The sequence below is a fragment of the Chryseobacterium sp. 2P genome, from assembly GCF_059579425.1.
Map to the genome: position 1 here is coordinate 4,667,565 of NZ_CM184194.1, position 115,343 is coordinate 4,782,907.

112 protein-coding genes and 2 tRNA genes (2 of these 114 cut by a window edge) are annotated in these 115,343 nt (G+C 35.9%); 46 read left to right on the plus strand and 68 right to left on the minus strand.

What is annotated here, in order from left to right; genetic code table 11:
• Positions 1-638, plus strand: partial view of a carboxy terminal-processing peptidase gene (locus AC52CF_RS21400; RefSeq protein ID WP_290263879.1) — the end only. 1,492 nt of this gene lie to the left of the window's left edge; only the last 638 of its 2,130 coding nucleotides appear in the window; its start codon lies off the left edge, out of view; it ends in the stop codon at positions 636-638.
• Between the two features lie 69 nt (positions 639-707).
• On the opposite strand, the gene AC52CF_RS21405 is transcribed toward AC52CF_RS21400, so the two are convergent.
• The gene (locus AC52CF_RS21405) at positions 708-1,211 is read right to left on the minus strand and encodes a superoxide dismutase family protein (RefSeq protein ID WP_290263876.1); all 504 of its coding nucleotides are present in this window, start codon (positions 1,209-1,211) and stop codon (positions 708-710) included.
• A 145-nt stretch (positions 1,212-1,356) separates the two neighbouring features.
• On the opposite strand from AC52CF_RS21405, the gene AC52CF_RS21410 reads away from it, so the two are divergent.
• From AC52CF_RS21410 to AC52CF_RS21450, 9 genes are all read left to right on the plus strand, one after another.
• The gene (locus AC52CF_RS21410) at positions 1,357-2,259 is read left to right on the plus strand and encodes an AraC family transcriptional regulator (protein WP_496517657.1); all 903 of its coding nucleotides are present in this window, start codon (positions 1,357-1,359) and stop codon (positions 2,257-2,259) included.
• A 224-nt stretch (positions 2,260-2,483) separates the two neighbouring features.
• On the plus strand, positions 2,484-4,724 hold the full coding sequence (locus AC52CF_RS21415; protein ID WP_496517658.1) for a TonB-dependent receptor: 2,241 nt from the start codon (positions 2,484-2,486) through the stop codon (positions 4,722-4,724).
• 70 nt (positions 4,725-4,794) lie between these two features.
• Complete coding sequence (locus AC52CF_RS21420; protein WP_496517659.1) at positions 4,795-5,445, plus strand: hypothetical protein; 651 nt, start codon at positions 4,795-4,797, stop codon at positions 5,443-5,445.
• A 301-nt stretch (positions 5,446-5,746) separates the two neighbouring features.
• The gene (locus AC52CF_RS21425; protein ID WP_496517660.1) at positions 5,747-7,069 is read left to right on the plus strand and encodes a 2TM domain-containing protein; all 1,323 of its coding nucleotides are present in this window, start codon (positions 5,747-5,749) and stop codon (positions 7,067-7,069) included.
• A gap of 5 nt (positions 7,070-7,074) precedes the next feature.
• A complete protein-coding gene (locus AC52CF_RS21430) occupies positions 7,075-7,383 on the plus strand; it encodes a 2TM domain-containing protein (protein WP_290263862.1) in 309 nt (102 codons plus the stop codon).
• Positions 7,384-7,413: 30 nt separating this feature from the next.
• Positions 7,414-7,980: a methyltransferase family protein gene (locus AC52CF_RS21435; RefSeq protein ID WP_496517661.1), complete on the plus strand. Its 567-nt coding sequence runs from the start codon at positions 7,414-7,416 to the stop codon at positions 7,978-7,980.
• Positions 7,981-8,311: 331 nt separating this feature from the next.
• Positions 8,312-8,605, plus strand: a complete 294-nt coding sequence (locus AC52CF_RS21440) for a 2TM domain-containing protein (protein WP_235132174.1) — start codon at positions 8,312-8,314, stop codon at positions 8,603-8,605.
• A 35-nt stretch (positions 8,606-8,640) separates the two neighbouring features.
• Entirely contained in the window at positions 8,641-8,916 is a 276-nt protein-coding gene (locus AC52CF_RS21445; RefSeq protein ID WP_235132173.1) for a 2TM domain-containing protein, read from the plus strand.
• 57 nt (positions 8,917-8,973) lie between these two features.
• Positions 8,974-9,717 carry a LytR/AlgR family response regulator transcription factor gene (locus AC52CF_RS21450; protein WP_496517662.1) on the plus strand — a complete coding sequence of 248 codons (744 nt, stop codon included), beginning with the start codon at positions 8,974-8,976 and terminating at the stop codon, positions 9,715-9,717.
• 55 nt (positions 9,718-9,772) lie between these two features.
• Here AC52CF_RS21450 and AC52CF_RS21455 read toward each other — a convergent pair whose 3' ends face one another.
• A complete protein-coding gene (locus tag AC52CF_RS21455; protein ID WP_496517663.1) occupies positions 9,773-10,669 on the minus strand; it encodes a hypothetical protein in 897 nt (298 codons plus the stop codon).
• Positions 10,670-10,925: 256 nt separating this feature from the next.
• Here AC52CF_RS21455 and AC52CF_RS21460 point away from each other — a divergent pair, with 256 nt between their 5' ends.
• Positions 10,926-11,909 (plus strand): glycine-rich domain-containing protein, encoded by a 984-nt coding sequence (locus AC52CF_RS21460; protein WP_496518225.1) that lies wholly within the window; start codon positions 10,926-10,928, stop codon positions 11,907-11,909.
• 72 nt (positions 11,910-11,981) lie between these two features.
• Here the strand turns inward: AC52CF_RS21460 and mnmA are convergent, their stop codons facing one another.
• The gene (gene mnmA, locus AC52CF_RS21465; protein ID WP_496517664.1) at positions 11,982-13,169 is read right to left on the minus strand and encodes a tRNA 2-thiouridine(34) synthase MnmA; all 1,188 of its coding nucleotides are present in this window, start codon (positions 13,167-13,169) and stop codon (positions 11,982-11,984) included.
• 117 nt (positions 13,170-13,286) lie between these two features.
• On the opposite strand from mnmA, the gene AC52CF_RS21470 reads away from it, so the two are divergent.
• Entirely contained in the window at positions 13,287-13,814 is a 528-nt protein-coding gene (locus AC52CF_RS21470) for a hypothetical protein (RefSeq protein ID WP_496517665.1), read from the plus strand.
• On the opposite strand, the gene AC52CF_RS21475 is transcribed toward AC52CF_RS21470, so the two are convergent.
• Both AC52CF_RS21475 and AC52CF_RS21480 read right to left on the minus strand, forming a co-directional pair.
• Complete coding sequence (locus tag AC52CF_RS21475) at positions 13,811-14,761, minus strand: Gfo/Idh/MocA family protein (RefSeq protein ID WP_496517666.1); 951 nt, start codon at positions 14,759-14,761, stop codon at positions 13,811-13,813. The two genes, AC52CF_RS21470 and AC52CF_RS21475, sit on opposite strands and share 4 nt — an antisense overlap.
• Before the next feature lie 128 nt (positions 14,762-14,889).
• Positions 14,890-17,427 (minus strand): ATP-dependent Clp protease ATP-binding subunit, encoded by a 2,538-nt coding sequence (locus tag AC52CF_RS21480; protein ID WP_214587758.1) that lies wholly within the window; start codon positions 17,425-17,427, stop codon positions 14,890-14,892.
• 152 nt (positions 17,428-17,579) lie between these two features.
• On the opposite strand from AC52CF_RS21480, the gene AC52CF_RS21485 reads away from it, so the two are divergent.
• The 4 genes from AC52CF_RS21485 to AC52CF_RS21500 all read left to right on the plus strand — a co-directional run bounded on the left by AC52CF_RS21485 (position 17,580) and on the right by AC52CF_RS21500 (position 20,562).
• Positions 17,580-17,804, plus strand: a complete 225-nt coding sequence (locus AC52CF_RS21485; RefSeq protein WP_235132165.1) for a uroporphyrinogen decarboxylase — start codon at positions 17,580-17,582, stop codon at positions 17,802-17,804.
• On the plus strand, positions 17,804-18,898 hold the full coding sequence (locus AC52CF_RS21490; RefSeq protein WP_214587757.1) for a glycosyltransferase: 1,095 nt from the start codon (positions 17,804-17,806) through the stop codon (positions 18,896-18,898). Before AC52CF_RS21485 ends, AC52CF_RS21490 begins: the two co-directional genes overlap by 1 nt.
• A gap of 272 nt (positions 18,899-19,170) precedes the next feature.
• Positions 19,171-19,590 carry a SufE family protein gene (locus AC52CF_RS21495; RefSeq protein ID WP_087706747.1) on the plus strand — a complete coding sequence of 140 codons (420 nt, stop codon included), beginning with the start codon at positions 19,171-19,173 and terminating at the stop codon, positions 19,588-19,590.
• Between the two features lie 3 nt (positions 19,591-19,593).
• Positions 19,594-20,562: a glycosyltransferase family 9 protein gene (locus tag AC52CF_RS21500; RefSeq protein WP_250902067.1), complete on the plus strand. Its 969-nt coding sequence runs from the start codon at positions 19,594-19,596 to the stop codon at positions 20,560-20,562.
• Between the two features lie 95 nt (positions 20,563-20,657).
• Here the strand turns inward: AC52CF_RS21500 and AC52CF_RS21505 are convergent.
• The 3 genes from AC52CF_RS21505 to AC52CF_RS21515 form a co-directional block, all read right to left on the minus strand.
• A tRNA-Val gene (locus AC52CF_RS21505) sits at positions 20,658-20,732 on the minus strand.
• A gap of 33 nt (positions 20,733-20,765) precedes the next feature.
• Positions 20,766-20,840, minus strand: a tRNA-Val gene (locus AC52CF_RS21510).
• Positions 20,841-20,884: 44 nt separating this feature from the next.
• Positions 20,885-22,129, minus strand: a complete 1,245-nt coding sequence (locus AC52CF_RS21515) for a bifunctional folylpolyglutamate synthase/dihydrofolate synthase (protein WP_375191202.1) — start codon at positions 22,127-22,129, stop codon at positions 20,885-20,887.
• A 92-nt stretch (positions 22,130-22,221) separates the two neighbouring features.
• Here AC52CF_RS21515 and AC52CF_RS21520 point away from each other — a divergent pair, with 92 nt between their 5' ends.
• From AC52CF_RS21520 to AC52CF_RS21540, 5 genes are read left to right on the plus strand one after another with little or no spacing between them, the layout of a single operon-like run.
• Positions 22,222-23,562 carry a TolC family protein gene (locus AC52CF_RS21520; protein WP_375182195.1) on the plus strand — a complete coding sequence of 447 codons (1,341 nt, stop codon included), beginning with the start codon at positions 22,222-22,224 and terminating at the stop codon, positions 23,560-23,562.
• Position 23,563: 1 nt separating this feature from the next.
• On the plus strand, positions 23,564-24,154 hold the full coding sequence (locus AC52CF_RS21525; protein ID WP_214587741.1) for a SprT-like domain-containing protein: 591 nt from the start codon (positions 23,564-23,566) through the stop codon (positions 24,152-24,154).
• 2 nt (positions 24,155-24,156) lie between these two features.
• Positions 24,157-25,242 carry a mannose-1-phosphate guanylyltransferase gene (locus AC52CF_RS21530; protein WP_496517667.1) on the plus strand — a complete coding sequence of 362 codons (1,086 nt, stop codon included), beginning with the start codon at positions 24,157-24,159 and terminating at the stop codon, positions 25,240-25,242.
• 31 nt (positions 25,243-25,273) lie between these two features.
• Positions 25,274-25,951: a hypothetical protein gene (locus AC52CF_RS21535; RefSeq protein WP_496517668.1), complete on the plus strand. Its 678-nt coding sequence runs from the start codon at positions 25,274-25,276 to the stop codon at positions 25,949-25,951.
• Positions 25,908-26,453: a GNAT family N-acetyltransferase gene (locus tag AC52CF_RS21540; protein WP_496517669.1), complete on the plus strand. Its 546-nt coding sequence runs from the start codon at positions 25,908-25,910 to the stop codon at positions 26,451-26,453. The genes AC52CF_RS21535 and AC52CF_RS21540 overlap by 44 nt, the downstream gene beginning before the upstream one ends.
• Positions 26,454-26,659: 206 nt before the next feature.
• Here AC52CF_RS21540 and AC52CF_RS21545 read toward each other — a convergent pair whose 3' ends face one another.
• Both AC52CF_RS21545 and bcp read right to left on the minus strand, forming a co-directional pair.
• Positions 26,660-27,622, minus strand: coding sequence for an IS256 family transposase, variant Zn-binding type (locus AC52CF_RS21545; RefSeq protein WP_496517329.1), 963 nt, complete (start codon positions 27,620-27,622; stop codon positions 26,660-26,662).
• Between the two features lie 225 nt (positions 27,623-27,847).
• Complete coding sequence (gene bcp, locus AC52CF_RS21550; protein WP_214587738.1) at positions 27,848-28,294, minus strand: thioredoxin-dependent thiol peroxidase; 447 nt, start codon at positions 28,292-28,294, stop codon at positions 27,848-27,850.
• Positions 28,295-28,327: 33 nt separating this feature from the next.
• On the opposite strand from bcp, the gene AC52CF_RS21555 reads away from it, so the two are divergent.
• Positions 28,328-28,948, plus strand: coding sequence for an endonuclease III domain-containing protein (locus tag AC52CF_RS21555; protein WP_214587737.1), 621 nt, complete (start codon positions 28,328-28,330; stop codon positions 28,946-28,948).
• Positions 28,949-29,044: 96 nt separating this feature from the next.
• Here the strand turns inward: AC52CF_RS21555 and AC52CF_RS21560 are convergent, their stop codons facing one another.
• The 4 genes from AC52CF_RS21560 to AC52CF_RS21575 all read right to left on the minus strand — a co-directional run bounded on the left by AC52CF_RS21560 (position 29,045) and on the right by AC52CF_RS21575 (position 32,384).
• Positions 29,045-29,485, minus strand: coding sequence for a DinB family protein (locus AC52CF_RS21560; protein ID WP_375181481.1), 441 nt, complete (start codon positions 29,483-29,485; stop codon positions 29,045-29,047).
• 8 nt (positions 29,486-29,493) lie between these two features.
• Entirely contained in the window at positions 29,494-30,075 is a 582-nt protein-coding gene (locus AC52CF_RS21565; RefSeq protein WP_214587735.1) for a hypothetical protein, read from the minus strand.
• 64 nt (positions 30,076-30,139) lie between these two features.
• Positions 30,140-30,529, minus strand: a complete 390-nt coding sequence (locus tag AC52CF_RS21570; protein ID WP_214587734.1) for a DUF1398 domain-containing protein — start codon at positions 30,527-30,529, stop codon at positions 30,140-30,142.
• A gap of 58 nt (positions 30,530-30,587) precedes the next feature.
• Positions 30,588-32,384 (minus strand): DUF885 domain-containing protein, encoded by a 1,797-nt coding sequence (locus AC52CF_RS21575; RefSeq protein WP_214587733.1) that lies wholly within the window; start codon positions 32,382-32,384, stop codon positions 30,588-30,590.
• Positions 32,385-32,746: 362 nt separating this feature from the next.
• Here AC52CF_RS21575 and AC52CF_RS21580 point away from each other — a divergent pair, with 362 nt between their 5' ends.
• The 5 genes from AC52CF_RS21580 to AC52CF_RS21600 all read left to right on the plus strand — a co-directional run bounded on the left by AC52CF_RS21580 (position 32,747) and on the right by AC52CF_RS21600 (position 37,731).
• Entirely contained in the window at positions 32,747-34,813 is a 2,067-nt protein-coding gene (locus tag AC52CF_RS21580; protein WP_214587732.1) for a phage tail-like protein, read from the plus strand.
• A gap of 209 nt (positions 34,814-35,022) precedes the next feature.
• Positions 35,023-35,484, plus strand: a complete 462-nt coding sequence (locus AC52CF_RS21585; protein ID WP_214587731.1) for a hypothetical protein — start codon at positions 35,023-35,025, stop codon at positions 35,482-35,484.
• A 175-nt stretch (positions 35,485-35,659) separates the two neighbouring features.
• Positions 35,660-36,364, plus strand: coding sequence for a MotA/TolQ/ExbB proton channel family protein (locus tag AC52CF_RS21590; protein WP_214587730.1), 705 nt, complete (start codon positions 35,660-35,662; stop codon positions 36,362-36,364).
• 57 nt (positions 36,365-36,421) lie between these two features.
• Positions 36,422-36,820 carry an ExbD/TolR family protein gene (locus AC52CF_RS21595; protein WP_214587729.1) on the plus strand — a complete coding sequence of 133 codons (399 nt, stop codon included), beginning with the start codon at positions 36,422-36,424 and terminating at the stop codon, positions 36,818-36,820.
• 26 nt (positions 36,821-36,846) lie between these two features.
• Positions 36,847-37,731: an energy transducer TonB gene (locus AC52CF_RS21600; RefSeq protein WP_214587728.1), complete on the plus strand. Its 885-nt coding sequence runs from the start codon at positions 36,847-36,849 to the stop codon at positions 37,729-37,731.
• Between the two features lie 14 nt (positions 37,732-37,745).
• Here AC52CF_RS21600 and AC52CF_RS21605 read toward each other — a convergent pair whose 3' ends face one another.
• From AC52CF_RS21605 to AC52CF_RS21640, 8 genes are all read right to left on the minus strand, one after another.
• Entirely contained in the window at positions 37,746-38,138 is a 393-nt protein-coding gene (locus AC52CF_RS21605) for a hypothetical protein (protein WP_214587727.1), read from the minus strand.
• A complete protein-coding gene (locus AC52CF_RS21610) occupies positions 38,125-38,424 on the minus strand; it encodes a hypothetical protein (protein WP_214587726.1) in 300 nt (99 codons plus the stop codon). The genes AC52CF_RS21605 and AC52CF_RS21610 overlap by 14 nt, the downstream gene beginning before the upstream one ends.
• Positions 38,425-38,426: 2 nt before the next feature.
• Positions 38,427-39,830 carry a nucleoside recognition domain-containing protein gene (locus AC52CF_RS21615; RefSeq protein WP_214587725.1) on the minus strand — a complete coding sequence of 468 codons (1,404 nt, stop codon included), beginning with the start codon at positions 39,828-39,830 and terminating at the stop codon, positions 38,427-38,429.
• A gap of 188 nt (positions 39,831-40,018) precedes the next feature.
• A complete protein-coding gene (locus AC52CF_RS21620) occupies positions 40,019-42,181 on the minus strand; it encodes a peptidase domain-containing ABC transporter (protein WP_214587724.1) in 2,163 nt (720 codons plus the stop codon).
• Between the two features lie 73 nt (positions 42,182-42,254).
• Positions 42,255-43,490 carry a radical SAM protein gene (locus AC52CF_RS21625; protein WP_214587723.1) on the minus strand — a complete coding sequence of 412 codons (1,236 nt, stop codon included), beginning with the start codon at positions 43,488-43,490 and terminating at the stop codon, positions 42,255-42,257.
• A gap of 71 nt (positions 43,491-43,561) precedes the next feature.
• A complete protein-coding gene (locus tag AC52CF_RS21630) occupies positions 43,562-43,759 on the minus strand; it encodes a hypothetical protein (protein ID WP_116099260.1) in 198 nt (65 codons plus the stop codon).
• 141 nt (positions 43,760-43,900) lie between these two features.
• Positions 43,901-46,270, minus strand: a complete 2,370-nt coding sequence (locus tag AC52CF_RS21635) for an outer membrane beta-barrel family protein (protein ID WP_214587722.1) — start codon at positions 46,268-46,270, stop codon at positions 43,901-43,903.
• A 39-nt stretch (positions 46,271-46,309) separates the two neighbouring features.
• Positions 46,310-46,975: an N-acyl amino acid synthase FeeM domain-containing protein gene (locus AC52CF_RS21640; RefSeq protein WP_214587721.1), complete on the minus strand. Its 666-nt coding sequence runs from the start codon at positions 46,973-46,975 to the stop codon at positions 46,310-46,312.
• Positions 46,976-47,102: 127 nt separating this feature from the next.
• On the opposite strand from AC52CF_RS21640, the gene AC52CF_RS21645 reads away from it, so the two are divergent.
• Positions 47,103-47,861 (plus strand): response regulator transcription factor, encoded by a 759-nt coding sequence (locus AC52CF_RS21645; protein WP_214587720.1) that lies wholly within the window; start codon positions 47,103-47,105, stop codon positions 47,859-47,861.
• On the opposite strand, the gene AC52CF_RS21650 is transcribed toward AC52CF_RS21645, so the two are convergent.
• The 8 genes from AC52CF_RS21650 to AC52CF_RS21685 form a co-directional block, all read right to left on the minus strand.
• Positions 47,862-48,611, minus strand: coding sequence for a ThiF family adenylyltransferase (locus tag AC52CF_RS21650; RefSeq protein WP_214587719.1), 750 nt, complete (start codon positions 48,609-48,611; stop codon positions 47,862-47,864).
• A gap of 71 nt (positions 48,612-48,682) precedes the next feature.
• A complete protein-coding gene (locus AC52CF_RS21655; RefSeq protein ID WP_214587718.1) occupies positions 48,683-49,189 on the minus strand; it encodes a DUF6973 domain-containing protein in 507 nt (168 codons plus the stop codon).
• Between the two features lie 53 nt (positions 49,190-49,242).
• Positions 49,243-50,097, minus strand: coding sequence for an acetyl-CoA carboxylase, carboxyltransferase subunit beta (accD, locus tag AC52CF_RS21660; protein WP_116099254.1), 855 nt, complete (start codon positions 50,095-50,097; stop codon positions 49,243-49,245).
• Positions 50,098-50,191: 94 nt separating this feature from the next.
• Positions 50,192-51,262 (minus strand): class II fructose-bisphosphate aldolase, encoded by a 1,071-nt coding sequence (fbaA, locus tag AC52CF_RS21665; protein ID WP_214587717.1) that lies wholly within the window; start codon positions 51,260-51,262, stop codon positions 50,192-50,194.
• A 71-nt stretch (positions 51,263-51,333) separates the two neighbouring features.
• Complete coding sequence (locus AC52CF_RS21670) at positions 51,334-52,200, minus strand: NAD kinase (protein WP_087711954.1); 867 nt, start codon at positions 52,198-52,200, stop codon at positions 51,334-51,336.
• Between the two features lie 6 nt (positions 52,201-52,206).
• Entirely contained in the window at positions 52,207-52,782 is a 576-nt protein-coding gene (locus tag AC52CF_RS21675) for a CBS domain-containing protein (protein WP_228408181.1), read from the minus strand.
• Positions 52,783-53,042: 260 nt separating this feature from the next.
• Positions 53,043-53,573 (minus strand): RNA methyltransferase, encoded by a 531-nt coding sequence (locus AC52CF_RS21680; RefSeq protein WP_496517670.1) that lies wholly within the window; start codon positions 53,571-53,573, stop codon positions 53,043-53,045.
• Between the two features lie 62 nt (positions 53,574-53,635).
• Positions 53,636-54,517 carry a bestrophin family protein gene (locus tag AC52CF_RS21685; RefSeq protein ID WP_087711950.1) on the minus strand — a complete coding sequence of 294 codons (882 nt, stop codon included), beginning with the start codon at positions 54,515-54,517 and terminating at the stop codon, positions 53,636-53,638.
• A gap of 309 nt (positions 54,518-54,826) precedes the next feature.
• On the opposite strand from AC52CF_RS21685, the gene AC52CF_RS21690 reads away from it, so the two are divergent.
• Both AC52CF_RS21690 and mutS read left to right on the plus strand, forming a co-directional pair.
• The gene (locus AC52CF_RS21690; RefSeq protein WP_214587715.1) at positions 54,827-55,693 is read left to right on the plus strand and encodes a cupin-like domain-containing protein; all 867 of its coding nucleotides are present in this window, start codon (positions 54,827-54,829) and stop codon (positions 55,691-55,693) included.
• A gap of 97 nt (positions 55,694-55,790) precedes the next feature.
• A complete protein-coding gene (gene mutS / locus AC52CF_RS21695) occupies positions 55,791-58,382 on the plus strand; it encodes a DNA mismatch repair protein MutS (protein ID WP_214587714.1) in 2,592 nt (863 codons plus the stop codon).
• Between the two features lie 17 nt (positions 58,383-58,399).
• Here the strand turns inward: mutS and AC52CF_RS21700 are convergent, their stop codons facing one another.
• Entirely contained in the window at positions 58,400-58,864 is a 465-nt protein-coding gene (locus AC52CF_RS21700) for an energy transducer TonB family protein (RefSeq protein WP_214587713.1), read from the minus strand.
• Between the two features lie 8 nt (positions 58,865-58,872).
• Complete coding sequence (locus AC52CF_RS21705; RefSeq protein ID WP_214587712.1) at positions 58,873-59,304, minus strand: energy transducer TonB; 432 nt, start codon at positions 59,302-59,304, stop codon at positions 58,873-58,875.
• Between the two features lie 266 nt (positions 59,305-59,570).
• Here AC52CF_RS21705 and AC52CF_RS21710 point away from each other — a divergent pair, with 266 nt between their 5' ends.
• The gene (locus AC52CF_RS21710; protein ID WP_250902064.1) at positions 59,571-59,984 is read left to right on the plus strand and encodes a ribosomal maturation YjgA family protein; all 414 of its coding nucleotides are present in this window, start codon (positions 59,571-59,573) and stop codon (positions 59,982-59,984) included.
• Position 59,985: 1 nt separating this feature from the next.
• Here AC52CF_RS21710 and AC52CF_RS21715 read toward each other — a convergent pair whose 3' ends face one another.
• The 5 genes from AC52CF_RS21715 to AC52CF_RS21735 all read right to left on the minus strand — a co-directional run bounded on the left by AC52CF_RS21715 (position 59,986) and on the right by AC52CF_RS21735 (position 64,618).
• Entirely contained in the window at positions 59,986-60,903 is a 918-nt protein-coding gene (locus AC52CF_RS21715; protein WP_214587711.1) for a YARHG domain-containing protein, read from the minus strand.
• Positions 60,900-61,538: a DUF2306 domain-containing protein gene (locus AC52CF_RS21720; protein ID WP_214587710.1), complete on the minus strand. Its 639-nt coding sequence runs from the start codon at positions 61,536-61,538 to the stop codon at positions 60,900-60,902. Before AC52CF_RS21720 ends, AC52CF_RS21715 begins: the two co-directional genes overlap by 4 nt.
• A 129-nt stretch (positions 61,539-61,667) precedes the next feature.
• On the minus strand, positions 61,668-62,078 hold the full coding sequence (locus AC52CF_RS21725; protein WP_214587709.1) for an energy transducer TonB: 411 nt from the start codon (positions 62,076-62,078) through the stop codon (positions 61,668-61,670).
• Positions 62,079-62,093: 15 nt separating this feature from the next.
• The gene (locus tag AC52CF_RS21730; protein ID WP_496517671.1) at positions 62,094-63,395 is read right to left on the minus strand and encodes an alpha/beta fold hydrolase; all 1,302 of its coding nucleotides are present in this window, start codon (positions 63,393-63,395) and stop codon (positions 62,094-62,096) included.
• Positions 63,396-63,412: 17 nt separating this feature from the next.
• Positions 63,413-64,618, minus strand: coding sequence for a BaiN/RdsA family NAD(P)/FAD-dependent oxidoreductase (locus AC52CF_RS21735; protein WP_214587707.1), 1,206 nt, complete (start codon positions 64,616-64,618; stop codon positions 63,413-63,415).
• Between the two features lie 178 nt (positions 64,619-64,796).
• Here AC52CF_RS21735 and AC52CF_RS21740 point away from each other — a divergent pair, with 178 nt between their 5' ends.
• Positions 64,797-65,291 carry an acyl-CoA thioesterase gene (locus AC52CF_RS21740; protein WP_214587706.1) on the plus strand — a complete coding sequence of 165 codons (495 nt, stop codon included), beginning with the start codon at positions 64,797-64,799 and terminating at the stop codon, positions 65,289-65,291.
• Positions 65,292-65,361: 70 nt separating this feature from the next.
• A complete protein-coding gene (gene thiL, locus AC52CF_RS21745) occupies positions 65,362-66,423 on the plus strand; it encodes a thiamine-phosphate kinase (protein WP_496517672.1) in 1,062 nt (353 codons plus the stop codon).
• A gap of 58 nt (positions 66,424-66,481) precedes the next feature.
• On the opposite strand, the gene AC52CF_RS21750 is transcribed toward thiL, so the two are convergent.
• The gene (locus AC52CF_RS21750; RefSeq protein WP_214587704.1) at positions 66,482-66,769 is read right to left on the minus strand and encodes a hypothetical protein; all 288 of its coding nucleotides are present in this window, start codon (positions 66,767-66,769) and stop codon (positions 66,482-66,484) included.
• Positions 66,770-66,967: 198 nt separating this feature from the next.
• Here AC52CF_RS21750 and AC52CF_RS21755 point away from each other — a divergent pair, with 198 nt between their 5' ends.
• The gene (locus AC52CF_RS21755; protein WP_214587703.1) at positions 66,968-67,612 is read left to right on the plus strand and encodes a hypothetical protein; all 645 of its coding nucleotides are present in this window, start codon (positions 66,968-66,970) and stop codon (positions 67,610-67,612) included.
• Between the two features lie 113 nt (positions 67,613-67,725).
• Here the strand turns inward: AC52CF_RS21755 and pepT are convergent, their stop codons facing one another.
• Complete coding sequence (gene pepT / locus AC52CF_RS21760; protein WP_496517673.1) at positions 67,726-68,973, minus strand: peptidase T; 1,248 nt, start codon at positions 68,971-68,973, stop codon at positions 67,726-67,728.
• A gap of 190 nt (positions 68,974-69,163) precedes the next feature.
• Between pepT and AC52CF_RS21765 the strand changes: the two genes are divergently transcribed.
• From AC52CF_RS21765 to AC52CF_RS21775, 3 genes are read left to right on the plus strand one after another with little or no spacing between them, the layout of a single operon-like run.
• The gene (locus AC52CF_RS21765) at positions 69,164-70,012 is read left to right on the plus strand and encodes a hydroxymethylglutaryl-CoA lyase (RefSeq protein WP_214587701.1); all 849 of its coding nucleotides are present in this window, start codon (positions 69,164-69,166) and stop codon (positions 70,010-70,012) included.
• 3 nt (positions 70,013-70,015) lie between these two features.
• Positions 70,016-71,029 carry a tetratricopeptide repeat protein gene (locus tag AC52CF_RS21770; RefSeq protein ID WP_496517674.1) on the plus strand — a complete coding sequence of 338 codons (1,014 nt, stop codon included), beginning with the start codon at positions 70,016-70,018 and terminating at the stop codon, positions 71,027-71,029.
• Between the two features lie 9 nt (positions 71,030-71,038).
• Complete coding sequence (locus tag AC52CF_RS21775) at positions 71,039-71,875, plus strand: sulfurtransferase (RefSeq protein ID WP_496517675.1); 837 nt, start codon at positions 71,039-71,041, stop codon at positions 71,873-71,875.
• A gap of 69 nt (positions 71,876-71,944) precedes the next feature.
• On the opposite strand, the gene AC52CF_RS21780 is transcribed toward AC52CF_RS21775, so the two are convergent.
• From AC52CF_RS21780 to AC52CF_RS21810, 7 genes are all read right to left on the minus strand, one after another.
• Positions 71,945-73,249 carry a C2 family cysteine protease gene (locus tag AC52CF_RS21780; protein ID WP_214587698.1) on the minus strand — a complete coding sequence of 435 codons (1,305 nt, stop codon included), beginning with the start codon at positions 73,247-73,249 and terminating at the stop codon, positions 71,945-71,947.
• 12 nt (positions 73,250-73,261) lie between these two features.
• A complete protein-coding gene (locus tag AC52CF_RS21785; RefSeq protein WP_496517676.1) occupies positions 73,262-73,651 on the minus strand; it encodes a hypothetical protein in 390 nt (129 codons plus the stop codon).
• 160 nt (positions 73,652-73,811) lie between these two features.
• On the minus strand, positions 73,812-74,138 hold the full coding sequence (locus tag AC52CF_RS21790; RefSeq protein WP_087711919.1) for an SUF system Fe-S cluster assembly protein: 327 nt from the start codon (positions 74,136-74,138) through the stop codon (positions 73,812-73,814).
• Between the two features lie 3 nt (positions 74,139-74,141).
• Positions 74,142-74,846 carry a 3'-5' exonuclease gene (locus AC52CF_RS21795; RefSeq protein ID WP_496517677.1) on the minus strand — a complete coding sequence of 235 codons (705 nt, stop codon included), beginning with the start codon at positions 74,844-74,846 and terminating at the stop codon, positions 74,142-74,144.
• Between the two features lie 92 nt (positions 74,847-74,938).
• On the minus strand, positions 74,939-75,286 hold the full coding sequence (locus tag AC52CF_RS21800; protein WP_496517678.1) for a tRNA-binding protein: 348 nt from the start codon (positions 75,284-75,286) through the stop codon (positions 74,939-74,941).
• A complete protein-coding gene (locus AC52CF_RS21805; protein ID WP_496517679.1) occupies positions 75,283-75,792 on the minus strand; it encodes a hypothetical protein in 510 nt (169 codons plus the stop codon). The genes AC52CF_RS21800 and AC52CF_RS21805 overlap by 4 nt, the downstream gene beginning before the upstream one ends.
• Before the next feature lie 411 nt (positions 75,793-76,203).
• Positions 76,204-77,133 carry a DUF3078 domain-containing protein gene (locus AC52CF_RS21810; protein ID WP_496517680.1) on the minus strand — a complete coding sequence of 310 codons (930 nt, stop codon included), beginning with the start codon at positions 77,131-77,133 and terminating at the stop codon, positions 76,204-76,206.
• A 245-nt stretch (positions 77,134-77,378) separates the two neighbouring features.
• Between AC52CF_RS21810 and AC52CF_RS21815 the strand changes: the two genes are divergently transcribed.
• From AC52CF_RS21815 to AC52CF_RS21830, 4 genes are all read left to right on the plus strand, one after another.
• On the plus strand, positions 77,379-78,149 hold the full coding sequence (locus AC52CF_RS21815; RefSeq protein ID WP_496517681.1) for a rhomboid family intramembrane serine protease: 771 nt from the start codon (positions 77,379-77,381) through the stop codon (positions 78,147-78,149).
• Between the two features lie 36 nt (positions 78,150-78,185).
• Complete coding sequence (dprA, locus tag AC52CF_RS21820; RefSeq protein WP_496518226.1) at positions 78,186-79,295, plus strand: DNA-processing protein DprA; 1,110 nt, start codon at positions 78,186-78,188, stop codon at positions 79,293-79,295.
• A 190-nt stretch (positions 79,296-79,485) separates the two neighbouring features.
• The gene (gene gdhA, locus AC52CF_RS21825) at positions 79,486-80,844 is read left to right on the plus strand and encodes an NADP-specific glutamate dehydrogenase (protein ID WP_214587691.1); all 1,359 of its coding nucleotides are present in this window, start codon (positions 79,486-79,488) and stop codon (positions 80,842-80,844) included.
• Between the two features lie 359 nt (positions 80,845-81,203).
• Positions 81,204-81,569, plus strand: coding sequence for an iron chaperone (locus tag AC52CF_RS21830; RefSeq protein ID WP_214587689.1), 366 nt, complete (start codon positions 81,204-81,206; stop codon positions 81,567-81,569).
• Positions 81,570-81,784: 215 nt separating this feature from the next.
• On the opposite strand, the gene AC52CF_RS21835 is transcribed toward AC52CF_RS21830, so the two are convergent.
• The 4 genes from AC52CF_RS21835 to AC52CF_RS21850 form a co-directional block, all read right to left on the minus strand.
• Complete coding sequence (locus AC52CF_RS21835) at positions 81,785-82,123, minus strand: hypothetical protein (RefSeq protein ID WP_214587688.1); 339 nt, start codon at positions 82,121-82,123, stop codon at positions 81,785-81,787.
• Positions 82,124-82,239: 116 nt separating this feature from the next.
• Positions 82,240-82,728 carry a YkgJ family cysteine cluster protein gene (locus AC52CF_RS21840; RefSeq protein ID WP_214587687.1) on the minus strand — a complete coding sequence of 163 codons (489 nt, stop codon included), beginning with the start codon at positions 82,726-82,728 and terminating at the stop codon, positions 82,240-82,242.
• Positions 82,729-83,700 carry an ion channel gene (locus tag AC52CF_RS21845; protein ID WP_214587686.1) on the minus strand — a complete coding sequence of 324 codons (972 nt, stop codon included), beginning with the start codon at positions 83,698-83,700 and terminating at the stop codon, positions 82,729-82,731.
• A gap of 138 nt (positions 83,701-83,838) precedes the next feature.
• Entirely contained in the window at positions 83,839-83,982 is a 144-nt protein-coding gene (locus AC52CF_RS21850) for a hypothetical protein (RefSeq protein WP_214587685.1), read from the minus strand.
• Between the two features lie 248 nt (positions 83,983-84,230).
• Here AC52CF_RS21850 and AC52CF_RS21855 point away from each other — a divergent pair, with 248 nt between their 5' ends.
• From AC52CF_RS21855 to AC52CF_RS21875, 5 genes are all read left to right on the plus strand, one after another.
• Positions 84,231-87,950, plus strand: coding sequence for a caldesmon family protein (locus AC52CF_RS21855; protein WP_375191185.1), 3,720 nt, complete (start codon positions 84,231-84,233; stop codon positions 87,948-87,950).
• Positions 87,951-88,069: 119 nt separating this feature from the next.
• On the plus strand, positions 88,070-89,008 hold the full coding sequence (locus AC52CF_RS21860; RefSeq protein WP_214587683.1) for a hypothetical protein: 939 nt from the start codon (positions 88,070-88,072) through the stop codon (positions 89,006-89,008).
• Between the two features lie 24 nt (positions 89,009-89,032).
• A complete protein-coding gene (locus tag AC52CF_RS21865) occupies positions 89,033-89,602 on the plus strand; it encodes a hypothetical protein (protein WP_214587682.1) in 570 nt (189 codons plus the stop codon).
• Between the two features lie 390 nt (positions 89,603-89,992).
• Positions 89,993-90,205, plus strand: a complete 213-nt coding sequence (locus AC52CF_RS21870; protein ID WP_375191186.1) for a hypothetical protein — start codon at positions 89,993-89,995, stop codon at positions 90,203-90,205.
• 108 nt (positions 90,206-90,313) lie between these two features.
• Positions 90,314-90,694 carry a group III truncated hemoglobin gene (locus tag AC52CF_RS21875; protein WP_375182270.1) on the plus strand — a complete coding sequence of 127 codons (381 nt, stop codon included), beginning with the start codon at positions 90,314-90,316 and terminating at the stop codon, positions 90,692-90,694.
• A gap of 41 nt (positions 90,695-90,735) precedes the next feature.
• Here the strand turns inward: AC52CF_RS21875 and AC52CF_RS21880 are convergent, their stop codons facing one another.
• The 18 genes from AC52CF_RS21880 to AC52CF_RS21965 all read right to left on the minus strand — a co-directional run.
• Positions 90,736-91,806: a calcium:cation antiporter gene (locus AC52CF_RS21880; protein ID WP_375191187.1), complete on the minus strand. Its 1,071-nt coding sequence runs from the start codon at positions 91,804-91,806 to the stop codon at positions 90,736-90,738.
• Between the two features lie 65 nt (positions 91,807-91,871).
• Positions 91,872-92,210 carry a DUF6122 family protein gene (locus AC52CF_RS21885; protein WP_375181852.1) on the minus strand — a complete coding sequence of 113 codons (339 nt, stop codon included), beginning with the start codon at positions 92,208-92,210 and terminating at the stop codon, positions 91,872-91,874.
• Positions 92,211-92,225: 15 nt separating this feature from the next.
• On the minus strand, positions 92,226-93,455 hold the full coding sequence (locus tag AC52CF_RS21890; RefSeq protein WP_375181853.1) for a hypothetical protein: 1,230 nt from the start codon (positions 93,453-93,455) through the stop codon (positions 92,226-92,228).
• Positions 93,455-95,509 (minus strand): hypothetical protein, encoded by a 2,055-nt coding sequence (locus AC52CF_RS21895; RefSeq protein ID WP_214587677.1) that lies wholly within the window; start codon positions 95,507-95,509, stop codon positions 93,455-93,457. The genes AC52CF_RS21890 and AC52CF_RS21895 overlap by 1 nt, the downstream gene beginning before the upstream one ends.
• Before the next feature lie 15 nt (positions 95,510-95,524).
• On the minus strand, positions 95,525-96,193 hold the full coding sequence (locus AC52CF_RS21900; RefSeq protein ID WP_214587676.1) for a hypothetical protein: 669 nt from the start codon (positions 96,191-96,193) through the stop codon (positions 95,525-95,527).
• A 35-nt stretch (positions 96,194-96,228) separates the two neighbouring features.
• Positions 96,229-96,948, minus strand: coding sequence for a DNA alkylation repair protein (locus AC52CF_RS21905; protein ID WP_496517682.1), 720 nt, complete (start codon positions 96,946-96,948; stop codon positions 96,229-96,231).
• Positions 96,949-96,963: 15 nt separating this feature from the next.
• Positions 96,964-98,250, minus strand: coding sequence for a cation:proton antiporter (locus tag AC52CF_RS21910; RefSeq protein WP_496517683.1), 1,287 nt, complete (start codon positions 98,248-98,250; stop codon positions 96,964-96,966).
• A gap of 28 nt (positions 98,251-98,278) precedes the next feature.
• Complete coding sequence (locus AC52CF_RS21915) at positions 98,279-98,908, minus strand: DUF4919 domain-containing protein (RefSeq protein ID WP_496517684.1); 630 nt, start codon at positions 98,906-98,908, stop codon at positions 98,279-98,281.
• The gene (locus tag AC52CF_RS21920) at positions 98,905-99,291 is read right to left on the minus strand and encodes a hypothetical protein (protein WP_496517685.1); all 387 of its coding nucleotides are present in this window, start codon (positions 99,289-99,291) and stop codon (positions 98,905-98,907) included. Before AC52CF_RS21920 ends, AC52CF_RS21915 begins: the two co-directional genes overlap by 4 nt.
• 3 nt (positions 99,292-99,294) lie before the next feature.
• Complete coding sequence (gene hflX, locus AC52CF_RS21925; RefSeq protein ID WP_375181859.1) at positions 99,295-100,536, minus strand: GTPase HflX; 1,242 nt, start codon at positions 100,534-100,536, stop codon at positions 99,295-99,297.
• A 477-nt stretch (positions 100,537-101,013) separates the two neighbouring features.
• Positions 101,014-101,445, minus strand: a complete 432-nt coding sequence (locus AC52CF_RS21930) for a hypothetical protein (protein ID WP_214587670.1) — start codon at positions 101,443-101,445, stop codon at positions 101,014-101,016.
• Entirely contained in the window at positions 101,445-101,603 is a 159-nt protein-coding gene (locus tag AC52CF_RS21935) for a hypothetical protein (protein ID WP_214587669.1), read from the minus strand. Before AC52CF_RS21935 ends, AC52CF_RS21930 begins: the two co-directional genes overlap by 1 nt.
• A complete protein-coding gene (locus AC52CF_RS21940; protein ID WP_214587668.1) occupies positions 101,590-101,769 on the minus strand; it encodes a hypothetical protein in 180 nt (59 codons plus the stop codon). The genes AC52CF_RS21935 and AC52CF_RS21940 overlap by 14 nt, the downstream gene beginning before the upstream one ends.
• 256 nt (positions 101,770-102,025) lie before the next feature.
• Positions 102,026-102,514, minus strand: coding sequence for a hypothetical protein (locus tag AC52CF_RS21945; protein WP_214587667.1), 489 nt, complete (start codon positions 102,512-102,514; stop codon positions 102,026-102,028).
• A gap of 3 nt (positions 102,515-102,517) precedes the next feature.
• Positions 102,518-103,729: an RHS repeat domain-containing protein gene (locus AC52CF_RS21950; protein WP_496517686.1), complete on the minus strand. Its 1,212-nt coding sequence runs from the start codon at positions 103,727-103,729 to the stop codon at positions 102,518-102,520.
• Between the two features lie 116 nt (positions 103,730-103,845).
• Positions 103,846-104,196, minus strand: a complete 351-nt coding sequence (locus tag AC52CF_RS21955; protein WP_496517687.1) for a hypothetical protein — start codon at positions 104,194-104,196, stop codon at positions 103,846-103,848.
• 6 nt (positions 104,197-104,202) lie between these two features.
• Positions 104,203-114,579: an RHS repeat-associated core domain-containing protein gene (locus AC52CF_RS21960; protein WP_496517688.1), complete on the minus strand. Its 10,377-nt coding sequence runs from the start codon at positions 114,577-114,579 to the stop codon at positions 104,203-104,205.
• A 14-nt stretch (positions 114,580-114,593) separates the two neighbouring features.
• On the minus strand, positions 114,594-115,343 hold the 3' end of the coding sequence (locus AC52CF_RS21965) for a DUF8202 domain-containing protein (protein WP_214587665.1). 1,107 nt of this gene lie beyond the right edge of the window; only the last 750 of its 1,857 coding nucleotides appear in the window; its start codon lies off the right edge, out of view; it ends in the stop codon at positions 114,594-114,596.

Sequence of the window (115,343 nt, forward strand, 5' to 3'; positions counted from 1 at the left end):
CAATGATTATCGGTTCTCCGCAGTCTTTCGGAAAAGGAACCGTTCAGACTTTTGTGGATCTGAACAGATTCTTAAATACAGAAGACGATTTCGGATCCTTAAAACTTACCATCCAGAAATTCTACAGAATTACAGGAGAATCTACCCAGAGAAAAGGAATTGTTTCAGACATTCAGATGAAAGATTTCTTTACTTATGCGGAGATCGGAGAAAGATATGACGATTATGCTCTGGCTTGGGATAAAATTCCTTCCACAAGTTTCCAGAAGCTTAATTATTTCAACATTCAGGCATTGGAAAAAGCAAGCAACGACAGAATGGCTAAAAATGCAAAATATCAGTTGTTGTTAGAATCAGCTCAGTGGAGAGAAAAACTGGATAAAGAGGAAACCATTACTTTAAATATCAATAAATTCAATGATGTAATGAAGCAGAGAAAAGCGCAGATCGAAAAATTCAAATCATTAACGAAATTTGAAAATGGTCTTCAGTTTACGATGTATCAGAACGAAATTGAAAGAGAGAAAAAAGACGAAGCCTTCAAGAAAAAATCTGAAATCTGGATCAAAAATTTGAAAAAAGACCTTTACCTTCAGGAAGCAATGAATATTATTGCAGACATGAGTGTAAAATCTTAATATTCAGACAAAATATAAAAATACCGCTACTTTTTGTTAGCGGTATTTTTTATTGATAGAAGCGAAAAATTATTTAATCTCCACACAACCCACTCTTCCTCCTGCATTACCGGTTGGCTGCGTATGAAAATCGTCGGCCGCGGCGTGAATAATCATTCCCTTTCCGATAATGTTTTTAGAATCATCAGAACATCCGAGACACCATTTGTTGGTTTTAAAAGTCAGCGTTGCCACACCATCCTGATTGGCAACAAGATTTCCGATATCTCCCATGTGGAAACGCTCTGCACCCCATTTTCCGTGATCGTTTTTAGATGGATTCCAGTGTCCTCCCGTAGAAGTTCCGTCCGCTGCGGAGCAGTCTCCTTTTTCATGGATGTGTACTGCGTGAATTCCCGGCGTAAGATTCGTAACGTCCAGTTTCATAACAACTTCGTCTCCTTTTTGGGTGAATTTTGCCGTTCCGCCTGTTTGAGTGTTGCTCTTAGACAGAACCTGATACGTCTTTGTTGTTCCGCATGAAACCGCAAAAAATGCACATCCTGCCAATAATGCTAATGTTGTACCTTTCATTTTTAAATGATTTAAAGTGATTGTCGGATAAAGTTAGACAACATTTTTCAAAGCACATTACAATTCCTTTCTTTTTTCATCAATAGCAATAAAAGACAAATCATTTTCATCCGATGTCGGTACCTTTGCAGGAAATGCTTTTAACTTGGAAGAATACAGAAAAAGAATGGTGAAAGCTATTCAGTACATTGATAACAATCTCGATACCGAGCTTTCCTTAGAAAAAGTTGCGGAAGTTGCAGCGTATTCTCACTTTCATTTTCACAGGGTTTTCCGACTGATAACCCATGAAACCCTTCAAAGCTATATCATCCGCAAAAGAATTGAAAAAAGCGCCTTTTATTTAGCCGTAAAAAAGAACATAAGCGTAAAAGATATTTATTTTGAACTGGGATTCTCCAGTCATTCGGCTTTCAATAAATCCTTTAAAAAGCATTACGGCAAATCTCCCTCAGAATTCAGAAAATCGGCTCCTGAAAAGTTTCATAAAATTCAATTAAAACAAAACAAGAACGGACAAACGGATGCAGTTTTCCAACAATACATTTGCAATATAGAAAACCTGTTAAAATGGACCGCAATGAATTTAAAAATTAAAGTTACCGAACTTCCGGAAATGAATCTCGCAGCAGTGATGAGCCTTGGAATTGCCAATGTTGAACCTTCTTACAACACCTTAATAGATTGGGCAACAGAGAAAAAGCTATTTCCCGGAGAAAATATAAAAATGATTTCCGTTTATCACGACAGTTTTAAAGTGACTCCGACCGATAAAGTAAGAATTCACGCCTGTATGCTCCTGCAGGAAAAGCTACAACAGCAGGAAGACCAGATTTTCCCTGAAACCCTTGAAGCCGGAAAATTCATAGTCGGAAGCGGAGAAGTCACCTTAAATGACTTTGAACAATGCTGGGTTTCCCTTTTTCTTTGGATGAATGAAAACCATTATTCTGTAAGAAAAGCTTTTCCTTTCGAAATCTACCACACCAATTACAAAGAACATCCGGAAGGAAAAATGCTCGTCGATTTCTGCATTCCCATCAATTAAATTCAGTTTAGTTTAATAATACAATTAGTGGTAAAATTCCCCTCCTTTGGAGGGGTGGCGAAAATTCAAAGAATTTTTGACGGGGTGGTTAATATATTTTCCAAGTAAATTTTCAGCAACAAAAAATCAAAAATTACCACTCAGATTCCAAAAACGACCACTCAGCAAAAAAAATTTAAAAGCAGCGAAAATTCGTTATACTTTTGAGTCGAAATAAAACAGCTATGAAAACAAAATTATTATTTCTTATCACTTTTTTATCATTTGCAATAAGTTTCGCCCAAACCAGAATTTCGGGAAGAGTTACGTACAAAAATAGAGGAGTAGGAGAAGTAAATGTTACCCTGAAAAATACTTACGACGGAGCCACAACCGATTCCAACGGAAATTTCTCTTTTGAAACCTCAGAAAAAGGCAGCCGTATTTTAGTTTTTACCCATCCGAAATACATTGACGTTGAAAAACCGATTGTTATTGAAAATCAGGAAGTTTCTGTAAATGTGGAACTGAAAGAGCAAATTAATGAAATTGATGCAGTAGTGGTTTCAGCAGGTTCTATCGAAGCAAGTGACAAAAAAAGATCAACAACATTACTCACGCCGATTGATATTTACACAACAGCCGGAGCGGAAGGACAGATTACATCGGCATTAACGTATCTTCCCGGAGTTCAGAAAGTGGGCGAAACAGAAGGTCTTTTCATCCGTGGCGGAACAGGAACGGAATCCAAAATTTTTATGGATGGAAGCTTAATCAACAATTACTTTTCCAATTCAGTTCCGGGAATTGCAGGAAGAGACCGTTTTAATACCTCTCTTTTCAAAGGCAATGTATTCTCAAGCGGCGGATATTCTGCATTGTACGGTCAGGCTCTTTCGGGGGCACTGATGTTGGAAAGTGTAGATCTTCCGGATCAGAGTTCTTACGATTTTGGTGTTTCTCCCATTTTTTTAAACGCAGGATTCCAGAGATTGGGCAATAATAAAAACTATTCTTACGGAGCTAGTCTTGGCTATTCCAACTTAAAGCTGATGCAGGAAATCTTCAATTTCAACACCAATTTTTCCGAAGCTCCACAAAGCGTAAACAGCGATCTGAATTTTAGATTTAAAACAAAATCAGGCGGATTTTTCAAATATTATGGTAAATACGATTCCAACAGAATGGCAGTAGAAACACCGAGTCTGGAACCGGAAAATTATGACCAGTCTCTCGTAAAACTGAAAGGAAAAAATACCTATCATAATCTTTCTTTCAAGCAGAAATTCGGAAAATATTTACTGAATGCAGGAGCATCTTATTCTTATAATCAGTCAGACCTTGATTTTTCAACCCAAAAAGATGAAATCCAAACGGGAAGCACAAAACTTCTGAATGACGGAAATTATATCAATTTCAAAACCGTTTTAGAAAGAAAAATAAACAAAATCAGTGCGTTACGAGGTGGTTTTGAACTGAACAGTACCAGTGAAAAATTAAACTTTAACGATTTTGTAACCAAGAACTACAAAGACCTGATCTCTTCAGCTTTTGCAGAAACAGATTTAGGATTCAGTAATCAGTTGTCAGCAAAAATAGGAATGAGAGCAGAGCATTCTTCCTATCTTGGAAAAAGCAATATTGCGCCTAGACTGGCTTTAGCTTATCGTCTTGCCAAAGACTGGACAACCTCATTCGCTTACGGAATTTTTTATCAGAATCCTGAAAGCAGATACATCAACGGTCCGGCAAATTTAGACTTCCAGAAGTCGCAGCATTATATCTTTCAGGTGCAGAGAACAACGGAAGGAAGAAGTCTGAGATTTGAAGCTTTTTACAAAAAATATGATGATCTTCTGAAGGTAAAAAACCTACAGTATATTGACGGACAGAACCAGTTTGTACAGACAGCGGATAACAACAGCGGTTTTGGTTATGCAAAAGGACTGGAATTATTCTGGAGAGACAAAAAAACATTCGACAATATCGATTACTGGATCAGCTATTCATTCTTAGATTCAAAAAGAGATTTTATGAATTATCCGATGAGTTTAAAACCGAATTTTGCTTCCGAACACACTCTTTCTGCAGTAGCCAAAAGATTTGTTCCGGAATGGAAAACAGGCTTCAATATTTCCTACACCTACGCAAAAGGTCGCCCATATTACGACATCGCAACGCAGGATGTGAATGGTGAACAGAAATATTTCGTAAGACATGAAGGAAAATTGAAAGATTACAACGCCTTAAATTTCAGCTTGAATTATCTTCCGAATTTAGGAAAGAAAGATTCAAAAACATTTACGGTTCTGGTACTGAGTGTAACCAATATTTTAGGATCTAAAAATGTGTACGGCTACAATTTCTCAATGGACGGATCAAGAAGTTCTGCAGTAATTCCTCCGGTAAATACCTTTGTTTTTGTAGGAGCCTTCATCAGCTTCGGAGTCGACAAAACGCAGGATGCCATTAATAATAATCTGTAAAAGTTATTTCAATTCAATTAAAAATATATCTTTATTCAAAACAAAAATTAATTTAAAAAAATTAGAAAACATGAAAAAATACCTGTTAACCTTTGCTTTAAGTCTGATCAGTTTAACCGCTTTTGCTCAGACAGATTATGAAAAAGTAATGTCTGATAAAATTGCCAAAATTGAAAACTGTAAATCTCTTGACGAATTCCAGACTTTGGCGAATGACTTCGACAGAATCGGAAAAAAAGAAACCAAAGAGTGGCTTCCTGCTTATTACGCTGCATTTGCGTACATCCAGAAAGGAAGAATACTCATGAGAGACGGTAAAATGTCTGAGCTTTCTGCACAGGCAAATATTGCAGAAAAATATCTTGATCAGGCAGAAAGTATTGCCGGAAAAGACAATGCAGAAATTCACCTGTTGAGAAAAATGTCGTATTCTCTTAAAATGATGGAAAATCCTACGGAAAGATACATGACAGACGGAATGAAAGCCATGGAAGAATTGAGAAAAGCAGAAAGTCTGGATCCCGGAAACCCTAGAATTGCTTTAATAAAAGCCGAAGATACTTACTTCACTCCGGAACAGTTTGGCGGAAGCAAAACAAAAGGGATGGAACAGTTTAAAGATGCTTTAGCAAAATTTACGACATACAGTCCAAAATCTAAAATCGCTCCGAACTGGGGAAAAGCAGAAGCCGAATATTTTATAAACGGAGCTGCGAAATAATGTAAAGAGTCTGTTTAAACTATTTAATCACAAAACCACAAAAGATTTTGAAGCATTTTAAAAGTTAGTAAACCCAAGAATTAAAGAACACAACAGTTTTTAAAAATCTTTGATTTTTATTCTTTAACGCTTTAATTATTGTAGGAATTCATTTTAACATTGTCTTTTGTTTCTTAAAATTTAATAAACCTTCTTCGCGGAAGGTTTTTTTCTGCCCTTCAGTCACAAAAAATAACGGTTCGGCTAAAAATAATTTTTAATACTTTAATTAAAGCCTAATTTTGAACCAAGAAAGCTCACAATGAAATACAAAAGCATTATTATTTTACTCTGGATATCGCTGGCAACAACATTTTTTTTCTTTTTCGTTTTTAATGACGAAAAAACACTGGAAAATTTTGCCATTACCCTTTTGGTATCCACAATGTACTCATTCGTTCTGGGAATTGGAAACGGCATCATCAACGATTTTCTCAACAGGAAATTTCCATGGTCCGAAACCACAAGAACGAGAGCGATTATAAGCATAGTCTCTATTCTTATTGCCAATACGGTTTTGGTGTATTTCTGCAATTATATGAATTTTGTGGTGATCCAGAAGGCAACAACTACAGAAGAGTTCTTTTCCGGCAAATACAATGTTTCCAACTGGTTTACGATTAATATTGCCCTGCTCATTTCAGCTTTTCTTCATGCAAAAGGTTTTGTGGAAGAACTTAGAAAAACATCCAAAAAAGAAGTTGTCGAGCAGAAGTTAATTGCCAAATCTGCCAATGCCCAGTTTGAAAGCCTTAAAAACCAGTTAGATCCACATTTTTTATTCAATTCTCTGAATGTTTTAAGCTCGTTAATCGATGAAAATCCAAAACAGGCGCAGAAGTTTACTGCCTCAATGTCAAAGATTTACAGATATGTTTTAGAACAGAAAGACAAAGAACTTGTAACGGTGGAAGATGAGTTGGAATTTGCCAAAACCTATTGCGAATTGCTGAAAACACGATTTGAGGACAGCGTAGATTTTGTTTTCGAAGTTAAAAAAGAAGATTACAAAAGATTTGTTGTTCCGCTTTCTTTACAGCTGCTTCTGGAGAACTGCATCAAGCATAATTTTGCCACTTCTTCGAAACCTCTCATCATTAAAATATTCTCCGAAAATGATACCTTGTGTATTGAAAATAATTTACAGGTAAGAGAGCAGATCAAGGAAAGTTCAGGGATCGGTCTTGCCAATATTGTACAGCGCTATTCTTTACTCACGAAGAAAAATGTATTCATAGAAAAGTCTGAAGATTATTTTAAAGTAAAACTTCCGGTACTTTCTTCTAAGCCGGATGTTGTAAGCGAAATAAGCGAAACCAAAAATGAATCTTACGAACGCGCGCACAAACGGGTAAAAGAAATAAAAAGCTTCTATGGGAACCTTATCTCTTACTGCATCATCATTCCTTTTTTAATCATTTTAAATCTCATCACCAGTCCGGATCGTCTGTGGTTTTACTGGCCGATGTTAGGTTGGGGAATCGGACTTGCAGCACACGGAATGAGCGTTTTTGCCATTGGAAGAGGCTGGGAAGAAAGAAAGATCAGGGAAATTTTAGAAAAACAAAACAGAACATTTAAATAAGCATCATGGAAAATATAAGCAAAGACGATTTCAGATACAAAGAAGCCGAAAGACAGGTAAAAAGAATCAAAAGATTTTACTTCTCCGTTTTCATTTACATTGCCGTTAATATTTTCATTTTATATCTGAATTACACAGAATTAAAACCCAACGAATCAATTTTTCAATTGAAATTTTTCGCACTTCCTTTTTTCTGGGGCATCGGAGTTGCCATTTCGGCGCTGAGAACTTTTGTACCGGGATTTATGCTGGGTAACAACTGGGAAGAGAGAAAAATTAAAGAACTGATGGAAAAGGAAAAAAACGGCAGATAAATTGTTCATCACTTCCAAACACCTTTTGATATGAAAACTTTACAGATTCTCTTCGCTATTTCTATGGTAGCTTGGTTTTTAAGCGAATTTCTCTACAAGAATATCCTGAAATCCGGCGAAAAAAATAATAAAAAAGATAAATCGACTTTAAACTTATTATGGATTGCCATTCCGCTTTCAATCATAAGTGCCGTTGCGGTTTCTTATGTTACAAGATTTCCCATTTCTGATGAGGTCTGGATTTATTACTTGGGAGCTGTTTTCATTTGGATCGGAATTATTTTAAGATTCATTATCATTCGTTCTCTGGGAAAATATTTTACGGTGGATGTTACAATTAAACAAGATCATACAATCAAAAAAAAAGGATTTTACAGATATTTAAGACATCCGTCTTATGCATTTTCGTTACTCACTTCATTGGGTTTGGGACTGTATCTGAATAACTGGCTTTCTTTGGCTCTGGCTTTTTTAATTCCGTTCATTGCATTCAGCTACAGAATGAATGTCGAAGAAAAGGCTTTAATCGAACAGTTCGGAGAAGAATATCTGGATTACCGCAGAAAAACCAAAAAGCTGATTCCTTTTGTTTATTAAATAACTAATTCACTTATTTTTAATCAACAAATCAGCATTAAAAATCCTCGCACTGTCATTTCGATGAAGGAGAGATCTATTCAGTTTAATAATCATTTGATATAGAAATTGATTACAAATTTCATTTAAAAGCGAATCATACTTTCGCAGTTTTCCTAGCCAAACAACTAAAAACATAAAATCAAAAAATCCCGATTCTCCGTTGAGTCGGGATTTTTACAATTCAGGATGCATAATCTACGGTTCGGTCAGTTAAAATTGATTTGAGGCTGTTTTCTGTCCTACATTTGTCTCAACAAAAACAAACAATTAATCTTTAAAAATAAAAAATATGGAAACTTACACCAACAAAGAAGAATTAGCGTACGAAAAAGCATCAAGAAGAGTAAAAGAACTGAAAGGGTTTTACGGAAATCTTACTTCGTATTGTCTTGTGATTTCATTTTTAGCCGTACTGAATATTTTAACATCACCGCAATATCTTTGGTTCTTCTGGCCGATGTTAGGATGGGGATTAGGTCTTGCGGCGCACGCAGCAAGTACTTTCGGAATCGGAAGAGACTGGGAAGAAAGAAAGATCAAACAACTGATGGACGAAGAAAGAAAAAATACGAAATCTTTATAATCAGCATTCAATTTTAACTTTAAAAATAGATTATCATGAACTACAATCAGGCACAGGAAAGAGTAAACGATCTTAAAAAATTCTACAAAAGCCTTTTATGGTTTGGGATCGTAGCAGTAATTATTTTCGGAGACGACATTTTAGAAAAAGGAATATTTAATTTTTCATTATGGGACGGATCAATCATTCTTACCATCTGGGGAATTATTTTAACCGTAAAAGCCGTAAAACTATTCCTTCTGGATTCTGAATGGGAAAGAGAAGTGATGGAAAAAGAAATGAAAAAATCAAAAGAACCGCTGAAGTTTTAATATTGGCAATTTTTGATTACTTTTATTTCGAAATTATAAAACTAAAACAGGAACTCAATGATCAAGACTGTTATTATCGAAGATGAAAAACCCGCTTCAAGGAAACTGGAAAGAATGCTTAACGAATTTCCTGAAATAGAGATCGTTGCGAAAATAGAATCGGTAGAAGAAGGAGTACAGTGGTTTTCGGAAAATGAACATCCGCAGCTCATCTTTTCAGATATTGTTCTGGGAGACGGTCTGTCTTTCGATATTTTTGAAAAAGTTCCGACAAAGGGATTTATCATTTACACGACAGCTTTTGATCAGTACACTCTGAAAGCATTCAAACTGAACAGCATTGATTATCTTCTGAAGCCGATTTTAGATGAAGATCTTGCCGGAGCAATTGAGAAATTCAAATCATTTATTCCTTCGGATAATTCCGTCAGTTCACAGGAAATTAAAGAATTAATTAAAAAAGAGAAAAGTACGCTTTCCAGAATTCTGGTGAAGATAGGCTATAATCTAAAAATTGTACAGACACATGAAGTAAGCTGCTTTTTCAGCGAAAATAAAATTGTTTACTTGCAGACTCAGGAAAGAACATATCCTTCGGATTTCACACTGGACGAACTGGAAGAAGTGCTGGATGAAAAGAAATTTTTCCGTGTAAATCGGCAGTTTATTATTAGTTCAGATTTTATTAAAAACATCCACACTTCACCCAATTACAAAGTTGAACTTGAATTTCAGCCACAGGAAGAAATTACCGTAAGCCGCGACCGCGTAAAAGATTTTAAAGACTGGTTGGTAAGTTAAGAACTCAAAACAATAAACTTTAAACCCAAAACCCAAATCTATCAACCAAAATCAACTACCTGTAATCGATACGGTTAGACTCTGTATCTTCAAGCTGTTTGATAATCGATTTCGGGATCTCATCGCTGTCGATCGGGAAACTGATGGAGTCTGAAATAAAAGTTTTGCGGTCTGCTTTTTGGAAAATTTCGAAAAGAGCAATCGGTTCCTGATTAAAACTGATACACGTACTTATAAAATGCAACTCATGGAGCTTATACTCTGGATTTTTCAGCTTTTCCTTGATATCTTTTATTCTTGAAATAAAATGACGCTGGCGGATGAACGTATTGCTGTTCATGATGATAAAGACATAATCGGAATAGGCTGTTATTTTTCCAAAATATTTATGACGGTCGCCGCCGCTTCTTTCGACGAAATATTCTCCGGAAGTTTCAGATTTGTAGATTTCCGTTGCAGATCGCCAGATTCGGTCTTCTTTTGCCTGTAAAGGATTTTCCGGAAGATTTCTGTTGTAGGAATACCAACAGCCGACAAGACGGTCCAGCAATGCGGTGTTTGGCTTTACATTATTCATATCAATCCTCAGATCATTAAAATTGAATGATTCTGTATTGGAATTGATAAAATCGATATAACTGGAATATCCCAAAACTTTTACGATTGTGCTTAATTTAGCAAGATTAGGCTTACTTAATACTGCATTTTCATTCTGGTAATATTTCTTTAATTTATTGATAATCAAATGTTCATAAAGGTAATTTGAACCTAAAAGATCCGGGCTTTTTTTACTGTTGTTCTCTGAATTTTCCTGGATAATCAGATCATTAAGTTCTGCAACGATGTAAGACCATTCGGTTTTGGAGACATCTTCCCAATGATGTTTCTTAAGGAAATGCAACGCCAGAAAATTCATCAGTTTTTCTATGTGTAATAGATCTTCTTTTTTCATCTTTCAATTTATAAGACTAATATAAGATAATTTTAAAACCAAATGAGACTATTGCAAGACTTTTATATCTCAACATACAACGATATTTGAGTAGAAATTAAAAGTTAAAACAATGGAAACAAAAATCGTATTACAAAATGATCCTCTCTGGAACAGGCTTCAGGAATTCTCATTGGATGAATCTGCTTCCGATTTTCCTTTCTCAAAGAAACTGGCAAAAGAAGAAAACTGAACAGAAATATTTACCCGAAAAGCAATTGATGAATACAAAAAATTCGTCTACCTCTGCTGTAAACTTCCAAATGGTGCTTCGCCAAGCGAAATTATAGACAAAGTATGGCATATGCATCTCATTTACACGCAAAACTATTGGGAAGAATTCTGTCCGGAAATTTTGCAGCAGAAACTGCATCACCAACCTTCAAAAGGAGGAGAAAGCGAAAATGAAAAACACAAAAGCTGGTTCACGGAAACCTTAGAAAATTATGAGAAAATATTTGAGCAGGAACCACCGAAAGACATCTGGAATCCGGTTCAAATTCCTTCAAAAAAGAGAAAAATATTGCCTTTTGTTAAAATTTTTCTTCTTTTAAGCAGTGCTTTTGTAATTTATTCCTGTACGGAAAAAAGCAGTGATGGTTTTAATATCTTCTTGAGCTTAATTTTCTTCTTTATCATTATTGTGGTGATTATAAAGCATTCAGCAAAAGTAACGGGTCGAATAAAGACAATAAAGATAACGGAAGCGACGGAGGATTTTTTTACACCTGCGGAAGCGACAGTTCTCACGGTGACGGAGGTTCCGGTTGCGGCAGTTCCTGCGGAAGCAGTTGTGGCAGCGGATGCGGTGGCTGCGGAGGTGGAGGAGATTAACCAAAATACAAAATACATGAAAAAAATCCTTATCCATATAGTTCCGGTGCTTATAAGTCTGATCTGGCTTATTGCAATCAACCATACTTTAGATCCGATTTCTTTGAAAGGACACTATTTTCTCAAATTCTATTTCATTCTCGTCCTTGGATTTTATGCCTCTGTTTTTGCGCTGAAATTTTTTGAAGAAACCATTTCGAGAACAACTTTTTACTTCCTGATTTCTATATTTTTATTGGGAGTCGTAAAATTAGTTAAAGGAATTTTCTTAGGAAAACCGATAGGTTATTTAATGATGATTTTAATATTGGAAATTATTGTATCTGTGTTCGTTAATTTGTTTTATCTAAACCATAAAATGAAATAGAAATTGATGTTTTTTCAAACAAAAAACCCGAAACAAAAATGCTTCGGGATTATTATTTAGATAAGATTTATTTTAGGAAATAACTCCGCTTCCGATCAGCTCTTCGCCGATGTACCACGATGCAAACTGCCCTTCTGCAATGGCAGACTGCGGTTCTTCGAATTCCACATAGAATGCTTCTTCAAACTGATATAAAGTTGCTTTCTGCAATGGCTGTCTGTATCTGAATCTTGCCATTACTTCCATCGATTCTCCGTTTTTCAGTCTTAGATCTTCACGAACCCAGTGCAGTTCAGAATTGTCAATTTTTAAGGCTTTTTTTAGCAGTCCCGGAAACTGGTGTCCTTCTCCCACGAAAAGAATATTGTTTTCCATGTCTCTGGAAATGATAAAACAGCTTTCTTTGTGTCCGCCGATTCCTAACCCTTTGCTTTGTCCGATTGTGAAAAACTGAGCTCCCTGATGTTTTCCTATGACTTTACCGTCTGTCTTTTTGTAATTGATTTTTCGGCTGAGGTATTCCAATTCTTCCTGTTTTGACGAAAATTCAGGTATTTCTTCAGCAAAGAGGGGAGAATCTTTGAAAATTTCCACGATTTCACCTTCTTTCGGAACCAATTGCTGCTGTAAGAATTGCGGTAAACTTACTTTTCCGATAAAACACAATCCCTGAGAATCTTTTTTGTCTGCCGTTACCAAGCCGATTTCTTTGGCAATTTCCCTAACCTGAGGTTTTGTAAGTTCCCCAATCGGAAATAATGCTTTAGAAAGCTGATCCTGACTTAGCTGACATAAGAAGTAGGACTGGTCTTTATTGTTATCTTTTCCGGCAAGTAAATGGAAAATTTCCTGTCCGTTTTCATCGATCGTTGAATCTACTCTTGCGTAATGTCCGGTTGCGACTTTATCTGCGCCCAGAGACATTGCCGTTTTCATAAAAACATCGAATTTCACTTCTCTGTTGCACAGAACATCAGGATTCGGGGTTCTTCCTTTCTGATATTCGTCGAACATATAATCTACGATTCTTTCCTTGTACAGATCGCTCATATCGATCACCTGAAACGGAATTCCAAGTTTTTGAGCCACCATTAAAGCATCATTGCTGTCCTCGATCCACGGACATTCATCTTCCAGCGTTACCGAAGCATCGTTCCAGTTTCTCATAAACAAAGCCACGACTTCATGACCTTGCTGTTGCAGCAGATATGCTGTAACACTGGAATCCACACCTCCGGATAATCCTACAACTACTTTCATGTTATTTCAATTTTACGAAACTCTTAACGGGAGTTCTTAGTTTGACGCTGCAAAAATACAATTAAAAAGATTCGTAAAAAAGTGATAATTTTAGACATCGATAAAAACAATTTAAATATGAAAAAACTGATTATTTCTTTATGTGTTTCATGTTCAGGGTTATTTTTTTCTCAGGTTGCTGTAAATGCTTCTCCTGAAAGCAACAATCGCTGGACTTTCGGAGGCGGAATCGGATTTGGTTTCGGAAGCAACAATTACTTTACTCTTTCAGCGGCTCCAAGAGTGGGTTACCGACTTACTGACGATCTTGAAGGCGGAGTATTGGGAAGTATTTCGTGGCAGAAATCAATTGCTTACAGTTCTACGATGTTCGGAGTAGGTCCTTTTCTGAATTATTATATCGCAAGAACCTTTTTTGTAAGTGCCAATTATCAGCATTATTTTATCAATTATAAAGATAAGTTCTATGATTTTAAAGCCAATGCGGATGAAGATGCCCTTTATCTTGGAGGAGGTTATATGCAGAGAATCGGGAATAATTCTTATCTACAGTTAGGTTTGATGTATAATGTTTTATGGAAAGAAAATTCGAGTATTTTCTCCAGTGGTTTGGTTCCGAATATCGGATTTGTGGTGGGACTTTAGGAATAAATTTTTTCCAGAAGATCAACCAGACCTAGACCGTCTTTCAGTAGAATAGCATTGTTTTTTTCTCCTCGCAAAGATTTGAAGATCTCCAGATACATTTCTTTAAGGTTTTCTTCATTGGAAGTAGATGGAATCTCAAATTTATCCGGACAATCTGCAATATGCTGGAAAGTAATTTCATTGAAATATTGCCCTGATATTTTAAGAGTGCCTTTTTCTGCGATAATATTGAGCGAAGTCTCCTGATTTTTTTCAAAAACAGAAGTGGTGAAATTGACGGAAACTTTTGTTCCTGTTTTACCCTGAAGAACAAGCAGGGCAGTATCTTCAATTTCTGAGATATTAAAGTTTCTAAAAGAGGTTAAATCTTTGAAAAGAACAGTGAAATCGTCTTTAAAAGCATAACACAAAAGATCCAGAAGGTGCGAAAATTGAGTATATAAGATGCCGCCGTCCATGTTTTTTTTTCCCTTCCATGAATCTTTAATGTAATATTGCTCACCTCTGTTCCAAAAAGCGTTAAGCTGAATATTATATATCTTTCCTAGCTTTTTAGACTCTACAATTTCGCTTAGGAATAAAGTTACGGGTGAAAATCTGTTCTGCATCACCAGAAAAACATGGCTGTTATTTTGATGTGCAGCTTCTCGAAGAGCGGATGCCTTATCCATATTAAAAACAAACGGCTTTTCAATAAGTACGTTATATCCGTTTTCTAATAATGTTTTTGCATGCTGAAAATGCAGATGGTTTGGTGTCGCCACTACAACCAGATCTGTATGTAATTTTTCTTCCAGAAAATGCTCCAGAGAATGAAAGTGTGTTTTGGAGTGAGATTCTGCATGCGAATCTATTTCTGCATTAATCTGGATGTTGGGAATCTGCTCAAGAACCGCCTTATGCTTTTTTCCCATAAATCCTGTTCCTAATATAGAAATATTCATATTCTTCAATTGAGTTGTAAAAATAGTAAAAACTTAAGATTTACAAATGCTAAGAGTATGTTTAAATAAATTAAAAAAAAGCATCAGGAACTTTCCCGATGCTTTTTTATTATGATTAAATTATTTGCTTACGATTGAGAAGACTTTTCTGCGGCAGATTTTTTTGGCTTAGAGCTTTTTCCTGCCAAACCATCTTTTGCTTCATTCAGATCAAGAACTACCGTTTCTCCTTCTGTCAATTGTTTGTTTACCAGCATTTCTGCCAATAAATCTTCAATATATTTCTGGATCGCACGTTTTAATGGTCTTGCTCCAAAATCTTTATCCCATCCTTTTTCAGAAATAAAGTCTTTTGCTTCTTCAGTCAATTCTACTTTATATCCTAATTTTTCTAATCTTGAATACAATTTGTTTAGTTCAAGATCAATGATTTTCTTGATATCTTCTTTTTCAAGAGAATTAAAGATCACGATATCATCAATTCTGTTCAGGAATTCAGGCGAGAACGCTTTTTTAAGTGCATTTTCAATTGTACTTCTTGCTCTGGAATCCGTTGTTGATTTTTTCGCAGAAGTTCCAAATCCGACTCCATCACCGAAATCTTTAAGATCTCTGGTTCCAATATTGGAAGTGAGAATAATGATCGTATTTCTGAAATCGATCTTTCTTCCTAAACTGTCGGTTACGTGTCCTTCATCTAAGATCTGCAACAGGATATTGAATACATCCGGATGCGCTTTTTCAATCTCATCCAAAAGAACTACAGCATAAGGTTTTCTTCTTACCGCTTCGGTTAACTGTCCGCCTTCCTCATATCCTACGTATCCCGGAGGCGCACCCACCAATCTTGAAACGGCAAATTTCTCCATGTATTCACTCATATCGATTCTGATTAAAGATTCATCAGATTCGAAGAGTTCTCTTGCCATTACTTTAGCCAACTCGGTTTTACCAACTCCGGTTGTTCCTAAGAAGATAAAGGTTCCGATTGGACGGTTTGGATCTTTAAGACCGGCTCTGTTTCTTTGAATTGCTTTCACAACCTTTTTCACCGCGTCTTCCTGACCAATAACTTTTCCGTTCAGGTTTCCATCCATTCCGGCAAGTTTATCAAGCTCGTTTTTACCAACTTTCGTTACAGGAACACCGCTCATCATAGAAACCACTTCTGCTACATTCTCTTCTGTTACGGTTTCTTTTTTCTCTTTTACATCTTTGTCCCATTTATCCTGAGCAGAATTCAGTTCCATCTGAAGCCTTTCTTCTTCGTCTTTCAGTTTTCTTGCTTCCAGATAATCCTGCGCTTTTACTGCTTTTTGTTTTAATTCCTTAATTTCTTCGATTTTCTTTTCAAAATCTATAATTTCTGTAGGAACTTTCATGTTTTTAATATACACTCGAGATCCAGCTTCGTCCATCGCATCAATCGCTTTGTCCGGTAGGAAACGGTCTGTGATATATCTTGATGTAAGATTTACACACGCAGCAATTGCTTCAGGTGTATAAATTACATTATGATGCTCTTCGTATTTATCTTTGATCTGGTTTAAAATCTGAACGGTTTCATCAATAGAAGTAGGTTCCACCATTACTTTCTGAAATCTTCTTTCTAATGCGCCATCTTTTTCAATATACTGACGGTATTCATCAAGCGTTGTCGCTCCGATGCACTGAATTTCACCTCTCGCCAAAGCCGGTTTGAACATATTGGAAGCATCTAAGCTTCCTGTTGAACTACCTGCACCTACAATGGTGTGAAGCTCATCAATGAATAAGATAACATCTCTGTTTTTCTCCAGCTCCGTCATGATTGCCTTCATTCTCTCTTCAAACTGACCACGGTATTTTGTTCCCGCAACTAAACTTGCAAGGTCTAAAGTGATCACGCGTTTTCCGTACAGAACTCTGGAAACTTTTTTCTGCTGAATTCTTAAAGCCAGACCTTCCGCGATGGCAGATTTTCCAACTCCCGGTTCACCGATCAGTAAAGGATTATTTTTCTTTCTTCTTGAAAGAATCTGAGAAACTCTCTCAATTTCTTTTTCACGACCGATAACAGGATCCAGCTTTCCGTCTCTCGCCAGAGAAGTTAAATCTCTGCCGAAGTTATCCAAAGTAGGCGTTTTGCTTTTTGCAGAACCTAAGTTTCCTGTAGGCTTTCTCATCTGCTCAAAGTCCTCTCTTTCGTCATCGTCGTCGTAAGCACTCATCTGTGGTGCCTGTCCGGAATTTTTTAACATAGTCTGATATTCTTTTGAAACTCCTTCGTAATCAATATCATAAGCTCCTAATATTGTAGAAGTAGGGTCCTCATATTTATAAAGAATGCCTAAAAGCAGATGAACGGTATTAATTTCATTGCTTTTGTATTGTCTGCATTCAAGCTCAGCACGTTTAATGGCATGATCTGCCATTTTCGTGAAAGAAATATTGGTAACCTCCTCAGAAATAGGATTAAGACTTGCTGTATTTAAAGTTTCAATTTTTCTTCTGATTTGTGTAAGATCCGCATTAAGGTTTTGAAGGATTTCTTTTGCAGAGTTTTCTGTTTTTATAATACCTAAAAGTAGATGTTCTGTATTAAGAAATTCACTCTTGAGCCTTTTCGCTTCGCTCTTGCTTTGTTTGAACACCTGGCTCAAACCTTGTGAAAACTTATAATCCATAATATATCTCATTAGAATAAAAGCAACATTGCCATTTATTCATTATCTAAATTACAAATATTTTACCAAAAAGCAATAAATGACTTTATGGCAGAAAAAATTTTATTATCTTATTGAAAATGATTAAGTTTGTCCTCCCGAAATTTTTATTCATGAATTCTGATTTTGCTAGCTATATAGGATATTCTGCATCTGTTTTTATTGTATTGAGTTTCATCTTGAAAGATGTAAGAAAAATCAGGCTCGTAAATATGTTCGGCTGTATATGTTTTGTCATTTACGGAATATTTAGCGGGATGCTCTGGCCGGTAATTATTCCGAATGGACTTATCTGTTTTATTCAGATGTATTATCTAATATTTGGTAAGAAAAATTAATGAAGAAGAAAATAATAACCTCGGCATTCAGCAATCTTTATACGGATCAGAGAATAGAGAAAGTATGCAAAACCCTTTTCGACAGCGGGTATAATATAGAACTTATAGGGAATGACTGGGGAGGAAACGAAAAAATGGAGCGCCCGTATCCGTTTGAAAGAATAAAAATAAAATCTAAGACTTTAAAAACGGCATATTTTGAGTTTAACTGGAAGCTTTATAAGGAATTAAAGAAAAAAGCTGACAAAAATACAATTCTTCATGCCAATGATATAGATGCGCTTCTGCCAAATTATCTTATTTCAAAAAAATTAAATATTCCTTTGGTTTTTGATAGTCATGAAATTTTTACGGAAATGCCTGCAATACAGAATAAGCTTTCACAAAAGGTTTGGAGGGTATTGGAAAAAAGCATTGTGCCCAAAATTAAATTCATGATGACAGAGAGTGAAAGCTATGCCGAATGGTTTAAGGAAAAATATAAAGTAAATCCTGTTGTTGTAAGAAATATTCCAAGAGAAATTATTTCTACTCCCGAAATTCCGGAAAATAATCCTAAAATAATTCTTTATCAGGGAGCGGTTAACCAATCCCGCGGAATTGATAAGGTAATCGTTGCTATGCATTCTATTGAGAATGCTGTTCTCAAAATTGCCGGAGATGGTCCTAAAAAAAAGGAGTATGAAAATCTTGTCATAAAGGAAAAGCTTCAGGATAAAGTTGTGTTTCTTGGAAAGCTAAAGCCGGAAAATCTTAGAGAAGTAACAAAAACAGCAGATACAGGATTCAGTCTGGAAGAAAATAATGGGGTGAGTTATTACTATTCTCTTCCCAATAAAGTCTGCGATTATATACAATCCAGAGTACCGTTGGTGATGATCAATTTCCCTGAAATGCTTCGTATAAAAAAGCAGTTTGATATAGGTGAAGTTGTTACAGATCATGATCCGGAGAAAATAGCTGCGGCTTTGAATAAAGTTCTTGAAAGGGGACGCCTAAACTATAAAACTGAGCTTGAAAAAGCGGCAAAGGTATTTTGTTGGGAAAACGAGGAAACCAAAATCTTACAGCTTTTTGAAAAAGCTTCTCTTTAGATAACTCTACTAAGTTTGTCATCCTACAAGGATCTAAGCTTGATTCTTTTGAGACGGTTTATTCATATTATTTATGTTTTTTCAGAAAGACAAATTTAGCTATGTCAAATATTTGATATTGATGACTTTAATTTTAGCCCCGATTGCCGCGACATCCTTTTTTGCATGGGAAAAGAACGGACAAAAAAGATACAGCAGAAAGCGGGAAGAGCTCCAAATAAATGAAGCATATTTTAAATTTGGCTATCTTTGCAGAAAGAAATCGGTTTACAATGACTATTAAAGAAAAACAGCAGGAAATCATCGACGAATTTGCTTTTCTTGAAGACTGGGAGCAGAAATACGAATATATTATCGATCTTGGAAAAGAGCTGAAAGGTCTTTCTGATGACAAGAAAACAGAAGAAAATCTGATCAAGGGCTGTCAGAGTAAAGTCTGGATTGATGCCGAATTTAAGGATGGAAAGCTGTTTTTTGAGGCAGATTCGGACGGGATTTTGCCGAAAGGTATTGTTTCGCTTCTGGTAAGCATTTACAGCGGTCATTCTACACAGGAAATTCTGGATTCTGATTTTGAGTTTATTTCTGAAATTGGCTTGCAGGAGTTTCTTTCTCCTTCCAGAGCCAATGGTTTAATGGCTATGACGAAGCAGATTAAATTTTACGCAGTCGCATATCAGCTGAAGTCTTAATCTGTGACACGAATTTTAGCATACCGTTTTTCTGCTTTTGGAGATGTTGCGATGACAGCTCCCGTCTTCCGTGAGTTTTTAGAGCAAAATCCGGATGTGGAAATTGTAATGGTTTCCCGAAAGAATTTTGAAGCTTTATTTGCTGATATTCCGAATGTTATATTCAAAGGAGTGAATCTTGATGACTATAAAGGAATATTCGGATTGAGACGTCTTGCCAATGAATTGATTAAAGAGTTTCATCCGGATCTTATTGCTAATCTCCATGATGTAATCCGCACGAAGATTCTGGATAAAATTTACAGAAGAAAAGGACTTAAAGTATTCAAAATCAATAAAGGCAAAGAAGAAAAAGAAGACCTTACGAATGTATGGAATTTAAATAAAGTTCAGCTTAAGAAAACCGTAGAACGTTATGCGGATGTTTTTCGGGAAATGGGCTTTAAAGTTGAACTTTCTCATAAATTGAGACCTATCTCTATTGAAAAATCTGGAATTGGATTTGCGCCCTTTGCTCAGCATCGCGGAAAAATGCTTCCGCTTGAAAAATCTTTTGAGTTGGCTAAAATTTTAGCACAAAAACAGACAGTATATTTTTTCGGAGGAGGAAAATCTGAAACCGAAACGCTGGAGCAGTGGGAGAGAGAAATCCCGAATACCTTCAGTTTAGCCGGAAAGTTGAGCCTTGAAGAGGAATTGCATAAAATTTCTCAGTTAGAATTGATGGTTTCCATGGATTCTGCAAACATGCACCTCGCTAGTCTTATGGGTACAAGATGCGTTTCCGTTTGGGGACAAACTCATCCTTTTGCAGGTTTTTTAGGTTTCGGACAAAGGGAAGAAGATGTGGTTCAGGTGAAAGACCTTACCTGCAGACCTTGTTCTGTTTTTGGGGATAAAGAATGCTATCGCGGAGACTGGGCTTGTCTTGAGGAGTTACATGTGCAGAAAATAGTGGAAAAGATTTTATAAATAGGGCCTTCCGATTCTGTGGAGGCTTTTTTTAATCAGTCTTACACAGAAGATATAAAAACAAAAAAGTCTCCCTTAAAAAAGAGAGATTTCTGTGGGTCCTGAGGGATTCGAACCCCCGACCCTCTGGGTGTAAACCAGATGCTCTGAACCAACTGAGCTAAGAACCCGAATTTTTTTGAAAGGTTTCGTTTCCTTTTCTGTGGGTCCTGAGGGATTCGAACCCCCGACCCTCTGGGTGTAAACCAGATGCTCTGAACCAACTGAGCTAAGAACCCTCTTTATCGTTGTTTCCTCGATTAGAGTGGTGCAAATATACGACTTATTTAGAAATCTCCAAATTTTTTTCTAAAAATTCTCCCACTACAAAATTGCTTCCGCCGATAAAAATCATTTCTTCATTTGTACATTCCTCTTTTGCAGAAAGATACGCCTGTTGTACAGAATCGAAAATTTTGTAAAAAATTTTCGCATCAACCAGTAAATTTTCATAATCTTCAGGGTGTCTTCCGCGATGGATGGCTGGTTTTGCAAAATAAAACTGAGAATTGTCAGGTAAAATTTTCATGACGTCGTCTATTTTTTTGTCATTCACGAAGCCTAAAATAATATGTTTGCGCTTATCGATGGAATTTAATTGTGAAAAAACATATTCCAGACCTGCCTGATTGTGTCCTGTGTCGCAAATCGTCAATGGATTTTCTGAAAACTGGAACCATCGACCGATAAATCCTGTGTTTTGGTGAACATGAAGAAGTCCTTTTTCAATATTTTCATCGGAAATGGTGTAATTTAATTTTCTTAATTCATCAATTAAACATAAAACGACCTTAATGTTTTTCTCTTGATAATTTCCTTTTAAATCAGATTTTAAACCTGTTCTTAGCAGGGAAGCATCAACAAAAGTCGCATTTTCTTCATCAGCTTTATTTTTAATAATATTTTTTACGGCTTCGTTTTCATCTCCGGAAATAACAGGAACTCCCGCTTTTACGATTCCTGCTTTTTCTCCTGCAATTTCTTCAATGGTATCTCCTAAAATATTCTGATGATCCAGCTGTACATTTGTAATGGCTGAAACCAATGGCTTAATGATATTGGTAGAATCCAGTCTGCCTCCTAAACCGACTTCTATAATCGCAAAATCTACATTTTGCTGATAAAAATATTCGAAAGCCATGATCGTGGTAAATTCGAAAAAGGAAGGACGAATATTGTCAGGAAGATTTTTCAGTTTCCGGATGAAATTAAATACAAATTCCTTGTCGCAGTTTTTTCCGTTCACTTTAATTCGCTCTGTAAAATCAATGAGATGGGGAGAATTATACAGACCTATTTTATATCCCGATTGCTGCAGAACAGAAGCAAGCATATTACTGGAAGAACCCTTGCCGTTCGTTCCGCCAATGTGAATGCATTTTATTTTTTCCTGAGGATTTCCAAAAAAATCGCAAAGTTTTATAATATTGTCCAATCCCGGCTTGTAAGCTTTCTGCCCGTCTGTCTGATAATTAGGAGCCTGAACGAAAAGCCATTCTACCGCTTCCTGATACTGTTCGTTTGTCATGATACAAAATTCTCAAAAGTTTTTTAAAAAGAAATATTAAAACTGTAACTTTTTTATATTTACTTCGTCTAATAGGGAAAAATATATAGAGTATGAAAAAGGTTTTGACTATTATTTTGGGATTATCTTGTCTGGCTGTAAATGCCCAGAAAAAATGGTCTTTGAGAGAATGTGTGGATTATGCAACCAAACATAATCTTCAGGTGATCCAAAATGAATATTCGAAACAGTCTCAGGATCTGAATCTGAAAATTGCAAAGAAGAATTATCTTCCTTCTGTTTCCGGTTCTGTGGGGAACACGGTGAGTTTCGGGCAGACTTCTTTTGGTACGGGAAGTTTAAGAAACGACAGATTCAGTAACAGTGCAAATCTGGGAGCAGATATTTTGGTATACAATAACGGCAGACTTGAAAAAAACATCAGAAAAACAGAATTTGATGTTGAAGCCAGCCAATATGATATTGAAACCATTAAAAACGATATTTCTCTTCAGATTGCACAGCAGTATTTAACAACATTATTGAATAAAGAAATTGTAAAGATTTCTCAGGCAGCTGTTGAAAACGCTCAGAAGCAATACGACAGATCAAAAATTACCACGGAGATCGGAACAACGGCACAAACGGTTTTAGCGGAAGCAGAAGCTGGACTGGCAAGAGAAAAACAAAACCTGAAAACTGCCGAAATTAATGTGGGAAGAAGTTTATTTGCTTTAGCACAGCTTTTACAGCTTCAGGAATATAAAGATTTCGATGTAGAAGATGTAAATGTTTCAGATCAACTGGCTCCTCAGCTAAAATCAGTAGATGAGGTTTTAACGACAGCTTACGAAACGCAACCACAGGTAAAAGCTGCAGAAAGCAGAATAAAAGCCGCAGAAGCGCAGACAGAAGTTTCTAAAACCGCTTTTTGGCCAACTGTTACGGCAAGTGCAGGAATAGGATCTTTCTACAATAACCTTTTAAATACAGATAATGTAGGTTCCGCTCTTTTCTATGTGAAAGAGCAGGGATTCTTTTCTCAATATAAAGATAATTTCGGACAGCAGGCAGCCCTTTCTGTTAATATCCCGATCTTCAATAAAGGAATTACAAAACTTCAGGTAGAACAGTCTAAACTGAATGAAAGTCTGGCTAAAGTAACTTTGGAACAGCAGAAACAGACCGTAAGACAGAATGTTCAGAAAGCACAGTTCGATGTGGACGCGAATTATGAAATCTATCTGTCATCACTTCAGGCTGAAAAAAGTACTAAACTTGCGCTGGAATTTGCAGATAAAAGTTATGCAGCGGGAAGATCCACGATTTATGACGTGAATGTTGCAAGAAACAATTACGCCAATGCACAGGGTTCCGTAGCGCAGGCAAAATATAATTATGTTTTCAGCCTTAAATTGTTGAATTTCTATGCAGGAATTCCATTAAGTTTGTAACATGTCTATTCAGTCATTAGAAAAATATTTACCGCAAAATACCCTTCAATATTTAAAGATATGGTTTGCAGACTATTATATTCATATAAAAGTCACACGCAACAGGAATTCCAAACTGGGAGATTATCGTAAACTTCCGGATCAATCTCATGAGATTACCATTAATTCCACATTGGTTCCACAATTGTTTTTTTTTGTATTGACCCATGAATTAGCGCATCTTATTGCTTTTGAAAAATATGGCAGAAGAATTTCTCCACACGGAAACGAATGGAAACACACGTTCAGGCAGATGCTTTTGCAGAGTCTTGAAGTATATGAAGAAGATTTAAGACCCGTCATTGTTAAATTTTCGAAATCTCCGAAAGCCAATTTCATGGCAAGTCCGGAGCTGGTAAAATATTTTCATGCTGAAAAACAGGATGATACGCTTGTGTTTATTGAAACGCTTCAAAAAGGGGATTTCTTTATCTACCGAAATGAAAAATACCTTTTAGAAGGTCTAATTAAAAAAAACTATCTTTGTAAGAACTTGGCTACAGGAAGAAAGTATTCTTTCAAGCCTTTGGCGAGAGTAGAAAAATACACATAAGAATGTCAAAATCAAACAGATATTGCGTCATTATGGCAGGTGGAATCGGAAGCAGATTCTGGCCTATGAGCACGCAGAAATTTCCGAAACAGTTTCAGGATATTTTAGGAGTGGGACGCACCATGATTCAGCAGACCTATGACAGGATCAGCAGAATTATTCCTAATGAAAATATATTTGTTATAACGAATAAAGAGTATGTAGAGCTTTCGCATCAGCAATTGCCGGAAATTCCGCAGGAAAATATTGTGGGTGAACCTCTGCTCAAAAATACGGCTCCGTGTAATCTTTACATGGCGAATAAAATTGCAGAAGCAGATCCGGAGGCAACCATGATTGTGCTACCTGCAGATCATTTAATTTTAAAAGAAGAAACTTTTCTGAAAAAAGCAGAACTGGCTTTTGAAATTGCTGCAAAAAACGAATATCTCGTTACGTTAGGAATTACCCCTACAAGACCTGATACGGGATATGGATACATTCAGTTTGTTGATAAGCACGATTCCGATTATTATAAAGTAAAAACCTTTACGGAAAAACCGATTCTTGAGATTGCCAAAAGTTTTCTGGAAAGCGGCGATTTCCTTTGGAATGCAGGGATTTTTATCTGGAGCGTAAAAAGTATTCATCATGCTTTTGAAATGTATCTTCCGGAAATGACACAGCATTTTATGGCTTGCGAATATAATGCAGACAGTGAAAAAAGCTGTATTGAGCTGATTTATCCTAAAGTCCAGAAAATATCCATTGATAACGGAATTTTAGAAAAAGCACAGAATGTTTATGTAATTCCGGCAGATTTAGGCTGGAGCGATCTGGGAACATGGACCTCCGTTTATGAAAATGCAGATAAAGACGAGAATCTGAATGCAGTAACCTCTAAACTGCCGATTCTTACCTACAATGCGAAAGGAAATGTAATCCGTATGAAGAATAACAATAAAGCAGTGGTTATCGACGGACTGGAAAATTACATCATTGTAGATACCGATAAAGCTCTTTTAATCTGTCCGAGAGATCACGATCAGCTGATAAAAGATTATGTTTTAGACCTTAAAAATCTTAAGAAGGGGGACAAATTCATGTAAAATAATTCCTTTTTTTTCTCGTTCTGTAATTATGATAAAATTGATAAGAAAATTCTGGGTATTCGGTTTTTTGTTTTTGGGAATATTTTCTTACGCGCAGGAAAAGAAGCATTTTTCGAACGTTTCCAGTATTTTACAAAACATCATTCCGAATGTAAAAGCGACTTCCTGGCTTTTGATTCACAAAAGTTATGGCAAAGATCAAATCCTTAAACAGTCCGGAGCGCTAATTGATTACGTTTCCCCAGCGTCAGGATTTAATATAGGAATTGCAGAAGAGGATGAATTTTACTACATTGTTTATGTTTCGGGAGGAAAAACAGAATACGTTACCACTCTCGAAGGGCTTAAAAACTTTGTGGGAAAACCCGATGATATTCAGGATGCTGCCATTTCTGCAGCAACAGATGGTTATATTATTGATGAGGAATTCAGAGATATTGCGGCGAATTATTACGAAGATAAATCCAATTATTATCTGAATTTAGGAAAACTCACTTCTACAGAATGTCCGTATCAGAAAAAACACTTTACTTTAACCATCAGTAAATCAACAGGAGCGGTTACGGAGGCTAAAGATAACGGTTCGTACATTGAGCTTTATAATAAAAAATGCACCAATAACCCGAGATTGCTGAAGATCGAGAAAAAAGAAGAACCCAAAGATGAGCCTAAAAAGAAACCCACAAGATCTACCAAACGGAAATAATTTTTACGAAACAGAACGTCTGATTCTTCGTCCGATGGCTTTGGAAGATGCGGAATTTATTCTGGATCTTTACAACCGTCCGAAATTCATTCAGTTCATCGGGGATCGTAATCTGAAAACCATTTCCGATGCGGAAGATTATATCAGAAACCGCTTTCTTCCTCAGATGGCAAGATTAGGCTATGGAAATTATTTAATGCTTACCAAAGAGGAAAATCATAAAATCGGAGGGGTTGGAATTTTCGAAAGGGAAGGATTGGATGTTGTAGACATCGGCTTTTCGCTTTTAGATGAGTTTGAAGGAAAAGGGTACGCTTATGAAGCGGCTTTAAAGATAAAATCTGTCGGAATGGATGATTTCGGATTGAAAAAGATTTCTGCCATTACCACAAAAGACAACTTTTCTTCTCAGAAATTAATTGAAAAACTGGGGTTAAAATTCCAAAAATTCGTCACCATTCCCAACGATCCGGAGGAATTAATGTATTACGAAACAGAATAGGATAGTTTACGGTAATGTACTGAAAAATAGTTGGTGAAATTCAGGATATATTTTAATAAATTATGGATGTTAATCCGAAGAGGACAAAAGCACTGGTGGAGATCAACTTTTCAGCAATAGGATTAATGTTCAAAACGATAGTTTTAAGGTGAGGTTTCCCTCACCTTTTCGTTTATTATCGGATGAACCTTATGGCTAAAAAAACTCTATTTTTCGTTAGAAAAATAAATATACCATTTGATGAAATTGATTCGGTTTTTCAATGTGAGACCTCTGTGCAGGTCGAGATGATTTTTTAAATGGCTGAAATATCCCTCAATACCATTGGTTGTTTTAGGAATATTGGGATTTTCCAGATAATGAAACATATTGGGCAATGCCCGTTTTATAGTAAAATACGATCGTCTGAGAAGCTTGTGGGTATACCAGTATCTTTCGGTTTCAAGATTAATTGTTTTTTCATTAATATAATCCTGATGTCTCAAATACCAGTCGTTGAGTTCATTTTTCCACCAGATTTTATCGTTTTGTGTTTTAATTTTCAGTAATAATAAAACGTGTTTTCGAAGTTCCTGACCGGCAATGTGTTTAGGAAACTTTGTGAGCCAGATCAGGCACATTCTCTGAATATGAACCAGACATCTCTGAGTAATGATGTCTCCATCAGATTTATTTATGGCTTTCAAAACGCTTTTATGTCCATCTGTAGTAATGCTTTCCAGCTTTACGCCCAGCCGTAAAAGATTGTTTAAATCTTCCCTGATTTCTTCATAATGTTCTCCATCGGTAAAACGGATAAGCTGTGTATATCCATCAAAATCATCCTGATAAGCAATTAAACAGAACTGAGCAAAATAAGTTGCATCCATTCTTAAATTCACCTTTTCCCGTTTGATGATCTTTAAGGTAGGAGACTGCTCTAAAATGGTATAAAATGTTTTCTGCAAAGTATCTTTCGAATAACCGCTGTCTCTGCAAAGCGTTTTGTAGGTCTGCCTTTCCAATACCCATTTTTTGAACCAGATAAAACGATTTTTAATTCTCTGCTCCGTTCTGTTTTGAGTAAATAAAATCCCGCAATTTTTACATTTAAATCTTTGCTTTCCCCCTTGTTTTCCCCAACGAATTACCTCCAGGCTTGAACAAGACCAACAACGTTTTTTTGCCATTTTTCAGACAAAGAAAAAGTTTTATGAAACACGTTTCATAAAACTTCCTCCAAGCAGCCTAACAATGAGGTTTTGATAGGATTCTACCAACTATTTTTCAGTATTATGCCGTTTTTACTTTAATTTAATCGCAAAAGCCACAAAAAAGATTCAACAGTTTTTAAAGATCTCTGATTTTTATTCTTTTGAGCCTTTTGCGATTAAATTAAAGATATTATTTAAAAACTATTTCAAAATCTGTGCAGCGTGATCTTTCGTTTTTACCTTATCGATAACTTCTGTACAGATTCCGTTTTCATCAAAAACAAAAGTGGTTCTTACAATTCCCATAAATTCTTTTCCCATGAATTTTTTCAGCTGCCAAACCCCAAATTTTTCAATAATATCACGCGTTTCATCGGCAATGATATCAAAAGGAAATTCAAATTTCTCACTGAATTTTTTCTGATTTTTTACAGGATCTGCACTTACCCCCAACAATTCAAATCCCTGTTTCTTCAGTTCAGAATAATTGTCTCTCAAATTACATGCTTCAGCAGTACATCCCGGCGTGTTTGCTTTCGGATAGAAAAAAACAACAAGTTTTTTACCGATCAGATTTTCAGAATGTACCGTTTCACCATCCTGATTTGTTCCTTCAAATTGAGGTAATTTATCTCCGACTTTCAACATAATGATTTATTTTTGTTCAAATTTAATGCTTCCATGACAAAAAAGCAAAGAGCTGAACTCGTACAGACTGAATTAGAAAAATTATATCCTGAAGTTCCCATTCCGTTGGATCATACCGATCCTTATACTTTAATGGTTGCTGTTGCACTTTCTGCACAGACAACCGATAAAAAGGTGAATCAGGTAACGCCTGAGCTTTTCGCGGTGGCAGGAACCCCACAAAGAATGGCAAAGCTGGAGGAATGTCAGATTAAAGAATTAATCAAAGAAATAGGACTCGCCAACACCAAAGCCAAAAACCTTAAAAGAATGGCAGAACTGCTGCTGGAAAGACACAATGGAGTAGTGCCGCAAACCTACGAAGAACTGGAAGCCCTTCCCGGAGTTGGTCATAAAACCGCATCCGTTGTGATGAGTCAGGGTTTCGGATTTCCAGCTTTTCCGGTAGATACCCATATCCACAGATTAATGACGCAGTGGAAACTGACTTCCGGAAAAAACGTAGTAGAAACCGAAAAAGACGCCAAAAAACTCTGGAAAGAAGAAGTCTGGAATAAACTTCATCTTCAGATTATTTTCTATGGAAGAGAATATTCTCCCGCACGCGGAAACGGAGCCAAAGATTTCATCACCAAAATGCTGTTCGAAAAATAAACAGTCTTTTCCGAAGCCTGAATTCCCCTCCTTTGGAGGGGTGGCGAAAATTCGGAAGAATTTTTGACGGGGTGGTTAAATAGATGAAGAAGCAAATCAATCCAGCAATCTCCGGTGATAATTAATCTGTCCCAGATGATAACTCAGATGCCCGAAAAGATGGATCAGGAAATATTCCGTCGTCATTCCATAGCCCAAAGGTTCAAGCGGATATTGCTTCTGGAGGTCTTCATCAGACAGCCTTTCAAGCGTAATCGTCACCGTTTCGATCGTCTTTTCAATCTGTTGAACTAATTCCGTTCTCGGAACATCTTTTAATGAAAATTCAAGCTCCCTGTTTCTTGCATACCCGGAATTTCCCAAAACAGCGCCCACAAAATGGCTGAGATTTCCCACAATATGTAATGTTAAATTCCCTGCAGAATTCGATATCTTCTCCTCTGTTTTCCAGAGGTTTGCTTCATCATGATAAGATTCAATCTCCTGTTTCAGTTTATTTAAATCCCTTAGGAATAGAGATGTTAGACTTACTGTCATAATTTTTCTTATTTAATTTTTGTTCTAAAATATCCTTTGAAATTTTTTGCAACTAATGAATCTATAGTCGTCTTATAGTCTATAAATCCATAAATGCTGTCATTTTTTTGAAACGGGTACTTATTAAGAACCAATTTCTGATAAACCGGATGAGAATTGATAAATTTAATTTCGCCTTTTAATGTTTTTGGGTCAATATCTTGAATTAAAAACTGATCATTAAAAATCTTTACCAAAACTCCGTTTCCAAAATATCCGTTATAATTATTAAGCCAGATATTGATGGTGTCTCCTTTGTATTCAGTTTTGCATTTATAATCTTCAAAACTGACTGATCTTGTATGATAGTACCCATCAGAAAAACTAGATATCTGTGAAATATAAGCGGTTCTTGTTGCACTTTCAACTTTTTCACTGTTAAATAATTTAAGCTCAGGATATTTTGAGAGAATTCTGAATGTATCGTTTTTACTTAAATTTTTATCAACAGTAATCTTTTCAGACTGTATAATTTTATTATTTTCAGATTTACAGCTTAAAAAACACAATCCCAAAACTGAAACTATTAAAAAAAGAAATGCTTTTATCATGTTTTGTTTTTAAAACATAAAACTAAACAAAAAGCCACAAAAATTAATTTGTGACTTCAGTTTTTTAATGAGGAATTTCTTCTGTTAGGATTTTGTTTCCACTTTTGTCATAATAAATGCAGGAGTACTTTTCGAGATCCACGATCCATTTTTCAATACCGGTTTCTGCACAATCTTCACAGAATTTCATATAATCCGTCTCTCCTTTCTGATGACTTTTAAGCTGCTGAATAAACTTTTCTTTATCCACAGTATTTTCAATCGTAAGATCAGTGTATTTTGGCTGGGATTTTGTGGCGTAATCATGTTCTCCAAAATATTCGGTATGGCTGTCTTTTACCCATGTTTCAAAAGATTTCACGCCTAATTCCTTAATTTCTTTGATGTAATTTGGAAAATCTGCTCCTGTTTTTACTTTGCTGTGAGCAGATTCAATTTGTTCTACTGTAAACATCTTTTTTCGTTGTATTTTTTTATTATTCAATTTTAGTTGTTTGGGATCCCGGCAAAAATTATTTCTGTTTTTTCGCCCAAAGTTCCATTTTTCTGTTCAGAACATCTAAAGGAAGACAGCCCTGACTTAAAACTTCATCATGGAATTTGGCTAAATTAAATTTACTTCCCAGTTCTTTCTGGTATTTCTCTCTCAGCTCACGGATTCTCAACGAACCGATTTTGTAGCCTAAAGCCTGTCCCGGCATTGCCATATATCGTTCCACTTCTGCTGTTGCTCCCGCTTCGTCATAGGAAATATTACTTAAAAAATATTTAATCGCCTCTTCACGGGTCATTTTTCCGGTGTGGAGACCCGTGTCTACAACCAGTCTTACCGCTCTCAGCATTTGGTCGCTCAGATATCCCATCTTCTGATAAGGATCTGTATACAATCCGAATTCCGGTCCTAAAGTTTCGCAATAATGCGCCCATCCTTCACCATAAGCTCCGAACCAGCCGAATCTCATGAATTTTGGCAGTTTGGTATTTTCCTGCTGTAAAGAAACCTGATAATGATGTCCCGGAATGGCCTCGTGTAAGAACAAAGATTCCATTCCTGAGGTCACATTGAATTTTGAAGGATCTGGAAGCGGAACGTAAAATATTCCCGGTCTTTTTCCGTCAGGAGTTCCCTGTATATATTCTGCGCTTGCACTTGCTTCCCTGAATTTTTCTGTCTGTCTGATCTCAAATCCCGTTTTTGGCGTTACGGAGAACATGGTTTTCAGCTTTGGAGTGATCTTCGTTAAAATTCCGTTGAATGCAGCCAAAACTTCATTTGAAGTCTTGTAAGGCATTGCTTTCGGATCTGTTTTTACATAATTGATGAATTCTTCCAGTGTACCCGTAAAACCAACCTGCTGTTTTACTTTTTCCATTTCAGCGCGGAGCATGGCAACCTGCTGAAGTCCGGTCTTATTAATTTCTTCAGGTGTTTTATCCGTTGTGGTCCAGCTTTTTGCATAATATTGATAAATTTCCTTTCCGTTGGGTAAGCTGTTGTAGCCGTCTGTTAATCTTGCTTTTGGTAAATATTCTTTTTCTAAAAAGTCACCCATTTTTGTATATGCAGGAATAATTTTCTGTACAATGGCATCCTGATAAAGCTTTGAGAACTTTTCTTTCTGTTCGTTTGTGAAATTTTTCGGAAATTTTCTGATCGGTCCGTAGAAAATATTTTTATCAAGATCGGTTGTTGTAATTTCTTCTGCTCTCATCTGAGGAATCATCTTTACCACCAGTTTTTTAGGCAAAACCATTTTATTATTAATGCCTTCGCGGAAATTTTCAGTGGCGGCGTTCATCCATTCCGGAAATTTTTCCATTCTTTTCAGCCAGTCGGTGTAATCTTTTTCTGTTTTAAAAGGCTGGCTTCCTTCACCGCTTCCAAACAAAGGGAAATTTAGCGGAAGACCGCCAAACTGAGTAAAAGGAATGTATTCCGGATGATAATTGTAAGCTTCAATTTTGTCTTTTAGCGTAAAGTTGAGTACATCATACACAACCTTATCATCATCCGAAAGGTTTTTATAATCTACATTTTCCAGCTGCTTTTCCACAGAACGGTAAAAGGCAACCTCTCCGGATATAAAATCTTTATCAATATTAATCGGAAGCTGATCGTTGTACCGCAGGTCCCCCTGAGAAGTAGCGTCCAAAGGATAAAGTTTTAAATATTGCTCATAATAATTGGAAGCGATGGTGTCCAAATTAGATGGAGTGACTTTCGTTAAAGGAGAATCTGTTTTCTTACACGATGCCAGACTTAAAATTAAACCGGCTCCTACAATTGTTTTTGAGATGATGTTTTTCATTTCATAATCTTTAATGGACAAAAATAAATATTATATCAATGTAAAATTTCTCTGTGAGAAAATTAAGACTATAAAAATGAAATTAACCAACTAAACGGGTTTTAATGTAAAAAAGTAACATTATCGATTTTGAATTTTGAAATTTTAAATATAGATGTTAAATTATATGAATTATGTTTTGTTATTTTTCATGTAAAAAATATATTATATTGATTTTTTATTATGAAAATTGAATTATTTATGTTGTATTTCTTGTGTTATTAATTTTTTCTATATTGATAATTCATTAATTAATGATTAAAATTGTTGCAAAATATATTGATAATTGATTAATTTCATGGGAATAAATAATTCAAAGAGATATGAATAAAAAACTAATTAACCTCGTGATTGCTTTAACAGGAGTCTCAACAGTGTATGCCCAGATTGGTATAAATTCAGCTTCGCCCAATACAACTTTTGATATTATTGCAAAAACCAGCGGGACAAGACCTGAAGGTATTTTAATTCCAAGATTAACGGGAGACCAGATTAAAAACATGGAGAATCTTTTGGGAAGTGCCCAAAATTCTATGATCATTTATGCAACGAGCGCAGCATCCAGTCTTACGGCAAGTACCATTGATCTTACAGCTCCGGGATTTTATTATTATAATTTCGGATTAACAAAATGGGTGGCTCTTAACAATTTTGGTACAGCCGCAAAAGTGCCGATTTCCGGTCTTATTGACGGAACTGCAAATAATTCTATCGACAGTAAAAACTTTGCCCAGACGTGGGATTGGACTACAGCAACTACCCAGGTTCCTCTCACATTAAGAGCAAATGCTTTAACCACAGGAACTTTGCTGGATATAACTTCCGCAAGTACTTCGTTGAACTCAACCAATGGATTGGTAAGAATCATCAACAATGCGGCACCTTCTGCGGCGGGCGGTATTTTTGCGAGATTTCAGCCGAGTAATGTTGCCGGAAGCGGAATGTCTCTCCTTAATAACGGAAACTCAGGGTTCGGGACAGCAACTCCTTCGGCAAAAATTCATATTTCGGAATCAGGCACAACCAATCAGCCCGCGGCAATTATAAGTCAGTCCAGCAGTGCCGCAGATACGGGAAGCTTATCCGGCACAGGATCCAAAGGATTTTATATTGATATGAGTTCCGCTACTTTGGACAGGGCATTGGTAATTAATCAAAATGGAACAGCTGCGAATTCAAGAGGATTAAATATTACAATGGCTTCCGGTAATCCTGCAGTTGGAGGGTTTATTAATCAGACGGGAACAGGAGAAGGTTTCAGAGTTCAGAATAGTAATACAGCAAATAATAATACAGGTGTTTTTGTCTTGCATAGCGGCGCAGGAAGTGGAGTTTATGCCAGCGCTGATGCCGCCGGATCTGATGCTTCTACATCTGTTTCTACAAGAAGATCAATGGTTTGGGGGGATAGAATAATTGGAAGTGCGGCAGGAAATAATGCAGGGGGTGGCTATTCCGGACCAAGTTCTGCAGCGACTACTTTAGCACACGCAACGCTTTATGGTTCCATGGGTAATGCAACAACTACTGCAGCTACAGATACCTATATATTCGGTGTTTTAGGAGAAGTGCTTTCTGTTTCAAGTGCAGCAGCAGTTGACAGATCCGGTGGAGTATTGGGGAACTCGCAGGTTTCAGGTACTTTTGGAATATTGGGATACCGAACTTCAGCATCGGCTAATGCAGGAGTTTACGGAAATGCTGCCATGTCTACCGGAACCGGAAGATTTGCAGGTTCTGATGCTTCAGGATTCGGCGTAATGGGAGTTGGTGATCTCATGGGAGCAGCTTTCAGAGGAAATGTTTACGGGATTAATGCAAGCGGAAGCCGTTACGGAATGTATGTTGACGGAGCTACTTACACAAATAATATAATCGCTAACGTAAGCACAGTGGAAGGAAGTGCAGAAAGAGTTACTACCTATGTTCCGACATCTACAACAGCGGACATTTACACAAGAGGAACCGCAGCTGTTGATGCCAGTGGCAGAGTGAGTGTGTCATTCGACAAAAAATTCTCCGATCTGGTAGCCGAAAATTCTGTCGTGGTAACAATTACTCCGATCGGGAAAAGTTCTTCGATTTATCTTGAGCAGGAACCTTCAAAAACAGGATTCAGTGTTAAAACGGATGACAACAGTCAGGTAAAATTCTCCTATATTGCTGTAGGAACAAGAAAAGGTCTTGAAAATGTTCCGGTTCCAAAAGAAATTCTGGCGAAGGACTATGACGAAAATATGACCTCCGTACTTCACAATGAAGCTGATACTTCCTCGAAAGGAAAACCTGTCCACTGGAATGGTTCTGAACTGAAATTTGAAAGATCTGCAGGCTCATCAGGCAACACAAGGATGAATAAGCTTCAAAATAAAACCGAAAAAATTGAATAACCTTCTTCAATAATAATTTTTTACAGAAGTATCGTTATCAAAAGGCGGCACTTTTTTATAAACTTTAAATTTTAAAGTCTCTTTACATTAAATTTAAAACAGATTTTTAAAAAATACTTTTCAAAAAATTTTTCACGTTCAATCTATTTTTTATCTTTGTTGAAAACGTTTAACAATCATATTATTACCGCTCTTTTTTTTAAGAAATAATGAAAGGGATTTTAAAAATTTACCATCCGGACGAAACGCTAAAGTACAATATCAGAAATACTTATTGCAAGGCGGTCTACAGCAACCAACAACATTTCCTAGAGGTTGAAATTATTACGGATGACAGTCTGGATCATGTAGAGGATGATTCATTACAGTATAACTTTCCACAGCTTTCTCTTGAAGTGTTCGATTTTCCTATTGATTCTGCTGAAATAGAGGGAAAAACCATCACCATTAATGATTCTGATGAAGATACTTATACGGAAGTAGACCTTTTTGATGACGAAGAGGCTTTTATTTACGATAACGAGCTTCAGTTTGAGAAAAATGAAGAAGGAGAGCTTCAGGTAATCTGGAAAGGAACCATTGATGATTTCTACACCGGATCAGAAACGCCCATTCCTTTCAGGCTGAAATGTGAATTTAAGCAGGAAGAAATTGAGGTAGACGAAGATTAATTATCTTTCTTTATCCCCCGTTTTTATATCAGATTTCTTTTCAAATCATTTTTGGAAAGAAATTTGCTGTTTATGAAAATAATAAACTTTAAGTTGTTTTTAAGCAATTTTTAAGAGTTCAATTCATAATATTCCATTACTTTTGTCGTTACAACCTTTATAAAAATACACTTTAATGCTGTTAACGGAACTTACTCAGATTTTATTTGCCCAGGTTGCTGCACCTGCAGTTGCGGCAGACGATTTAGAATTCTCATTTTGGAAAATCATGTTTCACGGAGGAGCTTTCGCTAAAATAGTGATGGTAACCGTGTTGCTGCTCGGTGTTTTTTCCGTGTATCTTTTCTTTGAGCGTTTTTTCTTTATTAAAAGATTAACCTCAAAAACAGATGCCAATTTCATGGATAACATTGAAGATTTTATTAAAGAAGGTAAAATTGAATCTGCTGCGGATTATTGCAAGAGACAGAATTCTCCGGAAGGAAGGATTTTAGAAAAAGGAATTTCCAGACTGGGACGCCCTGTCTCTGATATCGTAAGTGCGATGGAATCTCAGGCTCAGGTTGAGGTTGCCAATATGGAAAAGAACCTGAATCTTTTGGCGGTAGTTCCAAGTATTGCTCCGATGTTGGGATTATTGGGAACGGTAATCGGGATGATCATCGCTTTCTTTAATTTATCTCATGCAACAGGATCTTTCTCTCCGAAAACTTTATCTGAAGGTATTTATACAGCATTGGGACAAACGGCAGTAGGTCTTGCCGTGGCAATTCCGGCAAACTTTTTTTACAATTTATTATTAACACGAATTGATAAATTTGTACTGAAAGCGCAAAACATGTCCGGCGAATTTTTAGATCTTATCAATAAACCGTTATAATTTTTTCTTATGAAACCGAAAGGTTCCATCTGACAAACATAAAATCAGAATCAACAGATGAAAATTCAGAGAAGAAATAAAGCAAACCCGGAATTCAGTTTAGCAGCAATGACAGATGTTATCTTGCTGATGCTGATCTTCTTTATGGTAACTTCTTCGGCAGCCAACCAAAGTGCGATCGATGTGAAATTGCCAAAAGCAGATACCGCAGCAGACAATATTCCGAATCCTTTGGTGGTGAGCGTAAAACCGGACGGGTCTTATTTTGTGGATGATAATCCTGTGAACAGAGGCGAATTGGAACAGACCATTGTCAATAAATTAACGGGTCAGGCGAATAAATCTTTCACCATAAGAGCGGACGAAAATACCCTTCATAAAGATGTGGTTTTTGTAATGGAAATTGCAGAGAAAAATAAATTCAATATTGCCATTGCAACCGTTAAAGATAAATAACTCTTCAGGAAGCAGGATCTTTTAAAATGAGAAGTCATAGTATCAATAAAAATGAGCAAAACAAAGACAGAATAAAAAGCGCCGTGCTTTCTATTCTCATCTGGTCTGCCATTCTCTTATTTGTTTTTCTGTATAAACTGAAACCGGAACTGGATGAACAGCCAGAAGTTATTACAACCATGCTGGTGAATTTTGGAGACAACAGAAACGGAAACGGGATAGAAGAACCGGCAGATCAGCCGGGAAGCCTTGCTGCTGCGACAGAAGAAGTCACTCCTGAACCCGCAGAAACCACTGTGCCTGAAACCAAGACCGTTATACAGCCTGATCCGCAGCCTGAAACCAAAAAAACAGAAGCGAAAGAAAAAGTCATAACCGGAAACAATACCAAAACTTCTGTTCCGAAAAAAGAGGAATCCAAAGCAGAAACTAAAAAGACTTCCACAGGTACCTCTGCAGCCAAAAACACTAAAAAATCCGGTGCCACAACCGCAAATTCCAAGATAGGAAATGGAGACGGCAAAGGAAACGCTGCTATTGGAAATCTAATCAGAGGACGCGGAACAAAAGCAGGAAGCCAAGGCGACGGAAACGGAATCGGAAATGCAGGAGATCCTTTAGGCGGAGACGGAAATGGTGACAGCAAAGTAGGAATCGACAGAAAACTGGTAGGATTCATCCCCGGAACGATGGGAAGAGGCGGATCGCAGCCTGCAAATAGCTGTACGGCAAGCGGAACGATTACCATTGCTTACACCGTAGATAAAGCAGGAAATGTAGTTTCGGCGAGAAGATCGGGCGGAACTTCGGATCCATGTATCAGTTCGAATGCGATATCGTGGGTTAAGAAATATGTAAAAGCAGAAAAAGCGAGTGTTTCTTCCACCGGAACGTATAAAATTACTTTTTAAAATACAGAAGCACTTTACTCAAGTGCTTTTTTTATTTCTGTAATTCTGTTAATAACCGGAAGTGCAAATATTCCGCTGGTTTGGAGATACAGTTCATAGAATGTTTTTGCTTTATCTAAAAAATCTTTGTTATCAGATTGTTTTCCGTTAAAATAGAAAAGGTTTCCTAACATTTCATAGTAATCTTTATGGTCTCTTTCCTGTCTTTCATTAACAATTTCTATGATTTCCTCTTTCGGTTTTGATGAAAGCGTTGTAAAATCAAACTTGAAAATATCTTTCATTAAAGATTCAAAATCAAGCTCTTTCTGCATTAAGCTTTCTTCAGGTTTATCCAAAATCAGCTTTTCTAATGCCTGAGTTAACTGGCGTATTAATCGTAGGGTGAATTCTTTATCTGTGATCATTTTTTTCTTTATTTAAAAAGTTATCAATTTCCGGGGTTGAGTCTGTTTTAGATATAAAATTGATCGTTCCTTCTTTACTTCGATAAATCTTAGTAGCTAATTTTATACCGATACCAGTGGCTAAAAGAAGAATTACAATCGCAATAACGAGGGTGAAATTATTAGGATTGGAAAAGTATATTATCGCCGAAATAGCTGCTCCAATCAAAAACGGAGACAAAAATATTTGTAATCCACCGATTAACTCAGTCGATTTTTCAAAAATATTTCGATTGTGATTACTCATAATTATGCAAAAAACAGATAAGCCAATATGATGGAAGTAATAATCCCCACCAAATCAGCTAGAAGCATAGCAATTACTGTGTATCTTGTATTTTTTACGGCTACTGCTCCAAAATAAACAGCAATGACATAAAACGTCGTATCTGAGCTTCCCTGAAGAACAGCTGCCAATTTTCCCTGAAAACTATCTGCGCCGAAAGTTGTCATGGTATCAACCATCATTCCTCTTGCTCCTGATCCGGACAAAGGTTTGATTAAAGCGGTTGGAAGTCCGTCTACAAATCTTGAATCTAAGTTTGCAGAATAGGCAACCCATTTCATCCCGTCGATAATCACGTCAAATACTCCGGAAGTTCGCAGCAATGAAATGGCAATAAGCATTCCGACCAAATAAGGAATAATCTTTACACACGTTGTAAAACCTTCTCTGGCACCTTCAATGAAAGCATCAAAAACATTAATTTTTTTATAAACAGCACCAAGAACAATGGCTAAAAATATGAAAAGAATTAAACCGTTGCTTAATACTTTGCTGAAATCATCCAGTTCATCCTTGCCTAATTGAGTAAGGTATAAAACCAGCAGTGCTATTATTGCAGAAATTCCGCCAACGTAGCCAAGAACTACAGGTTTTAAAAGGTTGATTTTCTGATATAAAGAAACGACGATCATTGCAGCTAAAGTTGCTGCAAATGTAGCAATCATGCACGGAAGAAAAATATCCGTTGGCGTTTTTGAGCCCATTGAAGCGCGGATTGCAATGATGGAAACCGGAATTAAAGTCATGCCTCCTGCATGAAGACAAAGGAACATGATCTGGGAGTTACTTGCCGTGTCTTTATTCGGATTTAAAGTCTGCAAACTTTCCATCGCTTTGAGACCAAAAGGAGTGGCTGCATTATCCAGACCAAGAAGATTGGCACTGAAATTCATCAGCATATGTCCGAAAGCGGGGTGATTTTTAGGAATGTCGGGGAATAATTTTGAGAAAAAAGGCTGAATTAACCGGCTTAAAAGATTGATTCCGCCTGCTTTTTCCGCAATGCTCATGAACCCCATAAATAAAGTCATAATTCCGATAAGTCCGAGACAGATCTTCACTGCTGTTTCAGAAGTTCCGATTACCCCATCCGATTCCTGAACACGGTACACTTTTACATCCTGCCTTAAAGAATCTGTTTTGTAGTGAATTCTACTGTCCGCAAAATCATTTTTTTTCATGAGATTGTCCCGCACAATAGGAGAGAGTGCATTCATTTTCTGAGTGGCAATCTGTACGGTATCACCGCCTTTACCTACAACCATATCATTGAAAATAGTTTTGTAGTTGCCTGATGAAACGTATTTTATACCTGCAATGGCAATGGCAATGATAATGAATGCCGACCAAATTCTGCTGAGAACCATTATTTAAGATTATTTTGGTTCTAAATGTAGTAATTTTTAAGCAAAAGTATTTATTCTGGCAATTAATTAAAAAAACAAAACTTTAGCTGCGAAATAGAGAGCAATAATACTTAAAAGTATTATTATAACTCCTAAAAGTGTAAAATGGGATGGAATTTTATCCATTAGATTTTTCTCATTTTTCATCTCTATAATCCTAACTCTAATTGATTTTGTATTAGTTCAAAATATTTTCCTCTTATCTGTATAAGTTGATCATGATTTCCTTGTTCAACAATTCTTCCACTATCTAGAACAATTATCTGATCCGCATTTTTTACAGTAGAAAGTCTATGCGCCACTACAATCATTGTTTTATGTTTGAAAAAATTATCAATATTCTGAACAATTATTCTCTCATTTTTAGCATCAAGAGAATTGGTGGCTTCATCAAAGAATAGATAATCGGGATTTTTATATATTGCTCTTGCAATAAGAATTCTTTGTTTTTGTCCCTGACTCAGACCGACTCCTTCTGAGCCTATTATAGTATCGATTTTTAAAGGTAGCATATCAATAAAATCCGAAATATTAGATAAAGCAACAGCTGTATTTAATTTGCTTTGATCAGGGTTTTTCTCCAAGGCAATATTATAAGCAACTGTATCTGAAAAAATATGACTATCCTGAAGAATAACCCCGCACTTTTCTCTCCATACTACATTTTCAATTTCTTTCAGAGAAATTTCTTCCAAGGATATTTTCCCCATTTGCGGAGTGTAAAACTTTAAAATCAGTTTTAAAAGTGAGGTTTTTCCGCTTCCGCTAGCTCCTACAATTGCTGTTGTTTTTCCCTTTGGAATAATTAAGTCAATATCATTTAAAATAAAATGAGAGTTGTCGTATGAAAAACTCACATTTTTTAGGGATATATCAAAAATTCGCTCTAAATAGCCTATCTGACTAATGTTTTCTTCATCTTCCTTATTATGAATTTCATTGAGTCTCTCAAAACTTATTTTCACTAAGTGATAGCGCAGAAAGAAAGTGATAAGTTGTGAAATAGGATTATTCATTCCTCCAATAATATAGACGATTGAAAGCATGGTTCCTACTGTCATTTGTCCGTTCATGACTGCTAAAGAAGATGTAAAAACAACCAATATATTCTGAAAGAAGTTAATAAATTTATAACTTTCATATTTTTGATTTACTTTAAGCTTCTCAATATTATTTAAATAGATATTAGATTGTATTAAACTCCATTCTTGGCGTTTATATTCTTCAAGGTTATTTAATTTAATCTCCTGCATCGAATTAATAATCTCATAGATTTTATTTTGATCGGTAGATTGTAGAGAGAACGTTTTCTGATCTAATATTTTTATTTTTTTAAAAAAATTAAAAATCCAAGTCAACTCTAGCGAAGTTCCTATCAATACAATAATAAATATTGTTGAATTAAAATAGAGTAATACTGCAGAGTAAATGATAATGCTGAAAAATGAAAAAACGGTCTGGATAAGATCCTGAGAAAGAAACTCTTCAATTCTTTTATGATCCTGTATTCTTTGTAAAAGATCTCCTGTGTTTTTACTATTGAAAAATTTCAAAGGGAGCCTCATTAGCTTTGCTAAAAAATCTGAGATAATCGATAAGCTTATTCTGCTACTAATATGAATGAATAACCAAGATCGATAATATTCTAACACTACTCTGCTTATAAAAAGCCCAATTTGTGCAGCCAAAATTAGATAGATTAGATTAACTTGTTTTAAAGCGACTCCTTTATCTAAAATTTTTTGTGTGAAAAATGGAAATATAAGCTCAATACATGATGAAACTAAAAGAGTAATGGCAATTAGTAAAAATTGAGTTTTATGCTTTTTAATATATTGAGTTATATACTGAAGATTTCTGGATGTATTTTTTTTGTGCTCATCGGATTTTTCATGCAGATTTTCTGTAGGTTCGAGAATTAATATAATTCCTTTTTCTTTTTCCTGAGTCCAGCCTTTTAAGAATTGTTCTTTGGTGTAAACAGTTTTTCCAAAGGCGGGATCTGCTACGTATACTTTTTTTGGAGTCATTTTATAAACAACAATAAAATGATTCTGATTCCAGAAAAAGACAGAAGGAACATTAATATTTGATAATGCTTCTTCATAACTTAACTTTACTGGTAAGGCATCGAAGCCTAATTCTTCGGAGGTATATTTGAGATCAGATATGGTAATCCCTCTTTTGGAAATGTTACTTTCTGAAAAAACAGAGTCAGATAGCAAAACACCATAATATTTGCTAACCATTTTAAGGCAAGCTAAACCACAATCCTGGCTATCTAGTTGTTTTATAAAAGGGAAACTTTTCATCAATTTTTTTATGATTTTTAAGCTAATTGATTGACTTCAACTAAAAATATATTTTTATTGTGAGGAAATATGATTAATTCATGGCAAAACTTTCCAGTTTTTTCACGTAAGATGGTTCCTGAATAGTAGGAAGTTTTTCATCGATTATTTTTAAGGCTTCTTCATAGGTAAGTTTCTGAATACCTGTTTCTTTTATAAGATCTTCAGGTAATGAATCTATAACTTTATTCTGAATATGTGTAATAAGCATTAGAAGATCATTACAATATATAGAAGGATTATTAAATCCGTTTTTAGAGCTGTAGCGATGAGGTAAATATCCTCCGCCACAAACTTCATGAATGGGGCAAGCCAAGCATTTTTTTGGTAACATCTGCTTACTATTATAATATACGTCAATAAGATCGCTTTGGAAAATATCGTCGAATTCGTTCGTGTGGAGGTTAAATTTATGTTTCGTAAAGCTTTCGCCACATATTTTTAATACATCTAAAGACTCTATATCTCCATTAGTTTCAATAACAGCCAATTTGTTATATCCCTTTCCTGAACTTTCAGTACCGTTTTCTGATCCGAAGATGTAATTAATATAATCTTCAAATTTTATTACAGAAACTTTGTTTTCATCATCTTTGAGGTTATACCAATAGTCAAATAATTCTATCAGCCATTCTGCATTTTTAAGTTTGGGAACCTGATCTATACTATCATAGTTTTCATCCAGTAAAAGAAGATTGATAATAGAAAAACCTAAATTTCTATATGTTTCATAAAGTTCAACTGGAGAAGACATGAAATTAATAACAGATAAACAGCCTAATTTGTAATCTAAATATTTATTGGCAACATCCATTCCCTTCTTCACTCTGTCAAATGTACCTTTTCCCTTTTTATCAATCCTGAATTTATCATTAACTTCTTTTCCTCCGTCTAAACTTACTCCAATCCCAACACGATATTTGCTAAATAACTCACAGTGTTCTTTGCTTAAAAGCATTCCATTAGTCTGCATAGCAAATAGGATTTCTATATCATCATTATGTAAAGAATGTAGCGTCTGAAGAAAAAAGGTAATATCCTTTATGTTCATTAATAGAGGCTCTCCGCCATGTAACACAACAAAGAATTTTTTTAATGAGTGCTTATGGCAATGATTTTTTATCTTTTCCTTGAGAGCCAGAATCGTTTCCTTAGACATAAATTTTGGCTGAAGTTTATAAGATTGGTCTGCGTGATTATACATATAGCAGTATGTACAGTTGATATTGCATCTTCCCGCTACTTTTACTACAAGTGCTTCTATATTCATTGGTTACTAGGTTTTTAAGAATAAAAAAGAAGAGAAGGATATACATAAGAAGCATATCCTTCTCATATCTATTAGAAGAAAGTTTTAATAGTTCTCTCGTGGATAATTCTATCATAAACCACTTCAGAATAACCGATTACTACCGGTCCTGCAGCTCCCATCCTGTTTTCAGAATCCAATTGTAAAACAGCTTTTTTTAGAACATTGTTCTTAATTAAACCAGAATTTTTTGCTAAGTTCTTAGTTTCTTTTTTGTTGAATGTAAACATGTTAAATAGTTTTTAGGTTAAACAGTAGAATCATAGTTTAAAGAGTATAATTCCTAGATTTTCACTCTTGCTTGCAAGCGGGATATTTATTTGTAGTTTTCATACATTGTACACTATATGAAGAACTACAATCAAATCTTTTTAATTGGCTCTCTTTTTCTCTTCTTCGTTACTTAGTTTTCTGGATTGTATTTTTAGTGTTTTTCCAAAATTCCAATTTACGGAGATTCTTATTTTTTGAGTATCACGATAATCAAAGTTTTCCTGTTTTATACCATTTACAACCTGTGTAAATGTCATTTTATAGGTTCGAAAAATATCCATTATGTTTAAAGCTATCTGCAGTTTTTTTTCCAGAAGTGACAATTTTAATCCAGTATTGAAATAATAAAAAGATGACATTTTATAGCTGTTCGCAATTGAAGGAGACTGGTAGTTAAAACCAAGTTCTGCTTTTAATGTTTTTGCGGAGTTCAAAGTGAAGCTGTTGTTAGAGCTTACTGATGCGCTCCATCCTGAAAGGTCTGTCAGGGTATTGGGAATATCTGACATTGTTTTTGTATAGAAAATATTTGCCTGATTATTACTTTCCCACCATTTCCATTTATTGAAAAGATAACTTTCCAGTATTCCCAGATTTATCTGCTTATAAAAGTTACTCGGTATGATCGCCTGAACGGGATTATCTGCCGAAACATATGTAACCTGATCAAAACCATTATTGATATAGCTTAAATATGCCGAAGCATAATTGTTTTTATAGCTGTATGATATTTCAAAGTTATCTGTAAAATAAGGTTGTAAAAAAGGATTTCCCTCTCCATAATTATATTTTGTAGTATAAAATCTGAAAGGATTCAGATCAGAATAAGTTGGGCGGTCAATCCTTCTGTTATAATTAAACCCAAATACACTATTTTCATTCATTAAATAATTAATATATAAAGTGGGAAACAGTTTAGTATAATTATTTTTATTTGTTTGGTCTAATGTTTCAGAATAGCCTTTTGTTTGTGTGTTTTCTAGTCTAAAACCAAGCTGCGTTTCCCATTTTTTTGATAGTTTTTTACTTCCAGATAAATATATTGCCTGCGTATTTTCCTTATAATCAAAAGTATTGCTTTTACCAAAGTCTAAAAAAGGATTTCCGTTTGTTGTATTAAAATATAAAACATCACTTTTATTATTAATAAATGAAACTTTCGCTCCAAAAGATAGAGTTGCCCATTTTAACGGAAATTCTATATCAGCTTTTGAAGAATAAATTTTAATATCTTGGCTACTTAAATTATTTGCCGAAAGAAATGTCTTAGCATTATAATCACCCGGTAAATACGACGATGTAGAAAACTGATTATCTGCATTAGAATTAAACGTAAAATAATCTACATCAAAAGATATCTTTTTGCCAATACTATCTAGTTTTGTAATAGTATGAAGATTAACTGCATGATTATTTTTTCTCACGCGTAAATCTGAAGGAGTAATTATCAGGGAGTCTAATCCTTTCTTAGAGCTTATTTGAGAAGAATTGTCCCCTTTTCTAATAGGATTATTTATACCTCCTAAATACTGTATCCCAATAGTCGTTTTTTTGCTTATCTCATAATCCAAGGAAAACCGGCCACTTAAATTATCTCTAAAACTTCTTGATTTATTAGTTTCAAACCATGTATAGTTCGGATAATAAAGTGTATACTCCTGATAAGGTGCTGTACTTCCGTTTTCATAATCAAAATTTGTAGTGAGGGTAACTTTTTTCTTTTGATAATTAAGTCCTGCGCCATAATTTCCTATAGAATAGGTAGCTTGGGTATAGCTGGTTTTAAGGTTTCCACTAAGATAATTCTCCTTTGCTTTTTTTAGTTTGATATTAATGAGACCACTGTTTCCTTCCGAATCATACTTTGATGGAGGATTTGTAATTACTTCAATATTTTTAATGTCTTCAGATTTAATACTTCTCAGAAAGCTCAGAAGATCATTTTCCGAAAGCTGGATAAGCCTGTCATTTACCATGATAGAAACCTTGCTTTTGCCAATAATGCCTATCTGGTCATTAACTACTTTTACACCAGGAATAATTCCCATAGTTTCCAAGGCGTCACCACCGCTTGCGGATATAGAATTTTCTACATTAAAAACCAATCTGTCTATTTTTCTTTCAATTAATTTCTTTTTACTAGCAATACTTACGCCCTGTATTTGCGATTCTTTTAGTTCTGAAATCAAATTTTCGGTTTTATTTTCTGTAATACTAATCTCTTTTTTTATAATTACTTCTCCGTCCTTTACTACTGATAATTTATAAGTGCCCTTCTCTGGAACAGATATTTCATAATTTCCGTTACTATTACTTATTGTATTCTTTTTTATATTTTCTTTTATTAAGGATATTTCTGCGTATGCAATTCCCTGATTTTGGGAATTGACAACTATGCCGCTAATTGTCTGGCTTTTTATAAAAATTCCGAAGAAAATAAATGTTAAAAAAAATAATATGTTTTTCATGGTTAATATCAAAGATAATGAGCCAATTTTTTTTATTAGCTACACAAAAGTGTAGTTTTTAATAGAGTCTGCAAATACTACACTTCTGTGTAGAATATCCAAGTCATAATTTTTTACTAGATAAATATTTTTTTTAAGAAAGTTCTTTAGACTTTCATGTTCTAAAATAATTGGAATGGTTTCAGAGCCTAAATAGTGAATAGAATTAGTAATAGGATGAGCATTTATACCTAAAATTTTTAAAATTTTTAAAAGTTTAGCATCACATTCAGCAATGGCTAATGTATTTTCTTCACTGCATACATCCTGAATGGCGAAAGTCATTAATGTTTTAAATAAATTGATTCCACCTTCTTTACGCCCCTTTTTAATTGCAAACCTTCCGATATGCCAAATATTGTACTGCTCACTATCGAGAAAACTGCTTAACTTAACAGAAAACATTTTTTCAATAGGCAATATATCTTTCATGTTCCATTTTAAAGTTCTTATGGACCCAATGATTTGATTATTATTTTGTGCAACAATTATTCTTGAATTGGAAAAACTTTTTTCTTCATTCAGAACATATTCAATTTCCTTTCTAATAAAACTTGGATCATGACAAAAATTTTCATTGTGGTGTGAGAAATTTTCCTGTACAACAAATTCTGCAAGCTTCCTCAATTCGGACTTTTCTAAGACTGAAAATTTAATAGTTTTCATGGTTTAGTGATTTTTGATTAAATTTATTTTGATTTTTATGGGACATTACTACACTTTTGTGTAGATTTGTTATCAAAAACATAAAACTACACTCGAGTGTAGTGTGCTTTGTATATAAAAATATTGTATGGATGAAATCAACCAGTTCTTTTCTGATAGAAATACTGTGAATAATCTTTCGCAGAATGAACTTCTACAGACTTTTGATTATCTGGAACCTGTAAAAGCATTTGCCCGAATTACCTATAAAAGTCTTTATATAATAGATTATCAGAAAAAAAGTTTTGATTATGTTTCGGATAACCCTCTTTTCTTATGCGGTCATACTCCTGACGAAGTAAAAGAGTTGGGTTATGCCTTTTATTTTAAGCATGTAAAAAAAGATGATCTCCAGTTGTTACTGAAAATTAATGAAGTAGGATTTAATTTTTATGAAAATATTCCTGTTGAAGAAAGAAAACTTTATACAATTTCTTATGATTTCCATCTGGTAAAAGATTCAGGAAAAAGTATACTGATTAATCATAAGCTTACACCTCTATTTCTTAATAAAGAAGGAAAGATATGGAAAGCAATGTGTATTGTCTCTCTTTCGCAAAATAATACGTCAGGAAATATTCAGATTTTTAAAGATGGAAGTGATGATATCTGGTTATTCCAGCTATCGTCAAATAAATGGGAAAAAAGTAAGAAGATAAAACTCTCAGACAGAGAAACAGAAATTTTGCTTCTTTATGCGCAGGGTCTTACCATTAATGAAATAGCAGAAAAAATGTATCTTACAGCAGATACAATAAAATTTCATCGCAGAAAGCTATTTGATAAAATTAATGTACAAAATATTACAGAAGCTTTGGCTTATGCAACCAATAACAAGCTTATTTAGCTAATCTGCAATAGTTTTAAAGTAAAATTCTGGAAAATACCTGCTTTTTTTCTCAGTTGCTATTTTATACAAAAGGGTAGTACACATCCCGGCAACGAGCCATGAACCTATTGATAGTTGAGGAGGAGGAAGAGTTTCTTGTTCATTTTTATAATCATTTACTATTTTAGCAAGCCATGATACTTCTTTTTCTTTTTGAGCTAATTCTTCCATAACAAAATCTACAACTTTTAATTCATTCAATTGTTTATTGTGACCCAAAATTTGAAAATTTTGTCCATTTGGGTGTATTGCGGTTACTAAGCCTGCCCAACCTAAATTATAAGGATGAATGACGGGAATTCCTTTTTTTTGTGCTATTTCATCAAAAACAATAGGAATGTCTGAAGTAAAGTCTAATGCATTAAAAGCAACCTTTATATTTTTTAGGATTTTATTAACGTTATTATGATCAATAAAGTCACTTATATATTTGATGTCCGCTTCCGGATTAATTTCTTTTAACCGTTTATCAAGAGTTTGTGCTTTATTTTGGTGTAAATTTTTTTCGGTGAAATTCTGTCGGTTAAGATTAGATCTTTCGACTATATCCCCGTCAATAAGGGTTATATTTTCAAAGCCAAAACGTAAAGCGCATTCTGCAATATTGCTCCCAATTCCGCATCCTGCGAGAAGAATAGGATAATTTTTAATAATACTTTGTTCGCTATTATTTACATAAAGTCGGTTTCTTGAGTATCTTTCGTTCATGGTGTATTAGTTTAAATTAATATTTAAAGACGAAATTATTTCGTTTTAAAAACTAATACAATATAATCATATCAATCCAGATAAACCAGAAACCCCTCAAAATCATCATCCAGATTTTTCAGAACTTTAGCATCTTTCATTTTCTTTTCTAAGCCTTCAATGAAAAAACTTTTCTCGAAAAACTGGCGGTGAACTCCCGGAAGCAGCTCTTTAAAGTAATCCATTCCGAATTTATTGTTGTGAAGATCCATTTTGGTTTCCAGAGGTTTGTTCGGGAATAATTCTTCGTGCATATCGGTGATTCTTTTACAGAATTTCAGCGCTTTCTGAGGCGAAGAGACTTTGGAGCAGTACATCGCAATAAAACAGCACCAAAGAGCGTGTCTGAATGCATTTCCCACACCATTGGTAGATGCAGTTTTAGGGAATTTTTTCTGAGCAATCGTATATGCCTGAACGGTGGCATGAAAACTGAGCAATGAGAAAACAGGATGAGGAAGAACAAGCGTTAAAAGACGGATAATCTTTTTAAAACTCATACTTCGGATGGTACTGAAAAATATCTTGAAAGTTCTCATAAATAAAAATCTCTCCCTAATTAGAGAGAGATTATGTTATTTTGTTACAATTATTATGCTTTTACAGCTAATAAATTCACTGTTTTAGCAACAGTATCTCGGATTTCTGTTCTTTTAACGATAAAATCTACAAAACCTTTTTCCTGAAGGAATTCTGAAGTCTGGAAACCTTCCGGCAAATCTCTTCCGATGGTTTCACGGATAACTCTTGGTCCTGCGAAACCGATTAAAGCTCCCGGTTCAGCCATAATAATATCTGCTGTCATTGCGAAAGAAGCTGTAATTCCGCCAAAAGTAGGATCACAAAGGTAAGCGATGTATAAAAGTCCCGCTTCTGAAAGCTGAGCCAGTTTAGCCTGTACCTTAGCCAACTGCATCAAAGAATACGTTGCTTCCTGCATTCTCGCGCCACCGGATTGGCAGATAATCATATAAGGAAGTTTTTTCTCGATACAGTAATCGATCGCTCTTCTGATTTTTTCTCCCATTACGGAACCTAAAGATCCACCGATGAAAGCAAAATCCATACAGGAAACCACCATTTCAGTACCTTTTACAGTTCCTACTGCGTTTCTGATGGAATCGGTAAGTTTAGTTTTAGCTTTTACTTCTTTCAGACGGTCTGTGTAAGATTTAGTATCTTTAAAGTTCAGAATGTCAATACTTTCAACATTGGCATCCAGTTCCGTGAATTTGCCTTCATCGAAAAGGATATCAAAAAATTCTGCACTTCCTATTCTTACATGGAAACCGTCTTCCGGAGAAACATAGTTATTTCTCTTCAATTCGTCATGCTCCACCACTTTTCCTGATGGAGTCTGATGCCAAAGACCTTTGGGAACGTCTTTTTTCTCATCAGTAGATGTCGTAATATTTTGTGCTTTTCTTTTAAACCACTCGAATGCCATATTGTTTATATAATTGATGAAAAATAAACGATAAATGATGAAAAAACTGTTTAATAGAAATCAATTATCAATCATCATTTATCATTAATGATTTTTATTTTAGCGTATTTACGTTATTTAAATCTTCAAATGCCTGAACCAGTCTCTTAGTGAAAGTTTCCTCACCTTTTCTTACCCAAACTCTTGGGTCATAGAATTTTTTGTTCGGTTTTTCTTCTCCTTCAGGGTTTCCGATCTGAGTTCTTAAATAATCGATATTGTTTACCATATAATCTCTGATTCCTTCTGTGTAAGCAAACTGAAGGTCAGTATCAATATTCATTTTAATTACCCCGTAATCAATCGCTTCTCTGATTTCTTCCAGAGTAGATCCGGAACCTCCGTGGAATACGAAATTAATAGGCTTTTCAGCAGTTCCGAATTTCTCCTGAACATATTTCTGAGAATTATCAAGGATTTTTGGTGTAAGAACCACATTTCCTGGCTTATACACTCCGTGTACATTTCCGAAAGCTGCTGCAATCGTGAAGTTGTCGGAAACAGCTTTTAACTTTTCATAAGTGTAAGCGATATCTTCCGGCTGTGTATATAATTTAGAATTGTCTACATCCGAATTATCTACACCGTCTTCTTCACCTCCTGTAACTCCGATTTCTACTTCTAAAGTCATTTGAAGTTTAGCCATTCTTTCGAAATACTGAGCGGAGATTTCTAGATTTTCTTCTAAAGATTCTTCAGAAAGATCCAACATGTGAGAAGAATACAGAGATTTTCCTGTCTGCTTGTAGAATTCTTCGTTAGCATCCATTAATCCGTCGATCCAAGGCAATAATTTTTTTGCAGCATGGTCTGTGTGAAGGATTACCGTTGCTCCGTAAGCTTCTGCAAGGGTATGGATATGTTTTGCTCCGGCTACAGCTCCTAAAATAGCTGCTTTCTGGCCGTCGTTGCTTAACCCTTTTCCTGCGTTATAAGCAGCACCTCCGTTAGAGAACTGAATGATAACAGGTGAGTTTAGTTTTGCTGCAGTTTCCAAAACCGCGTTTACGTTGCTGGAACCAATTACGTTTACTGCTGGTAATGCAAATTTGTTTTCTTTAGCATGCTGAAAAATATCAGTAACTAATTGACCTGTGGCAACTCCTGCCGGGAAAATTCTGCTCATGTTTTGCTTTTTAATATAAATTATTAGGGTGTTTTTAAATTCCTGTAAAGGTAATAATTTTTAAAATATTCTTAATTTCTTTTATCTCTTCCCCAAAGTAGCTTCTGGCGGATGGTTTCATAGAAACTTAAATTATTTGGCTGAACGAGTAATATCTGAAAATCCGCTTTTTTAATCACGATTTCCTGATCCGTTTCAATATGAATCAACCGGGAATCCAGAGAGAGAGAATATTGTGAAACGCGGCTTTCGACACCGAATTTAATTTCCACGCTGTCATTCACCACCAAAGGTCTTACATTAAGATTATGCGGTGCAATAGGAGTGATAACGAAGTTCTCGTTGTTCGGAGAAATAATCGGTCCTCCACAACTCAACGAATACGCTGTAGAACCGGTAGGGGTGGAAACGATAACACCGTCTCCCCAGAAAACATTCAGAAATTCATTATTAATATAAGAATCTACCGTAATCATGGAAGTGGTTTCCTTTCTGGATACCGTAACGTCATTTAAAGCGTACGGGAAAAAATCCTCCAGAACAGGCGAAACAACCTGAATTACAGAACGGCGGCTTGTTTTAACATCGCCTTTCAGAATAGAATCCAGTTCTTTAAATGCTTCTTCTTTGGTAAAACTTGCAAGAAATCCTAATCTTCCGGTATTTACCCCAACGATCGGGATTTCAAGATCTTCAATAAAGGTGAGAGAATTCACAATCGTTCCGTCTCCGCCAAAAGTGAAGAAAAGATCAACTTCTTTCTCCAGAAGGTCTTTTTTATTATTAAATGTTTCGAAAATCTTTGAAAACTGAAGCGCTTCAGCCATCTCATCGTACAAAACAGATTTTACACCTCTGCTTTCCAGCTCGGAAATAAATTTGCTTAAATATAAAAAAGTATCAAGATCTTTTTTCTGAGAATAAATGGCTGCCTTCATTAGTTTTTATATTTCTATGAATTTCTGGAAAAACCCGAATCTGTCCTGCAATAAGTCTGATTTTTCATCAGAATAGTACTTCTGTACGATGCGGTAATCATATCGGTCGAATGTTTCATCAATAGAACTCAGATTTTCATTGCTGATCTTTATCGTCACCTGAATCACTTCATCCGACATGAAGCTGATAAACGCGCCGTAAAATTTAGAATTATTGCTTTCTACAATATTGGCGATCTCCGTCATCGAATATTTTCTTGCCGGAGTTTCTACCGTAAGAATGGCTCCCGATTCGGAAAACAGCGGATATTTTGAAAAATCCTGGAAAATATCCTCACAGCTAATATATCCCAGATATTTCTCGGATTTATTAATAACAGGAATCACGTTGGAATTAAAGGTATAGAATATTCTGATGCTGTCCATAATATTGTTATCCTCCAGAATGGCAAAACGCTCGATCTGATGTTCGAGGTTTTTCAGCGTCCCTTCCTCTTCATACAGGAAATCCTGTGCAATCGCACCGTAAAAATGATGGGATTTTTTGATGAAAATATGAGAATATCCAAATGCTTCTAACATTTCCCTCGCTGATTCTATCGAGTCAGAAAGGCTGAAACACGGGAAGTCTTTTGAGATATAATCCTTGATAAACATTGTGCTAATTTATAAAAAATTAAACGAAACTTTTCTTCAAAATGATACTTTTTTTCAGGAAAATAAAAAAAAATAATTTTAAAATTTGTTGGTGTAAAAAAAAAGAGTACCTTTGTCGCCTTTCATTTTTACTTTTTATTAGATTTATTTCAAACTGCACTGTCTCTTAGACATATGCAGTTTTTTTATTTTAAAGCCTTTGCAAATTCCCACATCACAATTCCTCCGCAAACGCTTACATTTAAAGAATGTTTGGTTCCCAACTGAGGAATTTCAAGGAAAGAATCAATATTCGGCAACGCTTCATCGCTTATTCCTTCCACTTCATTTCCTAAAATCACCGCGTATTTTTTTGTTTTATCGATGGTGAAATCTGTGATCATCTGGCTGTTGGTCGTCTGCTCGATTCCCACCACTTCAAATCCCTGAGATTTTAAATTATTAATGGTTACATTTATATCATTTTCATGACTCCAGTCTACGCTTTCCGTAGCTCCCAAAGCGGCTTTGTGGATTTCACGGTGTGGCGGCTGCGGCGTGATTCCGCAAAGGATAATCTTCTGAATTAAAAATGCATCTGCCGTCCTGAACGTTGCACCCACATTGTGCATGCTTCTGATGTTGTCTAAAACTACTACCAAAGGAATTTTCTCAACCGATTTAAAGGTTTCCACATCAATTCTGTTGAGTTCTTCCAGTTTTAATTTCTGTACCAATTTTATTTTTTTGTCAAAATTAGGTATAAATATTTACGATTTTCAGATAAAAACGGATTTTGTTATTTTTTAGTACCCATGATCTGATGAACGTTTTTCTCAATATTCTGGGCAATGGTTTCCATCGGAATATCGTTTTCGTCATTATTAAAAGGATCTTCAATTTCTTCGGCAATCAGCTCAAGACTCATCAGAACATAATAAATGAATACCGTAAGCGGAATAATGTAATTTCCGATATTGATGACATAAGCAATCGGCAGTGCGAAAACATACAGAATGATAAACTTTTTGATGAACGATGAATAAGAATACGGAATCGGCGTATTTTTAATTCTCTCGCAACCGCCGCAAACATCCAGAAAACCGGAAAGCTGGGTGTCGAGATACAGCATTTCAATATCCGAGATTTTTCCTTCTTTCTTTAACTGATTTAATTTGTGACTCATCAGAATGATAATTTCACTTGGTCCATGATTTTTCAGCTCTTTTTCGATTTCGGAATAATCTTCATCCAAAGCCAGTCGGGTAGATTCTTTAGATAAATGTTTTGCTAAAAAGTGAGGAAAAAACTTTAAATATCTTGCAATTTGCTCAGCATTCTGTCTGTCGTCGCCCAAAATAGTATTCACTTTTATGGCAAAATTACGAGTGTCATTCACCAGTTTTCCCCACAGTTTTCTGCCTTCCCACCATCGGTCATAAGCCGTGTTTGTTCTGAAAACCAATAATAAAGAAAGTACAAAACCTAATAGAGAATGAATTAAACCCACGTTGCTGATCCCTGACTTTGAATTAAGCCGGAAATGTTCAATTTCAAGATATTCTACACCCCAAGAATACAATCCGACGAGGATCATGCTTGGAAATAATATTTTTAAAGTGTCGCTTTTATGAAGGCTGAAAAGGATTTTCAGGAAATGTTTGGTGTTGTAAACTCTCATAGATTCTCTTAGTCTTACAAATATAATTTTTTCATTTTATCCTGACTTTATCAATAACTAAAATCTTAAGACGCACAATTGTTGTTTTGCTATCATTTGCTGAACGAAGTGCCTTCGCGATCAAAAAAATATGGATGAAAAATTGAAATAAAATCTTTGCGAATGTCGCGTTGAAAAATAAAATCTTCATCATGCTAATTTCAAGCAGAATTAAATTAAAAAAAATCCTTGTAGCAATATATTGTCTTTAAATTTCCCCAAATTTCAGAAAAACACTATTTTTATTTCACATTAAAAAATACACACCAAATGATTCTCGAAAGTGTAGATATTGTTAACGACATCAGTAAAGACGATTTTCAGAAAAATTATTTCAAAAAGCATAAACCGCTTCTGATTAAAAATTTTGCGAGCCGATGGGATGCCTTCGATAAATGGAATTTTGATTTTATCCGTGAAAAAGCGGGTGAACAGGAAGTTCCTTTGTACGATAACAAGCCTGCCGACGCGAATAAAAGCAGCGATGCTCCGGTTACCAGAATGAAAATGAAGAATTATATTGATACGATAAAAAGTAAACCTTCCGATCTCAGGATTTTCTTTTATATCATTACAGACAGGCTTCCGGAACTGCTGAAAAACTTTACGTATCCAGATTTGGGAATGAAATTTTTCAAACGTCTTCCAACCTTATTTTTCGGAGGGAGTGAAGCGCATGTTCTGATGCATTATGATGTAGATTTGGGAGATTTTCTGCACATTCATTTTGAAGGGAAGAAAAGAATTCTGTTATTTGACCAAAAGCAGTCCGCTTTTTTATACAAAGTTCCCTTGTCGGTTCATACCATTTATGATATAGATTACGAAAATCCGGATTACGAAAAATTTCCCGCCCTGAAACATGCCAAAGGTTTTGAAATTTTCATGGAACATGGCGATGCGCTTTTTATTCCCGGCGCGTTCTGGCATTTTAACCGATATTTAGAACCCGGATTTTCAATGTCGCTTCGTGCATTACCCAATAAACCGAATGTTTTCGCGAATATGTTGTATCATGTTTTTGTCATGCGATATACCGATAAATTAATGCGGAAGCTTTTCAAAGCAAAGTGGGTGAATTACAAACAGAAGTGGGCATATAAGAAAAGTTCGGAAGCTTTGGCTAAACATTCTTAATGATAAAAGAAATTTCTTTTTTAAGTTGTAAGTTTCAGACTTTCCTTCTACTATTTTATTTCATATTTTTACCGACCCAAATTTAAGAACGATTGTAATGGCAAAGGCAGCGAAGAAAGAAACCCCGTTAATGACGCAGTACAATACCATCAAGGCGAAATATCCTGATGCGCTTTTGCTATTCAGAGTAGGGGATTTTTATGAAACTTTCGGGCAGGATGCCGTGAGAACGTCACAGATCTTAGGAATTGTTTTAACGAAAAGAGCCAATGGTGAAGGTCATATCGAACTGGCTGGTTTTCCGCACCATTCGGTAGATTCTTACCTGCCAAAACTCGTAAGAGCGGGAATGAGAGTTGCGATCTGCGACCAGTTGGAAGATCCGAAAATGGTGAAGGGAATCGTAAAAAGGGGAGTCACGGAACTGGTAACACCGGGAGTTACGTTCAACGATCAGGTTCTAAATTCAAAAAAGAACAATTTTCTTCTTTCCCTTCATAAAGAAAAGGAAAAATTCGGGATTGCTTTAGTGGATATTTCTACAGGGGAATTTCTGGTGAGTGAAGGAAATCTGGAAAAACTGCTTCATATTGTGAATACATTTGATCCGAGTGAGATCATTTACCAGAGAAGTGTGCAGATTCCGGAACAGATTAAAAATAAAAATGCCTTTAAACTTGAAGATTGGGCATATCAGTATAATTTTGCCTACGAAAAACTGACGAATCACTTTAAAACCAATTCGTTAAAAGGTTTTGGAGTGGAAAATCAGCCATTGGCAATTACCGCAGCAGGAGCGATTTTCGCTTATCTGGTGGAAGATACGCATCATAATTTACTGTCTCACATCACCAAAATTCAGATCATTCCGCAGGAAGACTTTCTGATGATGGATAATTTTACGCTGAGAAACCTTGAAATTGTGTATCCAAGCAATCCGCAGGGAAAATCATTATTAGATATTATCGATAAAACTTCTACTCCGATGGGAGGAAGATTGTTGAGACGAAGAATAATCTTACCGTTAAAATCAGTGGATGAAATCAACAGAAGATTGTCTTTAATTGATTTTTTAAATGAAAACGACCATCTTAAATATGAAATTTCCCAATTATTAAAATCAATTTCTGATCTGGATCGACTGATGGGAAAACTGGCAGCGGAAAAAATTTCACCGAAAGAACTGGGGTATCTTCGCCAGAGCTTAATCAATATCCATAAAATCAAAGCGTTGCTTCATCCTCATGCCGACATTTTGGCTTGGCTGGATCCGTTGTATGATCAGGATGAATTGATAAAATGCCTTCAAAATCATCTGAATGATGAACTTCCGGTGAATTTATCGAAAGGAAACGTCATTAAAGAAGGAATTTCCGAAGAACTGGATCGCTTAAGAGGACTGCAATCCAAAGGTCGCGGTTTTCTGGACGAAATGTGCCAAAGAGAAATCGAAAGAACAGGAATTTCGAGTCTGAAAATCGATTTTAATAACGTTTTCGGTTATTATATTGAGGTTCGAAATACCCATAAAGATAAAGTTCCAAATGACTGGCTGAGAAAACAGACGCTGGTAAATGCAGAACGCTACATTACAGAAGAACTGAAAGAATATGAAAATCAGATTCTTGGAGCTGAAGAGAAGATCGGCGTTTTAGAAAACGAACTGTACCGAAATGTATGTTCCGAAACGATGGTTCACATCGATCAGATTCAGGAAAATTCTAAAATTATTGCACAATTGGATGTTGCCGTTGGTTTATCCGAACTGGCTGTTTCTGAGAGTTATACCAAACCTGTTTTAAATGAAAGTTTTGCGATTGATTTAAAAGAAGCAAGGCATCCGATCATAGAAAATGCCCTTCCTTTAGGCGAAAAATACATTCCGAATGATATTTTCCTAGACAAAGACTCTCAGCAGATCATCATGGTAACCGGACCGAACATGGCGGGTAAATCGGCAATTCTTCGTCAGACTGCAATTGTTTGTTTATTGGCTCAGATCGGAAGTTTTGTTCCGGCAAAACATGCGGAAATCGGGGTTTTGGATAAAATTTTTACAAGAGTTGGCGCAACGGATAATATTTCTGCGGGTGAATCAACTTTCATGGTGGAAATGAACGAGGCAGCGAATATTCTGAATAATATTTCCGAAAGAAGTTTAATTTTACTCGACGAAATCGGGCGCGGAACTTCTACCTATGACGGAGTTTCCATTGCTTGGGCGATTGCGGAATATCTTCACCAACATCCGACTCAGGCAAAAACACTGTTTGCAACGCATTATCACGAGCTGAATGAAATGACCATAAGTTTCGAACGCGTGAAAAATTTCCACGTTTCCATTCAGGAGAATAAAGGAAATATCATCTTTTTAAGAAAGCTGGTTCCGGGAGGAAGCGAACACAGTTTCGGTATTCATGTGGCGAAACTGGCGGGAATGCCTTCCAAAGTCGTGAACAGAGCCAATGAAATTCTGAAAACGCTGGAAGCAAGCCGTTCCCAAAGCGGAGGTTCTTCTGAAAAGATCAAGCGCGTTACGGAAGAAAATATTCAACTGTCTTTTTTTCAGTTAGATGATCCCGTTCTGGAAAGCATCAAAGAAGAATTAACAAAAATCGACATCAATACATTAACGCCGATTGAAGCGTTGATGAAACTGAATGCGATTAAGAAAATGATTGGAGGATAGTTTCTGTTCTTCGTAAATTATTTGAGATTTATGCTTACAGGAATCTGAATCTTATTTCTTACGAGATAACCATTCTGTTGTGCCGGAATCCATTTTCCCTGAACATGTTTTACGGCTTCTTCCAGAGCAGCATTAAAGCTGTTGTTTGATCCTAAAGCTTGAATTTCTATAAGACTTCCATCCTTTTCAACAGTAAAATTAAGCATTGCAGTAAGCGTTTTTTCCCGCTTTTTTACTTTGACGGATTCGAGTGTAATAAGATTTTCAACTTTTTTAATAAATGCTTCTCTACCCTTTGGAAAATATGCTTCATGATCCGGAGGATAATAACATATTGTCGTAATTGGGATTTTTTCAATTTCTTTTGGTTGGAATGGAGCAGGAATATGGCTGCTTTGTGCGAAAAACAGGGCACCGAAATTAATCATCAGAAACAAAATCAGCCATCGTTTTAATCCGAAATTTTGTATGAAAATTTTCATATTAAAACTTAATCAAATTTCTTCAAAGTAAGCGGAAAAGTATAAAGAAATCTTACCGGTTCTCCTTTGATTGTTGCCGGTTTCCATTTTACAAAAAGTCTTCTTACTGCAATTTCTGCGGCTTTGGAGTGTTTCGGATCGTCTCCCATCGCGGTTACATATCTTACATAGCCTGTTTTTTCGACAATGAAATAAACTCGGGTATTGATTTTTTTTGATTTTACATCAATTACATCCATTTTCTCTGAAAACTGTTTTTTAAAAGTTTCCATTCCACCGGGAAATTCGGCAGGAGAGTCAGCTTTTGTAACGGCATCTTCCAGTTTCATTTTTGTTTTTAAAACGGCATAATCCGGAATGTCTGTTACCGAATTATATTGAGTCTGTGCAAATAGAAAGACGCTTACAAATAAGCCCAGAAAGATAATCAGCTTTTTCATATAATTGTGTTATGAGAAATAATATTTTTAAAGCATCAAAAATAAAGCCGAATGAAAATTGATTTTTAATAATAATCAGTGAAAATCATTGGTTTGATTCGGTGTAATGATCCATCTTATTAATAAAATCAATAAAGAAAGAAGAGCCATCACGATAAATCCTGAAAAAAATCTCAGAAAATGAGTCTTGGTGTCATGATCAATCTGCTTTATTTTTAATTTTGTAAGGGTTATAAAACCTACATAATACATAAAAAGCACTACAAGTGGAAGGAAAAGAATTGGCATTTCGGGTTACATTTAATTACACATATTTTCTGGCTACCGTTTTTATATTTCTGACTGAAGTTTTAATCGCCACCAAACTCAAAGATATTTTCTTTGTGAGAGCCTATCTCGGAGATGTGATTGTTGTGATGCTGATCTATACTTTCATCAAAACATTTTTCAGAATTGAAGATAATAAAAAATTGATTCTCGGTATCCTGATTTTTTCTTTTCTGGTGGAATTTGCCCAATATTTCAATATTGCTGAAAAATTAGGCTTCCGGAAAGGAAGCCTGATGTATATCGTGATCGGAAATTCGTTTTCGTGGATTGATATTCTGTGCTACGTTGCTGGATGTTTGTTACTTTTTGTTTTTGTAAAATTTCAGACAAATCCTCAAAAAACACATTAAACTATCTTCCGAAACTGTCGTATTTATCTTCAGCGTATTTGATGAAGCGGTTCAGTAAAGCTACGTTTTCCTTTTCAAGAGGAGAAAGTTCGCTGTCTACATTATTGGAAACCGGAATATACCAGTCGGTCTGCTCAAAGAAATTTCGATACGTTTGCTTTTTAAAAGCATAGCCGTGTCTCGCGAAAACTGCGTTTTTAATGATTTCCATATCCAGTTTTCGGAGGTTTTTAAGATCTTTTTCCGTTAGTTTCTGCTTGGAAGCATTGATTTTGAAAACAGCATCTGATGCAATTCTGTTTTTAGATTCTGTGTAGGTTTCCGTTTTCCCGGTTTCTTCATCGGTATATTTTTCTACGAAATCCTTCGGATTTTCCCAGTCGATGAGGTCGTTGTTTTCATTCAGCATGAAATTCGGGTTGTATACAAACTCTTTTTTCACAAGCTTTAAAGTTTTATTCGGAGCTTTTACGGCCGATTTATTAAAGGCATTCCAGCTTCCGGTAAGACTGTCGTTGTTTAATTTTACCTCAAATCGTCCGTCGGTCTTATCATTTCCGGGTTCATCCAGAATAAAAGATTTTGAAGTTTCGTTAAAAACGCCTCTGAATGGTCTTTGATTTCCATCAACAATACTTTGTCCGTAGACACTGTCTTTGGTAATCCTGTTGATTTTCAGGGCAATTCTTTTATAAATTTCACCTTCATACGTTTCGCCGTCTTCGGAGGTAATCATTCCTTTTCCTGCAAAATCGCCCATATAAATTCCGTAATATTCTTTGTAAACTTCGGGAACTGCTACAGAATCCTTCTTTGCTGTAAGACTGTCTTTTGAAGGATCTTTTGTTTTTACATCCTTTTTACAGGCGGTTAAACCAATTGTAAATAAGGAGATTAACGATAATTTTAAAATTTTCATATGTATTTTTTTGCAATTAAATATTCAATTAATAAGATGTTCGGAATCCAGCCCAGCCAGGCAATAATCTGATAAACATCCATCGGATTCGGGTGGAATAAATATACAATAATTACCTTCCACATTCTTAATGTTACCGCGGAAAGTGTCAGCGCAAAACTACGCCACATCCATTGTTGATGTTCTTTAAATTTTTTCTGTCGGGCAAACTGAAACGCTTTAAAAGTGAAAAACCACCACAAACAACCGAGAATGACAAAAGAAATTTTCGATAAAATTCCGCCATTTGCAAAAACCCCCATATAAATTCCCGAAGGAGCCGCGAAAAGCAAAATCAGAAAAATGTAGATCTTTCCGGTGTTTTTGTGGAAACTTTTTATGGCGAAATCTTGTCTGAGAATCGCTAAAAATCCACTCAGCAAAACAAAAATGCTTGTGTAGACGTGAGTGTAGAAAAAATAAAGATATTCCGGTCTGGTGGTAACTTCCGTCTGTTTGATCATTAAAAAACTCACATCAGAACGCATCGGAATATATTCTAACGTAATTTTCAGCATCAGCCAAAAGAAATATCCAAACCCAATAACTAAAAGGATTTTAAAGGTGTTCGAAATATTTTTTTTGACGGAAAGCATTTTTAATTATAGGGTTTCATGGCTGAAAGAATTACCGCTACTTTGTCATTCTGACGAAGGAAGAATCTAAGTTATAATAATTAAAGATTCTTCACTAAATTTCATTTCGTTCTTTATCTACTATTTTTCTTACTCAAAATTCATTGTAATAGGTAACTTAAATTTATACTTAACGGACTGTCCATTGATTTCTGCAGGTATCCATTTTGTTTTTGACATTGCTTTTATCGATCGCTCCATTTCCTTATTCATAGATTTATTGGCACCAATAATTACAATATCAGTAATAATTCCTTCTTTGGAAATTACAAATTGCGCTTCAGACTTTATCATGCCTTTGGCGTTTATTTTACTTCCATCAAAGGTTTTGCTGAAATTTGTTCTAAAAGCATTTATTCCTCCTGGATATTCAGGTATTTTATCTACCTTTTCATAAACAGTATCGTTCGAAGGATTTGTTTCTGGTTTCACAACAACAGTTTCTTGTGAAAAAATTTTTATAGAACTAATTAGTACAACAAGTACGAGTAATTTTTTCATGTTATATTTATAAAATTATTTACCTTCAAAAAAATCCATCACCAAAGAATTGAAAAGCTCCGGTTTTTCTGCAACAACCGAATGTGTCGAATTAGGAATAATTGCTAATTGACCTTTTGGAATAGATTCAGCAATTTTTACTGTATGCTCCGTTTTTATGACATCTTTATCTCCTGCCATGATCAAAGATGGACACTGAATTGCTTTTAGGTCTTCATATTTTAAGTTAGGATATTTTAAATCCAGATTATAAAGATCGATATAGACATCATTCTTACCATTTTTATTTTCTTTGATAAGTCGGGCAAGTGTTTCTTTAGAATCTTTGAATTCCTCATCTGTTACCCCTTCAGGAAATATATTGGCTCCTGAACAGGCAATTTTATCAACCAGATCAGGATGTTGTAAAGCCATTAAAATCGCAAGAATCCCGCCGTCGCTCCAACCTAGGATTTTTACTTTTTTGATGTTTTGCTGATCCAGAAACTGTTTCAGATCTTCCACCTGAATATCAAAAGTAAGCTCTTTTGTTTTATCATAAGTAGATTTTCCTCTTTCTCTGCAGTCAACGATAATTACCTTGTATTTCTTTGAAAAATCATCAACCTGATTCATGAATGCGCTGATCGACTGTCCGTTTTCGTGGAGCATTAAAAGAGGTTCTCCTTCACCATATGTTTCATAATACATTTTGATGCCGTTAACCTCTGCAAACTTTCCGTGAGGCATATTACCGATGATGTTGCGTGCTTTAATCAGTAAAGATTTTTTTCCGGTAAAAGGCTTATTATCGGAAGCAGTAATGCTGAAATTTTTTACATGGGTTATTTTATTTCTTCCGATTCCTTCTGCCCAGTTTTTTTCGAAAGCTATTTCTTCTTCAAATCCTGCATTTTTTAATGGAATATTCATCCATTTTGCATTTTTAGGATTAAGAACTTCAAGTTTAAAATCATCAAAATAAAAATCTCCGTTGTCTTCTGCAAATGCACCAATATTAAGAGTTTTTCCATCTGGATTTACAGTTCCTTTTATTTCATAAGAATTCCATTCCGAGGTAACTTTTATATCCGAATAAGCCTGATTTTCAAAGAATCCAGTACTATTATCCAATTTATCAATTCTAGCCCAAATAGCGCATTTGGCATTATTGTCGTTCTCTTTTCTGATTTTTGCGGATACCCGAAATTTCCAGTTTTGTTTATCCTGCACGTTTAAAGATTGTGTAATTGCCGTCCAGTAAGAAACTACAGGTTTATCCTGAGCCTGAATTCCTAAGGATAACCATAAAATGAGTAAGCTAATAATTTTTTTCATTGTATATGTTTTTTATGTTAATTAATATTATTCAAATCCTGCGCAATCAGCCAAGCCTCACTCCAGCAAGCCTGAAAATTAAATCCGCCGGTTACCGCATCAACATTTAATACTTCTCCGGCAACGTAAAAGTTAGGTAAAATTTTCGAAGACATATTTTTAAAGTTAATTTCCTTTAAATCAACGCCTCCTGCTGTTACGAATTCATCTTTAAACGTCGATTTTCCGGTGACATTAAATTTCTTTTTGGATAGATTTTCAAGAATGGTCTGTATTTCTTTTCCTGAAATCTGGGCAATCTGTTTATTCAGATCCACTTTTGAAACCTCCAGAATTCTCTGCCAGAATCGGTTGGTAATATCAAATATTTTCGATTGTCCGATGGTTTTCTTTGGATTGGATTGTTTGAAGTTTAAAAATAGTTCTTCCGCATCATCAATTGATTTTGAAATAAAATTGACTTCAATTTCAAAATTGTATTTTACTTTCGCCAGATTGATTGCTTCCCAAGCTGAAATTTTCAGAATGGCAGGTCCTGAAAGTCCCCAATGCGTAATAAGCAAAGGTCCGCTTTCTTCTGTTTTCAGCTTCGGAATGGAAGTTTCCGCCATTTCAAAGCTTGTTCCGGCTAAATCTTTCAGCAAATCATCTTTAATATTAAAAGTAAAAAGCGACGGAACCAGATCAATAATTTTATGACCTAAATTTTCAATCATTTTTAATGATTTTGGCGAGCTTCCGGTTGTATAAATGATAAAATCAGCTTCAAAATCACCTAAACTGGTCTTAACGATATATTTTTCTCCCGATTTTTCAATTTCTTTTACAGAACATTTGGTTTTCACTTCAACATTTTTCTGCTGAATTTCATGTAAAAAAGTATTGATGATCGTTTGTGAAGAATTGCTTTCCGGAAAAACCCGGTTATCATTTTCTATTTTTAACGGAACACTTCTTTGCTCAAACCAGTCCATCGTATCTCCCGGCTGAAATTTGGTGAAAACACTTAATAATTCCTTGTTTCCGCGGGGATAAAACTGTACCAGTTCTCTGGGGTCAAAACAGGCATGAGTCACATTGCAGCGTCCTCCTCCTGAAATTTTTACTTTCTGAAGAACATCCGAATTCTGCTCAAGAATGGTAATTTTATATTTTGTTTCGTCAAGATTCGAAGCTGCAAAAAAACCTGCCGCGCCACCTCCGATAATGATAATTTGTTTCATAATACTTTTAATAATCTTATGCTCAAGATTACTTTTGCAAAACTACAATTTTTATAAACCATCTTATTTGAGTAATTTTGAGGAATATAATTTTTCATTTTTACAGTGAAATTATTGACTGCCAAAAATGGTTTTTGTGATAAAAAATCATACAATTTATATTTAAAACAAAAAGTAAATGAAATTCTACCATACATTTGAAGTTCGCTGGAGCGATCTTGATGCCAACAAACATCTGGCAAATTCATCTTACGTACAGTATTGTGCGCAAACCAGAATGGCTTTTATGAAGCAGGAAAAAATGGGCGTTACCCAAATGAGCCGATGGGGAATCGGTCCGGTAATCATGCACGAAAGATTTTCTTTTTTTAAAGAAATTTATGCAGATCAGACGGTTATCGTAAGTCTTGAAATTGATGGCTGTGCAGAAGACTGTTCTATTTACCGTTTCGTACACAAGTTTTATACGACTGATGGCGAGCATTGTGCCACTGCAGAAGCAACCGGAGTCTGGATCGATATGATGCTGAGAAAAATGACAACACCGCCCGATGATGTGGTGGAAGCTATGAACAAATATAAATCTCCGGAGACCGTAGTTTTAACGAGGGAAGATTTTAAAAAACTTCCTTTCCGTCCTGAAAATGTTGATCCGGCAGTATTTGCTGTTTAAGATGTAAGGTTTTGAGTTTATTGTTTTAAGATTACTCATTACCCATTATTTATTACTTATAATTAAAAATATGTTTGAAGATAAAGATCCAGAATTAACGCCAATTTCCAAACTCGGAGAATTTGGTTTAATTAAACATTTAACGGAACATTTTCCTCTATCCAACGAATCTTCGGAGCTTGGAGTGGGAGATGATGCGGCAGTAATTAATCCCGGAAATAAGAAAGTGGTTCTTACAACAGATGTTTTGGCGGAAGGTGTTCATTTCAATCTGGGATATGTGCCTTTGAAACATTTAGGTTATAAAGCGGTTGTTGTAAATCTCAGTGATATTGCAGCGATGAATGCAACGCCAACTCAGATTTTGGTTTCTCTTGGTGTTTCCAATCGTTTTCCGGTGGAAGCTCTGGAAGAAATCTATTCCGGAATTCAGACCGCTTGCGCAAGATATAAAGTTGACTTAATTGGCGGAGATACAACAAGTTCCAATGCCGGTTTGGTAATGAGCATTACGGCAATCGGGATGGAGAATGATGAGCATATTGTGAAAAGAAATACGGCAAAACCAAACGATCTTTTGGTCGTAACCGGAGATTTAGGCGGCGCTTATATGGGACTTCAGATTCTTGAAAGAGAACACGCTGTTTTCTTAGCTGATCCGAATATGCAGCCGGAAATGGAAGGCTACGATTATATTCTGGAAAGACAGTTGAAGCCTGAAGCAAGAACCGATGTAAAAGGGATTTTAGAACAACTGGATATCAAGCCAACTTCTATGATTGATGTTTCTGACGGTCTGGCTTCTGAAATTCTTCATCTTTCAGATCAGTCGAAAGTAGGATTCAGATTGTATGAAGAAAAAATTCCGATGGATAATTTAACGATTACAACGGCGGATGAATTCAATTTAAATCCTGTGATGGCTGCTTTAAGCGGAGGTGAGGATTACGAATTATTATTCACGATTTCGCCAAATGATTTTGATAAAATTAAAAACCATCCGGATTTTACCATCATTGGTCATGCCGTTGAAAAAGAAGACGGAAATTTTATGGTGGCAAGAGGTTCTAATCAGTTGGTTGCTTTAACAGCGCAGGGTTGGGACGCTTTTCTGGGAAATCAGCAAGGATAGATAATTTTACTGTTTAGATATTAAAAAACCACTGCAATAGCGGTGGTTTTCTTAGTAATTAATCTTTCTTAATGTCTGCTTTTACATTCTGGTAGGATTTGTCTACTGCATCTGCACCTTTTTTAGCCGTTTTTTTGGTCCATTTTGCTGCATTTTTAACGCCTTTTTTGGTTGCATCATAACCTTTTTCTGCGGTTTTGCCGGTCCATTCTGCCCCGTCTTTGGCAGCCTTACCTACGGCTTTAGCATCTTTTTTTACCTCCTGCTTTACAGAATTTGTTTTTTGTGCAGATACTCCGATTCCGAATAAAAGAATCACTGCTGCTGAATATAATCTCTTTTTCATTTATAAAAATGTTTTTTTTGATTTTTCAACAAAAATCAGACCAATAATGTATAAAAATTTCAGAATAATTTAGTATCAGTGGATCATAGAAACATTATAAGCAAAAAAGTTGTATTGTGAAGGGAATTTAAATATCGTGCGACTACTGCTTTTGTAGTAGTTTTTTTGTTTAATTTGCAACAGTCAAATGATTTACAAATGAGATTCTTTATTGATGAGAAAAATTATTTTTTATCTAAAATTTTAGATGAATCAATCCTTTTCAACTATACAACCTCCTGGATTTTTTATGATCGGAATGAAGATCTGCATATTGATAATTATTTTGAAAAAGACAAAAAGATTTATTCGTTTCTATGGGCATATTCAGAGGATAATATTCTGTCTAAAATAGATGAATGGAAAAGAGCTTTCAAAAGATACGAAATAGAAATTCCGAAGGGAATGAAACAATATCAGAAGGATTATTATTTAAATTCCGGAAGAAAAGTGTATTTGGATGTCGTAGAGTCTGATATTAATTCTACAGAAAAAATGTTTAAGAGTTTTGCAGCTTTTAATAACGCAAAACATTTAGCCCAAATCATAGTTGATCATACGGTAATTTTTGATGATTTAGATTTAACATTTCTGGAGGATGAAAAAGCGGATAAGTTTAAAAAATATTTAAGTCTTTTGGATTCGGAATTCATTCATGCTATTGTTTTAAACGGGTATCATCATGCGGGAGAATTAATAAAAATTTTTGTTCATAAAAAGAACAATATAATTCTAAAAAATGCAGACAGTATTCCTTGGAATCTTTTTGAAAATACTTATGTTGAAAGAAATTTTAGTTGGTAAATGAAGGTAGAGAGAATTTTTCAAGATTTGGAGCATATAAGGAAAGATTTGCTAAAGATGTTATAAAAAATCCGGCTCAACAAAGCCGGATTAGTTATATAAATTAGAACTTTTTAAGCCTTCGCAATATTCAGAATCACTTCCATTGCTTTCTCCATACTTTCCAGAGCCACATATTCATATGGTCCGTGGAAATTGATTCCTCCCGCAAAAATATTCGGACAAGGAAGTCCCATGTAAGATAACTGCGCTCCATCGGTTCCTCCGCGGATTGCTTTAATCTTTGGTTCGATTCCTGCTTCTTTCATCGCTGCCGCGGCAAGATCTACGATGTGCATTTTTCCTTCAAACTGCTGCTTCATGTTTCTGTACTGCTCTTTAATTTCAATTTCGGCAGTCCCTTCGCCGTGTTTTTTGTTAAATTCAGCTACTTTTTCTTCCATGAATTTCTTTCTTGCCTCAAATTTATCAGCGTCGTGATCACGGATGATGTATTGCAATTTAGCCTCAGAAATATCTGCATTTAACTCCATTAAATGATAAAAACCGTCAAAACCTTTAGTCGTTGCAGGCGTTTCATTGGCAGGAAGCATCTGTGCAAATTCAGAAGCCAGTAAAGCGGCGTTAATCATTTTTCCGTACGCGTAACCCGGATGAACGCTCAATCCGTGGATTTTTACCACTGCTCCTGCAGCGTTGAAGTTTTCATATTCCAGTTCACCAACTTCTCCGCCGTCCATCGTGTAAGCAAATTCTGCCCCGAATTTTGCCACATCAAACTTATGTGCTCCTCTTCCGATTTCTTCATCGGGCGTAAATCCAACGGCAATTCTTCCGTGCTTGATTTCCGGATGAGCCATTAAATATTCCGCAGCCGTTACAATTTCTGCACAGCCTGCTTTGTCATCGGCTCCAAGAAGGGTATTTCCGTCTGTGGTAATTAAGGTCTGACCGATATATTTTTTTAAACTTTCAAATTTTGATGGCGATAAAGTAAATCCTGTTGTCTGATTCAAAACCAGATCTCCTCCGTCATAATTTTCCCAAACCTGTGGTTTTACATTCTCTCCGCTGAAATCCGGTGAAGTATCGTAATGCGAAATAAATCCGATGGTCGGTTTGTCATTATTCTCAAGATTAGAAGGAACATATCCCATGATATAACCATTTTCATCGATCGATACATTTTCAAGACCTATCGTTTTCAGTTCTTCCGTGATGTAGTTGGCGATATTCCACTGTCTTTCTGTAGAAGGAGTGGTTTCACTTTCTGCGTCGCTGGTTGAATAGATTTTTACGTAATTAAGAAAACGGTTCAGTAGCTTTTCTTTCCACAAAGGGCTGAATTCTATTGCGCTCATTATATTGGTATAAATTTCCTGTAAAGTTAGCAAATTTGATGCTCAGAATATCTTATTTGTACTCCATAATCGTTCTGTGAAGTGTTTTTATTTGTGTAAAATAATGAAAATCAGTTGTTTATAGTGTTTTTGCATAACTCTTAAGAACTTGTTTAGTTTTATTATATTTGAGAAAATCTAAATGTAAAAAATGTTTCTTACAGAATGTCCGCGTGATGCAATGCAGGGGTGGGGAGAATTCATCCCGACTGATAAAAAAATAGATTATATCAATTCTCTTATGGATGTGGGTTTTGATGTTCTGGACTGTCTGAGTTTTGTTTCTCCGAAAGCAATTCCGCAAATGGCAGATTCTGATGAGGTGGCGGAAAATATCGATAAATCCCGATCCAATACCAAAGTTTCTGCAATTGTTGCCAATTACAGAGGAGCTGAAAAAGCATTAAAACATCAGTCGGTAGACATTATCGGCTTTCCGTTTTCCATTTCCGAAACTTTTCAGCATAGAAATACGAATAAAAATCAGGAAGAAGCTTTTCAGGAGATTATTAAAATGCTGGAACTGGTAAAAAATGAAAACAGGCAGCTAAATATTTATTTTTCAATGGCTTTTGGAAATCCTTACGGCGAAATGTGGAAGTGGGAAGACGTGGATTTCTGGGCTCAGCGATTTTCTGAAATCGGAGTTAAAGAGATTTTACTTTCTGATACTACGGGAGTTGCAACGCCGGAAACCATTTCTCTTTTGTTCGGAAAAATTCCTTCAAAATATCCTGAAATAAATTTCGGAGCACATTTTCATAACCGTTATGAAGATTCTTATGCTAAGCTGAAAGCCGCTTACGATCAGGGATGTACGAGATTCGACAGTGCCATCAAAGGAATCGGAGGCTGTCCGATGGCGAAAGATGATCTGGTGGGAAATATGCCGACCGAACAGGTAATTAATTTTATGAGCGTAGAAAAGGCAGACCATAAACTCAATCTGCTGAACTTCGAAAGTTCTTACAACAAAGCGAAAGATATTTTTCATTTTTGAGGTATGACTAAGCTTTTTGTTACCATACTGATTGTTTTTTCTTCTGCGGTTTTTGCCCAGAAAGTAGAAAAACTGTTCAACGAAGAAAAATTTAAGGAATTAACCGGGCTTGAAAATGAAAGTCCTTCTTTTACAGGAGAAGAGCTTTACTATTTGGGATTTGCTTTTTTCAGGGAGGAAAATGACGACAAAGCAATAGAATATTACAACAAAGCTTTAAAAAAAGGCTTTGATAATGCTCTCGTATATTATCACATCGGATTGTCCCAAATGTATCAGAAAAAGTATGATGAGGCACTGAAAAATATAAATAAAGGTTTGGAGTCTGATCCTTTGGCGGAATTTTATTATGAAAAATTACGGATTTACAGCATCAGAGAAGATTCTGTTAATCAGGAAAAAACGTTTTTGGAAGCCCTTCAGAAATCTCGTCATAAAGATAACTGGTATGTAAAAATAGTCCTATTTGCAGGCAGTTTCTATTACACGCAGAAAGAGTATGCAAAATCTGAGAAAATCTATAAAGAAGCTTTGACTTCATTGCCAAAAGAATATGAACTGTATACCAAGCTGATAAAATCTTTAAATGTTCAGAATAAATTTTCAGAGGCAGATTCCTATTTTGAGAAAATGAGAACTTTCTATGAAAATAAAGAGCTTCCGGAGGATGAAATGAAGTTCAAAAATCTTAATGTGGATCAGTTCGACTGGAAAAACCAGGTTGTGAACATCCATAAATATTTTGAAAAGCCAAAAGAGATGCTTCAGCCTTTGTATGTTTTATATTTAATTAATGAAAAAGGAGACAAAGTGGAGCGTAAATTCAAAATTGAAAAAACGGTTCAGATAGAAAAAACAGATCCGCAATTCGTCATTTGTGAAGAAACGAAAAGCGGACATTCCACTTATCCAATCGGTTTTAAAGATGCCAGTTTTACTTTGGAAGATCTGAGAAAGGAAATTACGGACGTTCTTAATAATAAATACAGAGTTGCAGCTTCTTTCGAACATAATTAAAAAACAAATATGCAATCCATTATCTCACCTTCAGAACTAAAAAATCTTCCAACAGAAAATCTTATCATTCTTGATGCAAGAGCAGGAAAAGATGTTTATCAAAATTATCTGAATAAGCATATCAAAAAAGCGAGATTCATTGATCTGGATAAAGATCTTGCTGAAATTGGAGAGAACGCTGCTTTTGGAGGAAGACACCCTCTTCCGGAAATTAAAAAATTTGCAGAGACAATTTCAAATCTGGGAATTTCAGAAAATAACCATATTGTTATTTACGATGATAAAAACGGATCAAACGCTGCTGCAAGAGCTTGGTGGATGCTGAAAGCTTTCGGTTTTGAAAACGTTCAGGTTCTGGATGGCGGATTTCAGAATGCTGAAAAAGAAGGAGGTGAATTTTCTTCCGGTGAAGAATCTTTCGAAAAAGCGGACCTGATTCATAAAGAAAGCTGGCTTCTTCCTGTCTCAGATCTGGAAGCTGTTGAAAATGAATTAACAAAACAATCATCGACGGTTGTAGATGTAAGAGATTCATACCGTTACAGAGGCGAATCTGAACCAATTGATCTCGTTGCAGGACATATTCCCGGAGCAATCAATATTCCTTTTTCTGAAAATCTTGATGAAAACGGAAACTTCCTTTCACCGGAAATTTTAAGAGAAAAATATTCAAAATTGCTTGAAGGAAAGCCCGAAAATCTGATCATTCACTGTGGTTCCGGAGTAACGGCCTGTCATACCATTCTGGCTTTGGATTACGCAGGTTTTAAAATTCCGAATCTGTATGTAGGATCATGGAGCGAATGGAGCAGAAGAGAAGGGAAAGAAATTGCCACAGAATTATAAAAGCTTCCACAGACCGAAATCTGTGAAAGCTGAAGTGAAGGGTTGGTTAATAAAAAGGTGAATTTTTCTCTATTTTGTAACAGCTAAAGCTTCAAAATAATTTTTAAAGGAATTGATTTCCAGTGCAAAAACGCCGTCGTTTCCAATCATGTTAATCGGTCTCCAGAAACTTCCGTCGAAAAAGCTGATAAGTCCCTGATAAGAATTCAAACCATTCGGTTCGGTAACTCCCCACGGATTTCTCAGGATGATGTAGTTCTTTCCATTGAAAGTAGACCAGCCTAAAACCGTGTAAGCGTGATTTCCAACGATATTAGATCCGGTATAATCTTTTCCTGATCCGTACGTCCATGCAACCATCGGATTAATAGTCTTGCAGCTCATTGAGTTTTCTCTTACTACACCGAAAAGATCAAGCGCTGTTCTCGGTGAAGTGTAGTAATAATACGGTGTTTTGTTCGTAAGTTGTGCAACAGCTTTTGCAGGATCTCCGAAAGCCGTTTTAGAAATATCCGGTTTATCGTCATTTACATTCGTGATCCATTTGGCAAAAGCTTTTTCGTAAACAGCCGGCCAGATTTCTCCCGCATCGTTGCTTCTGCAATATACAGGATTGTTGTTGGAAGAGTTAATGATCGTATTATCAGTAACTTCCACAAGTCTTGTTGCCGCATCTTTTCCTCCGCCTTTTGTAAAAAACTGGATGGCATTGGTACGGTCTGTTTCTCCGGTTCCGGTGGCTCTCACTTTATGCTGAATAGTATAAGGATCTGCCCATGCAATAGCAGAAATAGCGGCAATAAAATAACAGTTGGCTACTGCACCCTGAATCGGGTCATTATACTCCGTCACGTCGTTGAAGAAATTTCCTCTGTCGCTCCATGAAGTTCCTGCAGGAGTCCATCCGTTTGCATTTCCCATCCCGAAAATAATATTTTTAATAGAAGGGGAGAGTACTTTATTGCTGATGGTGTTATTCAGCTTTGGGATATTCAGTACTACTTTTACATCGCCTTTGTCTAATCTGGCATTTTTTACAGCGATGCTGTTCAGGTCTTTTATTCCGGTACCTGAAAGATCATTGAGCGTTTTAATATTCGAAAGATTTACAGTTTCCAGCTTATCTGCAGCTCTTACTTTAATATCATCAGATTTCATAACTTTTACAGTGTTGTCGCTGTTAAGCTGCAGTCCGGCATACAAAGGAGAATTAAATTTGATGTCGAACAGTTCTGCGTAATTGGTTTCCAGGGTTTCTTCAAGAATCTGGTACGATTTTGCGTCTTTCCAGTCAAATGTTCTGCCGGTGATCGCTTCAGTTAGTGCATAAGGATTAATAACTCCTACAAACAGTTCTTTAGGTGCTTGGTCCATGATAATTGGTTTTTAAAGGTTAAGGTTAGAATTAATTTGGTTGATGAAATCGGGATTGTACAGATATAAAAACCGGTTGAACAGAGAAATTCCGAAATCATCATCCGGATGGATCTCGATTTTTTTTGAATTCACCTCAATCATTCTCTGGCTTCCTCCCACCATTGAAGGATCTTTTACAGAATCTTTTATTTTGCTGATTAAAGAAAGAAGCTGAAGAAAAATTTCTGTGTTGAATTTTCTTTGCTCAGATACAATCATTTTTTCATCCGTTTCGTAACCTCTGAAGATTTTCAGCTCGGCATTTCCGTCCTGTTCGGAAAATATAATCTGATATCGGTAAGCATACTGTGGCGGAACACTTCCGTTATTGAATGATACGATGATGGTATTGACTTTCATACTGTTGATTTCTGAAACCAAAATTATATCAGATTCATATTCTGTATGTTAGGGATTTCACGAAATATATATGGGGAAAAAACGGAAAATAAAAAAAGCTGCTTCAAAATGAAACAGCTCATTATTTTTTTTGGAAAAAATGATTTGAAGAAATTAAATTTTAAAGCATTCCAAGCTCAAATTTAGCTTCCTCACTCATCATGTCTTTGTTCCAGCTTGGTTCAAAGGTAAGCTCTAAGTCTACACTTTTTACATTTTCCACTTCTGCAACCTTATCTTTTACCTCCTGCGGAAGCGTTTCTGCAACCGGACAGTTAGGCGTTGTTAATGTCATGATAATTTTTACGTCCGCTTCATCGGAGATCTGAACATCATAAACCAACCCAAGTTCGTAGATATCTACCGGAATTTCAGGGTCATACACGGTTTTTAAAACACCGATGATTTCCTCACCGATGTCAGCAATCTGATCGTCTGTAAATTTCATTTTTTAATCTAAATTGATGTACCTTTTCAACAAATCTTCCTGACGCATGCGCCGGAAAATATTCGCCAAAGTTAAGACATCTTTTTCACAATAGTCAACTATTCTTTGCAAGTCTTTCTCTATGTAGTAGATTGATGAAACCATTGAGCCGTCAATATCATCTTTTGGAGTGGGAATTCCGAAAACATGAGCCAGCAGTTCCAGAGACACAAAACTTTTGTAATCCCCGAATTTCCAGAGTTCCATTGTATCGATATGCGGAATTTCCCAAGGCTTTTTTCCGAACATCTGAAACGGAGTAGGAGGCATCATTCCATTAATTAAATATCTTCTGGCAATCCACGGAAAGTCGAATTCTTTTCCGTTATGTGCGCATAAAATGACGTCGCGAAGTCTCGGGCTGTTAAAAATTTCACCAAATTCCAGAAGCATCTTCTTTTCATCATCACCCGCAAAGCTTTTGATCTTCAGCGTATCGTTTTTTTCGATCATTCCGATGGTAATGCAGATGATCTTCCCGAATTCTGCCATAATTCCGGCTCTTTCCACATAAAATTCCCCCGGAGAAACCTCATCTTTTCTCTGGAATCTCGTTTTCTTATCCCAAAGCATCTGTTCGGTTTCAGAGAGTTCTTCCCACAATCCAAATCCCGGAACCGTTTCAATATCAAGAAATAAAACTCTTTCTAAAGGAATATGCTGTATCATTTTTTATTCTTCGTAATGATTTGTTAGAAACTAAACCTCACAGGTTTCAAAAACCTGTGAGGTTTCCTGTATTCACAAATGTTTTTAAAAACTTATCCTACCTGCATTCCGTTCTTTGCCGGCAATGAAGGAGTTAAAAGGATAACGTCTTTTTTATCTTCTCCATAAACACCCAAAACCAGACATTCGCTGAAAAAATTGGCGATCTGTTTCTTAGGAAAATTTACCACTGCCAAAATCTGCTGACCGATCAGTTCTTCCTTCTGATATAATGAAGTAATCTGAGCGGATGATTTTTTAATGCCTAAATCTCCAAAATCTATTTCTAGCTGATAAGATGGGTTTCTTGCTTTCTCAAAATCGTTCACAGAAATAATGGTTCCGCATCGGATGTCTATTTTTTCGAAATCTTCCCACGAAATTTCGGGTTTTACAATCATGATAATGTGTTGATTAATTGTTCTACTTCAAGTTTCTGTTCAGCATACTTTTTCTGCAGTTCAGAACCTTCGCCCATTCTTTTGTAGTATTCAAGTGCTTTGCTGCCGAAATCTTTTTTATAAAAATCAGATACTTCAGGAATCTGAGGAAAAACCTTATGAAAAAGCATTTCGTAATATGCCTGAAATTCCCTTTCGCTTTTATCTTGAATAACGTGTCCCGGAGCTTTCTGCCGTACATGCAGCATTTCGTGGGCAATTAAATTTAAAACCAGATTCAGATCAAAATCGAACAAATTTTTAGGGATCATTACTTTCTGGGAACCTCCTAAAACGCCTTCTGCTGTTAAGACAAGAGAGTTTGGAAAAACCTCATCGCGAAGACCAAATCCTTCGAAATTTTCATGTTCGAGATTGAAGGAACGGATAATGTATTCTGCTGCATCAATAATCTGGTCGTGTTCCCTGTAAGCTTCTAAATGTAAAGCAACCTGTTCGAAATTCATCTTTTAAATATGTTTTAACAAATGTATTAAAATCCTGAAACTTAAGAATTATTTCATTCGATTTTCGTTAAAGATCATCATATTTTATTTTTTTAACAACATCCTGAATGTATAACAAAAAACCTCCTAAAAAGAATAGAAGGTTGCTAATAACACATAAATGATAATGAAAAATTTTATTTTTACTCGCCGAGTTAGTAGGAAAAAAGAAAAAATGTTACAGGAACTTTTCTGACTTTTCAGAAGCAATTTTACATCGAGAATTTTTTGTAACATTTTAAATTTTATGCTACAAACTGTGAAAAGATTCTGAATTTAAATTATCCGGAATTTTTACACAGTTATAGTTCAATTTAAGTTTCAAGGGCTCGGATCTTAGATCCGGCTCTTTTTGATGTATGAATATGACGGTTACTTTTTAATCCACCATTGGCTGTCCTTTCTGTCGGAACGTTTCACGCCGTTGTTTAAAGTATAGGCAAAACCAACGCCCAATGTCTGTTTCAGCTGTGTTTTCTGAACCTGATTATGGTCGTACATTAAATCCACAGTAATATTGGATGAAATAAATTTATTAACCTTTAAATTTAAGATCATTCCGTACGCAAGAACCAGTCTTTCCGGATGATCCAGATAATTGGAGAAAACGGATGCTGTATTGGTAATATTTACGTTCTCCATCAAATTGAATTTATAATAGGCTGTTCCCAGAAAACCATATTGTAAAATGGATGAATCGCCATCGGCTTTTAAACCGTAATTTCCTGCAAGCTGAAGATCTCTATCCAAAACAAAAGCCCATCTCGCGTTGCTCGGACGAAGGGTTACATTAATATTGTCATTGGGTCTGTAGGTAATCCCCATCCCGACATTCAGATAACCGGGAGCCATAAAATTGGATATTTTTTTTGCTTCCGGATTATTTCCGTCCTCATATCCTGCAGAAAACTGAGAAATCAGACCTGCTCCTACGGAAAGATACCAGCTTTTTGAAAACTTCTTTCCGTAATTTGTGGAAACATTAATAACATCCTGCGTTTTTCTTACACCAACTCCTTTCGTATCATTTTGTCCGTAATTTAAGAGGATGATATTTTCCCAAAGATCTTTATCTTTTTCATACGTAATGTTGTAATCCAGTGCAGCAAGCCATCCTACATTGTTGGCTCCTCCACCTACCCAGTTTGAGAAAGCGGCCTGATTAATCATCAGCGACTGTTTTCCTAAAACCGACCAGTGTTTAATGGTATCTGCTTTAATAGTTGCGGTGTCTGTAATAACAACCTGTGCATTGGCGAAAATTCCCAGAGAAAGAGAGAGTGTGAATAAAAACTTCTTCATGAGTTCAGGATTTCATTATACAAAATTCCTTACAAAAATATTAAATATAAATTTTATGGAAGGAAATTCAGTTTTAAGAATGACTTTCAGCCTTTACTTTTTAAATTTCAATGACAAAACAGAGAACTTTTGTATAAAAGCAGTGAAAATAATTACTTTTTGTCTGAAATAAATTTTCGAACAGATTTTTCATCGACAATTTTTCCGAAATTTATCCTTGGCTTTTCATTTGACGTAGAATCTTCATGTTAAAAAATAATATAATTTCCAAAAAAGCGCTGCTTTATCCTTTGCTTATGCTTGCAGCAATGTGGCTGGGTTTCTTTTTACAGATGCAGGGCTTTTTTCAGAGCTGTTTCGGGGCGATCATTCCATTGTTGCCGGAAGGCTTATTGGGAATTATAACGTCACCGCTTTTACACGGCAATCTAGAACATATTGTGGGAAACTCTATCCCGATCGCGGTGCTTATGTTTTTACTGTATCAGTTTTATCCTTTGGTTGCCAATAAAGTGTTTATCATGGGCTGGCTCGCTACAGGATTTTTGGTTTGGCTTCTTCCGCCAATAGATATCATGACGGGAGATTATCTTTATACCTGTACCATCGGAGCGAGTGGAGTAGTTTATGTTCTTGCGTTTTTCCTTTTTTTCAGCGGGGTTTTTAAATGGAATATGAAACTGCTCACGATTTCTCTGTTGGTCGTTCTGTACTATGGAAGTCTGATCTGGGGAATGCTTCCCGAAGAACTTTTCTCCAATCTTCAGGAACCCAGTAAAATTTCATGGCAGGCGCATCTTGCAGGTGGAATTGTGGGAGTAATTCTGGCTCTTTTATTTAAGAAAGTAGGCGATAAAAAGAAAAAATTCATCTGGGAATTTCCAAACTATTACAGTGAAAAAGATGATAAACTCTGGCAGGAATACAAAGAAAACCATCCCGAAGATTTTATGGAGCTGCCTTACAAAAAGAAAGACGATATCTGGGAAAGACTGGATGAACTGAGAGGTAAATAATTTTAAAAATTTTCTACATTTGTGAAAACAACACAAATGTATTCTGAAGAACATCTTTATTCCATTGCTCTGCGCGAGTGTAATTTAATCGGAGATATCAATTTTTATAAGCTTGTCCGTATTTTCGGAAGTGCCAAAAATGCCTGGGAAAACACCAAAAAGGAATACAAAAAGCTGGACGGATTCGGTTCTAAAATAATTTCAGACATTGGAAATCCTGCTCATCTGAAGTTTGCTGAAAATGAACTGAAGTTTTGTGAGACTAATCAGATCAAAATTAATCTAAGACATCTCCATGATCTTCCTAGACTCTTAAACGAGTGTGATGATGCTCCTGTAATTCTTTACCAAAAAGGACATTTTGATGATGCTAAACCAAAAATAAGCATGGTCGGAACTAGAAATATGACTTCCTACGGAAAACAATTTATTGAAGATTTTTTTAAGGAAACGTCATTCTGTAATTTTATTTCCGTGAGCGGTCTGGCTTTGGGAGTAGATAAAGAAGTTCATGAGCAGTCTCTTCATCATCAGGTTTCTACGGTTGCGGTTTTAGCCCATGGTTTCCACACATTGTATCCTTCAAAAAATAAAAAATTATCCGAAAAAATTCTTGAAGAAGGAGGAGCTTTATTCACAGAATTCAATTCATCCAAAAAGCCGGACCGCGAAAATTTTATTCAGAGAAACAGAATTGTTGCCGGAATTTCTCCTGCGACAATTGTGGTGGAAACAGCTTTTGGAGGTGGTTCAATCAGTACAGCAACGTTTGCCAATCAGTATAACCGCGAAGTATTTGCGCTTCCCGGAAAGATTACAGATAAACAAAGCCAAGGCTGTAATCATCTGATTTTTCAGAACAAAGCTTCGGCAATTTCCACGGTAAAAGATCTGGTTGAAAATTTAGGATTTAATAATCCGGAGGGCAGAACGGGAGAATTATTTCCTCATAGTGAAATTTCAATCCAATTAACTGAAAATCAAAATGAAATAGTTAAAATAATATCTGAAAATCCATACATTTCTCTGGATGATCTTGCTCATCAAACAGACCTTTCTTCACACAAAATTTTGCCAGTAATTTTAGAATTGGAACTTTTGGGGAAGGTAAAATCACTTTCGGGGAGACAATTTTTAGCAACCTGACAATTAACGATTTCTTAATATTGCATTATTTTAAACATAACATTTAATTTTTAATAAAATTAATCATTGAATTGCTGATTTAATAATATTAAGTCATTATATTATTAAATTTTCAACAATTGTTATTTAGGGTGTTGTGAATCTTGAAAAAAAAATTAAATTTGTTGGCAATAATATTCAACCCTAATATATGGAACAATATAATATTGACCAGAAAATCCAAGAATTTATAGCAAAAATTGAGGCAAAAAACCCTAATGAGCCAGAATTTTTACAAGCAGTAAAAGAAGTTGCGGTAACTGTAATTCCGTTTATCTTAACGAAAAAGGAATATACGGGAATGAAGCTTCTTGAAAGAATGGCGGAAGCTGAAAGAATTATCATCTTCAGAGTTCCATGGGTTGACGATAAAGGAGAAATCCAGGTAAACAGAGGGTTCAGAATCCAGATGAATTCTGCGATCGGACCATACAAAGGAGGAATCCGTTTCCATCCTACGGTAAACCTTTCTGTTCTTAAATTCTTAGCTTTCGAGCAGGTGTTTAAAAACTCTTTAACTACGCTTCCGATGGGAGGTGGAAAAGGAGGTTCGGATTTCGATCCTCAAGGAAAATCTGATATGGAAGTAATGCGTTTCTGCCAGGCTTTCATGACGGAAATGTGCAAACACATTGGTCCTGAAACAGACGTTCCTGCAGGAGACATCGGAGTAGGAGCAAGAGAGATCGGATATTTATTCGGGCAGTATAAGAAAATCAGAAACGAGTTTACGGGAGTTCTTACAGGAAAAGGTCTTGCGTACGGAGGTTCATTAATCCGTCCTGAAGCTACAGGATACGGAGTGGTTTACTTCGCTGAGCAGATGCTTAAGACAATTGGACAGACTTTCAAAGATAAAACGGTAACGGTTTCAGGTTTCGGAAACGTAGCTTGGGGAGTTATTAAAAAAATCTCTGAACTTGGTGGGAAAGTTGTAACGATTTCCGGACCGGACGGTTATGTATATGATAAAGACGGAATCGACGGCGATAAGATCGATTATCTGTTGGAATTAAGATCTTCCGGAAACAACAGAGCGGAAGATTATGTGAAGAAATATCCTTCTGCAGAATTCTTTGCAGGAAAACGTCCTTGGGAAGTGAAGTGTGATGTTGCTATCCCTTCTGCAACCCAAAACGAATTAGATCTTGACGATGCTAAATTATTGGTGGAAAACGGATGCGTTTGTGTAACAGAAGCAGCAAACATGCCTTCAACACTTGATGCAATTAACTATTTCTTAGACAATAAAGTATTGTTCTCTCCGGGGAAAGCTTCTAACGCAGGAGGTGTTGCGACTTCAGGTCTTGAAATGACGCAAAACTCAATCCGTCTGAACTGGACTTCTGAAGAGGTTGATGCAAGACTGAAAGAGATCATGATCGGAATTCACAAAGCGTGCAGAGACTACGGAAAAGAAGAAGACGGCTATGTAAACTACGTAAAAGGTGCCAATATCGCCGGATTCGTGAAAGTTGCTGAAGCAATGTTAGCTCAGGGAGTAGTATAAAATACAAAGGTTGGGAAAATTCCCGACCTTTTTTCATATAACCTGTTCCCGGGATTATAAATGGGAAAAAAGTAAAAAGTGAAAGGAGAAAGCGTTGATTATTCAGCGCTTTTTTTATTTTTAACGCTACGTTCGAAAGGTCTTGTTTTCGAATGATGCGGAATATTTTTCGATCGTAAAGGCATTTCATTCAGCTAATGATAATCATTTTAACTCAAATGAAATTAACATCTTCATGTCATTTCGACATAGGAGAAATCTATAACGTCTCAACCAAAGACAGATTCTTCACTTCGCTACGCTTCGTTCCGAATGACAATAAGAACTGCCAAAAAGTGAAAAATCAGTACATTTAATTCATGAAAAAGACATTTGAAAATATTGATGAATATATTGCTCTGTTTCCGGAGATTCGGGATAAATTAGAAAATCTCAGAAAACTGATTCTTTCACAAAGTTCTGAAATTGAAGAATATATTGGTTATCAGATGCCTGCTTTCAGATACAAAAATAAGCCGTTGGTCTATTTCGCAGGATATAAAAAACATATCGGATTTTATCCCGGAGCAGAAGGAATAAAAGAATTTGAGGCTGTATTTAAAAAAAGCAATTATAGATTTTCAAAAGGAGCGGTACAGTTTCCTGTAAATGAGGATCTTCCTGAAAATTTAATCAAGAAAATTGTTCAGTTCAGACTTGAGGAAATACATCACAAAAAATCCTGAAAAATGATTCAGGATTCTCTTTATTTGCATATCGATTATTTATTCAAAATTTTTATATTATGTTAAATACAGCTTTCATACAAAATTTCCTGTTTATACTTCTTTTAACTTGATTTATAATTATTTAAGATAAATTATAACGTTTGCTATTTACAAAAAAATCCTGAAACATTATATTTCAGGATCTTCTTTCTACTTCTTAAAAATTTAAATACTTACTTTTTCTTTTTGGATTTCTTCTCTTCTTTTATAGCGTCTGTGGATTTGATGGTGTCTGCTACAACTTCGGTATTGGCATTTACAGTGGTTTCGGCAGAGGCTGTTGTGGAAGGCGTTGCTGCTTCAACAGTGGCAGTGGTTCCTGTATTTTGGTTTTGACCGGATGCTCCGGAAGTTGTTCCCCAGTTTGTGGTTGCCTGTGAATTCTGCTGGGTCTGAGTAGTCGATGGATTATTAGAATTTGTGGACGGGTTTTGTTGTGATGTTCCCGTCTGAGCCGATACTGCGATTACTCCGACTAATGTAAACGCTGCTGTTAAAACTAACTTCTTCATAATATTAATATTTAAATGGTTGTTTAACTTAAACGCCGGCATTTTGTCTAATATTATGCGTGAAGTCTTTATTTAACGGACTTTATAATTATTTAAGACTGATTTTGAATTGGATATTATTTTCCTAAATTTTTCATAATTCGTTCTACAAATTCGTACGCAGCAGGGCAAATGACAGTATTTTTAATCATTAAATTATTGATCTGGTAGATCTTTTTTCTGTCGGTATGAGGATATTCTCTGCATGCTTTCGGGCGGACATCATAGATGGAGCATGTATTGTCTTCATTTAAAAAAAAGCAGGGTAAATTCTGAAGAACTTTATCATTGTCTTCATCTACACGAAGAAATTTTGCTTCAAAATCGGCAGGTTTCATGCGGAGATGCCTGGAAATTCTTTCAATATCCTTTTCGGTATAAAGCGGCCCCGTTGTTTTACAGCAGTTGGCGCACTGCAGACAGTCTATTTTTTCAAAAACCTCTTCATGTGTTTCCTGAACGATATAGTCCAGATTTTTTGGCGATTTCTTTTTCAGCCCCTCCAGAAATTTTTTATGTTCTTTCTGCTTTTGTAATGCCTGTTTTTTATAAAATTTTAAATCCATTTATTCTTTTTCTTCCATGAATACCGGAAGTTCTGCTTTTTGATAGTCACTTATTTTATCCAGATTCAGCACCGTGGAGAGATTATCTTTATCAGGATAATACATCGGGATAAATTTTGCACCGTATACGATTTCTTTGGTTACATAAGAGGTTCTCTGCACTACCGTATTTGAAAAAACCTCGTCAAAAGCGCGGATATGAACAATAATTTCAATTCCTGTATTTTTAAAATCGTCTTCTGAAAACCCGTAAAAAGGAGACTCTTCATCAATTTCATGTACAATTGTCCAGTTCAGAGCCAAAGTATTGATTTTGCTGAGCTGCGTTTTCAGCTGATAAAAATTAATTTTCGGAGAGCTGTTTTCCATCACCTCAATGGCGGTAGTAATAACAACATCTGCATCCGTTAATGCATTGTTTTTATAGGGAGCCAGCCTGAACATTAATGCTGAAGTTTCTTTAAAAGGTGCGACAACGGCAACATCAGAAAACTTCAGATACGCTCTCGGTCTTGAAAATCTTCCGTAAAAAAGTCCCGTGGCAATGGCAAAGGTAAGCAATCCTAAAAAAGCCTCAAAAGTAGCCACCAGACTTGCCATGAAACCTACCGGAGCAATTCTTCCGTATCCTACTGTGGTAAACGTCTGGGAGCTGAAGAAAAACACATCGATGAATTCATTTACCGGATTACTTTTATCGATTCCTGTTAAATGTTCTACACCAATGAGATAATAAATTAAAGCAAAAAATAAATTCACTAAAACATACGCAATCACCAGATAAGAAAGAAAATTGAATGTGGATAAATCCAGCATCGTATGATACCAACTGTATCTGTTGAAAATATTCACTCCTTTTCTGTTAACGTTCGGAAGACCGTCCTTATTAATGAATCTTCCCGAAACATTGCTGCCAAAACCACTGTTTTCGGTGTTTTTCTGCTGAATTTTTTTTCTGAATCCCCGTGCCATTTTTATATCATTTTTGTTTTTACTTTTTCTGTTGATTCTAAATTTGAAAAATAAGTTAATCTACCGATTTATCCAAAATCAACATACAAAGATAAAATATTGTTGTGATGAAATTTGCAAAAGCCTTTATGAAAATTTTTAGTTAAAATATGAAAATTTCAGCTTGATTTTAATGGCAAAAAGCAGCTCGTAGAATTCTTTCATTTCTTTCTGAAAAAGGTTAAAAAATAAAACAATTTTCTCTTCAAAATTTCCAAAAAATCTTTCGAAAATTTTTCTCATTGATTTTCAATTATCTATGAGTTTTTATCGAAAATAATTATAAATCAATTTAATACGACGAGTTTTGTCGCCATGCCGGACGATATTTGCAGTATAGAAAAACAGAGAAATGAAAAGAGACTTTGAAACTCAGGGTGGACATACTTTAGCCTGAAGACCACCTAAAAAAATAAGGCTAAAACCTGAAGTGACTCTACTAAAAAGAGGCTTCAAATCTTAACCTTTATAAAACCAAACAAATTTACAAAATGTCAGGAAAAAACAATGCGTCTCAGACGCTTTTCAGATTCGTGAGCTTAAGAAATCCACAGCTTACAGAAACCAAAGAAAGAAATTTAGGATTTATCCACAGACCAAAAGGAGTTACCGGAGCTTTCGATACTGCCGTTGCAGGAAAATCTTCAAGAGCATCAAAGCTCTCAGAAATGACAAATGCGGCAAGAACATTCAGCAATTCAGGATTCGAAACCGAAAAGAAAATTGAAGAAGGAGAATTCGGGAAACTTCTGATCATCGGGAGAAAGATTTCTAAAAGAGAAGAACTTAACGCTAATGAATTAAGCTATGTAAAAGATTATTATTTAAATCTTATCGATGCGAACAAAGAGCTTACAGCAGATGGAATCAAAATCTTTTCAACTCTTTGGAACAATTATATTTTCCAGATCGTTACTCAGGGAGATTTCTATGTGAAAGAAGCAATCAGCCATATTTTAATGGCAATCCATATTGGCTTTGCCCAAAGTATGAATTTAGCGGATCCTGAAATTATTAAGGTTAACGGATCAAAACCATTGGAAAAAGCCTTGGACGGAAAAATCGTTTTGCCTAAGTTTTTATTCTCTGAAGATGTCGTTACTGCTGGATCTGTTTCTTCAAGAGCCGCTTCCGGAACATCGGCTAATGTTTTGAGTGCAAGAACTTCGCAAAGATTAAAATCTGAAACACAGGCTTTATTGGCTGCCAACAAAGCACTTCATCAAAAAGAAACTTTGGAAAAGCTTAACGCAGAATTGGAAAAGCTTCAGAAGAAATATCATAAATCCTCATATCAGGCTTATCAGGATGAATATGCAAGATATCAGGAAGAAAACAGGGAAGCTCTGGAAGCCTATGAAAGAAAACTGGCAGAAATCGAAAGTAAGATCACTGAAGACACTCCGGAAGAAGAAAAAAATCGGATGTATGAGGAATTGAAGAGATATGAGGTCGCTCCTTTTCAGTTTTCTTATAAAAATGAGATCAATTTGCCGGATCTGAAGGAAAAACTTTCCCCCGAATCTTTTGATATCTTCATCAAGCTTTTTGCAGAGTTTGATCACCAGAAAGCCTCCGAAGAAGCTGTAAAAGACGGAGTCAGAATCCTTTCTGACAATACTTTAAGAATCGGTTCCCAAAACATCACGCTTGATGATGAATTAGAAAGTTATTCAGATGCCTTAAATATTGTTGGAAGTCATATTTCTTCTTCTATGCAGACGGCTCTGGAAAACTCACCACTTCAGCAGCAGCAGTATGTTAACCTTGCAGGAGCATCTGTTCCGGTGGTACAAAGTACGGCAAGAACACCGATGGCATATAGTTTTTATGCTCACAATACATTCGGATTTGCAGGAACAGGAGGATTTGTTAATTTCTCTTTTGAGGTCGCAGATTCTTCATGGAGTGTGGCTTCTGTAAAGATTATTGCTACAACCGATACCGCAGGAAGTTTTGAAGAAAATTTCAGCAATATTCCGGTAATTAATGATAAAATTACACTACCAACGTGTCTTATCAATAAATTCAGAGCAAATCTTGCTTTCAGAATCGAAATTATTTTTGATAATGGAAGTAAAGCATCCGCAGATCTTGGACAATTGTACCCAAAAGAAGATATCAGTCTAACCGGAATGCTTACTCTGACAAGAGGGGTAGCTGAAAATCCGGAAGAACCGGAGAATGTAAAAATCCAAAAACGCAGAAACTTCGGAATCAAAAGACTTGGTGTCGCTGATTATCTGAAAGTCGTGCAGAGTGTTCATGCGTATGTTCCGGGAGAAGTTTCCAATATTGAGAACGTGATGGCAAGTGAACTGAGACACAAATCTTCTGTAGCAAGGGATTATTCTGAAATTACGGATACGACTTCCAAGTCTCAGGAAACAGAAAAAATCTCAGATACGACCAAAACTTCCAGAACGGATATGCAGACGGAGGTGGCCAAAGAACTTGAAAAAGACCAGAGTATCACTGCTTATGCAAGATATAGTTATGGTGCAGGTAAAACAGTATTTGAGATGGGGGCAGACTATGCGAACAATACAGCTCAACATGACAGCACGAGACAGGCAGTTGCTAAATCTCAGGAAATCACGGAAAGAGCGATGGAAAGAGTTTTAACCAAAGTTTCTGAAGAAAGGATACAAAAGATCATTAAAGAATACACGGAAACCAATGTTCATGAATTTGACAACAGAGGAAGGGTAACCAAAACGGATAATGCCGATGCAGCGCAGCCTAAACATATTACAGGGGTTTACAGATGGATCGACAAGAAGATGAAAAACCAGATTTACAATTATGGGGTACGTACTATGTTTGAATTTATGGTTCCTGAACCTTCAAGACTGCACCGTCTGGCAGTTGCCGTTGCAAAAGCGCAGGTACTTACGGCTCCGGTAGATCCGAGAACCGCACCGGAAAGAGCATGGACAATGCCAAATCCAAAGTCTGCAACTATTGAGCAAATCCAGCACTGGGCACAGATTTATGGAGTTACCCTTACAAGTTTACCAGATTCCAATAAGTCAGTTTCCGATACTAAGGTTAGTGGAGGAGATACAGGAGTGATGGAATATGCTGTCCCACAAAATTATATTTGTGAAAGCTTAAGCGGAAGAGTGGAATATGTAAGAACAAAAGGCTGGCATAACGCAAAAGTATGGGTGTATCATCCAACCAACGGATCAGAAATAGCTTATACTTCAAATGGCGGAACTTCATTTGGAACATATGGGGGAGTCAATACGGAAGGAAGTGTAAAAGTACCTTACAAAGGAAAATACTTATCTACTGTAACATTAATGATCACTCTAAACTGTAGACTTTCAGATTCATTCATTCAAAACTGGAAAACAGAAAGTTTTAACGCTATCATTAAAGCCTATGAAGAAGCGTACAAAAAGTTTCAGGAAGAACAAAAACGTTTAGACGACGAGCAAAAAGCTAAAGAAACAGAAGCTAAAGAAAAACAGGGGAATTTCTACCGTTATATGGAGCATGATACCCTGAAGCATAACTGTATCGCTTATCTGTTGCAGGATTACCTTAACTCAAATACATTAGGCTATGAATCAACAAACGCATTGAATGATAATACCAAAATGGATAACTTCCAAGTATACCTTAATGATAATCTTGATCAGTATGCTGCTTTGGCAAAGTTCATGGAACAGGCATTTGAGTGGGAAATCATGGATTATACCTTCTATCCGTACTATTGGGCGAACCGTAAAAGCTGGCAGGAATTCTACCTTACCGAAAGTATGGATCCTTTGTTCAGAAGTTTCCTTCAGGCAGGGATGGCGAGAATCATTGTAACTGTAAAACCGGGCTTTGAAGCCGCTGTACAGTTCTTTATGGAAACAGGAATTATCTGGAACGGAGGTGCTGTTCCTGTGATCGGAGACCCAATGTATATGTCTATTGTAGACGAGATGAGACAGCCTACAGGAGTTCCGCAAGGGAAATACTGGATCACAAGAGTTCCTACAACCCTTACGATTCTTCAGGCATCTTCTACAGGATTACCGGTTGATCCGCTGCATCCGCTTCCACTGTTCCGTGAAGATTATCCGGAAAATTGTGAAAACCGTGATGAACTGGAGTTTGAAACAAGCTTCAAATTGGATACAGAGGCGCAGTTGGCTCATAGTGATGGAGCGACAACGTTGCCAAAAGAGCTAACTACCATTTTCAATAAATAATAAATGTTTAACCTGCTTTCTCAACAAATTCCTCTTAAAAAAGGGGAGTTTGTGAGAAAGTTTTAAAAATTAATATTATGTATTATTATAGACCAATAGGGGTAAACTCTGCCAAAATAATGGCAGATGAAGAGAGAGAGGAGGGAGAAAATGAAAAGAAAGAAAATTTTGATACTATACTGCCAGGAAGAATTAAAACTTATACAGAAAATATTGTAGTTGTTGGAGCAGAAGTTCATGATAAGTTACCTGTAAACAAATTAATGTTCATGGCACAAGCAATAAGAACGGTAAAGCTTGAAAGTGTTCAAACTGTTTTGTATTTTAAACAGGGATATTCGAACACAATGATTGCAGAGTTCAAAAAGTCTTTGAAATATTTTAAACCAAATATAGCAATCATAGAAATTACAACAGTTAAAGAATTGATAAATTATCTTAATAGCGGCGGTATTACAGGAAAATCTAATCTAAGAATGAAACCATATAAGAATTCACTATTTAAAGTAAAAAATGTATACATTTTTTCCCATGGAATGCCAAGCAGAATAACATTCTTACTTGACTGGGATCTTTACAAAACTAATAATAAAATTATTTCTTCTGTAAAAGCTGAAGATAATGAATTAAATTTGAAAAACTACAAAACAATTAACCCTAATGCTTTTGTCAGAGAAGGTTACGTCTGGAGTTTTGCTTGCAGAACTGGGATAGGTCCGGAAGATACTTCTGATATTGAAATATTCACTTGGAACAAAGATGCTAGTTTAGCACAGAAGTTAGCAAACAGTCTGAACGTCCATACTGTTGCATTTTTACGAAGAAGTAATTATGAAGATACCTGGGGAAGTCGTTTTGATAGAGCTGGCTTAAAAATTAAAAAATATTTTGAGATTGCGGATGATGATGATTTTAAAAAATATAAAGATTCAGACAAAATGATTGACAACAAGTATCATTGGAATCCTTTAGGAGCTTTTAACGGAGTGAAAGCTGGGAGCACCCCTAAAGGTCCTCCTGAAGGGATGACAATTTTTTCTAAAAAAGAAGATAATTAATTGTATTTTTGTTAAAAATTCACCATGAGACAAAAACAGTTTTTATTTATTTTATTGATCTTATCAGCAGGCTTTACTGCTTATTTCGGATATATTTACTTTTATTCAAGTGACATTATAGATTACGGATTATATTGTGGCGATGGATTTACAGAATGTTATGAGGTGGTAAAAAGATGGATTAAAATCCATACAATAATCTTAGCCATTATTTATATTATTTTTTTCTTAGTGCAAAGAAAAAATCAGCATGTAGAACAAGAGATTGACTTTTGGACACTTTTGCTAATTGCTGGTATAAATATATTTCATTGGAATGATATTAACTCTTCTTGGGGGATTTTAGCATTACCTTTAAATAGTTTTTTACTTCTTTATTTTTTATTTTTTAGAAGCAGTGTAAAAAAATATATTTATGTAAGCATTCTTTTTTATTTCTTGATTTATTTAAACTTAGTACATAATATTTCTGAACTGTTTTACTACAACCAGAAATATAACAGCTATGAGAATTACTTATATATTTTTAATACCTTATTATTGCTTGTATTTTTAGTTCTTAGAATTAGAGATTTATTGAATCTAAAAAAATAAATAAGAACAAAATAGGTTGTCTCAGAAAGAGGCAATCTTTTTGCTTTTCGTAAATTAAAATCGTAAAAACTGGAAAACAACTTATGTTAACAGAACAGGAAATCAACCGGATTGCTGAAGATCATATTGATAAATCCAGTGAAAAATCCGGGATTAAGCTTTCTCTTTTCAAAGAAGCTACTATTAAAAAAATTATGGAATGATTTTTTTCTATGTGAGCAAAAAATTTTATGAGACAAGAGATGAAAAGTATAATACATTACTTGGAAATGTTCCATTTTAGTCAAAAATATTGATGGAGAAATTATAGAATTTGGCTCTGGCAATACGATCGAATATTACATTCAGGAATACGAAGCGGGAAGATATTGTTAGAATTAATTTATTAAAATGAAGAACTCTTTTACAGAATATTTAATAAAAAACGGATGGATAGAAGTTAGTTTTTTAACATATCAATTTCAAGAAAATAAATCTGTAGAATTGTTTTTTGATACTTCAAATCAGATCGAGTTATATATCAATAAAAAAAGAATATCTGGAAAATATCTTAAAAGCATTGAAGATTTAGTGAGTTTTTTATCTGACAACAAATTAATATAACCTGCAGATAATTGTGTACAATTCTAACGAATAAACAAAATCCCAAACCTGAAATGTATCAACCCAGCCACAAAACATTCCCACACAATTTTATGCTAACTTTGGTGTATGAAAAAATTAGAATCAAGAGAAGATATTGAATATCTGGTGAATTCGTTTTATGCCAAAGTCGTTAAAGATGAGATCATTGCATTTTTCTTTAATGATATTGCTAAAGTAAACTGGGACAGTCATTTGCCGAAGATGTATTCGTTTTGGGAATCCATTCTTTTCGGACAGATGTCTTACAAAGGAAATCCGATGGGCGTTCATTTTCCGATCAATGAAATTCAGGCGATGGAACAGCATCATTTCGATCGTTGGCTGAATCTCTGGAAAACAACGGTTGAAGAAAATTTTGTGGGCGAAAATGCAGATCTGGCAATCTACAAATCTGAAAACATTGCCAAACTGATGGCTTTTAAAATGGATTTGGCGAGAAGACTTTAATGGTTTAAAGTTCTTTGTTGTTAGTTCTGTGTTTTTTTAAGTTACGGAACAATTACCGTGAAAATGTAGGCTGCAAGGTTTACCAATAAAACCGTTCCGTAGAGAATATTTGTTTTTCCGCGGCTTAAAGAAAGCATAACGATAAAAACAGAAAGAGAAAGCAGAATAATATCTTTCTTGTCCAGACCTAAAACCAGCGGAATATCATACAAAATACAAACAACAGAAACCGCAGGAATCGTAAGTCCGATACTTGCTAAAGCAGAACCCAGAGCAAGATTTAAACTCGACTGGATCTGGTTGCTTCGAGCCGCCCGAATTGCCGCAACACCTTCCGGAAGCAGAACAACCGCTGCGATAATGACTCCGACCAAAGATTTTGGAGCGCCCAAACTCTGTACCATGTTTTCAATTGTGGCAGAAAGTCCTTTTGCCATCATCACAACAATCGCCAGACAAATCACCAGAAAAGTAAAACTGAGTGTCGTTTTTGAAAACGAAGGAATATAATTTTCTTCTGATTGCTCTTCCGGAACGATAAAATAATTTCTGTGACGGATCGTCTGAACCATCAGAAAGACACCATAAATCACAAGACAGGCAATAGAAACAAAAATCAGTTGTGCTTCATTATAAAAAGGCCCGTTGACGCTGGATGTGAAATTTGGAAGAACCAAGGTCAAAATCAGGATGGAAACAATACTAACCAGATAAGTTGTAGCGGAAGTTCTTGCGAAAAACTGTTCGTAATATTTCACGCCGCCCACCAAAATACAGATTCCTAGAATTCCATTAAGAATAAGCATTACCGCGGCGAAAACCGTATCTCTTGCAAGCGTAATCGCCTGATCTCCTCCCGCAACCATCAGCGAAATAATCAGCGCAACTTCAATGATTGTAATACACAGCGCAAGAATAATAGTTCCAAAAGGTTCACCCACTTTATGCGCGACAACTTCCGCGTGATGCACCGCAGATAAAACACTGCCCGTTAATAAAATTCCGGCAATTACATCAGACAGAACACCCGTCCCCATAAGTCCGGAAAAATAATAACCAACTGCGAGAATGGGAAAAATATACGTATAATGTAAAAATTCTTTCAATTTCATAACTGTTCCTAAAATACAAAAAATCGATGACTTTTGAAATATCAAAAGAAAATATTAATGGTATTTTAATGGCTCCAGAAATAAAAATCCTGAAAATCCGTCAACATATGAAACAGTAGTCCAATGGCTATAATCCTGATATTTCCTTTAAAAAAAAGCATCAAAAAATACACCGCAATGGCGTAGTAAGAATGTAAAAAATGAAAACCGATGCTTCCGCGGTTAGGATCAAATATAGGATTCGCGAAAAGATGATCTGCATCTACAAGCATCGTTGCCAATAAAATAAGATAGACTTTCTTCCAGTTTTTGCTGTAAAAGATTAAAGCAATAAATACGGGAAAAACGAAATGCAGGAAATAATGCGTGAACGTTTTCAGTAAGGCAATATGCGAAGCATCCATTGAATTTTAAATTTTTTACCACCTTAAAATCAAAGGAAGGTCATCTTTTTTAAACTGTACTTTCATATAATAATCCTGATTCCTGTTTCCATAAAAAATATAATCAATATCGGAAATCATTTTCTTTTCCTTAGGTAATAATGTTTTAAAAAAAGACAGTAATAACGGATTATTTTTTACAAAAATATAATTTTCATTCAGATTGAAAGACTGCTGAATTGGTTTTCTTGTAGATTTTATCTCAAAACCTTTGCTTTGCTGAGTGATGAGGTTAGGCTGAAAAGGAATTGCTGTGAACTGATTCTGGGCATTGATCCATTTTTTATTCTGAAAATACAGTTCTGTCTTTTCAGGGTTTAAGCTTTGAAAATCAATGATATAATTCGGTTGAATGATCTTTTGAAATGTTTTCTTTTCAACTTCATTAAAATTGTCATCGTAGCTGTAGGTAATAATCGTGTCATTCACCTCTTCCAGATGTACAGAAGCTTTTAGCTTACTGATAGATGAAGAATCTGCAAAAGTTTTGTCAAAAAGAAAGGTGAAGTTTTTAATATTTTCAGCATTAAGTTCTGTCTCTAAAAAAGAATCGGTCTTCAATAGTCTTGAAATAGCAGGAGAGGGATCGTAATAATCAGACTGATTTCTGATTTCAATTTCATCGTGTCTTAATTCGACAGAAAGATTGTGGCTGCCTTTTTTTGTGTTCAGAATAATGCTTCCCAATCCATTGGTAACGAGCGCGTCTGCATCAAAAAGATTTGCCTGAGAACTGTGAAATAACTGGTTGTTAATTCGCTCAAAATCATCACTGGAACTTCCGATAATAAGGTTTCCTCCAAAAATTTTAATATAAACCTGATCTTTCCTGAATACCTGATTTCCCAGATCCGTAAACTTCTGCTGTTTCAGAAACAATAAAAAAGTCTTCGTGTCTTCCAGTTCAAAAACACTGTACCAGTTCGAAACTTTTGAATTTTTCAGATGAAAAGCCTGTAAAAAATCGGGAATTTTCACTCCCGATTCTTTAAAAGATATTGTATTTTTCTCTTTGCTTCGAAACCATAAAGAAGGATGCCCTGCAAGACTGTAAACATATTCTCTTGTCAGCTTTTTTGTATCAATCAGAATGATTGCATCTGCTTCCTGCGGAGAAAAAATCTTCGTATTTTGTTTATGGTAAAAAACGAAATACATCATCCCCGCAAAAAGTAAAAAAACGAAGGCAAAAAGTTTCTTTTTCATTATAAAATAGGCTGCTTTTTATCAGATTCTTTCATTTTATATACTTCATCAAAAACATCGAAGAAATACATTAAACTGTTTTCCGAAGCATTTTTAATATTGTAATTAACTTCTGTTTCTATTTTTTCTCCTTTGGCTTCTGTTTTAAAATACACTTCGCCCAGATTTTTCTTCAGAAGATCCAGCGTTTTTCTTTCCGACGGAGTTTTAAACTCTTTCTCAAGTCCAACCATTAGTTTTTGGATGTCAAACCTTCCCGACAAAGGATATTTCGCCGAATCTTTTGCCCATTTTTCAGAGATTTCCGACTGGTTTTTAGCTGAAATATTCTCTGTTGAGGTCGTTGTGTAGACAATTCCGTCCTTTACCGTAAAGAATAACTTGTCGAAATATCCGTCATTTTTTCCTTCACTGAAGGCATAGAAATCTCCGTTTTTAGAGAATTTCTTAGCCGTTACTTTATTCGTGGTCAGCATATCGAAAATACGGTTCCAGTACCCTTCATTTTCCGTAGCAAAAGCAAACGTGAAATTCGGAACAGCGATTTCTTTGGTTTTCTTCACTTCCTTTTCATTATAATCATCATCGTATTCATAATCCGTGTATTCTACGGTTTTGGATTTCAGTTCGTTAAGGACGAAAATTCCGTTTCCTGGTGCGATCTTGGTAATGGCCTTTTCATCCAGAACAATCTTCATGGTTTCCATTAAAAGTTCCATTTCTTTCTGATAATCGCCTTCTCCGGAATCTTTCAACAGGCTGTACATCAGATCAAAATACTTATTTCCGTCTACATTAATGGCATAATATCCGATGCTTTTATCGTTGATGAGAGCCGTCAGCTTTTTATTCTTTTTCCCTCTGTAAACAGAATTGATGCTCTTCTGAACCGCCTCATTTTTATGCTGATAACTGTTCACCAGTCTTACTTTATCGTTATCAAAATACAGATTATAAGAAGAATTGGAATTGTATGCTTTCCCCATAAGATTTCCGAAAGGGTAGTGGCTCATAATTTTACCGTATGCTCCGTTATTTACGATTCTTCCATAATCCGTATACACAAAAACATCAGAATCCGCATCCCGGAAAGACAATATTTCTTTGGAAACATCGAGCTCCGGCGCAGAGCTGAAATAATCATCAAAATCCTTTTCCGCCAGTTTCTTGGTGATTTTAAACTTTTCGATCTTCAGAGAGTCCATTTTCTTCTGATAAGTGCTGTCTTCTTCCGTTTCCTCACTCATTTCTTCCTCCATATGCGGAAGAGTGTATTCGCTTTCTTTTTCAGAATAATTTTTGTCACTGGAATCTTTTTCTTCTTCCGGATATTTGTGATGCTTTTCCAGATATTTAATGTCTTTTTCTTTCTTGGCAATTTCGGCCTTGTATTCTTTAATGTCTTCCTTTAGATACTGAATGTCATCTTTCAGATATTTGATCTCTTCCTTGTAATCGAATGCTTTTTCTGCGTATGCGCTGTCAACCGCAACGGCTGCGCTGTCCATAACAATTGCCGCACTGTCAATTGTTGCAGCGGCACTGTCTGTCATTGTTGCTTCATCATTCCAGTCGATTTTATAAGGTTTTTCATAGCTGATTAATTTCAGAACCGCTTGCTTATCATTCCATGCAACAAACAATTCATCATCGAGATTAACGTAAGAGTAATTTTTTCGTTTCGAAATTTCCAGTCCTTTTTTCTTGGATGAATTAATGAATTCCTGAAATTTTTCTTTGTTATCCAGCAGAAAATGAGCGGTATATGTCTTTACGGAATCGTTGAAATTGGCGTAATGATATTGTGTGGCATCATATTTTATCCCAGTTTTGGAATAATCGTTCCACGAAGCCTGTTTTTCTTTATCTTCTTTGGCTACTTCAAGCAGAAAAGGATTCAGTTTCTGCCAGTTGATTTTCTGGTTAAGTTGCTTTCCGTTAATTTCCATATAAAAAAGAACGTCCTTCGGAAGCTTCATTTTCTGTTGCGAAAAGATGGAGCTGAAAGCAAAAAGTAAAAGTAAAATTTGTGTTTTTTGTAAAATAGATTTCATGGTTGTCGATTGAAATTATTGAAAGAGAATGGTATTTTGTAATTGTTTTTTCTGAAGGATAAAATCCAGAACGTTGGCCTCCAGTTTTACCGCTTTTTTGTTCGGAGAAAGCAGGTAAGAATTATTGGTCTGAGCTTTTATGGTATTCTCAAACTGCATTACGGAAGTATATTTCGCATCGTTAAAGACTTCCTTATCCGCTTTGTTCATCTTGTCGTAATCGTTTTTAAAACTGCTCACTTTATTTCTGGTGAATGTTTTTTTCTCCGGACTCTGACTGTAAAGCTGTACCGGAACCATTTTTCCAACGATGTTTTTCGCTTTCAGCTGTTCCAGTCCGGCATTGATGTTTTCAATTTTCTTGAAGTTACAGCTTAGTTTGATAATGTAGTTATCAAAATCCATTGAAGTCTTCACATTCGAAATTCCGGGAGTTGCTTTAAAAATTCTTGCCGCTTCATTAATTTTAGCTTCAATTTCAGACCTTTTGGGAACTTTTTTACCGTTAATTGTTTCCATTTTCGAGATGGAAGCCAACCGTGTCTTGCTTTTACTGGCGTTCAGAATAAGTGAATATTCTCCGCTGCCATCTGCTTTTACGTTGATTTTATCTAAAATATCAAAACAGCTTGTAAGAAGAAACAGTGGCAATAATAAGAACATCTTTTTAATAATGTTTTTCATATTTGAGTTTTTTGCGGTTAAATAAAGTTGTTGTTTTAAATTCTGCCTTTCAGATAATCCTGCCGGAGATCTTCGTCTAATTTTTCAATAGCGTACCGAAGACTCGTTCTCGGCATTTCTTTGTAATGTGTATTCAGGAAATTAATTAATTCCGCTTCGTTTTTTTCTCCCATTTCGCGAAGCAGCCATCCGTTGGCTTTGTGCATCAGATCATGGGAGTGTTTCATATTTTTGGTAACGAATTCTTTGGTAAGATCAAATGATCCTTTTTTTACATAATGCATCGTTCCCACAACTGCCATTCTTTTATGCCACATTTCTTCAGAATCCGAAAGTGTTCTCAGTAATTCATCTTTCTGATTTTCAAAAGCATAGCGTCCCAGAATTTTATAACAGCTTGAATCTACCAGATCCCAGTTGTTAATGTGCTGTAAATGATTCAGATAAAACTCAACAATGTCATCTTTTACCGCTTTATCCTTTGTTTTTTCAAATTTAGAAATTAACATGAATAAAGCTGTCAATCTGTGTTCATGATATTGGGAAGACAGTAATTTGCTGAGTTCCTCCATCGAAATTCTGGCATAGAATTCTTTTGCAACAGAACGCTGATCCGGAACTTTTACCCCTAAAAACAAATCGCCTTCTCCATATTCTCCTTTTCCGTTTTTGAAAAATTTAGCAGAAGAATCTGCTTTTTCGGGAATTGAAAGCTCATTTAAAGCTTCTTTTATTTCTTTTAAAATTATACTCATTTGATAATTAATGGTTTAGTCAACATTATGTAAAGCAACACCTTCCTGTTCCTCTTCTTCTTTTGCAATCTTCTTCGGATTGGCAACTTTGGCAATCGTAAGTCCCTGAACGATAATTGAAAACACAACCACACAATAAGTAATGCTTAAAACAATCGTACTGTTTTCATTTTTCGGAATAGAAAGAGCCAGAGCAATCGAAACTCCGCCGCGAATTCCTCCCCAAACCAAAACTTTTACCGTTTGCGGACTGAATCTTGTTCTGAAAGACATGAATTTAGTAGGTCCCCAAATTGAAATAAACCTTGCCAGTAAAACTACGGCAATCGCTACTAATCCCGGAATCATATAATGGCTTAAGTCTTTGATCATCAGTAACTCAAATCCGATAAAAAGAAATAGAACAGCATTCAGAATTTCGTCGATAAGTTCCCAGAATTTGATCAGATAATCCTGTGTTACAGATTTCATTTTGAATCTTACATTAAAATTCCCCATAAACAATCCGGCTGCAACCATGGTTAAAGGTCCCGAAATATGCATTTGTCTTGCAATAAGATAACCTCCCATGACTACAGAAAGCGTCACCAGTACGGAAATAATATAATCGTCCACTTCACGCATCAGTCGGGAAGTAATCCACCCCAGAACAACGCCGAGTAAAAGTCCGCCGCCTGCTTCTTTCAGCAATAACAGACCGATGCTTTCCATATTCAGCGTTACTTTGTTTCCTATCGCAAGCTGAAGAACAACTGTGAAAACCACAACCGCCATCCCGTCATTAAAAAGCGATTCTCCGGCAACTTTGGTTTCCAGAGATTTTGAAACATTTGCCTGTTTTAAGATACTGAGAACAGCAACCGGATCGGTAGGAGAGATCAGTGCGCCAAAAAGCAGACAGTAGATAAATGGCAGCGAGATCCCGACAAGAGGTAACAGATAATACATGCCGAAACCCACCACAAAAGTAGAAATCACGACTCCTGCCGTTGAAAAAATCACGACAGGAACAAACTGCTCTTTGAGATCGTCGATATTAATATGAATTCCTCCCGCAAACAGAAGGAAATTTAGCATAGCACCCATCAGAACTTCTGTAAAGTCGATCCCCGTCATTAAATTGTGAAGATGCCCGAAAGTTCTCGGCAAAACCGTTTCTCCGAAGGAAACTAAAAATATGGAAACCACAATGGCGATCACCATAATTCCGATGGTACTCGGAAGCTTCAGAAATCTGTAATTAAGGTATGAAAATATGGACGCTAAAACAATTAAGGCTGAAAATGAATAGTATAATTCCACTAATTTGGTGTTTAAATTTTTTTTGTGATTAATAATCGATATATAATACTTTGATGTAGATTTTATTGCCGTCTTTTTCCCAGATATCAAGAATTCCGTCTTTTGCGGATTTTGATCCTCTTGTATATTCCTTTCCAAGATTCAGAATGTTCAGCAGAATATATTCGTCGCCTACTGAATTCACGAGATACGGTGTTTTTTCTGTTTTTCCGTCTCCGGAAGACTTCATGCCGTCGGTTAATGCACGAAACTGACTGAGATGATACAGAAAATTTTCTCCGTCTTTAATGCTGTCATATGCTTTGAGAAGAATCAGCAGAATATCCAGATTGGTAGGATCTTTATCATACAATGCTTTTCCCTGTTTAATGCAGTCCTCAAAATTATTATTTTTGTAAGCATCGGCTAAACTTTTAAACGCTTCATCCGTTGTAAAAAGCAGATCTTCCCTGAAATTTCTTCCATAATAGAGGTGTTGCGTTTCAAGCGTGTCTAAAGATTTTGGATAGGCTTTGTATTTAAAAATCAGCTTGTTGTAGTTGTATTGGGATTTCTCGCTTTTCAGGTCTTTCTCAATTGCTTTGAAATCAATTTTTGATTTCTGTGCAAAACCAAAAACGAAGATCAGCAGGAACAGGAGGAAAAAGTGATGTTTCATCGGTTCTTTTCTATTTTGTATTTGTTGTATAAAACGAGCATGACAAATCCTAAAACCAGCCGGAACAAAGCGGGCATAAAATAGGTTCCGGAAATATATCGGTCGTTGGATATTTTTTCGTAAAGAAAATAAGTCAATAAACAGAAAGGAGAAAGCAGACCTTTGCCGTAGAGATAGATTTTAAAGAAAAGATGATTAAATTTAAGGTCTGTAAAGAATGATAACATTGCCAACAGGCAAACTGCGACCGTTATCATTCCTAAAATCTTTACTATCAGAATATCCGTTTCTTTGCTGATTCCTCCGATGCTTCCCAAGAAATTAATTCCTACCACGATCAGAAAAAAGTAATAGAATGTATTGTTGGAAAACAGTCTGTTCATGAATTATTGGTCTTCATGATCTTTTTCTGCACTTTCTTCCTCATCGTTATCGAAATATTCGAAAAGGAAATCGTTGTACGGGAATCTGGAAATATGGATCTTCATCACTTCATCATAGATCAGCTTTTTCATTTCCGGGAAATTTTCTTTCGTAATGGCAGAGATGAAAACCGTCGGATATTTGGATTTTGCCATCCATGTTTTTTTCCATTCTTCCAGAGAAATATTCTTTTTCGTAGATGGCGTTAAATCGTCCTCGTCTTTTTTCTCATAGCTGAAATCGTCAATCTTATTGAAAACCATAATCATAGGTTTCTGATGGGCATTGATCTCCATTAAAATCTGATTGACAGAATCAATATGATCTTCAAAGCTTTCATGTGAAATATCTACCACGTGAATCAGCAAATCGGCTTCTCGAACCTCATCCAAGGTAGATTTGAACGATTCAACCAATTGGGTAGGTAGCTTTCTGATGAATCCAACCGTATCCGTTAAAAGGAATGGTAAATTTCCGATCACAACTTTTCTTACCGTCGTGTCCAATGTCGCGAACAGTTTATTTTCTGCGAAAACTTCAGATTTAGACAGAGCGTTCATCAAAGTAGATTTTCCTACGTTGGTATATCCTACCAAAGCGGCACGAACTACTTTTCCGCGGTTGTTTCTCTGGGTTGCCATCTGTTTGTCGATGGTTTTCAGCTTATCTTTTAACAATGAAATTCTGTCGCGGATAATACGTCTGTCGGTTTCAATTTCTGTTTCTCCGGGACCTCTCATCCCGATTCCCCCTTTCTGGCGTTCAAGGTGGGTCCACATTCTCGTTAGTCGGGGTAAAAGATATTGATATTGAGCGAGTTCTACCTGTGTTCTTGCATAAGATGTGGTGGCTCTCTGGGCAAAAATATCAAGAATAAGATTGGTTCGGTCTAAGATTTTGACTTCCATTTCTTTCTCAAGGTTTTTAAGCTGCGAAGGAGATAATTCGTCGTCAAAAATAACGGTTCCTATATTGTTTTCTTTTACATATTCTTTAATTTCCTGCGCTTTACCGCTTCCGATGAATGTTTTAGAGTCCGGCTGTGTAAGCTTTTGTGTAAAACGCTTATCTGCCGTTGCGCCGGCTGTAAAGGCTAAAAACTCCAGCTCATCCATATATTCCTGAAGTTTATCCTCATCCTGATGCTGTGTAACAACACCTACCAAAACTGCCTTTTCGTAATTATGTTCTTTCTTTTCTAGCATTAAATTCTGTCTGTATTTGTGAGATTTACAAGATACTATTTTTCATGAAAAAATCCAAGACGAATTTTTTGTGGTAGGTATGGCTGGCTTTCCGGCAGAATTCTGAAAAAGCGGATTTTGATGCCCGTGAAAGATGCTGGAGGGTGAGACTTAAAAGAAAGATTTATATATTTTTATGAAAATATATTGAGTTATAGTGATGTTTTCTAAACACTACTAAATTGATAAAATAAATGCTCATTACCAAGAAAAATTTCTTCTTTTCTATACATGAAAAAAAGCCCCTGAAAAGTGTTTAACTTTTTGGGGCAGTCCAAAAACTGTGGATTTTTTATTGTTGCTCACGGATTATAAATCCGCGAGATCGGGTATAGCTTACATTATTAATCTTCTGTAATATTTTTCTATTCAGGATTAAGTTTTTATAAAACTTTACTTTTTCATAATTACTCAGGAGCCGGAAGACACACTTCCATATTAACTGCTAATATCCATAGCTTCATTATAAGATATTTTAACTCTAGATTCTTGTAAATCAATCCCATAATTTTCGTTGTCTATCTCCTCTACTATATAAAATTGGTTATTACTTACCAAAATCCATTGATAAGGATCATCACCTTGATTACTTACTAAAATATCTTCATTTAAATATTTAGATACTTCAAAACCAAATAAAAAATTATTAAAAAAAACTATACTATTTGTATTATTATCAACGTATACATTTAGTTCAGTGCAGAATTCAGATACGTTATCTAATAATCTGTTTTCAAATTTTATCTTAAAATTGTATGTATTTAATAAATTTCCTATCAACTCTTCTTCACACTGAAAGATATTACTTAACATTTGAATTAGATGAATATCTTTTTTATTTTCTCTTAAATAACAAATATAGTTTTCCATTAATGTTTTTTAATAAATTCTCTAGCAAAATTAATATCTTCGGAAGAAACACCAGCACCCTTTAGCGCTTGCTCTACTCTTTCTGCTGGTACTTTTTTAATTAATTGAATAGCTTTAATTTGTCCTTGTGATAAATCAATAAACTCAGGAATATTCATCTGTAACAATTGTATTTCCTTCTCTTTTAAACATTCCTCCCACATAATTTCCTTTCTTATTTAATGAAAGAACTAACTTTTGGTGTGGAGAAGCTGCACCATACCTACCATGAGGCTTTCCTACTAAAAAAGTATTTGAATCAGCATCAAATACAAACTCTATCATAGTACCTTCTTTGGTATTTTACTCAAGACTTTGAGCTTCGTTCTCAACAACTTTGGTAATACCTGCTGTAGTAGGACTTAATAATTTATTTTGTATCACCGCTTCAATTACGGCAGAAATCATTTTTCCTGCATTCGCCTCCTGAGAGTGGTGAACTGCGTAACTAAAAGCTCCATTATTCGAGTGGCAAGATAAGCATCCTTTCCAAATTAATCCATCTGATCCCGTATTATCTTGAGTATGCCCCTTAAATATTCTATTCGTATGAGCCTCTGGCTGACGAAAATCCTATTATAATTTCCAAAAGATATTCTAAATAATTAAAGTCATTCAATCCTTTCCATTTTTGTTCTTCTAAAAATATATATACAAGATTCTTAAATACATGCAAATCTTTCCATTCTAATAGCTCTTGCTTTGAAAATATATTATAATTATATTTAAATAGTTGTTCATTTTCATTTGAAGTAAGCAAACCAAATCCTATTATATCAGATTTATTATTATCTATTGTCATTGATCTAATTCTATTTGAATATTGATAATACAAATCAATATGTTTAAATAGTTTCCCTTTTGCAGAACACTTATCAAGACAATCTAAGTGAACTCCGGCATCACTAAAAATAAATAGATTATCTAACTGGTTACTTATCAGTGGAGGAATTAATATATACTCTCTTGATTTATTCAGGACATCATTACATAATGGACATCTTGATTGGTTTTCAAATATAATAGCCATAAATTAAGGTTTTTCAATAGGTTTTCGAATCATTAGTGGTTTAGGATTAAATCCTTCAAAAATATATTGCTTACTCTGATTTAAACTTCTTAACGCATTAAAGTCACCTACACTTGGTCCTGTTACATAAGGATGTGTATGTCCATAAATCAAAGATACTTCCCCTAATTTGAATTGTATACCATGTGGTCCTCCACTTACTATAACCTTTTCTCCAGGAGCAATACTATTTGGACCAAGTTTTACAACAGCATGTTCAACACCCGTAGTCAAAGTCCTATTTTGACAAAAACTTATTAAGTCAGCAATGCTTTCATTTTCTCTAACTTCTCTAACAATATTCATAGGTGAAACATATTCTCCCCCATTCCCTATAATAATAGCTTCATCATTTATACCCGCATTTAGCGGAGTAAATAAATATGTCTGTAAAATAAATTGTGTTACTAACCCTACACTTTTCCCAATACCCGCTGTAGAAGAATTTTTCACTGCGTAAGTAAATGCTCCATTATCTGCGTGACAAGATAAACATCCTTTATAAATTAAGCCATCGGAAGCAGTGTTGTCTTGGCTCCATCCTCCAATATTTTGTGGTAGAATAAATTCATATTTCCCTCTTTCATGCCAACCACCTATTTTGGAAGTTAATAAAGTATTCTGACTAACCTGTTGGTAATGTGTATTTCCTTCATCCCAAGAAGTATTCTGATAATCCTGTTCAGACATTTTGGTAGGAATGCCAACTTCCAACCTATTATTTACTTGCAACCGGGTATTGGATTTATATCCCTTATCAACTCCTCTTCCAAACAATCCAGTAAAAAAGTCCCATGCTCTTCTCACAAAACTTCTTTTCTTTGGATCTCCGGGACCTTCACCCCCAATTCTTTCCCCCATCATCCCTGTAGGATCGGCATAGTTTACAGGATCGTTCCAGACATAAGCATACGGTGATCCCGTGATATCCACCAGCGGATCTACAGAAAGCCAGAAGCTTCGTTTAGGATCGTAATATCTTGCGCCATAGTAATAGTATCCTGTTGTAGAATCATATTCTTTACCGTTAAATCTGTAAGGGTTATCATAATCCTGATTGGATGTTCCCATCAGCAGTTCTCCATACGGCATATACTCGTACCAGTTGGTTACTTTTCCTGCGCTGTTTACCAAAACCGATGCCCCACCCAGATGATCCGGATGGATCCAGTACATTTCAGATTCTATAGGCTTTGGTATAAAACCCACCGCTTTTGCAGTGGGTTTGATTATCTACTGAGACACGAGCGACGCTTGCCTGCCAAGGAACCACATTCACGATTCATCTTGTTTTAAACATCAATGAAAATTTCCGAGATTATCTTATCATTAATGTTTTGTTCTATAAACTTTTCTAATTCATTTTTCAATATATTCAAAGATAATCGATCATCAGAACGAGATTTGAATCTAATAAGTGTTACCCAATCAGGACAATTCGTCTCCTCATTATATATCAAATTATCAATTTTACTATTAATTAAAAATTTATCAAACTTTACTCTAAAGTGAAAATAGTCTAATTGCTTACCAATACAATAACTTTCTAAGAACAAACGATATTCTTCAACATTTCTGATTTGAAAGACTCCTGGTCTATTTAAAAAATATGTCGGTAGATTAATTTTTTCTGACTCTATCATAATTTATTATTTTATAATTTTTGCGTTTTTCATTAAAGCTTCACCATAAATAATCTGTCCTTTTTGCATATTAACTGCATCTAATCCTTTTGTATATTCACTTTTCAAAATTCCTTTAGTATGTAAATTATCAAAAATATATTCTTTTCCATCAACAACTTTCTCTACAAAACGATGTAAACCATTATTACTAAGTTGAATTCCATCCGGTCCACCAATTAAATTAAATCCTTCTTTTTGGAGATTGATTTCTTTAATAATACCTCCATAAGCTTTTTCAAATGCACTAGCAAATTCTATACACATTCCGAACCTTGCATATTTTGATAAATTGAATCCAGCCAATGCTGTTCCGGGAACAGCCGGCGATTTCCCTTTCATTAATGCAAGCAGACTTAGCGTAACAACGGCTTTTTCTTTATTTGAACCATTTGTATATACATTCGTAATGTTAGCAGGAGCATTCTTAAAATTATCCCAAGCTTCACCCAATGTTTTAGGATCATTGGCATCTGCCGGTCTAATTGGTGCAATATTGTGTGCAACCTGTTCTAAAACATCTCCGGTATCATTAACAAGTTCTCTTATATCCTTTGATGAACCTAAAGACAAAGGATTCTGCCCACCCATATCATGGCATCCTATTGTAGAGATTTGATCGGGTTCATGCCAAGATGTGGCTGGTCCAACTGTAACAATACCCTTAGATTTATATCCGTGATAAACTCTAGGTCCAAACAAATAATCCCAAGCTCTTCTTACCCAACTTTTTTTCTTAGGATCTCCCGGTCCATCTCCTCCCACTCTTTCCCCCATCATCCCTGAAGGATCTGCATAGTTTACAGGATCGTTCCAGACATAAGCATACGGTGAACCCGTGATATCTACCAGCGGATCTACAGAAAGCCAGAAGCTTCGTTTAGGATCGTAATATCTTGCACCATAATAGTAATATCCTGTTGCAGCATCAAATTCTTTACCATTAAATCGATAAGGGTTATCGTAATCCTGATTGGATGTTCCCATCAGCAGTTCTCCGTACGGCATATACTCGTACCAGTTGGTTACTTTTCCTGCGCTGTTTACCAAAACCGAAGCACTGCCCAAATGATCAGGATGAATCCAGTACATTTCAAAGTCTGTTGGCTCCGGAGGAGTATAGGTACTCATACATTCAGATTGTAAAAACTCGCTCCACATGTCACAGATATTCTGTCCGCCAGCAAGGGCATTGGAGTACATTTCCACGAGTTTCTTATGGCATTCTTCATTATGGTCTTCCTCAAAGATCATGATCTGCTGTTCCACAATATAAGAACATACCGTAGGATCACTGGTCACTGAAACGGGTGGGGTATAGGTTCCCTGAGAATCTTCATTGGTTACCCAAACTCCCTGCGGAAGCCCTGCCTGTATAATAATATCGTTCACCTCTTCCGAAAGCGCAACGGCAAGATCGTCATATTCTCCTGCTAAATTAATCTTGAACCTGTGGGTCGGAATACGGCTTACTCTGGTTGCTATTTTTTGGCTTCCCATGTAGTAATGCTTACTCATGGTTTTTTCACTCAGAACAAGATAACCATTGGGGTAATAGATAAAAGATCCCATCTGGGTCGTTTCATCCGGATTGTTTCCGTTCACATAAAGCTTTTTGGAAACGGCATCGTTTTTAAGGATTCTTTCTCCTGCAGCATCATACACGTAGTAGTTTAGATTCTGCTTTTGTGTAACTACCGCTTTTAGTCTGTTCTGTTCGTCCCAGAATAAGCTTCTGTAAGGACCTGCAATTACTCCGGGAATGTTCTCGGTAATAGAGGTGAGATTCCCATTAAGGTCATAGGTGAAGTTTTCTTCACTGTATACTGCCGGCAAATTAGAAAACGACGATCCACAGTCTAACGGGGAATTAAAGTTTTCAAACTTCGCATATCTAATAGATGATACGGCATTTGGGTGATTGGGATTATCATACTTGTATTCTGTTTTTTCACCTAAGTTCGGAGGATACTGGCACGTATTATTACTTATATAGGTTTTCAGTCCATGGTCTTTAGCCATGATATTTCCTACAGCATTATACCCCATATCCAGTTTATAGTACTTGGTGTTTGCCTTTCCTTTAGCCGTAATTTCTGCATTACTTAACCTTCCGAACAGATCATAGTTATATGTTTTTTGTGTAGCAATAGCAATATCCATAGATGGATAATTGCCCGCCATAGGAGTCGTTCCATTAATTTTCGATACATTTCCGTTGCCATCGAAAGTATACAGGCTTCTCAGGATATCCGGCCCGTTGTTATACAGAAGTGCCAGATCTTTTGTCCTTCCCCAGGGATCATACTTATAGTCTGTTCTCGTTCCGTTACCCGCAAGATAAGAGGTCATCTGATCCCTGTTATTGTAAGTCATGGAATAAGCAATACCATGAAGCTTTATTTCTCCCGGCAGCTTGCTCTGGATATTATCCAGAAGACCTGCCATATTATAATTATAGGTAACTTCTTCGGTATCCGGATAGGTAATCTTATTAATTCTTCCCAGTGGATCATATACAAAGGATGTTTTAAACATCTTTGGAACATTATTAGGAGCCACCACCACGCGGGTGTTCTCTTTCACCTGACCTGTGATATTATATTTAAACACCTGGGTTCCTGTACGGTCAGTCTGTTTTATAAGCCTTCCTGCTGCAAAATCTGCTGCTCCAGGCGCACCATATTCGAAAGACACTGTATGGGTTGGATACACTATTTCTTTAAGCTGGTCGTAATAATAGTGGTAATTTACCTGCTGTCCCAAAGAATTGAGGACTAAATTATTAGAAGAAATCATTTTTCCGCTTAAATCATACTTGAAAGTAGATTTACCTGCATCAGGCTGTATAACAGAAGTCTGCCTTCCCAGCATATCGTATGTATAATTGGTATCATTGTTACCGGCATCTTTCATTCTCACCAACTGCCCCAATAAATCATACTCATAGCTTGTCCAGATATCCTGTCCTCCTCCGGTTTGTTTGCTTGAAGTCGTTCTTCCCTTTTCATCAGTATAAGATACGCCGGTATTTCCTAACGGACTCTGCGATCTTGTTGCAAACTGGGTTATCCCGTTTCTGTCTGCTCCAAACTCGTAGAAAATCTTTGTCTCCAGATTTTGCGATCCGTTATTGGTAACCACATTATTCTGTATAATACTCACAGGACGATCAAGATCATCATACGAAGTAGTTGTATACGTCTGCGCTGCCTGATCTTCAGAAGTCAGATAATCATCAAATTTCCTTAGAGAAGCCATGATATTAGTTCCTGTAGTAACTTTATCTCTGATAATGGTCTTCATCGGTCTTCCCAAACGGTCTTTGATCTGATAGATATTATTGGCAAAATAATAGGTTCCGTTCTCTTTTTTAAAGAGCTTTTTCATCATTAGTCCCGCTCCCCATCCATCACTGAAAAGGCTGCTGAAATAATTATCTGTAGGAGTATTCCCGTTAACAGAAGGTGCTTTTCTCTCAGTAACTGCTACCGGCATTACATCCAATGGATAATAATACATTTTTACTGTCCAGTCTCCATCCATTGGTGAACGGTACTGAGTGAGTCTTCCGAAGCTGTCATACTTATACTCCGAAGTTACTCCGTTAATATCCGTTACGACAGTCGGAACCCCAAACAGATAATTATTATCATATTGTGTGGAAGATGTATAGCCATAGGCATCAGTGGTCTGCAGCAGATAGGTGTGATAAACCGGATCGTATGAATAAGTGTAAAACATTCGCTGCGTATTTATTGACGCCGGCTGGGTAACCTTGGTGAGATTACCATAGCTATCATACTCCATATCATAGTCTGCGGTTTCCGTTCCCAGATACTTCTTAATCTTTTTAATATTTTGAGCAGCATCCAGTTCCGTCGTGTTTTTTCTTGCCACCTGTCCTCCTATAGTGATGGTCTGTTCCGAAGGAACCCCTACAATATTCTTTACTCCGGGAGCATGATAAGTAACATTCATCTTCACATCATCTGAAGTATTACTCATGGATATGCCTCTGTCTGTAGATTGAGTTACATTTCCGTATTTATCATAGGAATCGATGGTCTTAATCGTTGTCTTGCTATGGCTATTACTTCCCGAATATTCGGTAAAAGAAGACTCTGTTTTGTACAATAAAGGAATAATTCTTCCTATATCTTTATACTGCGGTTGTGCCTGATTCTCCGTAAGCTGGTAACCGGAAGTTGAGCTTTGACCAAAATATCGGTAGGTATTTTTTGTTTCTGAACGTTTTCTGTTCTGGCTGTCCAAAAGATAAGTAGAACGAACCAGCCCTTTTTTATAGAAGTACTGTCTTACTTTTGTATCGTCATAATTAACATAGAAATCACTTTCGTTTCCATAATAATTCGTTTCATATTCGGTAACGTGGGTCTGATGAAGTGCCAGATCATTGAATACTTTAGTCTTTATAATTCCAAATCCTAAAAACTCTCTTTCCCTTCTGTCATGAACACCTGCCTCGTATTCAAACCCAAATTTTTCTCTTGGTTTTACTTTCTGAGGATCATTAACTCCGGCCGGAGCAGGTAACGTTGTATCTAATGGTCTGAAATTCCAGATACTTACACCCGTCATTACCGTCTTGGAAAAAGGCATCTGATAGGTACCCCCTACCATAGTATTCAGGCTGTTGCTTTCATTTGTATAGTCGTAATTTATTTCTACTGCTCCCTGAAGAGGATTGTCAATACGAACCAATAAATTGGCTTTTGCTAAATTGTTATGATAATAGGTTAAGTTTGTATCTGCATCAGAAATAAGCAAATCCGGATAACCATCCCCGTCAAAATCCCGTAAATCCACTTCCTGCTTATTGACGGATTTATCTTTACTGAAGCCTCCTGATAAACATATTTTTAGTCCAAGACACGCACATAACGTTCCGAAAAAGTTGGATCCTGAAGAATTCTGTTTATTACTAAGACTGAAGTCCTTATTAAAATTCTCCGGTGAAATAAATGACGTTCCGTTATTTATCCAAATTTCGTACGTATTGCCATTTTTTACAATTTTATCGGCAAGTCCGTCACCATTAACATCAATGATTCCTATTTTAGCGGTTGAACTGGATTTCGAAAGACCTATACCCCCTGCCCAGCTTCCGTTAGCCATACTAAATCCGCCTCCTCCGGAAACGGCAAATGAATCTCCTTTGGAAACATCAGCAACATTCCATCCATAAGGATCATACGAAAAACCATTGCCATTGTTAAGATAAACATTACCTCCTGAAATATAATCGATCAGGCTGTCTCCATTCATATCCGCCCAGACTCCGTTACCTTGTCCCCAGGCTCTTCCTATGGTTAGATTTGCGCCTACACCCAAAGCGAAAGAGGAGGAACCGGTATGCATATCTTTTTCACCGCCTACGTAGAAAAAGACATCAGTTGTATTACTGAATTTACCAACAGAAGGCGAAGCCGAAAGTCCTGCCCCCAAAATATATCCTTTATTTTTAATTTCTTTTTTATCAATACCTGACACGGCAGACAACTGTCCCAGATTATTGGTTTTCTGGAAAAAGCCTCCTGAAATAACATCAGGATACTGGTCTCCATTAAAATCCTGGAAATAATCTGCTGTCTTTTCTGTGGAATATCCTGCATGTCCGCTAATCCCCAGCCACGGAACAATAGATCCTGCAACATAGGCATGGAAGGCATCTGATTTTGAACGGAGAATAATTCCTCGAGGATTAGGAACGGCATATACCGGATTATGAATAATTGATGTGCTGTCCGCAATCAGTCCTAATGAATAAGGCTGTTGAATATCTCCCGTAAGTTCTACCGACTCAAGAGGAGAAACATAAGCATATTTATCCGCATCCAGCTGCAATGGCGTAAAATATCGGTTGTTATTCTGCTGAATAATATAATTAGTCATACAGGTATAATAATCCGCTGCCGATGGGTTACATGGAGAAGATCCTCCCGGTTGTGGCATAGAGCCATAAGGATTGGTATTGAATTCACTTTCCCGAATAGGGCTGTCCGGATATCTTGAACCATTATAAGAAAAACCACCCCATCCCTGATACACCAATCCCGTATTCATATTATAATGGGTATTATCTGACCGGTATGCAAAATAATCCGCTTTATGCTCTGTATCAGCATAAATTGAAGACTGAGAAGGCGGATCAAAATTCGAATTATAGATATTGGGATTTAATTCTGCTAATTTCTTAGCAACCTGATAATCCGGGGAACTGATTTCAAAATAAAACGATCGGGAATATATACTTGAAAAATCTGTTATAAATCCTCCTAAGGCATCACAAAGATTAACAGAAGGAATCTGCATTACGTTATTAACAACATCCACCGTATTTTTTGTTGTAAGAATGTTTCCGTAATAATTAATCTTTAGCGAAAAAGTAACTTTCGTATTATGCATATCCGGAAGATTAATCGTAAGAGGCTGATTGATGCCACCAGTAAACTTCGGATACAAAATAAATCTACAGTTAGAAAAGATGTTATACTTTGAAAAATTTTTCGGAAGATTATTCGTCAGTCTTTCAGAGTAAGGATTATATTGTACCAATGCCTTTACATCAATCGTGTCAGTATCAGATGTTATATTCATCTTCGGTTTCCACTTGATCTTTTCCCACGAAACATTGGTATCTGCTGAAACATCAAAGCGCAGCATGGTCATGGTAGAATCTGACGGATTCTGGTTGACCATAAGATTCGCAATATCATACCCTGCAATCTGGTTATTGGCAGGAGTAATTGTATTTAGGCTGTTTCCTTTTGGCAATCTTTGGTGATAAATCAATGTGGAGGGTGGAATAACCCCTGTTGTATCTGAAATAGACTGCACCGATTTATAAATTTTAAAATCTACATCATCTGTGAAAGTCTCATTAGCAAGGGTTCCCCAGGTAATTTTTACTTTGCTTTTATCCCCAATAACATTATCTTTTTTAGAAGAAGCCAGATAGTGACCTGAAGAATTAAAATTAAAATAAAGATTTCCATTTGCGTCTTTCTTCGTCAGATCTGAGGTAGAAACTCCCGGCACGGATGTATACTCGATTCCGGTAACCGATTGTATTCTGTCTCCTGTTGGATCTACCCTGGAAGAGGCTATTAAAAAAATCCGTTGTCCCTTTTCCACGTGGGTAGATGCCGTAAGATATTGTGGCTGTCCCGGGCTATACAGGGTAACGACAGAAGAAAGAGAAGCTGAAGGAGAAGGAATAAATGCTGAGTTATCTTCATTTGCCTTTGTCAGCGAGCCTTTTTCGATCCAGACATCCACTCCATCCGGAGACTGCTGAAGCAGAGACACATACTGGGTAATATCTATTTCTCCTGTTACCGGCGCTTCCCACATTCTTACAATATTAGCCTGTGATGCAGGAAGTCCGGGACTGCTGATGGTATCCATAACCGCAGGACTTCCTTCCAGAATGGCATTAGGTGTTTCTTCTGTCACATTGATAGTACTGGAGGCAGGCTGGGATTTAAACTGAGGAGCATCGTTTCTTATTTTACCAAAGAAAACTTCCCCATAGTTGACCATATCAACCAGTCCGTCTCCGTTGACATCTGAAAAGTAGGTTGGAGAATTAGTTTTTCCAAATGAATAATTTAACCCGACAGCTCCTTTTTTGAAAGAATACTCCAAGCCCAATGTTGTATTATATGAATTATGCCGGATGATTGGGGTTTCATTTGGAAGCCCTATCGATGAATATACACTGCCAAAAGATGATTTCGTATTTCTTCTGAATTTTATTGTACCGTCAGCAGCATAAAACGCTTGATCCAGCAATCCGTCTCCGTTCAGATCGATAAGTTGGTTTTTACCGTAGGATCTATTGTCGTCATAACTTCCCGTTATTCCGATCGTTCCTTTTTTATTCGTTCCAGCACCAATACAAAATCCCCATCCAAAGCTTAAAGATCCCCTGATGTTTTTATTTTTCGCATAACTCCCGCCGATAAAACTGGTGTTCCCTCCTGAAAAAGAACCCACATTACTATTATCTTTTGGAGTATTATAAACTCTTGTAGGAAATTTATCAAATACAGGAACTCTCGTATCATAAGTCAGAAAGTGCCTGTTGAATAAATTTCCATTGCCATCCTTTTGAACGATCTCAGTTAAAAGTCTTTTGGAGAACTGACCTAATAGAACGTTATCTAACTGATACTCTCTAATTAACGTATTCGCTCTTTTTACCGTAATTTTTCTTAGTATTTTGGAATCGGATAACTTTACTCCCAGCTTATTATTGATAATCATATCAGGTCTTATCCCAGGCTCATTTTCAAAATCAATAAAAGTATTATTGCTGTAAGCAATTCGGGAAAGATATTTGTTCTTTCCTCCTCCTTCATACGTATCGATATAAGTATATGTTATGGTATTCCCGAATCGGTCGGTAACTTTGGTTAAATACCATTTAACAATATTTCCTGAGGTATTATTTCCCGGGTTATTGGTTAATATATCCTGATATTCCTTTTTGGTTCCGCTGCCGTCAAGGATTTCCCAGGTGTATGCTCCGGGAGAATTTCCTTTACGGATAATTTTATAGCCTTCTTTTATCCCATTCCGATAATAAAAAGATCTGTCAGTTGCTCTTGCTTCTGCATAGGGTATCTTGTTGGGCAGATAATCATCTTTAAACACCAGCTGCTCACCGGCAATGGTATAAATTTCAGATTCATTGGTGCTGCTGAATGTAGGAACTCCCCAACGTGTATCAAGATCAATGGTTTCCACGGGGATATCCCATCCCGTTCCGGCCCATCCAAATTTATTATCACTGTTGTACACCAGAGATACGCTTGGCTGGAATCCTCCGATTCCTGCAGGAATTTCTATAGGATACTGTACATTGGCACTTCCCTGCTGATTAGGGGTAGGCGGAGAAATAAGGTTAATCTTCGATCCCGGATTGGCAATAGGCATATCATCAAATCCTGTAGGCGCTGAAGCACCAGTTTCCGGGCTTTCCGGTTGTCTGGATACTCCTGCTATATAACGAGCCTGTTTCAGCAAAGTATGCAGAACGATATATTTTTTAGCCGTATTGACACTGTCTATATTTGCCTGAAGCCATCTTTTCTGTTTATAATCAAACGTAAAGGCAGCAATATCTTCTTCCTTATATCCTTTGGGAAGCTTATCCTTATCATAAGGAAGATGAACCGTTACAGACCGGGACGTTTTGTTGGTGAGAAAAAAACCGGCATATCCGGAACTTACATTCACTGTTGAAAGATCCAAAGGCGGAAGATCAATGGTTCTTAATCCCGTCACAATACTGGACGCATCTTTATAAATAAGATTAACTCCTGAATCACGGTAAGAGTCTACGGAAGAAATATGATCCTCTCCTGATATATCTTTAACAATGTTTTCTTCTAAAACCGAAGCCTTATTCTGTATAAAAGCAACAGGAATTGAAAGATTCTCTTTTTTACCGAGAGACAGATATTCAAATTCATTACCTTTCAGGGCAATCTTTTCTCCCTGAACTTCAACAGCCGAAATTCCTGCAGAAGGATTGACATATCCTCTGATATAGCATACTTTATCATTGTATACTTTTGAAACAATTTCATATGCCTTGTGCGAAGCCGTTTTGTTTTCTACAATTCTTACATTTTTAATATGATAGTAGTCTCCTTTTCCTAAAGAATTAAACAATACTGTATTATTCCCTTTTTTCAGAAGACCGGCATCTATATTCTCAGAAACCTCACTCCATCCGGATTTTTTGTATTTTATATATCCCCCGACTGCAAAGCTCCCGTTGATACTTCTTGTGACTGAATTAATGTCTGAATAGCCGTCTACCTCATACTTTAATGCGTAGGACTTACCCGGAAGTATATTTCCCAGATACACATCAAAGATATTATCGGAAGCATCTTCATCTCTTTCACCATCCTTATTTCCGATCTCACCGATAAAGCCAGATTTCACAAGATTTGAATTGGTAAACGGAACTGCCGGATATCCCGCAGGGGTTATGAGTCGACCGGCATTAACCGTAAAGCCTTCTGACCATGCAGAATCTTTTTTATTTCCGGATAAAGAAGTAAGATCTGGAGTTTTGCCTGCCTTTAAATTCTCTCCTTTCAGGGAAGGCTTTAAGAAGCCGCAATCTATTTTGAAGGAATTTGCATATTCCTTATGGTTCTTTACATTTCTTTCGCTCTCTGTATTTCTGTGGGAAACGGTATAAAAAGTCCAGCTGCACAACGACAGAACAATGGGTATGAAAACCGGAAGCATTTCAAGTTTTTTGTTCCCGGAAAATAATTTTTTTAAAGGATGATTCATGGTATTCGTGTTTTTTAATTAATAAGGAAATTAACGCCTTTTCCTTCCTCAGGAATAAATATTTTAATATTATAATAACCAACAACAGGAGGAATATTCATTGGAATGGTAAAGTCTGCTGAAGGAGGATATTGCCCCTGTTTAATCAGAACACCCAAGCTGTTGAATATTTTTATGGTAAGTGGTTTAATGGATTTTAACTCCACCTTTACGGTGAGGTTTCCGTCATGGGACGGATTAGGAGACACGCTGATTTTCTTAAATAAGGAAGTACTCTGTAAGGCATTATAATCTGCCTGAGTTAATACAGAAAGCGGTTTATTAACTTCACAGCCCAGTTTGTTTTTTATTTTAAGCTGATAGGTTCCCGTTCCGTTTAACAGGAAAGGAGCGGTACCGGTCGTCTGACCTGCCGGTGAAGTCAGAACATATTGATAGGAATCTGTATTTAGATCCAATTCTATAGGATTTCCCTGCCACACATAATGATCGTCAATATTCTGGTTAACAATACCTTCCAGATCAAATGTTCTTATAATATCGTTTTGTCCGGATTTCTGTATAATCAGCTTATAATTGTCCGGCAACAGATTATTAAAGACAATAGGATTGGTCGTTCCGGAAGTTGGAGCTACAATAACCTGATTACTGTTCAGGCTTTTTAGAGAATAGCTGAAAGGGAAAAGATCTGAAGGAACGGAAACCTTTACAATTCCACTACCCAAATCATTACAGGTACTCACCATCTGAATATTCTGCTCGCT

Coding starts and splice junctions, on each gene's coding strand:
- AC52CF_RS21405 (WP_290263876.1), bottom strand. CDS start 1,211: ATGAAAGGTACAACATTAGCATTATTGGCAGGATGTGCATTTTTTGCG.
- AC52CF_RS21415 (WP_496517658.1), top strand. CDS start 2,484: ATGAAAACAAAATTATTATTTCTTATCACTTTTTTATCATTTGCAATA.
- AC52CF_RS21420 (WP_496517659.1), top strand. CDS start 4,795: ATGAAAAAATACCTGTTAACCTTTGCTTTAAGTCTGATCAGTTTAACC.
- AC52CF_RS21425 (WP_496517660.1), top strand. CDS start 5,747: ATGAAATACAAAAGCATTATTATTTTACTCTGGATATCGCTGGCAACA.
- AC52CF_RS21430 (WP_290263862.1), top strand. CDS start 7,075: ATGGAAAATATAAGCAAAGACGATTTCAGATACAAAGAAGCCGAAAGA.
- AC52CF_RS21435 (WP_496517661.1), top strand. CDS start 7,414: ATGAAAACTTTACAGATTCTCTTCGCTATTTCTATGGTAGCTTGGTTT.
- AC52CF_RS21440 (WP_235132174.1), top strand. CDS start 8,312: ATGGAAACTTACACCAACAAAGAAGAATTAGCGTACGAAAAAGCATCA.
- AC52CF_RS21445 (WP_235132173.1), top strand. CDS start 8,641: ATGAACTACAATCAGGCACAGGAAAGAGTAAACGATCTTAAAAAATTC.
- AC52CF_RS21450 (WP_496517662.1), top strand. CDS start 8,974: ATGATCAAGACTGTTATTATCGAAGATGAAAAACCCGCTTCAAGGAAA.
- AC52CF_RS21455 (WP_496517663.1), bottom strand. CDS start 10,669: ATGAAAAAAGAAGATCTATTACACATAGAAAAACTGATGAATTTTCTG.
- mnmA (WP_496517664.1), bottom strand. CDS start 13,169: ATGAAAGTAGTTGTAGGATTATCCGGAGGTGTGGATTCCAGTGTTACA.
- AC52CF_RS21470 (WP_496517665.1), top strand. CDS start 13,287: ATGAAAAAACTGATTATTTCTTTATGTGTTTCATGTTCAGGGTTATTT.
- AC52CF_RS21475 (WP_496517666.1), bottom strand. CDS start 14,761: ATGAATATTTCTATATTAGGAACAGGATTTATGGGAAAAAAGCATAAG.
- AC52CF_RS21480 (WP_214587758.1), bottom strand. CDS start 17,427: ATGGATTATAAGTTTTCACAAGGTTTGAGCCAGGTGTTCAAACAAAGC.
- AC52CF_RS21485 (WP_235132165.1), top strand. CDS start 17,580: ATGAATTCTGATTTTGCTAGCTATATAGGATATTCTGCATCTGTTTTT.
- AC52CF_RS21490 (WP_214587757.1), top strand. CDS start 17,804: ATGAAGAAGAAAATAATAACCTCGGCATTCAGCAATCTTTATACGGAT.
- AC52CF_RS21495 (WP_087706747.1), top strand. CDS start 19,171: ATGACTATTAAAGAAAAACAGCAGGAAATCATCGACGAATTTGCTTTT.
- AC52CF_RS21515 (WP_375191202.1), bottom strand. CDS start 22,129: ATGACAAACGAACAGTATCAGGAAGCGGTAGAATGGCTTTTCGTTCAG.
- AC52CF_RS21520 (WP_375182195.1), top strand. CDS start 22,222: ATGAAAAAGGTTTTGACTATTATTTTGGGATTATCTTGTCTGGCTGTA.
- AC52CF_RS21525 (WP_214587741.1), top strand. CDS start 23,564: ATGTCTATTCAGTCATTAGAAAAATATTTACCGCAAAATACCCTTCAA.
- AC52CF_RS21530 (WP_496517667.1), top strand. CDS start 24,157: ATGTCAAAATCAAACAGATATTGCGTCATTATGGCAGGTGGAATCGGA.
- AC52CF_RS21535 (WP_496517668.1), top strand. CDS start 25,274: ATGATAAAATTGATAAGAAAATTCTGGGTATTCGGTTTTTTGTTTTTG.
- AC52CF_RS21540 (WP_496517669.1), top strand. CDS start 25,908: ATGAGCCTAAAAAGAAACCCACAAGATCTACCAAACGGAAATAATTTT.
- AC52CF_RS21545 (WP_496517329.1), bottom strand. CDS start 27,622: ATGGCAAAAAAACGTTGTTGGTCTTGTTCAAGCCTGGAGGTAATTCGT.
- bcp (WP_214587738.1), bottom strand. CDS start 28,294: ATGTTGAAAGTCGGAGATAAATTACCTCAATTTGAAGGAACAAATCAG.
- AC52CF_RS21555 (WP_214587737.1), top strand. CDS start 28,328: ATGACAAAAAAGCAAAGAGCTGAACTCGTACAGACTGAATTAGAAAAA.
- AC52CF_RS21560 (WP_375181481.1), bottom strand. CDS start 29,485: ATGACAGTAAGTCTAACATCTCTATTCCTAAGGGATTTAAATAAACTG.
- AC52CF_RS21565 (WP_214587735.1), bottom strand. CDS start 30,075: ATGATAAAAGCATTTCTTTTTTTAATAGTTTCAGTTTTGGGATTGTGT.
- AC52CF_RS21570 (WP_214587734.1), bottom strand. CDS start 30,529: ATGTTTACAGTAGAACAAATTGAATCTGCTCACAGCAAAGTAAAAACA.
- AC52CF_RS21575 (WP_214587733.1), bottom strand. CDS start 32,384: ATGAAAAACATCATCTCAAAAACAATTGTAGGAGCCGGTTTAATTTTA.
- AC52CF_RS21580 (WP_214587732.1), top strand. CDS start 32,747: ATGAATAAAAAACTAATTAACCTCGTGATTGCTTTAACAGGAGTCTCA.
- AC52CF_RS21585 (WP_214587731.1), top strand. CDS start 35,023: ATGAAAGGGATTTTAAAAATTTACCATCCGGACGAAACGCTAAAGTAC.
- AC52CF_RS21590 (WP_214587730.1), top strand. CDS start 35,660: ATGCTGTTAACGGAACTTACTCAGATTTTATTTGCCCAGGTTGCTGCA.
- AC52CF_RS21595 (WP_214587729.1), top strand. CDS start 36,422: ATGAAAATTCAGAGAAGAAATAAAGCAAACCCGGAATTCAGTTTAGCA.
- AC52CF_RS21600 (WP_214587728.1), top strand. CDS start 36,847: ATGAGAAGTCATAGTATCAATAAAAATGAGCAAAACAAAGACAGAATA.
- AC52CF_RS21605 (WP_214587727.1), bottom strand. CDS start 38,138: ATGATCACAGATAAAGAATTCACCCTACGATTAATACGCCAGTTAACT.
- AC52CF_RS21610 (WP_214587726.1), bottom strand. CDS start 38,424: ATGAGTAATCACAATCGAAATATTTTTGAAAAATCGACTGAGTTAATC.
- AC52CF_RS21615 (WP_214587725.1), bottom strand. CDS start 39,830: ATGGTTCTCAGCAGAATTTGGTCGGCATTCATTATCATTGCCATTGCC.
- AC52CF_RS21620 (WP_214587724.1), bottom strand. CDS start 42,181: ATGAAAAGTTTCCCTTTTATAAAACAACTAGATAGCCAGGATTGTGGT.
- AC52CF_RS21625 (WP_214587723.1), bottom strand. CDS start 43,490: ATGAATATAGAAGCACTTGTAGTAAAAGTAGCGGGAAGATGCAATATC.
- AC52CF_RS21630 (WP_116099260.1), bottom strand. CDS start 43,759: ATGTTTACATTCAACAAAAAAGAAACTAAGAACTTAGCAAAAAATTCT.
- AC52CF_RS21635 (WP_214587722.1), bottom strand. CDS start 46,270: ATGAAAAACATATTATTTTTTTTAACATTTATTTTCTTCGGAATTTTT.
- AC52CF_RS21640 (WP_214587721.1), bottom strand. CDS start 46,975: ATGAAAACTATTAAATTTTCAGTCTTAGAAAAGTCCGAATTGAGGAAG.
- AC52CF_RS21645 (WP_214587720.1), top strand. CDS start 47,103: ATGGATGAAATCAACCAGTTCTTTTCTGATAGAAATACTGTGAATAAT.
- AC52CF_RS21650 (WP_214587719.1), bottom strand. CDS start 48,611: ATGAACGAAAGATACTCAAGAAACCGACTTTATGTAAATAATAGCGAA.
- AC52CF_RS21655 (WP_214587718.1), bottom strand. CDS start 49,189: ATGAGAACTTTCAAGATATTTTTCAGTACCATCCGAAGTATGAGTTTT.
- accD (WP_116099254.1), bottom strand. CDS start 50,097: ATGGCATTCGAGTGGTTTAAAAGAAAAGCACAAAATATTACGACATCT.
- fbaA (WP_214587717.1), bottom strand. CDS start 51,262: ATGAGCAGAATTTTCCCGGCAGGAGTTGCCACAGGTCAATTAGTTACT.
- AC52CF_RS21670 (WP_087711954.1), bottom strand. CDS start 52,200: ATGAAGGCAGCCATTTATTCTCAGAAAAAAGATCTTGATACTTTTTTA.
- AC52CF_RS21675 (WP_228408181.1), bottom strand. CDS start 52,782: ATGTTAGAAGCATTTGGATATTCTCATATTTTCATCAAAAAATCCCAT.
- AC52CF_RS21685 (WP_087711950.1), bottom strand. CDS start 54,517: ATGAGAGTTTACAACACCAAACATTTCCTGAAAATCCTTTTCAGCCTT.
- AC52CF_RS21690 (WP_214587715.1), top strand. CDS start 54,827: ATGATTCTCGAAAGTGTAGATATTGTTAACGACATCAGTAAAGACGAT.
- mutS (WP_214587714.1), top strand. CDS start 55,791: ATGGCAAAGGCAGCGAAGAAAGAAACCCCGTTAATGACGCAGTACAAT.
- AC52CF_RS21700 (WP_214587713.1), bottom strand. CDS start 58,864: ATGAAAATTTTCATACAAAATTTCGGATTAAAACGATGGCTGATTTTG.
- AC52CF_RS21705 (WP_214587712.1), bottom strand. CDS start 59,304: ATGAAAAAGCTGATTATCTTTCTGGGCTTATTTGTAAGCGTCTTTCTA.
- AC52CF_RS21715 (WP_214587711.1), bottom strand. CDS start 60,903: ATGAAAATTTTAAAATTATCGTTAATCTCCTTATTTACAATTGGTTTA.
- AC52CF_RS21720 (WP_214587710.1), bottom strand. CDS start 61,538: ATGCTTTCCGTCAAAAAAAATATTTCGAACACCTTTAAAATCCTTTTA.
- AC52CF_RS21725 (WP_214587709.1), bottom strand. CDS start 62,078: ATGAAAAAATTACTCGTACTTGTTGTACTAATTAGTTCTATAAAAATT.
- AC52CF_RS21730 (WP_496517671.1), bottom strand. CDS start 63,395: ATGAAAAAAATTATTAGCTTACTCATTTTATGGTTATCCTTAGGAATT.
- AC52CF_RS21735 (WP_214587707.1), bottom strand. CDS start 64,618: ATGAAACAAATTATCATTATCGGAGGTGGCGCGGCAGGTTTTTTTGCA.
- AC52CF_RS21740 (WP_214587706.1), top strand. CDS start 64,797: ATGAAATTCTACCATACATTTGAAGTTCGCTGGAGCGATCTTGATGCC.
- thiL (WP_496517672.1), top strand. CDS start 65,362: ATGTTTGAAGATAAAGATCCAGAATTAACGCCAATTTCCAAACTCGGA.
- AC52CF_RS21750 (WP_214587704.1), bottom strand. CDS start 66,769: ATGAAAAAGAGATTATATTCAGCAGCAGTGATTCTTTTATTCGGAATC.
- AC52CF_RS21755 (WP_214587703.1), top strand. CDS start 66,968: ATGAGATTCTTTATTGATGAGAAAAATTATTTTTTATCTAAAATTTTA.
- pepT (WP_496517673.1), bottom strand. CDS start 68,973: ATGAGCGCAATAGAATTCAGCCCTTTGTGGAAAGAAAAGCTACTGAAC.
- AC52CF_RS21765 (WP_214587701.1), top strand. CDS start 69,164: ATGTTTCTTACAGAATGTCCGCGTGATGCAATGCAGGGGTGGGGAGAA.
- AC52CF_RS21770 (WP_496517674.1), top strand. CDS start 70,016: ATGACTAAGCTTTTTGTTACCATACTGATTGTTTTTTCTTCTGCGGTT.
- AC52CF_RS21775 (WP_496517675.1), top strand. CDS start 71,039: ATGCAATCCATTATCTCACCTTCAGAACTAAAAAATCTTCCAACAGAA.
- AC52CF_RS21780 (WP_214587698.1), bottom strand. CDS start 73,249: ATGGACCAAGCACCTAAAGAACTGTTTGTAGGAGTTATTAATCCTTAT.
- AC52CF_RS21785 (WP_496517676.1), bottom strand. CDS start 73,651: ATGAAAGTCAATACCATCATCGTATCATTCAATAACGGAAGTGTTCCG.
- AC52CF_RS21790 (WP_087711919.1), bottom strand. CDS start 74,138: ATGAAATTTACAGACGATCAGATTGCTGACATCGGTGAGGAAATCATC.
- AC52CF_RS21795 (WP_496517677.1), bottom strand. CDS start 74,846: ATGATACAGCATATTCCTTTAGAAAGAGTTTTATTTCTTGATATTGAA.
- AC52CF_RS21800 (WP_496517678.1), bottom strand. CDS start 75,286: ATGATTGTAAAACCCGAAATTTCGTGGGAAGATTTCGAAAAAATAGAC.
- AC52CF_RS21805 (WP_496517679.1), bottom strand. CDS start 75,792: ATGAATTTCGAACAGGTTGCTTTACATTTAGAAGCTTACAGGGAACAC.
- AC52CF_RS21810 (WP_496517680.1), bottom strand. CDS start 77,133: ATGAAGAAGTTTTTATTCACACTCTCTCTTTCTCTGGGAATTTTCGCC.
- AC52CF_RS21815 (WP_496517681.1), top strand. CDS start 77,379: ATGTTAAAAAATAATATAATTTCCAAAAAAGCGCTGCTTTATCCTTTG.
- dprA (WP_496518226.1), top strand. CDS start 78,186: ATGTATTCTGAAGAACATCTTTATTCCATTGCTCTGCGCGAGTGTAAT.
- gdhA (WP_214587691.1), top strand. CDS start 79,486: ATGGAACAATATAATATTGACCAGAAAATCCAAGAATTTATAGCAAAA.
- AC52CF_RS21830 (WP_214587689.1), top strand. CDS start 81,204: ATGAAAAAGACATTTGAAAATATTGATGAATATATTGCTCTGTTTCCG.
- AC52CF_RS21835 (WP_214587688.1), bottom strand. CDS start 82,123: ATGAAGAAGTTAGTTTTAACAGCAGCGTTTACATTAGTCGGAGTAATC.
- AC52CF_RS21840 (WP_214587687.1), bottom strand. CDS start 82,728: ATGGATTTAAAATTTTATAAAAAACAGGCATTACAAAAGCAGAAAGAA.
- AC52CF_RS21845 (WP_214587686.1), bottom strand. CDS start 83,700: ATGGCACGGGGATTCAGAAAAAAAATTCAGCAGAAAAACACCGAAAAC.
- AC52CF_RS21850 (WP_214587685.1), bottom strand. CDS start 83,982: ATGAGAAAAATTTTCGAAAGATTTTTTGGAAATTTTGAAGAGAAAATT.
- AC52CF_RS21855 (WP_375191185.1), top strand. CDS start 84,231: ATGTCAGGAAAAAACAATGCGTCTCAGACGCTTTTCAGATTCGTGAGC.
- AC52CF_RS21860 (WP_214587683.1), top strand. CDS start 88,070: ATGGCAGATGAAGAGAGAGAGGAGGGAGAAAATGAAAAGAAAGAAAAT.
- AC52CF_RS21865 (WP_214587682.1), top strand. CDS start 89,033: ATGAGACAAAAACAGTTTTTATTTATTTTATTGATCTTATCAGCAGGC.
- AC52CF_RS21870 (WP_375191186.1), top strand. CDS start 89,993: ATGAAGAACTCTTTTACAGAATATTTAATAAAAAACGGATGGATAGAA.
- AC52CF_RS21875 (WP_375182270.1), top strand. CDS start 90,314: ATGAAAAAATTAGAATCAAGAGAAGATATTGAATATCTGGTGAATTCG.
- AC52CF_RS21880 (WP_375191187.1), bottom strand. CDS start 91,806: ATGAAATTGAAAGAATTTTTACATTATACGTATATTTTTCCCATTCTC.
- AC52CF_RS21885 (WP_375181852.1), bottom strand. CDS start 92,210: ATGGATGCTTCGCATATTGCCTTACTGAAAACGTTCACGCATTATTTC.
- AC52CF_RS21890 (WP_375181853.1), bottom strand. CDS start 93,455: ATGAAAAAGAAACTTTTTGCCTTCGTTTTTTTACTTTTTGCGGGGATG.
- AC52CF_RS21895 (WP_214587677.1), bottom strand. CDS start 95,509: ATGAAATCTATTTTACAAAAAACACAAATTTTACTTTTACTTTTTGCT.
- AC52CF_RS21900 (WP_214587676.1), bottom strand. CDS start 96,193: ATGAAAAACATTATTAAAAAGATGTTCTTATTATTGCCACTGTTTCTT.
- AC52CF_RS21905 (WP_496517682.1), bottom strand. CDS start 96,948: ATGAGTATAATTTTAAAAGAAATAAAAGAAGCTTTAAATGAGCTTTCA.
- AC52CF_RS21915 (WP_496517684.1), bottom strand. CDS start 98,908: ATGAAACATCACTTTTTCCTCCTGTTCCTGCTGATCTTCGTTTTTGGT.
- AC52CF_RS21920 (WP_496517685.1), bottom strand. CDS start 99,291: ATGAACAGACTGTTTTCCAACAATACATTCTATTACTTTTTTCTGATC.
- hflX (WP_375181859.1), bottom strand. CDS start 100,536: ATGCTAGAAAAGAAAGAACATAATTACGAAAAGGCAGTTTTGGTAGGT.
- AC52CF_RS21930 (WP_214587670.1), bottom strand. CDS start 101,445: ATGGAAAACTATATTTGTTATTTAAGAGAAAATAAAAAAGATATTCAT.
- AC52CF_RS21935 (WP_214587669.1), bottom strand. CDS start 101,603: ATGAATATTCCTGAGTTTATTGATTTATCACAAGGACAAATTAAAGCT.
- AC52CF_RS21940 (WP_214587668.1), bottom strand. CDS start 101,769: ATGATAGAGTTTGTATTTGATGCTGATTCAAATACTTTTTTAGTAGGA.
- AC52CF_RS21945 (WP_214587667.1), bottom strand. CDS start 102,514: ATGGCTATTATATTTGAAAACCAATCAAGATGTCCATTATGTAATGAT.
- AC52CF_RS21950 (WP_496517686.1), bottom strand. CDS start 103,729: ATGTACTGGATCCATCCGGATCATCTGGGTGGGGCATCGGTTTTGGTA.
- AC52CF_RS21955 (WP_496517687.1), bottom strand. CDS start 104,196: ATGATAGAGTCAGAAAAAATTAATCTACCGACATATTTTTTAAATAGA.
- AC52CF_RS21960 (WP_496517688.1), bottom strand. CDS start 114,579: ATGAATCATCCTTTAAAAAAATTATTTTCCGGGAACAAAAAACTTGAA.